Here is a 115,343-nt window from a genome sequence, read left to right as displayed (position 1 = left end):
TTTCGGGGAAGGCAAGGATCTCGACGCGTGGCAGATGGCTGCCCGCGCCGCAGCAGCGTTCCTGCTTACCCTCGTCCTCATCCGTATTTCGGGCAGGCGGTCCTTCGGGCAGCGCTCGACCTTCGACTATGTCGTTGCCATCCTGCTCGGCGCAACCCTGAGCCGGTTCATTGTCGGCGCGTCGCCTGCCGTCCCCACCGTCGCGGCGTCCCTCGTGCTCGTGCTGATGCACCGGGCGCTTGGGTGGCTGTGTGTGCGCTCACGCTTCGTCGAGCGCGTCATTGGCGGTCAGGCCCGTACGGTGTACCGCGACGGGACCTTCGATGATGCGCAGATGTCCGCGGCGCTCATCACGCGGGCCGATGTGCTCGAAGCCGTCCGCGTCGGACTTCACGGTTCCTCGCTCGATAGGGTCGAGGCTGCGCTGCTGGAAAGGAATGGCGAAATCAGCCTGATCGTGAAGCCCAGCGCCGACGAACGCAACAGCCGCTGACAAGGCACTGCAAATTTCGCCCAAGACGGCCGAGCGCGTGGAATGGGGCTTGCGCACCGGAAGCGCGTTCACGTCCCGCGCGAGGCATGCCATGGCAAAAGGTCAGAGATCGAAGGAAACTCCCCAGGCGCGGGAGAGCCGCCGGACTTCGGAGTATCCCTACGCCTCCGGTGGCTGGGGATCGCTGAAGGCCGTCACCCGTATCCTCGTGAAGGAGAAGGTTGCGCTCAAGGACATGAGTCTGCTTCCCCTTCAAAACAAGCCGGAAGGCTTCATGTGCGTGAGCTGCTCGTGGGCCAAACCAGCCAGGCCACACGCCTTCGAGTTTTGCGAAAGCGGAGCAAAAGCCACGGCGTGGGACACGACGCCGAAACGGGCCGACCGTGAATTCTTTGCTGCACACAGCGTGACCGAACTCATGCAATGGCACGACCATGACCTCGAAGAGGCGGGCCGCCTGACCGAACCGATGCGCTACGACGCGGCAACCGATCATCTGGTGCCGGTCTCGTGGGAAGAAGCATTTGAGTCGATCGGCGCCGAACTTCGCGGGCTTGATCCGAAGGGCGTTGTCTTCTACACCTCGGGCCGCGCGTCACTCGAGGCGTCGTACATGCTCCAGCTTTTTGCGCGAATGTACGGGACCAACAACCTGCCCGACAGTTCGAACATGTGCCACGAAAGCACGAGTGTCGGCCTGAAGGAGGCCATCGGCGTGGGCGTAGGAACGATCGGCCTCGATGATTTCGACACGACCGACCTGATGTTTTTCTTCGGGCAGAACGTAGGCACGAATAGCCCCCGCATGCTCCACCAGTTGCAGGATGCGCGTCGGCGCGGCGTGCCGATCATCACCTTCAACCCGCTGCGCGAACCGGGCCTCGTCGCCTTTGCCAATCCGCAGTCGCCTCACGACATGCTGCTGCCTGCGAACACGCAGATCAGTACCCAGTACCATCAGTTGCGTGTGGGCGGCGACACGGCGGCCATAACAGGAATCTGCAAGGCCGTTATCGAAGCGCATGACAAGGCAGTTTCACTGGGGCAGCCGCCGGTACTCGATGTCGTCTTCATCGAAGCACACACCAAGGGTTTTGACGAATTCGCGCACTTCGTCCGCGAGACCGGCTGGGACGCCATCGAGCGAGAAAGCGGCTTGCAGCGTGTTGCGCTGGAAGCCGCCGCGCGCGAGTATAGCGTCGCCAACGCGGTCATCGTCCATTACGGCATGGGCCTCACGCAGCACCGTCTGGGCGTCCAGAACGTTCGCATGATCTGCAATCTCCTGTTCCTGCGTGGCAACATCGGCAGGCCGGGCGCAGGTCCATCGCCAGTGCGCGGACACTCCAACGTGCAGGGACAACGCACGGTCGGCATCACGGAGAAGCCCGAACTCGCCCCGCTGGACGAGCTCGCGAAGCAGTTCAACTTCGAGCCGCCGCGCGATAAAGGGTTCAACACGGTCGAAGCCTTCGAAGCGATGCTGGAGGGCACGGTGAAGGCCGTCGTCAATTTCGGCGGCAACCTTGTGCGTTCGGTGCCTGACAGGAACCGCACACAACCTGCATGGGCGAACCTGCAACTGGCTGTGAACGTGGCGACGAAACTCAACCGCAGCCATCTGGTGCACGCGAAGACCACCTATGTGCTGCCTTGCCTGAGCCGTATCGAAATCGATCGAACCGGTGGACATGAACAGTTCGTCTCGATGGAGGACAGCACGGCGCGTTTCCATGGCTCGCGGGGCGTGGCCGAACCTGCCGCGCCGACCGTACGGTCCGAACCCTTCATCATCGCGGGGCTTGCTCGCGCCACGTTGCGCGAGCGTTCGACCGTCGACTGGGAGGACTGGTGCACGGACTACGCGCGGGTGCGTACGGAAATGGGCAAGACATGGCCCGCGATGTTCGCCGGCTTCGAGTCGAGCATGTGGACACCTGGCGGGGTTGTACGGCCGCTGCCCGCGCGCGAACGCACGTGGAAAACCAAAAGCGGCAAGGCAGAATTCATGGTTCCCGAAGCGCTTTCAGAAGATCCCGACATGAATGAGCGCGAGCCCGACGCGCTGCGGCTGATGTCCCTGCGCGCGGATGGCCAGTTCAACACGACGCTTTATAGCCTTGACGACCGCTTCCGTGGCGTGAAGGGCTCGCGCATGGTTGTACTGATGAACCGCGATGACATGGAGGCACGCGACATAGAAGAGGGCGACCGCGTAACACTGCGCACCATCGCGGACGATGGCGTTGTGCGTGAGGTTGCGGGCCTTGCGGCGAAGCCCTACGATATCCCCCGCGGATGCGCCGCAGGTTACTATCCCGAATGCAATCCCCTGCTCCCGTTGTGGCACTACGCAAAGGAAAGCAAGGTCCCCGGTGCGAAATCGATACCGGTGCGCGTGGTCGCGATTGAACCAAAGCGTGCGCGCGGAAGTGGGTCCGACAGTGCGGGCAGCGACAAGTTGCCTGGAGCAACCGCTTCGCACTAAGTGCCACGACAGCGGGCGAGTGGCTTCGACGGTGAAACTCGTAGCGCCGGCAATGCGCAGCGGCGGCGGCCTGCTGGATGTCGACAAGACAGGGTGGCCCCCCTTGGAGAACACCTGCCGTCGAGCGCCTGCTTCATCGCAACCCTGACGGCTGTCGGCCGTTCCGCGCGTTTCGTCTCGTCCGTGCGTGCGTCGTCGAACCCGCTCCTCCGAAGCCGGATCGCTTCGCGCCCGCCGTCCGGACATACAAACAACGCTTTTATCTGGTGATATCCCCTGCGTTCAACCGTGCCAGGTCGCCGAAAAACGCCCTCCCTGTCATGTGGCCGCCTTGTCAGACAAGCGGGCAATGATGGTGAGCCGCGAAGAGCGGCTTCCATGCAACCGGCCCTCCCCGGCGCGCCACGGCGGGATCAGTGTCGAGCGCCGTTGACCGTCGGTCTCATCGGCAGTAATGTGCGATTCCGTCAGCGCATACGGGGCGCCCTCGCCGTCGGTACGCTCCGCAATGAAGCCGGACTGATGGACCCCGCGTGCCGGGCCGGCGGTGACAACGAAAGGACTTCAGCATGACAACTAGTGCTCCAGGCGAAGACAGCCATGCCAGCGGCGCGCGCCGCGTGACGACTGGCTCGCCATTCGCGGTCGTCGGCATTGGGGCGTCTGCCGGCGGCGTCCCCGCGCTGGTCGACTTCTTCAGTAACGTGCCCGCCTCAATGGAGATGGCGTTCGTCGTCATTCTGCACCTCTCGCCGGAGCACGAAAGTCATGCCGACGCGATCCTTCAACGGGCGACCTCCATGCCCGTGAAACAGGTCACCGCGTTGACGCGCCTGGAGAAGGATCACGTCTACGTGATCGCGCCAGGCAAGCAGCTGCACCTGTCGGACGGCTGCCTGAAGGTGACCGATCGCTACGAACATGACCGCAGGATTCTCACGATTGACGAGTTCTTCCGCACCCTGGCCGACGCCCAGGGTATGCGCGCCATGGGAATCGTGCTCTCGGGCACCGGTTCGGACGGCGCAGCGGGGCTTAGTCGCATCAGGGAAAGCGGCGGCGTGACGATGGCTCAAGACCCGAGTGACGCCGAATATCCGGAAATGCCTCAGCATGCCATCACGACCGGTCATGTCGACATCATCCTGCCCGCGGCTGCAATACCCGGCAAACTCCGCGAATTAAGGAACAACGCCCAGCGGATCCACGTGCCCGAACTGGACGGGATGACGCCCGGGAAGGACGCACCGGATATTCCGCGAACCGGTGACGAACGCGCGCTCCAGGATATCCTCATGCACCTGCGAGTACGTACCGGCCACGATTTCCGGCATTACAAGCGCGCAACGGTGCTGCGCCGCGTCGAGCGGCGACTGCAGGTGAACGGGCTGACAGATCTCGAGAGTTATCGCAATTTCCTGCGTAGCACGCCGGACGAAACCAGTGCGCTGCTGGCCGATATGCTGATCGGCGTGACGCAGTTCTTTCGGGACCGGGAGGCCTTCGATGTTTTGCGGCACGCAGTGATCCCCGGTTTGTTCCGTACTGCCGCCAGCGATGGGCAGATCCGGGCCTGGGTTGCCGGCTGCTCGACCGGCGAGGAGGCGTATTCCGTCGCGTTGCTGATGGCGCAGGCGCGCGAGGCGGCCGGATCGGCTTCGGCGATGCAGGTATTCGCGACGGATATCGACGACGCGGCCATTGCGCGGGCGCGTTCAGGATCCTATCCCGAGTCGATTGCTGTCGACGTGCCCGCCGACCTGCTGCGACGCTACTTTACGCATGAAGGGGGGCGGTATGCCATTGTCAAGCCGGTACGTGAGCGCATTCTCTTTGCCGCGCACAGCCTGCTCAAGGATCCGCCGTTTTCCCATCTCGACCTGATTACGTGCCGCAACGTGCTGATTTACCTGGAGCGCTCGGTACAGAGACAGATCCTCGAACTGTTCCACTTTGCACTGCGCCCCGACGGCTATCTGTTCCTTGGGTCCGCAGAATCGGCCGATGCTGCCGATGATCTTTTCGCCGTCGTCGACAAGAAACATCGCGTTTATCGAGCGCGCAAGATCGTCAATCGGGCAAGGCAAGCTACGGCCTTTCCCTCGCTCGCGCAGGCGAGCGGGGTCCCCGAGGAGGTGCAGGCGGTCGCGGGAAGCGCAGTCCCGCCGCCTCCGGTCGAGCGCCGGAGCTTCTCCTTCTCCGCCCTGCACCAGCGGGTCCTGGAAGAATACGCGCCGCCGAGCGTCATCGTGGACCGTGATTCGGCGATCGTGCATCTATCCGACAACGCGGGCAGGTTCCTGCACCACGCCGGGGGCGAGCCGTCGACGAATATCATGACCGTCGTCGTGCCGGAACTGCGTCTCGATCTGCGTACGACATTGTTCCGTGCCCTGCAGACCGGAGCGAGCGTCGAGGCGAGGCGCGTGAAGATGGTCCGCGACGGCCGCCCGTCGTGGATCAACATGACTGTTCGCCCGTTCCATGATCAGGGCGTGAACGCCGACTTCTTCCTGGTGCTTTTCGACGAGGTGCAGGAACGCATGTCGGACGAAGGCGAAGCCGAGCAAAAGGGGCAGGACCCGGTTCTCATGCAGCTCGAACAGGAGCTGCAGCACAGCCGCGAGCAGCTGTCCACTACCATCGAGCAGTACGAAACTTCCGTCGAGGAACTCAAGGCTTCGAACGAAGAACTCCAGGCAATCAACGAGGAGCTCCGCTCGGCGACTGAGGAGCTCGAAAGCAGCAAGGAAGAGCTGCAGTCCGTCAACGAGGAACTCACCACGTTGAACTCGGAGCTGCACGCGCGTGTCGAGGAAACCGCCAAGGCTAACGATGACCTGCAGAACATCATCGTCTCGACCGAGATTGCGACCGTGTTTGTCGACAGGAAGATCCAGGTCAAACGCTTCACCCCGAGCGCCACACACATCTTCAAGCTGATCGAGTCCGACATCGGACGCTCGCTGTTCGACATCACGCACTCCCTGAATCACCCCACGCTAGCCGCGGACGTCAAGGAAGCCTTCGAGACGCTAAAGCTGATCGAGCGCGAACTGCAAAGCCAGGATGGGCGTTGGTATCTGATGCGTCTGCTTCCCTACCGAACGGCCGACGACCGTATCGACGGCGCCGTGCTCACGCTTATCGATATCACCGCGCGCCACGAGGCAGAAGAGCAGGCACGCATCGGCGAGCAGCGGCTGCGGCTCGTGGCGCAGTCAACCAACGACTATGCCATCATCGTTCACGATCGCGCCGGCAGCATTGTCAGCTGGAATACGGGCGCGGAACGGATCTTCGGCTACACCGAACGCGAGGTCATGGGCCAGGATATCGCGCTCATCTACGAGCCGGACGACCGCGACGCGCACGTTGCGGCGAGCCAACGGGAAGCCGCCGGCATTGAGGGCCGCGCTGACGATGAGCGCTGGCACGTCACCAGGGACCAGCGGCGCGTATGGTGCAGCGGCGTCGTCACGCCGATCGCCGATGCCTCCTTCACCGGCTTCGCCACGATCCTGCGCGATCTCACGCAGCGCAAGCAGCGCGAGGATGCAAAAGAGATCGCGTTGCTGCACGAACAGGAGGCAAGGCAAAGGCAAAGCGAATCGAACCAGCTCAAGGACGATTTCATTGCGGTCCTTTCGCACGAGCTGAAGCACCCGTTGAATCTGATAGGCATGAAGGCAGAAATATTGACGCGGCAGCCCGAGACCCGCGAGATCACGTTTGTGCGGGAAACCGCCGACGCGATTCGCCGTGCGGTTCGGGGCCAGGCGCAGATCATCGACGACCTGCAGGACCTGTCGCGGGTGCGCACCGGCAAACTGGCGCTGGAGCTGGAGCCGCTCGACATTGCCTCGATGCTGCAGGGCATCGCGGGCGCCTGCACACAGGATACAAGGGCGAAAGGCATCGACCTGTCGGTAACCGTCCCCCCACCGCCGGTTATGGTCCATGCGGATCGCACCCGCTGCGAACAGATCCTGTGGAACCTCGTTTCCAATGCGATCAAGTTCACCGGTGACGGCGGCAGGATCGAGCTGCGCCTCGCTCCTGAAGCGTCGATGGTGCGGATCGATGTGATCGACAGCGGCCAGGGCATCGCCCAGGAGGAACTCCCGCACATCTTCGACATGTACACCGCCAGGGAATCCGCGGCCGCTCAAAGACAGGCCTCGGAATCGGGCTTGCACTGGTCAGGCAGCTGGTTGAAATGCATGGCGGGCGCGCGGTTGCCCATTCCGACGGTCCGGGCCTCGGATGCGCGATGACGGTGTGGCTGCCGGCCGTCGAAGCGGCAGGCGAGACCGGCGCTGCAGCGCTACCGGCCGGTTCGCTCTCAGGTGTACGAGCCATGATCGTACTTGATGATCCGGATACCGCAGCCTCGTTGGGAAAACTTCTCGAACTGGAGGGCGCATCGACCGTGATGCTGGCTGGCGCAGACACGGTCCTGGCGGCACTGGAAGCAGAAGTCGTTGATGTCCTGATTTGTGACGTCGGCAGCTCTGGCATCGACGCCGCCACGATCACCGCCCATCTGAGGTCAGATCCGCGGCTTGCGAATCTTCGATCTGTCGCGGTGACCGCGAACGACACCGAGGCGAACCGGCGCGCCGCACGCGAAACTGGCTTCGACGCGCATGTGAGCAAACCGGTCGACTTCCAGACACTGGTTCGGGTGCTCCGCGACCTCCTGCCAGCGCTGCGCCGGTAAAAAAAGGGCGGCGTGCCTGAGCGCGACGCGGCCGCTGCATGCAGCGGTGTGCCGTTCCTGCCGGTCGCTGCACAGCGGGACCGCCAAATGCGCTCGCTAGAGGCATGGAACAACGTGACATTGTCGTCATTGGCGGCTCACGCGGTGCGTTCGGCGTTTTGCGCATGATCGCCGCCGGTCTGCCCGCCGATCTCCCGGCCGCCATCTGCATCGTGCTGCACGTTGGCAGGCACGATAGCGTGCTGCCTCAGTTGATGTCGAATTGGGGCCCCCTGCCTGCCAGCCATCCCGCCGACGGCGAAGCGCTCGAGAATGGCAGGATTTACATCGCGCCGCCTGACCGGCACATGCGGGTGTCGCAGGGGCGACTCAGACTGGATAGCGGAGCCGCCGAGAACTTCGCGCGACCCGCGGCGGATCCGCTATTCAGGTCGGCCGCGCTGGATTACGGAGCCCGCGTGGTCGCCGCCGTCCTTACCGGCGACCTCGATGACGGCGCGGCAGGCCTTGCCACCGTCCGGGCGCATGGCGGCTACTGCATCGTGCAGGATCCTGACGATTGCGAGGCGCATTCGATGCCCCGTTCGGCGCTTGCGGCCGCAGGCGCGGACGCTATCGCCGACGCGGCGCATCTGGCAGCGCGCATCGTCGCCGCAGTGCGCGGCGCTCCAGTGAAGGAGCCGCTCCCGATGTTCACGAACGACCTTTCTCTTGAGGCACGTCTGGACCAGCTTGACGTGCTGCAGCCCGAGGACCTCGACCGGATCGGCGAGCGCTCGCCGCTCGCCTGCCCGGAATGCGGCGGCATGCTATGGCGCGTGCTTGACGATCGGGTGCTACGTTACCGCTGCCACACCGGCCATGCATACAATGCACTCTCCCTCGAAGATGGCCATGAAAAGGCTGAAGAAAACGCGATCTGGACGGCCATACGGACGATCAACGAACGCATTGTCTTTGCAAGAGAGCGGCAGAAGTGGGCCGAGCGGGTCGGTGACAAACAGCAGATAGAGATCGAACAGGCGCGCATCAACGAAGGGATGACGCTCCTTGACGCGCTCCGGCATGCGTTTCCCGCAACCCGCACTGACCGGCGGCCTTGAAGCCGATACGACTACCGAGGCATACCCGCGTAGTGGATAGACAACCTGCCGCTCTCCCATGCGTGCGGCCAATCAGCGGTTATGACGCGAGCCTCGTTCGGCTCGCCTCACTCGCTTGCGATAGGCAGCTCCCGACCCATGCTGGCGCTGTATGCATCGCGCCGCGTCGCGCGATCAGCGTGTCGTATGCGGCGAGATAGTCATCGCACATGCGTTCGGCCGTAAAGCGTCGCTCGAATTCGGCGCGGCAGCTGTCGCGGGAAAGCGAAGGCAAGCGTGCTACCGCATCGACGGCCGCTTCCAATCCATCGACGATGAACCCGCTGACCCCATTGCGGAGGACCTCGGGCACAGCGCCGCGCCGGTTGGCAATCACTGGCGTTCCGCTCGCGAGTGCCTCGATCATGACAAGTCCAAACGGCTCGTCCCAGGTGATCGGCATCAACAACGCTTCAGCGCGGCTCAACAGCATCGTACGCAACTCGCCGCCCACTTCCCCGAGATACTCCACGCAACTGGCATGTCGCCTGAGCAGTGGACACATACGATCCTCGAACCAGGCGCGCTCTCCCGAATGGACTGCTGCCGCCATCTTCAACGGCTTGCCGGATCGTCGGGCGATTTCGATGGCCGCGTCGGGCCCCTTGCCCGGCATCATGCGGCCCATCCACAGCAGATAGCCGTCGTGAACCGCGCTGGGCCTGAACAGATCGAACGGCAAGCCGTGCGCGATCGTCGAGAGCCAGTTCGCGTGCGGAGCGCCCTCACGCTGCGCTTGCGACAGTGCGACGAGCACCGCGTCCCGCGATAGATCCAGCAGCACGCCCAGATCCTGCGGGCGGATTACGCCGTGCAGCGTCGTGAGCGAAGCGACGTTCAGTCGGCACGCCAGCGGCAGATGCAGCGGTTCGGTGTGAAAATGCATGACGTCGAACTCGTGCGCTCGCGCGGCCACCCGCTCCAGCTGCGCAACATGGTGAACCAGTGTGTCGGTAACGTCCCGGTCGTGCCATAGGGCCCGCGCGCAGCAGGGGATGAGGGTGGCGTGAGTCTGCGAATCGCCACTCGCGAACAGCGTCACCTCGTGGCCGCGCTCGACGAGGGCTTCGGTCAGGTAATGCACGATTCGCTCAGTGGCACCGTAACGCTGCGGCGGTACGCATTCATACAGCGGGGCGATCTGGGCAATACGCATGTCATTCCTTCGCAAGCGCAACCGGCGCCGGGAAATGTCGGCGCACTAGTCGGGGCCTGGTACGCGGCGCGCGACTCGATGGATGAGGGGCGAACGGTTCCGACGCCGCTGTGAGCGTCGGAACGCGCACCCACTCGGTCGTGCCGGGCACGACGACTTCACTGCGTCGAGGTCGCCTTCGGATGGGTCGTCTTCCGGTGGTGCATCGTCCCGCTCGACGGGCCAGAATTGCCCATGGTGTTGCCACCCTGGGCATTCGATTCCGTGGCCGTAGAGCCGCCGGAGTTGGGCGCGCTCATGCCTGTGCCGCCACCACCGCCAGAGCCTCCTCCGGTGCCACCTCCGGTGCCGCCTCCACTGCCGCCACCGCTACCACCACCTCCACCGCCTCCGGCGGCGAATGCGCCACCGGAAAGCGCAAGACAAGCCAGCGCTGCTATCAATTTAGACTTCGTCGTCATGTTTGCCTCCATTCCAATCGATTCGAAACTCAAGGGGTCGTCTCGCGACATCGACGCCGCCAGAGTCAAAGCCAGCGAGTGCGCCATGCAAAGCGCGGCAGTCGGCGTCCGCGGCGGCAGCAGTCACAATCCGCAAGGCACATGCCGGGTGACGGGGCTGGCGCATACGCACCACGCAGCCAGTCGACAATATGCTTCTGCGCTGTGGTCATTTTGAGTCTCCCTCAGGCGGCACCTGAACAGGGCTCTCGGGCCGGATGGCTGCCTCGCCGAGCTCGGCTCCCGTCTGCGGGTCCACGGCGGTCTCCGAACTCAGTCGCTCGCGCATGGCTTTCAGCGCGGCCTGCTGGCTCTCGTCCAGGTTGACCCACGCGTTGCCGTCGCCGCCATCAACCGCCGGTTCACCCTGGCGCATCTCCAGGCCGTTGCCGCTGTTCCATGGCGCGGCGATCGTTTCGCCTCCGTGCGACATCTTGTAGTAGACGTTGGCGAATTCGGCGACGGGCGGACGCTTTCCCGGCGGGAAGTTGCCCTGTATCGCATACAGGGCCTTCTCGAATGACTTCTGGTGCGAGACCTCGCGCGTCATCAGGAAGCCCAGGGCGTCACGGATACCAGGATCGTCCGTGACGTTGATCAGCCGTTCATACACGATCTTTGCCCGTGCTTCCGCCGCGATATTCGAGCGCAGGTCTGCCGTCGGTTCACCGATGGTGTCGATGTAACCTGCGTTCCAGGGCACGCCTGCGGAGTTGACCAGCGGCGGCCCGCCACCGAACAGGACCTGCGTGACGTGGCTGTCGTTGCCAGCGCCGTTGAGCTTGCGGTAAAGCTCAGCCTGCTCATCTACGGCTTCGGCAAGCTCGCCCTTCGCACCCTTGTTGAGCATGGCGACGATCGACCCGATGATTTCCAGATGGCTGAGTTCCTCCGTGGCAATATCGAAGAGCATGTCCTTGCGGCCGGGATCTTCCTCGGCAACCGCCTGGGTGAAATAGCGCATCGCAGCGGCCAGTTCCCCCTGCGGCCCGCCGAACTGCTCGAGCAGCAGGTTGGCGAGACCAGGATTGGTCACGTCGACGCGGACGGTGTACTGCAGTTTCCTGTTGTGCATGAACATCAGGATCTCCCGGTATGACCGAAAAAATTACGCATTGCTAATCAGTCGTTGCCGCACGAAGCAGGCGCCGCTGCCGGGTCGCTCACCCCTTACCCGCCGCCTTCGCGTTGCCCGCCGACTCGGCAAACTTCGAGAGCTTCAGATCGGTAGCCTTTTCTTCCTCAAGCGTTTCCTTGAGCAGCTTCACCGCCTCGTCGTGACCGAGAAGCTTGCCCAGCGCACAGAGGCTGCCGTATGCCGCTATCTCATAGTGCTCCACCTTCTGTGCCGCCGCGATGAGGCCCGCATCGAGGACCGGGCCCTTTTCGATTTCCTCGATCAGTTCGTCTGCTTCCTCAATCAGGCCTTCCATCGCGACGCATTTCATGCGCTTCAGTCGCAATCCGGTGGATTCAACCGCCTTGTCGATGCGCTCGACCTGGCCGTGCGTTTCTTCCAGATGCGTCTTGAACGCTCCTGAAAGCTCAGGATCGCTGACCGTACGCGCGAGCTTTCCGAGGGCGCGGGTCAGCTGCTTTTCTGCGCTGTAGATGTCCGACAGCATATGGACGAACAGGTCGTCTACCGTCTTTCTCTGGCTCATGATCACCTCCGTGGTTTGGGTGATGCGCTTCACGCAACGGCCATTCCTGAGGGAGGGGTTCTGGACGGAAACGGCGCGCTCGCCGCTTCTCTGCGCGGCTCGTCAATCGACGCCAAACGGGGGCGGCACGGCCAGCTGTCTCGCGGCATCACCGCTTGCCGGCGCCCCGACGAAGCGCGTAGCGCCGGCAATGCTCGAGATACTCCGCTTCGTGGGCGACAGCCAGCTCGACCATGCTGCGCCAAAGCCACGATGGCGCGCCAGGCGATCCGGGCCGCCTCGCCTGCAGTTCATGCAGCCAGCTCCGGCGGGTCGGGGCATCCATCTGTCCCGCGTGCGCCTGCCCGACCACCAGCGCCAGGAAGTGTGCAGCTTTCACTGCGTCGGCTTCCGTGAGCCGGTCTGCGTCGATTTTGAGATCCTGTGGCATGAGCTCGCGGATCACAACCGCGCAGCCATCCAGACGGGCGGCGAGCATGCGGTCTCCAAGCAGCGGCGAGACGTGTCTGGCACCCTCCGCCACCCGCTTTGCGTTGTCGCGCGGCATCGTGGCGCCGGCGTGGCGAGGCGCCGCGGCGGCGGCGGCCTGCTTGATGTCGACAAGACAGGGCGGCCCTCCTGGAGAACACGTGCCGTCGATATCGAGCAGCACGGCATAACGCCGCCGCCCGAGGGAGCTGCATCCCTTTACCCAGAAGGCAGCGTCAAGGACGTCTATTTTCCCGCCGCCCCGCACAGCGCGGCCCAGCGCTTCCCGTACCGCAAGCCCTGACTGCGATTCGAACAGCGTGCGCACCGCCTGCGATTCCTCTTCGGACAGGGGCCAAAAACGTTTGCCAAGTGGTATGCGAGGCGCGACGCCGTCAATCGTCTGCCGGTCCAGCTTGCGCCACGAGCGGTGCAGCGCCTGCTTCATCGCAACCCTGACGACTGTCGGCCGTTCCGCGCGTTTCGTCTCGTCCGTGCGTGCGTCGTCGAACGCCTGTTCGTATCCGTCGATAAGCGCTTCAGCCATACGGCTGGTGATCACGCCGGGCAGATCCGCGCTACGGGCGGCAGTGGTCAACGACAGTCCCAGGCGCAGGAGATCGTGCACCGGGTTGCCGATGACGCTTTGATCCAGGTCCCGGATCTGGACTGCCACCCGCCCTGAGGCATCGGCCAGCGGGCCGAGATTGCCGAGGTGGCAGTCGCCGCAAATCCATACGGGAGGCCCGTCAGGCAACGTCCCGGATGCCTGGCTGTCGAGCCACGCATAAAAGCGGTCCGCGCTGCCGCGTACATACGCATGCGCTGATCGCGCCATCTTGCGCATGCGTAGATCCGCCAGGCGGGGCGCCCGCTCCTCCGGAGTCGGGACACCTTTTAGCGATGCTTTTTTCACGACTTCTCCCTCAGCGCAACACCGGCTGCACACGGCCGCTGGCGCGGCCTGAACCCCGGCGCGCAAGGACCGTGCCAGACGCGCCGAAGCGGCAGTCAGGCATTCGGCACGAAAGTTGCGGAATGGGGCTATGCCGCAGGCTGCGGCTTCGAAAGGAGAGCTGCGCCGTGCCGGACGAAAAGGATCTGGAACAGGACCATCTCGAGCCCGAGGCCGCGGTCACCGATCGCACGGAACGCTCCTGGCTGTCGCGCCTCGGCCCCGGCCTCGTGACCGGCGCGGCGGACGACGACCCGAGCGGCATCGGGACGTACTCGCAAGCGGGTGCGCAGTTCGGCTTTACGCTGCTATGGACGCTTCTGCTGTCCTACCCGCTCATGGTCGCCATCCAGATGACGAGCGCGCGCATCGGCCGCGTCACGGGCAAGGGACTCGCCTCGAACATGCGCGCGTTCGGTCCGAAATGGCTCGTCGTCGTGCTGGTGCTGCTGCTGGCCGTGGCCAATACCATCAACATTGCAGCAGATCTCGCCGCGATGGGCGCGGCGATCCATCTTCTTGTTCCTGGCCCCGAGCATCTCTATGTCGTTGCCATTGGCGTGCTCTCGGCCATCCTTCAGATTTCGCTGCCCTACGAGAGCTATGCGCGCCTTCTCAAATGGCTGACCCTGGCATTGTTCGCCTACGTCGCGGTCGCGTTCGTCGTCCCGGTCGACTGGACAAAGGTCGCCGTCTCACTGGTCTGGCCGCGCGCCAATATTTCTGGCGAGTATCTCACCACCGTTGTGGCCGTGCTTGGTACCACCATCAGCCCGTACCTGTTCTTCTGGCAGGCGTCACAGGAAGTCGAAGAAATGCGCTCGAAGCCTGGCGAGCGGCCGCTGCGATGGATTTCATCGTTCCGGGCCTACCGGCACATTGACCGGATCACGGCTGACACCTGGATCGGTATGGCCGTCTCGAACGGAGTGGGATTCTTCATCATGCTGACGGCCGCCGCGACGCTCTACACGCATCACATGAAGATCCAGACATCCGCCGATGCAGCGAGAGCCCTCGAACCGGTTGCAGGCCATCTGGCGGCATACATCTTTGCCGCCGGCATTGTCGGCACAGGCCTGCTCGCGCTGCCTGTTCTGGCCGGCTCCGCGGCGTACGGGGCTGCTGGCGCGTTCCGGTGGCGCAGCAGCCTTTCTCTGCACCTCACTCTTGCGCGTGAGTTCTATGCCGTCATCGCCCTGGCCATCCTCGGCGGCACCGCCATCACGTTCTGCCACCTCGATCCGGTCAAGGCGCTGTACTGGAGTGCCGTCGTCAACGGACTGGCGGCCGTGCCTGTCATGGTCGTGGTCATGCTGATGGGTACCAACCGGCGCGTGATGGGCAAGTTCGCGATATCCGGGCTGCTGAAAGCGGGCGGCTGGATCGCAACGGCATTCATGGCGGCTGCGGCCGTGGGCATGTTCATTCCCGGATAGTGGACAACGTTGCAGTGCCGCGGGAGTGGGTGAAGCGTCAGGAAAGTGCCCCGCGCAGGTCGTCAGCCGTATAGGGCTTGCGCAGTTCGCGCCATGAAAAAGGCAACTGGCCGGTTGGGGGAACGCTCGAGCCCGATCCAAATATCACGCGAATATGGGGCCGTTCGCGCACGGCTTTCAGGGCGAAATCCACGCCTGACATGCCAGGCAACGAGATGTCCGTCAGCAATACGTCGAACTCCTGCTTGCGCAGTGCCTCGTCGGCGCTCTCGGCCGATTTGTGCAACTGAGGGCAATGTCCAAGCATTTCGAGCAGCGCGCCCACGGCATCGGCCGAGCCTGCGTCGTCGTCGACCACCAGTACGCGCAATGAGCCGGGGGCCAACCCTTGTTCGCGCTCGCCTTCCTCGACCACTTCGAGATCGATGCCGGGCGAGCCAAGCAGGCGGCGGATCTTCCGCGCGAGCTGGTCGCGGCTGTACGGCTTGCTGAGGAGTTCAACGCCCTCGTCCAGCCGCCCGCCATGCACGATGGCGTTCTGGGTGTACCCGGAGGTGAACAGCACCTTTAGCTGAGGCAGCGTCTCGCAAGCCTGCCGCGCCATGTCCGGACTCTTCAGCGGACCCGGCATCACGACGTCCGTAAAAAGCAGGTCGATATGCACGCCGCTACGGATGATGGCCAGCGCCTGCTGTGGGTCGTCAGCCTTGAGCACCGTGTAGCCAAGGCCGCCCAGCATGTCGACAACGGTCGATTGCAGCTTCGCATCGTCTTCCACGACGAGCACGGTTTCCCTGCCACCGCGCAGCGGTGTGCTGACGGGCGACGGACGCTCGATCGCACTCCCCGTCGAGCGCGGCAAATACACCTTGACGGTAGTGCCTTGGCCGACTTCGCTATAGAGTCGCAAATGGCCGCCGCTCTGCTTGACGAAGCCGTAGACCATGCTCAGACCCAGGCCTGTTCCGTAGCCTTCCGGCTTTGTCGTGAAAAACGGGTCAATCGCCCGCGCCAGTATGTCGGGGGACATTCCCACTCCCGTGTCCGTCACTGCCAGCAGAACGTATTGTCCCGCTGGAACGTCCTGCAGTCCGGCCACATAACGGTCATCGAGCATTGTGTTGCCGAGTTCGAGCGTCAGCCTCCCGCCGTCGGGCATCGCGTCGCGGGCGTTGATCGCAAGATTCAGAATGACGTTTTCGAGTTGATGGACGTCCGCATAGGTGTTCCACAGACCACCGGCCACGACGGTTTCGACCTGGATGGTTTCGTCGAGCGCGCGGCGCAGCATGTCGTCCATGTTGCGCAGTGCCGTTGCCAGATTGATGACAACCGGCTGTAACGGCTGCCGCCGCCCGAACGCGAGCAATTGCGAAGCGAGCTTGGCCCCGCGCTCTACGGCGTCGATCGCCTTGTCGAGGCGCTCCTGTATCTGGCTGTCGCGACTGAGCCTGCTCTCGATCAGCTCGAGATTCCCGCGCACGACCTGCAGCACGTTGTTGAAGTCATGCGCGACACCGCCAGTGAGCTTGCCAATCGCCTCCATTTTCTGCGACTGGTACAGCGCCATGCGCGTTTCGTCGAGCGCGCGTTCCGTCTCGCGCTGCTCGGTGACATCCCGCGTGATTTTCGCGAAACCGGCCAGCGCACCGTCGTTGTCGCGAATCGCATCGATGACCACATGCGCCCAGAAGCGGCTGCCGTCCTTGCGCACGCGCCAGCCCTCGGATTCGAAGCGACCCTCGCGCGCGGCCGTTTCGAGCCCGCGCTGCGGCAGCCCTGCCGCGGCATCCTCGGGCGTATAAAAACGCGAAAAATGGGAGCCGATGATTTCAGGTGCCGCATAGCCCTTGATTCGCCGTGCACCCTGGTTCCAGTTTGTAACGCGCCCATCGGGCGACAGCATGAATATGGAATAGTCCGTGACGCCGTCTACCAGCATCCGGAATCGCCGCTCGCTTTCGACCACCGCGTCGTGCGCCCGCTTCTTGTCGCTCATGTCGCGCACAATCTTGCCGTAACCAAGCAGTTGCCCGGCAGGATCGTGCAGTGCCGTGAGAATCACACTTGCCCAGAAGAGACTCCCGTCCTTGCGCGAGCGCCAGCCTTCGGCTTCGCTGCGACCGGTTTCCCGTGTCTCGCGCAGTACATCCTCGGGTACACCGTCGCGACGGTCCTCGTCCGTATAGAAGATGGATAGTGGACGCCCCAGAATTTCCTCGGGGGCATATCCGTAGACCGACTCGCCGCCGGGGTTCCAGCTCGCAACGCGTCCGTCGGTCGTCAGCGCAAAAATCGCATAGTCGGAAGTTGAGTCAATCCATCGGGCCGCCCAGTCTGTCGTCTCCCAGACTACGGTCAGCTTTTGCGATTCGGCCATGCTGGTCCCCTCTTTTGCACAATGACGTCCCCGCACTGCCTGAAGCGCGGCGCAGCCCGCCGCGCTTCGCGCTTCGCGACGACAGTCGAAATGGCACCTTCGCCATTTTGCATGCTGTCGGCAAGTCGATCCGTTGCATTTCGTCGACGCGCCGCCCACGCGCCCTGATTTCATCGCCGTGCCGGGACGGAGTTCGCTGCACGGCTACGTAAAGGATGCGGCACCGGAAACCCGGCGAGAGAAAACTGTCATCCAGGCCGACGCTCGGGTTGCGCCGCACGCGCAACCCCGGCCCGTTGGGCGGCATCGCGACACACAGTTTGCACCAGTTTGAAGGCGGGGCGCCTCAACGAAAGTGAGCGCGCATGCCGTGATCCTGGATCAACCGGGTGGCATGTGAACGGGAACTCAAGCACCAGGTCACGTCGTGCAAGCTCTGCGAGACTATGCGAGCGACAGCTCCGTCATGTCAGCCAGACGAGATGCAAACTGGTCTGCAGGTGCCAGTCCCTGAGAGGGACTCTCACGCCAGAACAATTCCCATATGTTGGGATATCTGGCACGATGGAATGGTGTCCACCCAAGGAAACCGCTCATGCGGCCCACGTCGAGCGTACCGGGAGTCGTGCACTTCGCTCACGCCTGCATCCACCCTCCGTCTAAGGTGGCGCTCTCACGACTTCCGCACCGACGACGGGGGTGCCACTCGTGACACCCAACAGGTGGCTGCTTCTCGGCGTATTGCTGCTTGTCGCATCGATCGCCGCACTATTCATATGGCACTGATTGCGCGTCTATTGACTCGCAAGGATGCGCCGCACATGGCTTCGGGCGTCGCAGCGAACGGGCAGCTTGTCCAACATGCGTCGCGAGGTTCGCAAACGTTCCGATAAATCAAACATCACCCATCCCGGCATTGCGGAAAGCGCAGGAACTCGGGCTGGCTGATGGTACGGCTTCACAGGAGTCCGAACGTTTTCCTCAAGCTTGAATCGACGGGGCCCGCGGGCATAAAGCGTCGCAATTTTCTCAACAGAGAGGCCTCACCCGCCGGTGTGCGACGCATGCGCCAGCTCCCAAGCGCCGCTTCGACAATCGTGTTCGCTACGCCGTCGGGCGCGGGGGCGCCTTTGACACTCTTGACGACTGCGCTCGATGCAAGGCTACGCTCGCGATCATAGGCGGCGATTTTCGAGCTTGCCAGAGGGGCGTTGGTGTCCAGGTTGGTCCTGGTAAAGGACGGTTCGACCAGCGTTGCGCGTATGCCGAACTGGCGTACCTCATGGTCCAGGGTCTCGGTCAGCCCTTCGACGGCATGCTTGGACGCCGAATAGAGACCCATGTAGGGGGCGGGAAGGAAGCCAAGCACCGAACTGACATTGACGATCCTTCCGCCACGCTGTTCCCGCATGTGAGGGAGTACCGCCTGCGTCGTGCGTAGAATGCTGAATACATTGGTATCGAACAGCGACACGGCCTCGGCAGCCGAAGTTTCCTCCACGGCACCGATCAGGCTCATTCCCGCATTATTGACGAGCACATCGATTCGCCCGGCGAGTTCGATGACGGACTGGATTGCGGCCCGGACCGATGCATCGTCGCGAACGTCCATCTCGACGAGCTCGACGCCGGAGATAGGCACCGCTGTTGCGATGCTGCGCACGGTACCCAATACGCGGCAACCCCGGCCGGCAAACTTCTCGGCGGTGGCGCGTCCGATACCCGATGACACCCCGGTCACAACGACAACGGTGGATTTCGACATGAACAGCTCCCCTCAGGTGAAATTGATGATGTTTTAAGTGCGCGCGTCGAGCGCATCCTGTGTCACCGGTTCTGAATGCGATGACTGGTTATCCCGGCTCTTGTGCGAACCCGCGGAAGTGCCGGGGCGGATCTTGAACCAGATGGAATACATCGCCGGCAGGAACACCAGCGTGAGAATCGTCCCGGCGAACGTACCGCCGATCAGCGTGTAGGCGAGCGTTCCCCAGAACACCGAGTGGGTCAGCGGGATGAAGGCCAGGATCGCCGCCATGGCCGTCAGGATCACCGGGCGGGCGCGCTGCACGGTGGCTTCGACAACCGCATGGAACGGATCCAGCCCGGCATGTTCGTTCTGATGAATCTGCCCGATCAGGATCAGCGTGTTGCGCATCAGGATGCCCGACAGCGCGATGAGGCCGACCAGCGCGTTGATGCCGAAAGGCTGCCGGAACAGGATCAACGTCGGCACCACGCCGATCAGGCCGAGCGGGCTCGTCATGAACACCATCACCATCGCGGAAATCGAGCGAACCTGGAAAATGATGATGACCAGCGTGATCGCCAGCATGATCGGGAACAGCGGCAACATGGCGGTCGTCGCCTTGCCCGATTCCTCGATGGAGCCCGCCTGCTCGATGCGATAGCCGCCGGGCAGCTTCGCGATGATCGGCTGAAGCTGCCGGGTGATGGCCGTTGAGACGTCCGGTGGCTGCAGGTTGTCGGCAATGTCGCCGCGTACCGTGATCGTCGGCACGCGGTCGCGCCAGCGCACGACCGGCTCCTCCATGCGCACGTCGACCTTGCCCACCTGCGACAGCGGGATGCGCTGCCCGTTGGCCCCGGCCAGCGTGAAGTCGCCGAGCCGGGCCGGGTCGAGACGCACATCGCCGGCCGAACGCGCGATGACCTGCACGCTTCGAATATCCTCACGCACGGCGGTGACGGGCACGCCGGTGAGCAGGAACTGCAGTTGTTGCGCGACGGCGCTGGAGGTGAGCCCCACCGCCTGCAGACGGTCCTGCTGCAGCGTGAAGTGCAGCGTGGGCGAGCGCGTGCCCCAGTCGGTGTTGACCGTGCGCATCATCGGACTGGCCTCCATCACCTGCTGAACTTCAGCCGCGATTGCGCGCAGCTTGTCCGGGTCCGGACCGGTGACGCGATAGGCGACGGGAAACGGCGAATACGGCCCGAACACGAGTTGCGTGACCCGCACGCGCGCTTCCGGGGCGAGACCGTCGGCGATGGCCTGACGCAGTCGCTGCTTCAACGCGTCGCGCTCGTCCTGGCTGTCCGTGCGGACCACGATCTTGGCGAACGACGGATCGGGCAGCTCCGGCCCCATGGCCAGGTAAAAGCGCGGCGCACCTTGCCCGACATAAGCCGTGACGATTTTGGCTTCCCTCTGTTTTGCCAGCCACGCCTCCACCTTTTCGGTCGCGGCGCTGGTTTGGGAAATGGAGGTGCCATAGGGCATCTGCACCTCGACCAGCACTTCAGGACGGTCGGAGATCGGGAAGAACTGCTTCTTGACCACGCCCATACCGAGGATGGCCAGGGCGAAGAGGCCAACGACCGAACCGGCGACCAGCCATTTGTGCGCGATGACACGCGTGAGCAGCTGACGGAAGCGGTTGTAGCGGGGCGTGTCGTAGATCGCGTCGTGGCCGCCTTCGACCTGTTTGAAGTCGGGCAGCATCTTCACGCCGAGGTACGGCGTGAAGACCACAGCGACGACCCAGGACGCGATCAGCGCGATGCCGACGATCCAGAACATGTTGCTGGTGTATTCGCCCGCGGTGGACCGTGCGAAGCCGTTGGGCATGAAGCCGACCGCCGTCACCAGCGTGCCCGAGAGCATCGGCGCGGCGGTGTGGCTCCAGGCATAGGCGGAGGCGGCCACGCGGCTATAGCCTTCTTCCATCTTCACCACCATCATTTCGATGGCGATGATCGCGTCGTCGACGAGCAGGCCCAGCGCCAGGATCAACGATCCCAGGGTGATGCGGTCGAAGTTCTTGCCTGTCGCGGCCATGACCACGAACACGATGGCCAGCGTCAACGGCACGGCGGCGGCCACCACCAGGCCCGCGCGCCAGCCCATGCTCACGAAGCTTACGAGCATGACCACCAGCAGCGCGGCAAAAAACTTGAGCATGAACTCGTCGACCGCCGAATGAATGTTGACGGCTTGATCGGTGACCTTGGTCAGGCTCATTCCCAGCGGCAGCCCGGCGTTGATTGCGCCGACCTCGCTGTCCAGTGCCTTGCCGAGATCGAGCCCGTTCCAGCCGTCGCGCATGACGATGCCGAGCAGCAAGGCCGGTTCGCCGTTGTTGCGGATCATGAAGGTTGCAGGATCTTCATAACCGCGCTCGACAGTGGCGATGTCCGACAGCTTCAGCGTGCGACCTTGCACGACGACGGGCGTATCGCGGATCTTCTGCAGCTTGTCAAAGGCGCCGTCCAGGCGAATCAACACTTCCGGTCCTTTGGTCTCCACGGAGCCGGCTGGCGTCAGGGCGTTCTGGCCATTGAGCGCGGCGAACACGTCCTGCGGGCCGACACCGAGCGTTGCCAGCCGATCATGTGAGAACTGGACGTAGATGCGCTCGGCCTGCTCGCCGATGATGTCGACCTTCTTCACGCCCGGCACGTGCAGCAACCGCTGGCGCAGCGACTCGGCGTCGCGCACGAGCCGGCGTTGCGGTTCGCCCCTGGCCTTCAGCGCAAAGAGTGCGAAGGTGACGTCCGCGTATTCGTCGTTGACCATCGGCCCGATCACGCCAGCCGGAAGGTTGGCGGCTTCGTCGCCGATTTTTTTCCGCGCCTGGTAGAACTCCTCCTGCACTTCCGACGGTGGGGTGCTGTCGAGCAATGTCAGCGTTGTGAAGGCGAGGCCGGGTCGCGTGTAGGTCTCGGTCCGGTCGTACCAGCGCAGCTCCTGCATGCGCTTTTCGATTTTCTCCGCGACCTGATCGTGCATCTCCTGTGCGGTGGCGCCAGGCCACGCGGTGACGATGGTCATCACCTTGATGGTGAATGCCGGGTCTTCCGCGCGACCCAGCTTGAAGAACGACAGGAGTCCGGCCAGCGAGATCAGGCAGATCAGGAACAGGGTGATGGAGCGCTCGCGCACGGCGAGCGCCGACAGGTTGAATCGGCCTTCGCTCACGGACGTGCTCCCTGGTTCGCCACTACGACGGCCTGGCCGGACATCCGGACCTGTTCACCTTCGCGCAGCAACTGGGCACCTAGCGCGACGACGCGCTCGCCCTGTTTCAACGTACCGGAGACGCGAGCGCTGTCGTCGTCCAGGTGAAGGACCGTGACCGGCCGCCATGCAACCCTGGCCGGCTCGCCGTTGACGACCCATACGCCGGGCCCTTTGCCCGCGTCGAGCAGCGCGCCGATCGGCACCTGCAAGCCGCCCTGGAGCGCCACGCGTGCGTCCGGTATCTCGATCGTGACGGTTGCGCCCAGCGGCGCGTCGGCCAGCGCACCCTGCAGGACATAACGCGCTTCGAAAGTGCGGGTACGTGGATCCGCCGTATCCGAGAGCTGGCGCAGCGTGGCTGGCACGCTCACGCCGCTGTTGCCGAACAGGGTGGCCTGGGCGACCGAACCGATGGCGGGGCGCAGGGTTTCCGGTAGCTGGATCACAGCCTCGCGGCGCCCGGCGTGGGCCAGGCGCACCACGGGTTGTCCGGCGCTGACGACCTGACCCGGCTCGGCCAGCGTTTCCATCACGACGCCATCCCCGTCCGCCAACAGCTCGGCATAGCCGGTCGCGTTGCGCGCCACGTCGGCGTCAGCCTCGGCCGCGCTGAGCTGCGCCCTGGCTGCATCGGCGGCCGCCTTGGCCTGGTCGTAGGCCGAAGCCGAGATCGCACCCGTGCCGCGCAGGTCGCGATAGCGCTCCTCATCCTGCGCGGTCTGCTGCGCCCGTGCCCGTGCAGCGGTGACCGCCTCCTGCCGGGCCTGCGCGGCAAGCTTGAGGTCGATCGGGTCGACGCGCATCAGCAGCTGGCCGCGTTTGACGGTTTGCCCGGCATCCACCAGCCGCTCCAGCACCTTGCCGGAGACGCGAAATCCCAGGTCGCTTTGCACGCGTGCGGCGACGGTTCCGGTAAACGAACGGGACGCGGGGATCGCCGCCTCGGCGATGGCGGTGCGCACCAGGGGCGTCTCGGTGCGCGGATCGGAAGGCGCTTTGTCGCCGCAGGCGGCTAGCGCAAGTGGCAGTGCATAGACGACTGCAGAGGTAGCGAGGCGACGCCGGAGCATGAAAGTCCCATTGATGGAGGAATCGGGGCTTTCATTGTGGTTCTTGTGACCAATTTAGTCAATGGTCACAAACGAAATTTCCATCAAGGCGACAGACTGCGGAGCACGAGGCTGGACAGTTGCGCGGGGGCGACCTTCGTGTAATCGAAGCTGTACTGCAAGAGCATCGGGTTCAGGTAGGGGCGCATGACCAGATAGATCGCCATCGCGGTCTCATCGAGCGGTGTTTTGCGCTCGAAGTCCCCGCTCTGCCGGCCCTCCTGCAGGATGTCCTGAAGCAGCTTCTGGACGCGCGCTTCATACGAAACCACGGCCTGCCAGTTCTCCGTGGCCGCTGATGCTGCAATCTCGTAGAGCTTGCGGTCCTGGAAAAACAGACGAAGGCTCGCCTCGGTGAAGACGCTGAACATTCGCCGCAACTTCTCCGGCGGCAGATCGGTCTGGGCGATGGCCGCCCTGACCTCGGTTTCGATCTCGTGCAGGCAGTTCGCGCAAATCATCTCGCCAATGGCTTGCTTGGACTCGAAAAACTTGTAGATGTAGGCCTTGGAAAACCCGATCGCCCTGGCGAGATCGGAGACCGTCGTTTTCTCGTAGCCATACCGGCTGAAGTGCTCGGTGGCGGCGGCAACGATCTGATCTCGTACTTCGTGGTCAGCGGGGCCGCGAGTCGTGATGGGAGGAGTGGTGGCGTTTTTCATGGGATAAGCATACAACAATAGACAACCAGTGACCGTTTGGTATTATGGTCACTACAGTAACCCTGCGAAGACGCTCATGCTACCCAATCACATGCTTGCCGCGATCATCGTTGCCGGCCTCTCGACAGCCTGCGCCGTGGGCCCTGATTACGTCCGGCCCAGTGTAGCCATGCCCGGGCAGTTCCAGGGCCAGGACGCGGTGGATCAACGGCACACGGTGGCCAGTTCTGACCTCGTCACGTGGTGGACGGCTTTCGGCGATCCGCAACTCACACGATTCGTCGCGCTCGCGCTGGAACAGAACCTGGACCTCGAGCAGGCCGCCGCGCGCGTCTCGCAGGCGCGCGCAGGACTCGGCGCAGCGAATGCCGCGCTGCTGCCTTCAGGCAATGTCAGCGGCCAGGCGGCGCGAGTCTACCAATCTGTCGAAACGCCCTTGGGGCGCGTCCTGAATTCAACGCCCGGATTCGACCGCTACGGCAACGACTACGAGGCCAATTTCAGCGCGAGCTGGGAACTGGATGTGTTCGGTGGCCTGCGTCGCGGGCGGGAAGCGGCACTCGCCGAGTATCAGGCTTCGGAAGCCGGCGCGGTGGCCACGCGCCTGGCTGTGGCAGCGCAGACTGCCGATATTTACATCACGATTCGCGGATTGCAGGCCCGTCTGAAGGTGGCCCGGCGGCAGGTGCAAACGCAACAGGATCTGCTTTCGACCATCAAGCTTCTGTATGGAAAAGGACTGGCGGCCGATCTTCAGGTAAGCCAGGCTGAGGGTGCGCTGGCCCAGGTGCAGGCATCCATCCCTGTCCTGGAGACGACACTGGACGCGGCCATGAACGCACTGGATGTGATGCTGGGCTCACAGCCCGGCACGCATCAAGCCGAACTGGTCGATGCTGGGGACATCCCGCCCGCCCCGCGGATCGCGCACACGGGAACGCCGGGAGAGTTGCTCAGGCGCCGACCCGACCTGATCGTGGCCGAGCGTCGCCTGGCTGCGTCGAACGCGCGCATCGGAGTGGCCATCGCCGAGTATTACCCGAAATTCTCGCTGAGCGGACTGATCGGGAGCGCAACGTCAATGGCCGCGGGCAATCTGTTCACTGGCGGCGCCAGTCAGGCGGCCGGGGTGTTGGGTCTGCGCTGGCGTCTGTTCGATTTCGGCCGCATCAATGCACAAATCGCGCAGGCCAGGGGCGAGGACGCCGAGATGTTGGCCGCGTATCGGCTCGCCGCACTGCATGCCACGGAAGATGTGGAAAACGCCTTTTCAGCGCTCGTCAAGCGGGAGGATCAGGCCGCGGTGCTCACCCAGGGAGTGAACTCACTTGGTCGGGCACGAGCCGCTTCGTTTTCGGCCTATCAAAAAGGTGTCGTCAGCCTGATTGAAGTCCTGCAGGCCGACGAAAATCTACTGCGCGCATCCGACGAGCGGGTGCAGGCGCAAACGGAATCGGCCCGCGCAGCCGTCGCTGCCTTCAAGGCGCTTGGCGGTGGTTGGCAGCCCGGCGATCCCGAGGCCGTGGCAAGCCGGTAGACAGCACGATGTATGCCTCATTCAGCCTCCGTCGCCTCACCCTGATGATTCCGGTCGCCTCGTCTCTGCGAAGCTTTCCGTGCCGGCGAAGCGTCCCGCATCGATCGCGCGGATGGCGTACTCGACGGTCTCCCGATGTGCGTCTTCCGCACTCGCCCAGCGCTGTGCGACGCACGGCAGGTGCCAGTCCTCGACCGTCTGCTCGCCGCGCCGGATACGCACAATGGCCATGTACCTGCCTGATCCCTGCGGAAGTACGCAGTGCCGCACGGCAATAGCGCTGGTTTCGATCGCGAAGCCTTTCCAGTTCTGATTGCGTGTGTCGTCCATGGTTGTCTGAGGTCGCGTGTGCCGAAACGGCGCGGACCCGGCGGCCCGCGCCGCACGACCGGAAACATTCCTGTGCAATGTACCTAGCCAACGCTCACCTCGATACGACGGGGTTTCGCTTCCTCACGGCGAGGAATCGTCAGCATGAGCACGCCATCGCGCAGTTGCGCGTCGATGCGCGAAACGTCGAAGTCCGGGCTGAGCGCGAAGGCGCGGCGGAAATGCGGGTGGCGAACTTCGCCATGCTGCAGCCTCAGCCCGGATGGTGTCGGAATCACCGACTCGGCCTCGATCGTCAGATTGCCGTCCTGTACCCGCACATCGAGCTTCTCGCGCGGTACCCCCGGCAGGTCCGCATATAGCGTGATGCCCCTGCTGTCCTCCAACACGTCGACGGCGGGCGTGAGGCGTGTGGACTGCTTCGCGGGTCCGCCGCGCTCATGGTCGGCGATGTCGTTGCGCGCCGCACCGGTGGTCAGTTCAGTGCTGTCGTTCATGGTGTCCTCCGTGATCTATGGTTCACCGTGCTCACTGCACGGTGACCGCGCGCGGCTTCGACGCCTCGGAACGTCCGATGCTGATGGTCAGGCAACCATTTGCATAGCGCGCATTGACGTTCCCGGGATCCGCGTGCCGGGGCAGCTCGATCACGCGCCGGAATGCGCCCATGAAGCGTTCGCTGGCATACACGCGCGTATCGTCCCCCGCTTGCCGCTCGGGCGCCCTGCGTTCGCCACTGATCGTCAGCAGTCCTTTGTCAATCGAGACGTCGATCGCCGCCGGATCGAGCCCCGGCGCAAACGCTACGATCTCGACACTGTCGTCGGTGCTGCCGATGTTGAGTAGTGGAAACATCTCGCTGCGCGTGGCGCGCAGGCTTGCGGGAAAGGCTGGAAAGAGGCTGGCCATCTGCCGTTGCAGGCGGTCGAATTCGCCCAGCAGATCGGTGCTGAAGAAGGGATCGCTCATGACTGGCTCCTGGAAAACCGGGGCCGACACGGAGGACGAATGGAACCACGCGCTCCAGTCCGCCTGTCCGTGGGAAACCCCGCCGACAAACAAATCGAAACACGCAGCGCTTGTCGCGACTGCCTGAGCGATGAACAAAATAGCGCATGGAACGAAAATTTCAAGAGGCCCCGCAGCATGTCACGAGCGAAGTCTCATGGACGATAGCGAGAGGCTTCAGGGACCGGCGCGAGTTTGCGCACGCCGCTGCAGCCGGTGGCCGCTGCGACGCACAAGCCCCGGTTGGATGTGGGCCGTACTGGATTCGAACCAGTGACCAACGGATTAAAAGTCCGCTGCTCTACCAGCTGAGCTAACGACCCGGTCGACTTCTACCGTCGCCGTCACAGCGCTTTCGTGTGCTTGCCCTAACCGATATCGATCGTCCGGTGCGCGGACGGCGCTGGTTCCATTTTCGGAATCGTCAACGTGAGAAGGCCATTGTCGAACTTCGCCAGAGCGCGGCCGGGATCGGCATATTCGGGCATCGGAATCGTGCGCACGAAGCGTCCGTGGGCACGCTCCAGCCGGTAGCAGCCGTTCTCCTCACTGTGTACGTCCTGCTTCTTCTCACCTCGGAGCACGATCGCGCCGTCCTCGACGCTCACTTTCACGTCTTCGCGCTCCATTCCGGGCAGCTCGGCAGTCACACGCAGCACCGGTCCTTCGTCGACAACGTCGATACGCGGCTGGAAACGCGACGAACTGAAGTCGCCAAACCACCGGTCGAGCGCACCACGGCCCGCGAACGGGTCAAGAAAAAATTCCTCCATTGCGCGCCATGGTTCGCGTGAAAACAGCCGCGCGATGTCGGGCATCGAGGCACGTTCGTTTTCGCTCGCCGACGTGCTTTCCCGGCCTTGCGCATCGGACTTGCGGGACGCTGCTCGAAGGAACTTGAAGGGATTCCACCTTCTCGGATCAGGGCTCATCGTATCCTCCCCCAATGTTCTGGAAGGGCAACCGGACTGTGTAGCCGCAAGCGCCAGTGATCCCGCACGGGAGTCTGGCTGCATGACAGCAACGCTTGGCGCGGCTGCCGGAACGATGCATAAAATAGCCCATGGAACGGAAATTTCAAGTGGCCCTTGCAACAAGCCACGGGAGGCTTCATGGACCTTTTCGACAGACTTCGGGAACAGGCCGAAAGCGTGCGCCTGCCGCTCTTCGCGGTCACCGTCAGCGCCGCTGCGCAGGTCAATACGCCGCTCGTCGCGATACTTCACTGGCACGGTTTCCGGCGCGCGACGCCGCTCGTGCTGCCCGGTGTGGAGATACCGGCGCGGTCAGTCCCCGGCACCGCCATCCAGATTGATGCGCCCTGGCAGAGCGTGGAAGCTGTCGACGCCATGCTGCTCGACGCGGCCTGGCAGTTCGGTGCGTGGGAGGTCGAGCGCATAGTGCGGCGCGGGTGCAATACGATCGGCGCCGGCGGTGCCGAAGCGCTCGCCTGTCGCCAGGCGTTTGGCGACTACGGAAGCGACATCCCGCCCGACGGGGCACTCATTGACGGCGCGAGTGATCGCGATGGCCTGATGCGACTGGCCGCGCGACGCGGCTACGTGCGCTGGCTCTTCCGACCGGTGAAGAGTGGCGTGTGGCGGGCGCTTGATGAAGCCGACGACACCCTGGATGCGGACGGCGGCCGGCAGCCGCCCTGCCCCGTGCACCCGCAGCCGCGCAGCGCGCACAAGCGCGCGCTCGGACGTACGGTCTACCGCCTTGGGACCGTCGGCCGTATCCTCTTGCCGCGTTGAAATATTTAGTTACATTTGCGATTCGCGCTCCCTCTTGAACCTCGAATGCGGCGCCTCTATTTCGCTTTCCGCCAGACACTGGCACGGCTGCACGGAGGCCTCCCACGCGCCTCGTTCACGCAGCCGGATTCCCTTATTGGTGATCCTTTAATCGCTCAGGAGATGGAAATGCAGATTCGTCCCCTCTACGACCGGGTTATCGTCAAGCGAATCGAAACGCAGCGGACGACGGCCTCGGGCATCGTGATTCCCGATTCAGCGGCAGAAAAACCAGAACAGGGCGAAGTCGTCGCCGTCGGCAGCGGTCGGCTGCTGCAGGATGGAACGCTGCGCGCGCTCCAGCTGAAGGTCGGTGACCAGGTTCTCTTTGGAAAGTACGCAGGCCAGACCGTCAAGGTCGATGGCGAGGAACTGCTCGTCATGCGCGAGGAGGACGTCATGGGCGTCCTCGAGGCCGACGGCAGCGCCGCCCGCAAGGCCGCCTGAACTTTCGACCGGTCGCGGACACCCGCCCGGTCGTTCGCGACGTGTCGAGTCAACGACTTTACCCGGAGCAAGAACATGAGTGCCAAAGACGTCAAATTCCATGACAGTGCCCGCGCCCGTATCGTCAAGGGCGTGAACGTGCTCGCCGATGCCGTGAAGGTCACGCTCGGACCCAAAGGCCGCAACGTGCTGATCGAGCGCAGCTTCGGCGCGCCGACCATCACGAAGGATGGCGTGTCGGTCGCGAAAGAAATCGAGCTGAAGGACCGCTTCGAGAACATGGGTGCGCAGGTGGTGAAACAGGTTGCATCGAAAACCGCCGATGTGGCGGGGGACGGCACCACCACAGCCACGGTGCTTGCCCAGGCGATCGTGCAGGAAGGTATGAAACACGTCGCCGCGGGGATGAACCCGATGGATCTGAAGCGCGGCATCGACAAGGCTGTCGCCGCCGTGCTCGACGAACTGCGCAAGCTGTCCAGGCCGATTTCGACGAACCGCGAAATCGCTCAGGTCGGTTCCATCTCGGCCAACGCTGACGAGGCAATCGGGAAAATCATTGCTGACGCGATGGAGAGAGTCGGCAAGGAAGGCGTAATCACGGTCGAGGACGGCAAGTCACTCGAGAACGAACTCGACGTGGTCGAAGGCATGCAGTTCGACCGCGGCTACGTGAGCCCCTACTTCATCAACGATCCCGACAGGCAGGCCGCATATCTCGATGACGCGCTGATCCTGCTGCACGACAAGAAGATCTCGAATATCCGGGACCTGCTCCCGGTTCTCGAAGCGACGTCCAAGGCAGGCAAGCCCCTGCTGATCGTCGCGGAGGACATTGACGGTGAAGCACTGGCCACGCTTGTGGTCAACGCGATGCGCGGCATCCTGAAGGTCGCCGCCGTCAAGGCGCCCGGCTTCGGCGATCGTCGCAAGGCGATGCTCGAGGACATCGCCATCCTCACGGGTGCGACCGTCATCTCGGAAGAAACCGGCAAGCAGCTGCAGAAGGCCACGCTCGAAGATCTCGGATCAGCAAAACGCGTCGAGGTCCGCAAGGACGACACCATCATCATCGATGGCGCCGGTGACGAAAAGCGCATCGAGGCGCGCGTGCACTCGATCCGCAGGCAGATCGAGGAAGCGACGAGCGATTACGACCGCGAAAAGCTACAGGAGCGCGTCGCGAAGCTCGCTGGCGGCGTGGCCGTGATCAAGGTCGGCGCGGCCACCGAAGTCGAGATGAAGGAGAAGAAGGACCGCGTCGACGACGCGCTGCACGCCACGCGTGCGGCGGTCGAGGAAGGCATCGTGCCGGGTGGTGGCGTCGCGCTCGTGCGTGCGCGTTCGGCCGTGACGAGCCTGAAAGGCGTCAACAGTGATCAGGACGCTGGCATCCAGATCGTGCTGCGCGCACTCGAAGCGCCCATGCGCGTAATCGCCTCGAATGCGGGCGATGAGCCTTCGGTGGTCATCGCGAAGGTGCTCGAAGGCAAGGGCAATTTCGGCTACGACGCGGCCACCGGCGAATACGGCGATCTTGTCGAGGCGGGCGTAGTCGATCCGACGAAAGTCACGCGCACGGCTCTGCAGAATGCGGCATCGATTGCAGGGCTCATCCTGACGACGGATGCAACGGTGGCCGAAGCGCCGAAGGACGACAAGCCGGCGCAGGCGAGCGCGCCGGAACTGGAGTACTGACCGCATCGGTTCCGCTCTGCACCGGTCATCAAGCCCGGCCGGTGCATTTCTTCGGCATCGTTCTTCCTGTCTTCGCGGGAGCGGTGCCGCTTTTTTTGCACCATAACCGCCATGAAACTCGAACTTCATATTGACTCAAGACCGCTCGACGTCGAGATCGATGATGTCGTGGCGGGGCTACTCGCCGTGCGGCTCAATCTGCCTGACGGCGAGGACCATCGCGACGCCCTCGCGCGCTATCTGAGCGAGAAGGGAAAACCCTGGATCCTGGACGAAGAGCATATGCGCAGGCGCATCCTTCGCCGGCTGATTCTGGAGATTGCCGACCCCGCGCTCGTAATCCGCCATCTGATGGCAGACGATTCACCGTGAGCAGACAGCCGAAATAATACGCTTTCCGCACGCGACTCTATTCGCATTCCTGCATGAAATCCGACGATAAGCGAGCGCGCGTCTGATCATCAACGAGGCTCCCTCCCGGCGTGCCCGATCTCTGCCTCGATCAGCCGGCAACCCCACTCGATCGCGACGCCGGGCCCGATTCATGATGAAATGGCAAGTGGCGAACCTGTTACGTTAGCCGCGCTTATGGGCATCGAGCAGCGGAAACTAACTGGATGCGCGCGAACCGGTTCTCCGGGACCGCATACTCTGAGACTTTCGATGGAACTTCGGCAGTTGCGATATTTTGTCAGCGTCGTCGAACACGGCAGCATGGGCAAGGCCGCGCTCGAGCTAGGCATCGTCACGTCGGCGCTCAGCCAGCAGATCAGCAGGCTGGAAAGCGAACTCTCGACGCGCCTGCTACAGCGAACTTCGAGCGGCGTCGTTCCCACCGACGCGGGACTCGCCTTCTGGCGCCAGGCGCAACTCGCGCTGCGCCACGTCGACGATGCCGCACTGGCCGCGCGCCAGGCTCGCCTCTCGGGCCATGTCAGCGTGGGCCTCGCGCCGAGCACGACAGGCGTGCTCGGTCTCGCATTCATGCAGGCAATGCGCGAGCGGTATCCCGACGTGCGGCTGCGCATGGTCGAAAGCCTCTCCGGTTATCTCGGCGCGATGCTCGGCGCCCGGCAAATCGATCTCGCGATTCTGTTTCGTGAAGAGCCCGCGCAGCGCTGGAGCGTCATGCCCTTGCTCGATGAACGGCTGTTCGTAATAGGCGCGTCGACGCTGCAAGGCATGCCCGCAAGATCGCGCACGTCGATCGCGAAACTGGGCCCCCTGCCGCTGATCCTGCCGAGCGGCACACACGGCCTTCGCGCACTGCTCGACGCCGCATTCAAGCGCGCTGGCTACACCCCGCGCATCGCCGCCGAAGTCGACGGCCTCGCCATGCTCATGGACGCCGTGCGCGGTGGGCTCGGCGCGACGATTCAGCCCGGAGCGGCGCTCGCACGCGCAGAAAACGCTTCACTGGCGAGCGTGCCGCTCGTCGAGGCATACGCGACAAGACCGAACCTGATTGCGAGCGTCTCGGACGACGAACTTTCTCCCGCGGGGCTTGCCGCGCGCGTCGTACTCGCCGATGTCGCGCGCGATACCGTCCTGGCAGGCCGCTGGCCCGGCGCAACGCTGCGCCAACCCGCTCTTCACGAATCCTGAAGACCCCTTGCCGTCTCCCTGATGGCCGCGCCGGACGGAGCTTCTTATAGTTGTCTCAAAGGAGACAACCCAGATGGTGGACGTTCTTGTAATCGGCGGAGGCAATGCCGCGCTGTGTGCCGCTTTGATGGCGCGAGAAGCCGGCGCCTCCGTCCTGCTTCTCGAATCGGCGCCGCGCGAATGGCGCGGCGGAAATTCCCAGCACACTCGCAATCTGCGCTGCATGCACGATGCGCCGCAAGACGTGCTGGTCGATGCTTATCCGGAAGAGGAATATTGGCAAGACTTGCTCAAGGTGACCGGCGGCATCACGAATGAGGCGCTCGCGCGGCTCGTGATCCGGGCATCGTCGACATGCCGTCCGTGGATGCGCAAGCACGGCGTGCGCTTTCAGCCGCCGCTTTCCGGTGCCCTGCACGTCGCGCGGACCAATGCGTTCTTCATGGGCGGCGGCAAAGCGCTCGTGAACGCCTACTACCGCAGCGCCGAAGCGATCGGGGTCCAGATCCGCTACGACACGCCTGTCGACGCAATCGAACTCGACGCAGGCCGCTTCGTCGCGGCGCGCAGCGGCGTGCAACGTTTCGAGGCGCGCGCCTGCGTGCTCGCGGCCGGCGGATTCGAATCGAATCGCGAGTGGCTGCGAGAAGCGTGGGGGCAAAACGAGCGCGGCGAATGGCCCGCCGACAACTTTCTCATTCGCGGCACGCGCTTCAATCAGGGCCTGCTGCTCAAGCACATGATCGAAGCAGGGGCGGATGCGATTGGCGATCCGTCGCAGTCGCACTGCGTCGCCATCGACGCCCGCGCGCCGCTCTATGATGGCGGCATCTGCACGCGTATCGACTGCGTGTCGCTCGGCGTAGTCGTCAATCGCGACGCGCAGCGTTTTTACGACGAGGGCGAAGACTTCTGGCCGAAGCGCTATGCGATCTGGGGACGGCTCGTCGCGCAGCAGCCGGGCCAGATCGGCTATTCGATCATCGACGCGAAGGCCGTCGGGCGGTTCATGCCTCCGGTGTTCCCGGGCGCGAAAGCCGCTTCGCTGAACGAACTGGCGCATCAACTGCATTTGCCCGAAGCGGCCTTCGTCGAGACGATTCGCGCCTACAACGCCGCGTGCCGCGACGGTACCTTCGATCACACGGCACTCGATGACTGCCGCACCGAAGGCCTCACGCCAGCGAAAACCCACTGGGCGCGGCCCATTGATACCCCTCCCTTCTTCGGCTATGCATTGCGGCCGGGCATCACGTTCACGTACCTGGGACTCGAGGTGAATGACCATGCGCAGGTGCATTTCGGCGGACGCCCCAGCGACAACCTTTTCGTTGCAGGAGAAATGATGGCCGGCAACGTGCTCGGCAAGGGTTATACCGCGGGCGTCGGCATGTCGATCGGCACCGCGTTCGGACGCATTGCCGGCACACAGGCTGCGATGGCTGCTGCTCATTACACTGGAGTTCAACGTGCAAAAGCTTGAAGCGCTTGCCCGCGAGGCGCGGGAACTCGCCTCGCCTTCCGTCATCACCGGCTACACGGCCACGAGCGAGCCCGCGGCGCGGACAATCCGCGTGCTCCCGCTCACGCAAAATGAAGCGGAAGTCGCACGGCAGATGCAGATCTGCAACGCGTGCCGTTACTGCGAAGGATTCTGCGCGGTCTTTCCCGCGATGACACGGCGCCTCGAATTCGCCAAGGCAGACGTCAATTATCTCGCCAACCTGTGCCACAACTGCGGCGCTTGCTATCACGCATGCCAGTATGCGCCGCCACATGAGTTCGCCGTGAACGTGCCGAAGGCGATGGCCGAAGTCCGTGTCGAAACCTATGCGGAGTATGCGTGGCCCGCACCGATGGGCGCACTCTACAAGCGCAACGGATTGACCGTCGCGCTTGCACTCGCGATCGGACTCGCCCTCTTTCTGATGCTTGGCATCGGGTTCAGGGGTTCGCTGTTCGCCGGCAATCTGGGCGGCAATTTCTATGCGATTTTCCCGCATAACCTGCTCGCGGCGATGTTCGGTTCGGTCTTCGGCTTCGCGATCCTCGCGCTCGGCGTCGGCGTGTCGAGATTCTGGCGTGACGTGTCTGCGGGACCGGCCAGCGCGCCGGCCATCGCCGAGGCCGCGAAGCACACGCTTACCCTGACGTATCTCGACGGAGGCCATGGCGACGGCTGCAACGAGTCAAATGATGCCTTTACGCTCGCACGCCGGCGTTTCCATCATTTGACCTTCTATGGATTCATGCTGTGCTTCGCGGCTACGGCGGTGGCCACCTTCTATCACTATGCGCTCAATCTGCACGCGCCTTACCCGGTCCTGAGTCTGCCCGTGATGCTCGGCACAGCGGGTGGTGCCGGTTTGCTCGTCGGGCCGGCGGGCCTGCTCTGGCTCAATCTGCGCCGCGACCCGAGCCGGGGCGATCCGAAGCAGCGCCCGATGGACCGTGGATTCATCGCGCTGCTGCTCTTGACCAGCGTTTCGGGTCTCGCGCTCCTCGCGTGGCGCGACACCGCCGCGATGGCGTGGCTCCTGGCCCTCCACCTCGGCGTCGTGATGGCACTCTTCGCCACGCTGCCTTACGGCAAATTCGCCCACGGAATCTATCGCTGTGCGGCGCTTCTCAAGTCATCGATCGAAAAACGACAGGCCAGCCGCCTGCAACCCGGCTCGGACTAACGGCGGTCCTCGAGGCAATACCTTCGACGGGCGGCCGCACTCACATAACACATCCATGGAGACAACTCATGCATCCCTCATCGCTCAACGCCGGGGATAGCGCGCATGGCCGAACGTCGAAGTTTGGCGCAGTGCTGCGCGTGACCAGCGGCAATTTTCTGGAGCAGTTCGACTTCTTTCTTTTCGGCTTCTATGCGACTTACATCTCGCGCATCTTCTTTCCGTCCACGAGCGAGTTCGCCTCGCTGATGCTCACCTTCGCCGTGTTCGGCGCGGGCTTCCTGATGCGCCCGCTGGGCGCGATCATATTGGGCGCATACATCGATGAAGTGGGGCGCCGCAAAGGGTTGATCGTCACACTGTCGATCATGGCGAGCGGAACGATCCTGATCGCGTGCGTCCCCGGATATGCGACGATCGGATTTCTGGCACCCGCTCTCGTGCTGCTCGGGCGCCTGCTGCAAGGCTTTTCCGCTGGCGCCGAGCTGGGCGGCGTCTCTGTCTATCTGGCAGAAATGGCGACGCCGGGGCACAAGGGCTTCTATACGAGTTGGCAGTCCGCGAGCCAGCAGGTCGCAATCGTGGTCGCAGCCGCTCTCGGCTATCTGCTCAACCATCTGATGACGGCCAGTGAAATCGGCGCATGGGGATGGCGCGTTCCCTTCTTCGTCGGTTGCGCTATCGTGCCGGTTATCTTTCTGTTGCGACGCACGCTGCAGGAAACCGACGAGTTCAAGGCGCGCACGCACCATCCGCGCGCACGCGAAGTGTTCGCCACGATGCTGCAAAACTGGCGGACGGTGCTCGCGGGCATGATGCTGGTCGCCATGACGACTACCACGTTCTACCTCATCACGGTCTACACGCCGACCTTCGGCAAAACCGTTCTGAAGCTCACTACCGCAGACAGCCTGATCATCACGCTTTGCGTGGGCCTCTCGAACTTCTTCTGGCTGCCCGTTGGTGGAGCGCTCTCGGATCGCATCGGCCGCAGGCCGATTCTTATCGCCATCACGGCGCTCGCTATCTGCACGTCGTATCCGGCGCTCTCCTGGCTGTCATCGGCGCCGAGCTTTGCTCGCATGCTCGTCGTGCTGCTGTGGCTCTCGTTCTTCTTCGGCATGTACAACGGCGCGATGGTTGCAGCACTCACTGAAGTCATGCCCGCCGAGGTCCGCGTGGCCGGTTTCTCGCTCGCGTTCAGTCTCGCCACCGCGGTTTTTGGTGGTTTCACGCCCGCCGTATCGACGTATCTCATCGAGATTACCGGCGACAAGGCCGCGCCGGGATACTGGCTCAGTTTCGCCGCCGCGTGCGGACTCGTCGCGACTCTCGTGCTGTATCGCCGGGGCGGCGCAGCCGGGCGGTTCGCATCGCTCGCCTGAACGCTACGCCTGCGTCAGCCACCGCAAGCGAGGCCACCGCGGTGTCCCTTTTCCGTGTCGGCATTGAGAAACCTTGAATGATGACGTTCGCGGTCTTCGTGCGCGCGGTTCGATTCGTGATGTCCGTTTCCATGCGTCTCTCCATCGTGGAGAGGTCGGTATTGCGTTCGGACCGTACGCAACGGAAACGGGAATCCACGGTAGTCGCGATCGGAACCGGCGATGATCGCGTGCGCCACGATCAACCCTTGGTGGCAGCCCCGCGCCGGCTCTTTTTCGCGGGCGCGGCAGCACGCTTACGCACGGCGTCGGCGTGTGCGCGAATCGTCTCGATCAGCGCGCGCAACCCCGCCGGCGCGTGCCGCCGCCCGGTGTAATAGAGGCAGAGCCCGTCGAGCGGCGGCGTCCAGTCCTCCAGCACGCGCACCAGCGTGCCCGCCGCCAGGTCCGCATTCACGTTCCATTCGGTCAAATATGCAAGGCCGAGTCCATCGCGCGCGGCCGCGAGCATGAGACCGGGCTCGTCGAGCGTCAACGTGCCCTCCACGTCCACGCGCACGGCTTGCCCGCGCCGCTCGAACTCCCACTGGTAGATTTGCCCGCTCGGCATGCGACTGCGTATGCAGCGATGCGCCTTCAGATCGGCTGGCGTACGCGGCGGCTTGTGCTTCGCAAAGTACTCCGGACTGCCAACCACTGCGAAACGCTGACGGTCGCCGAAGGGCACGGCGATCATGTCCTGCGGCACCGTTTCGGCGAGACGAACGCCGGCGTCGTAGCCGTCGACCACGATGTCGATGAGCCGCCCTTCCGTAACGAGATCGAGCTTCATCTCGGGATAGCGCTGCAGATAAGCGATGAAAACGGGCATAACCTGCTTCGCCGCGCCTACCGAAGCGTTGATGCGCAATGTGCCGGAGGGCGTGTCGCGAAAGCTCCCGGCCTGGTCGAGCGCCTCGCGGATCGTGGACAACGCGGGCGCGACGCTGCCCACGAACTGCGCGCCTGCTTCCGTCAACGCCACGCTGCGCGTCGTGCGGTTGAAGAGCCGCACGCCGATACGTGCTTCGAGCGCCGCCACCGCGTGGCTGACCGCCGAAGTCGACACGCTCAGTTCGTCTGCCGCGGCGCGGAAGCTGCGATGGCGCGCCACGGCCAGCACGGCTTCGAGTTCCACCAGGCCCGATGTTTTCATTGTCCCAAATCGCTCAACACGTCATGCGTCATTGTACGGCTAGTCAACGCAATGCAAGGCGTCTATCTTGCGTTCATCGACTCACGTTTCTGGAACAGCCATGCAGATCATCGACAAAATCTATATCGACGGCGCGTTCGTCACGCCGCACGGCGAGGAACACTTCGACCTCTTCAACCCCGCGACCGAGACGGTGATCGGCCGCGTGCGCCTCGCCGACGCGGCGGACGCTGACGCGGCGATCGCCGCCGCCAAGCGCACGTTCCCGGCGTTTTCGCGCACCCCGAAGGCGCAGCGTATCGAGATGCTGATGGCGCTGCACGAGGCCGTCGTCGCGAGCGAGGACGCGCTCTTCGAAGCGATCGTGCAGGAGTACGGCGCACCGGTCTCGCGCGGCCGCTGGATGGCGCAGCACGCCTCCAACGTGCTGCGCGACGCCGCGCAGACGCTGGAAAGCTACACATTCACGCGGCGCGCAGGCACGGCTGAGGTCACCATGCAGCCGCTTGGCGTAGCGGGGCTGATCACGCCGTGGAACAGCGACGCGGGCTTCATCTGCGGCAAGCTGGCAGCCGCGCTCGCGGCGGGCTGTACGGCCGTCATCAAGCCGAGCGAGATGAGCGCGCTCCAGACGCACATCGTGACCGAGGCGCTGCATTCGGCGGGCTTGCCTGCGGGCCTCTTCAACATCGTCACGGGCCGCGGCGACACCGTGGGCGCGCGTATCGCCGCGCATCCCGACGTCGCCAAGATCTCGTTCACGGGTTCGACCGCAGTGGGCAAGTCGATCCTGCGCACGGCAGCGGAAACGCTCAAGCGCGTGACGCTCGAACTGGGCGGCAAGTCGCCGGTCGTCGTGCTCGACGACGCGAATTTCGACGTAGCCGTGCCGCTCGCGCTGCAGGCCGGCTTCATGAACAGCGGGCAAGCATGCATTGCGGGCACGCGCATTCTCGTGCCGCAGTCGCGGCTCGTCGAATTCGAAGCGCGTGTCGTGGAAGCCGTCGCACAGATTCACGCGGGCGATCCGCGCGACACGCGCACGAGCGTCGGCCCGATGGTGAGCCAGAAGCAATGGGAACGCGTGCAGCGCTATATCGGCATCGGCATCGACGAAGGCGCACGCCTGATTGCGGGCGGCGCGGGGCGGCCCGAGGGTATCGAGTCGGGCTGGTTCGTGCGTCCCACTGTGTTCAGCGGCGTGACGAACGACATGACCATCGCGCGCGAGGAGATTTTCGGGCCCGTGCTTTCGATCATCGCGTATCGCGACATGGAGCACGCCATCGAGATCGCCAACGACACGCCCTACGGCCTGCAAGCCTACGTGCTCTCGACCGATGTCGCGCGTGCGCGCCGCGTGGCCGCGCAGATCGAAGCGGGCCGCGTGCTCGTCAATACGCTCGCCCACGAGCCGGCTGCGCCGTTCGGCGGCTTCAAGCAATCGGGGATGGGGCGCGAGTACGGCGCCTTCGGGATCGAAGCGTTTCTGGAACCGAAGTCCACGCTCGGCGTGCTTTGATGCGCTGCTAGCCGCATCAAAAATGCAAACGCCCCGGTTGTGCTGCTAACCGGGGCGTTTGAACTGCGCTTTTAGCGCACTACATCAGAAGGTCTGCCAGTCGTCATCGGACGTGGCCGTTGCCGGTTCGCGGCGGTCGGCCTTCGGAGCGGACGCAGCGGGGGCACGCACGGGTGCAGGCCTGGAAGCTGCGGGACGCCTGACCGTTGCGCTCGCAACGGCCTTCGCCGCCGGCGCGATGCTCGTCGTGGCCGCACGGCCCGCCGAGCCGATGTTGAACACGGACACCAGTTCGCGCAACGCCGCTGCCTGCGAGGACATCGACTGCGCCGCCGCCGACGCTTCCTCGACGAGCGCCGCGTTCTGCTGCGTGACCTCGTCCATCTGCGTGACGGCCTGGTTGACCTGCTCGATGCCGGTGCGCTGCTCGCCCGAAGCCGCCGAAATCTCGTTCATCAGGTCGGCAACGCGCTTGACCGATTGCACGATCTCGCCCATCGTGCGGCCCGCATCGTCCACGAGCGCCGTGCCGTTGTTCACGCGCTCGACCGATACGCTGATGAGTTCCTTGATTTCGCGCGCTGCCGTCGCGCTGCGCTGCGCCAGTGTGCGCACTTCGCCGGCCACCACCGCGAACCCGCGGCCCTGTTCGCCGGCACGCGCCGCTTCCACGGCCGCGTTGAGCGCCAGGATGTTGGTCTGGAATGCGATACCCTCGATCACCGAGATGATCTGCGCGACCTGCTCGGAGCTGTTGGCGATATCGCGCATCGTATCGACCACGCGCCCCACCACTTCGCCGCCGCGCGTGGCCGTCTGCGAAGCCTGGCCCGCCAGCGTGTTGCCCTGTGTCGCGTTATCGGCGTTCTGCTTCACGGTCGCGGTGAGCTCTTCCATGCTCGCCGCCGTTTCTTCGAGCGAAGCGGCCTGCTCTTCGGTGCGCTGGCTCAGGTCGGTGTTGCCGGCCGCGATCTGCGCGGAAGCCGTCGCAATGCCTTCGCTGCCCGTGCGCACGCGGCCCACCAGGTCGACGAGCCGCTCGTTCATGTGACGCAGCGCGCCGAGCAACTGGGCCGCCTCGTCGGTGCCCTCGACGTCGATGCGTGCGGTCAGATCGCCGCGCGCCACCGTTTCGGCCACGTCCACGGCCCGAGCAATCGGGCCCGTGATCGAACGCGTGATGAAGAGCGCAATCGTGGCACCGAAGCCGATGGCGATCACGATCAGCGCGATCGTCCACGCGACCGCGCTTCGGTACGCCGCCTTCGCCGCGGCGACCTCGGCGGTCGAGCCATTGTGATTGAGGGTCACGTCCTGGTTGATGAGATCCATCACGCCCGTGAACGACTTCGCCGATGCGGACGCGACCGCAGCGCGGGCATCGGGCGCTCCGCCATCGGCGGACATGATCAAGGCCTCGATCTTCTTGTCGTCGTCCAGATATTGCGACCATGCGGTGCCGATCGAATCGGCCACGCGGCGCTCTTCAGCCGAAGAGACCAGCTTGGAATAGCTGTCGAACATCGTGCCGAATTGGCTGATCATCTGGGCGTGCTGGTCGTGCAGTGCGGCCTTCTCGCTGGCGTCGTTGGTGATCAGCATGCGCAGCGACGTGCGGCGCACGTCCTGCGCCTGATTGCGCATGTTCCCGAGCGTCTCGACGCTAGGCAGCCAATTCGTGCCGATTTCTTCCGTGCCGTCGAATATGCGCGAGGCCTGAAGGAGCCCGATGCCGCCCACCGCGCCGAGCAGGAGCAACACAATGGCAAAGCCCGCGCCGAGACGCGGACCGATCTTGATTCTGGTAAGGAATGACATGGGGACGCCGTAGTGAGAGGTCATCCCTATTGACGACATCGACGTCAAAAAATTAAGTCAATGTTGCAAATATAACAACGTGTAAGGAAGCGAACGTTGAGCGAACGATCGGTCTCTTTTCATACGATCAGGATGCCGTATCAATTGCATCAGAGATTCGCCGCCCATACTCCGACCTGCGCGATCGCCGCATCGCGCTGAGCCGAACTCGCATGCGTTGCGCCGGTGAGATACGTCGTGACGAGAATAGGGGCGCGTTCCGTGGGCCAGACAATTGCCACATCGTTTGCCGTGCCATGGTCGCCGGTGCCGGTCTTGTCGCCCACGCGCCAGTCTTTCGGCAAGCCTGCGCGCAAACGCGCGTCGCCGGTCTTGTTGGCGACGAGCCATGCAATGAGCTGCTCGCGCGATGCCGCAGACAGACGCTCGCCCAGCAGCAATTCGCGCAGGTTCGCGACCATGGCGGCAGGCATGGTCGTATCGCGCGGGTCGCCGGGGATCGCTTCGTTGAGCGTGGTCTCGTTGCGATCGAGGCGCGTGACCGGGTCGCCAATGCTGCGTGCGAAGGCGGTGATCGCGGGCGGTCCGCCAATGCTTTCCAGCAACAGGTTAGCCGCCGTGTTGTCGCTGCGCGTGAGCGCGGCTTCGCACAGTTCGGCGACCGTCATGCCCTCACTACCCGCGCGCGGTCCGCTCACCGGCGAATACGACACGACTTGCGCAAGCGAATACACGATTTTGCGCGCGAGGTCTTCCTTGCCGTGATCCTTGCGCGTGAGCACGGCCGATGCGAGCAACACCTTGAACGTGCTGCACATCGGAAAGCGCTCGTGCATGCGCCATCCGCGCACGTGCCCGTTCGCCGTATCGAGCATCGCCACGCCGAGCCGCCCGCCTGCCTGCGCCTCGATGGCGGCGAGCTGCTTTTCCACTGCGCCAGCGGGCGCCGCGCCCGCTTCCGGCGCTTGTCCCGCCGTGGCGCCGAACGCGTGAGATGCAACGCCAGCTATCGCACTGCCCAACACTGTCATCGTGAATCGACGTCGCGTGATCATGGCCTCTCCCTGAAGTGCCGCCACTATCGCGCGTTCTCGCCAGGGTGACAAACGATGATAAATTGCGCGTTGCCCCAGAAAAACTTATGACTCGATCATGCGAACGTATCTGCCCCTCAATGCCCTGCGTGCCTTCGAAACGTCGGCGCGGCACCTGAGCTTCACACGCGCGGCGAGCGAGCTGAACGTCACTCAGGCGGCCGTGAGCCAGCAAGTCCGCACGCTCGAGGAGCGGCTTGGTGCGACCCTCTTCAAGCGCCTGCCGCGCGGCCTTGCGATCACCGACGAAGGTCTCGCGCTACGCCCCGTGCTCACCGATGCGTTCGACCGGATCGAAGCCGTATTGCGGCAATTCGAGGGCGGCCACTTTCACGAGGTGCTGACCGTGGGGGCCGTGGGCACCTTCGCGGTGGGCTGGTTGATGCCGCGCCTGAAGTCGTTTCACGACGCGCATCCGTTCGTCGAGCTGCGCATCATGACGAACAACAATCTCGTCGATCTCGCGGGAGAAGGTCTCGACTTCGCCATCCGGTTCGGCGACGGCACCTGGCCCGGTTCGCGCGCCGCGAAGCTGTTCGACGCGCCGCTCGCCGCGCTCTGCACGCCCGATATCGCGCAGCGTCTGCAAAGCCCTGCCGATCTCGCCAACGAAAAACTGCTGCGCTCGTATCGCGCCGACGACTGGACGCTCTGGTTCGAAGCCGCCGGGCTCGCCCCGCGTCCGGTGCGCGGGCCCGTATTCGATTCGTCGCGGCTCATGGTGGAAGCGGCAATGCAGGGCGCGGGCATCGCGCTCGCCCCGGTTTCGATGTTCGAGCGCGATCTCGCGGCGGGCAGGCTCGTGCGGCCCTTCGATATCGAGGTGCAGGCCGGCAGCTACTGGCTCACGTCGCAAAAGGGGAAAACGGCGACGCCCGCCATGCGCGCGTTCAAGCAATGGATCGTGAGGGAAGCCGGCAGCGGCGAGGAAGCGTGATTGCGCGGTAATCGCCGTAGTTACGGCGCTACGCGCTGGCCTGCGTGAGCCGCCCGTGAAGCGCTTCGATTTCCGTTTCGGCAAAGACCTCGATGCCGTGCTCGCGCAGCAACGCAGTCGTCACCCCTGCGCCCGCATGCTTGCGGCCCGCAAAGCTGCCGTCGTAAATGGCACGGCTGCCGCACGAAGGGCTGCCATCGGTCAGCAACGCGTAGCGGCAGTCGTGGGCTAACGCCAGTTCGAGCGCGACGCGGGCGCCTTCGACGAAATACGCGGAGACGTCCTCGCCGCGCACGTCGATCACGTGTGCGATCCCCGCCAGCACCGCGGCGCCCGAAGCGGCGTTTGCGATCTCCGCAGGCGGCCTCGGCACGCCGAACCCGCCTGAAACTTCCGGGCATACGGGCACGAGCCGCCCCTCGCGCTGCCACTGCTCCATCAATGCATGCGCAACGGTTTTCGCCGAGCCGTCGTATCGAACCGGATGGCCAAGCAGGCAAGCGCTAACGAGTATTCGGGGGAGCATGCGCGAAGAGATTCTGTTGCACGAAGGTCCCGCATTTTACGCGCCGAAGTCGAGCAACACCTTGCAAGTTTCGCGCGGATTGTGCTCCGCCAGTTCGAACGCGCTGCTCACCTCGCGAAAATCCACCTTGTGCGTGATGATCGATTCCGGTGTGACGAGCCCGCGCTCGAGCCAGTCGATCACGGTCGGGAACATCGCGCAGTTCAGGCGCGAGGCGCACAACGTGAGTTCCTTTTTCGTCAGCTCCTGCTGCGCGATGGCCGAAGGCGTCGACGAAAAGCCGAGCAACCCGATACGTCCCGCAGGCGCCGCGAGCCGCACCGCTTCTTCGAGGATGGTCGGATGGCCCACCGCGTCGAAGATCAGCGTGGGGCCGTCTTCCACGCCGCGCGTGCGCAGCGCGTCGGCCAGCGGCTCGTTGCGCGTGTTGATCGTTTCGTCGGCCTGCGCCCCGCAATCGCGTGCGAGTTCGAGCCGCTCGTCGAGCTGATCCGTAATGAAGGCACGCACGCCGTACACGCGCTTGAGCACCTGGAGGATCGTCAGGCCGACGGTGCCCGCGCCGTAGATCAACGCAACGTCGCTGGCCAGCACACCGGTGCGCGCTGTAACGTTCGCCGCCACGGCGAACGGCTCGACAATCGCCGCGCACGATTGCGCAATGCGCTCGGGAATGCGGTACGCGTTGCGCGCGGGCGCACACACATACTGGCTGAAACCGCCGTCGCGATGCACGCCCAGCACGACGAGATTGCGGCACACGTTCTGCCGCCCGATCTGGCATGCGTGGCAACGCCCGCAGCTGATGACGGGATCGACGGCCACGAGTTCGCCCACACGCGCGGTATCGACACCGTCGCCCACGGACTCGATGCGGCCCACGAACTCATGGCCGATGATTCGCGGATACGACACGAACGGATTGTGCCCGCGATAGATGTGCAGGTCCGAGCCGCAGATGCCCGCATAACGCACCCGCACGCGCACTTCTCCCGCCGCGGGCGTGGGCGTGGGCATCTCGCGCACGGCGAGGCTGTTCGGTTGATCGACTACGACGCTCAACATAGTGGACGCTTCCATGAATATTTGATCAGGTCTGCCTACCAGTTCCACATCGACCCGTCGCGCAGACGGGCGACCGGCAGATAGGCACGTTCATAGGGATACTTCGCGGCCAGCGTCTCGTCGATGTCCACGCCGAGCCCCGGCGCTTCGTCCATCACGAGGAAACCGTTCTCGAAGCGGTACTGATGCGGGAACACGGCATTCGTGAGCGCGTTGTGCGGCATCAGTTCCTGAATGCCGAAGTTCGGCGCCCACAGGCCGAAGTTCACGGCGGCGGCCATGCAGACCGGCGAAAGATCGGTGGCGCCATGAAAGCCCGTACGCACCTGGTACATGGCCGCGTAATCGGCAATGCGGCGCATATGCGTAATGCCGCCCGCGTGCACGATGGTCGCGCGGATATAGTCGATGAGCTGCTCGCGTATCAGGTCCTTGCAGTCCCAGATCGAGTTGAACACCTCGCCCACCGCAAGCGGCGTGCTCGTGTGGCTGCGGATCAGGCGGAAGCTCTCCTGGTTCTCGGCCGGTGTCGCGTCCTCCAGCCAGAAGAGGCGATACGGCTCCAGGTCGCGGCCCAGGCGCGCGGCCTCGATCGGCGTGAGGCGGTGGTGCGCGTCATGCAGCAGATGCGGGCCGAAGCCCACGGCCTCGCGCACCTTGCGAAAGAGTTCGGGCGTATGGCGCAGATAGAGCGCCGTGTCCCACGGTTCCTCGGGCGGCAGCCCCTTTTGGGCGGGCTCGTATTCGCCCTTGACCTTGCCCACGCCATACACCTTGTCGAGACCGGGCACGCCTGACTGCACGCGAATCGCCTGGTAGCCCTCCTCCACATGCTGGCGCACCGCGTCGATGGCTTCTTCGTGGTCTCGCCCGTTTGCGTGGCCATAGACCATCAGCCCTTCGCGGCTCTTGCCGCCCAGCAACTGATACACGGGCATGTTCGCGAGCTTGCCCTTGATATCCCAGAGCGCCATGTCGATCGCGGCGATCGCCGTCATCGTGACCGGGCCGCGCCGCCAGTACGCGCCGCGATAGAGGTATTGCCAGATGTCCTCGATATTGCGGGGGTCGCGGCCCACGAGGCACGGAAACACGTGATCTTCGAGGTACGAGCGCACGGCCAGTTCGCGGCCGTTGAGCGTCGCGTCACCGAGACCGTACACGCCTTCGTCGGTCACGATCTTCACGGTCACGAAATTGCGGCCGGGGCAGGTGACGATCGTCTGCAACCGTTCAATCTTCAATTGCTGTCTCCACTCTGTTTCATTCGACGAAATAGTCGGGCACGCGCGCCCGCACTTCCGGCAGATGCGAGCCCACGCGGTCGATATGGCTCGCCACCGTCGCGCCCAGTTGCGCGAAGTTGCGCGAGGCAATATGCGCGAGGATCAACTCGTGTTCGCGCAGCGCGCGCTGCGCATGGTCCGCCACGCGGTCGAGCAGCAACCAGCGCACGCGATCGAACTGGCGTTTCATTGGCTGCAGCATTTCCCACACATGCGAGCGGCCCGCGAATTCGAACAGGCGCCGGTGCATCAGCTCGTCGAGATCGAAAAAGCGATCGACGTCGCCGCGCGCGACGGCGTCACGCTGGTCATCGACGATCCGGCCGAACTCCGAGAGCTGCTCGGGCGTGATGGTCTGGGCCAGCTGCACGTGGTTCGCGCATTCGAGCGTGCTGCGCGCGAAGCGTCCCTCTTCGAGCTGGGAAACGGAGATCGGCGCGACGATCGTGCCGACCTTGCGGTAGATGTTCACGAGATGTTCGTCGGCGAGCTGCGCAAGCGCTTCGCGCACCGGCGTGCGGCTGACCTGCAGCGCTTCGGCAATCGCGGCTTCGGAAAGGCTTGCGCGCGGCGGCAGCGAGCCGCGCACGATGGCGTCGCGCAGGAAGGCGTGCACCTGCGGGCGATAAGACGCGTCGGGATTGGCGACGAATCCGCTCAGTGCGGCGAGGACGGCGTCCTCTTGCGGTTCGATGACGGTCTGGCTCATGTCGGTAACGGGAAACGGTTTGTACCATGGTAGCAAATGCGCTGTGCGGTCACCGCATAGCGTTAACCCCGATAAAACGAGATAAAACATCGGACTAAGCTTCAGTCATTCGTATTCGTACCATGGTACAAAGCAATGACGGCACCTCTTCTATGCGAGCGCTCACTAACTAAAGCCGCGTCGACCGTGCGCCAGCCGGGATACGACCGCCAGCGCGTGCGCCCCGGCATCGTCCATCTCGGGCTCGGTGCGTTTCATCGCGCGCACCAGGCGCTCTATACGGAAGCGCTGCTCGAGCGCGGCGACACGCGCTGGGGCATCGTCGGCGTGAGCCTGCGCGAGCGGCGCGTGCCGCAGGCGCTGGCTGCCCAGGACTACCTCTATTCGGTGACTGAGCGCAGCGGCGAGACGGCGGCGTGCCGCGTGGTCGGCGCGCTGCGCGGCGCGCTTTACGCGCCCGAGGCGATGGACCGGGTGCTCGGCGCAATTGCGGACCCCGGCGTGGCCATCGTGAGCCTGACCGTGACCGAGAAGGGCTACAGCATCGCGCCCGCCGGCGCCGAGCTGGACGCCGGCGACCCCGGCATCCGCCACGACCTCAAGACACCCGATGCGCCCCGCACCACGCTTGGCGTGCTCGCCGCGGGCATCCGCCGCCGCCCGGCCGGCGCGCCGCTTACTGTGGTCTGCTGCGACAACATGCAGGCCAACGGCGACACGCTGCGCAAGCTCCTGATCCAGTATGCGGAGCAGTTCGACCCGGCGCTCGCGCGCCGCATCGGCGAGACGATCGCGTTTCCCAACACGATGGTCGATCGCATCGTGCCGGCCGCCACGCCCGCGTCGCTCGACGCGGCTGCCACGCAACTCGGCCTGCACGACGAAGCCGCGATCGTATGCGAGCCGTTCACCCAGTGGGTCATCGAAGACCGCTTCAGCGGCCCGCGCCCCGCGTGGGAAGACGCGGGCGCGCTGCTCACACGCAATGTGCACCCGTACGAGGCCATGAAACTGCGCCTCCTGAACGGCTCGCATTCGGCGATTGCGTATGTCGGCCAGTTGCGCGGGCGCGAAACCGTCTCCGATGCGATGGGCGATCCTGCCATGGCCGCCTTCGTGCGCGCGCTGATGACCGAGGACCTGCTCGCCACCGTGACGGTCCCACCCGGCTTCGACGTTCATTCGTACTGCCAGGATCTGCTGGCGCGCTTTGCCAACCCGACGCTTGCGCACCTTACCGGTCAGATCGCGACAGACGGCACCCAGAAAGTGCCGGTGCGCTGGCTACCCGCGCTGCGCGAGAGCCTCGCGCGCGGTATCGAGCGCCCCCATCTCGAACGCGCGCTCGCCGCCTGGCTGCACTACCTCGCGACCGAACGCAGCGACACGGGCGCGTCGGTCCTGGTGAGTGATCCTGGCGCCCCCGCACTTGCCGCGAAGCTGCGCGGCGCGAGCACGGCGCTCGATACCGTGCAAGCCGCCCTCTCGCACACGAGCGTGTTTGGCGCAACGCCCTGGCCGCAGGCGTTCGCCGATCGGCTCGCCGGACATCTGCAATCGCTGCGCCTGCACGGCACGAACGCGCTGCTGGCTTGCCCCGCCCCTGCCTGATGCCGCACGCGCGCCCATATCTATAAAGACTGGAGACTGAACATGAAGCAACGCACGATGGGATGGATAACCGTATTCCTGTTATTCCTCGTCTACGGCATCAACTATCTCGACCGGGTGGCGCTTTCGATCACCGCACCGCTCGTTCAAAAGGACCTCGGCATCGATGCGGCGCAGATGGGCATCGTGTTCAGCAGCTTCTTCGTAGGCTATGCGCTGTTCAACTTCGTGGGCGGCCTCGCGAGCGATAAGCTCGGGCCGAAGATCGTGTATGTCCTCGCGGTCGGGCTGTGGTCGATCTTCTGCGGGCTCACGGCCGTGGCCGTGGGCTTCGCGAGCCTGCTCGTGCTGCGCGTGCTTTTCGGCATGGCCGAAGGGCCGCTCTGCGCAGGCGCGAACAAGATGGTCAACAACTGGATGCCGCGCGACATCGCCGCGACTTCCATGGGACTCCTGAGCGCCGGCTCGCCGCTCGGCGGCGCAATTGCCGGCCCGGTCATCGGGCTGCTCGCGATCAGTTTCGGCTGGCGCCCCGCGTTCTGGATCATCTGCGCGATTGGCCTCGTATGGTGCGTCGCGTGGATGCTGCTCACCGCCAACCGTCCCTCGGAAAGCCGCTTTGTCAGCACGCTCGACGAAGCCGAGCCCGCGCGGCGGGGGCAGGGCGTCGCGCACGCGAGCCGCGCGGTGCCCGACAGCGCCGCTTCTTTGCCGCTTTCGGCATGGCTGCGCCAGCCGCTCGTGATCGCAACGGCCGTGGCGTTCTTCGCCTACAACTACGTGCTGTTCTTCTTTCTGAGCTGGTTCCCGAGCTACCTCGTGCAGGCGCATCACCTCAACATTCGCGAGATGAGTCTCGCCACCGTCGTGCCGTGGCTCGTGGGCACCGTTGGCCTCGCGGCGGGCGGCGCGATCTCCGATGCGATTTTCCGCTGGACCGGCAAGCTCATGCTCTCACGCAAGCTTGTCCTGTCGACGTGCCTCGCGGCGACGGGCGTGTGCGTGGGCGTTGCCGGCCTCGTCCATACGGCTGTCGCGGCCATCGCGCTGATGTCCATCGCGCTCTTCCTGCTCTATGCGACGGGTGCGCTCTACTGGGCGATCGTGCAGGACGTCGTGCATTCCGCGAGGGTGGGCAGCGTGAGCGGCTGCATGCACTGCGTGGGCAGCCTTTCGGGCGTGATCGGGCCGGCAGTGACGGGCTTGCTGGTGGAGCGCAGCGGCTCGTTCGCCACGGCGTTCGTGCTGGCCGGTGCGGTTGCACTCACTGGCGCGGCGCTCTCGGCAATTTTCATTCGCGACGCGCGCAAGAGTGCGCCGCTCACGGACGAAGCATATTCGTGACCAGCGCATGCGCCAGCAGCGACGTCATATCGTTAGCGCGAGCCGCGTGGCCTGATCGATAGCGCGCAACGCATCGAGTTCGGCGGCGACATCGGCGCCGCCTATCACCTTCGGTTTCGCTGCGCGCGCGACGAGTTCGTCATAGAGCGTCCGATTCGAATTCTGGCCCGCGCACAGCACGACATGATCGACGGCGAGCACATGCGGCTTGCCGTCGACGCGATAATGCAGGCCTTCGTCGTCGATCGCGTCATAGGTCACGCCCGACGTCATCATCACGTGCGCCTTGCGCAGCCGGGCCTTCAGGATCCATCCCGTCGATTTGCCGAGGCTCCTGCCGAGTGGTTCCTCCTTGCGCTGAAACATGTGCACGCTACGGCGCGGCGCGCCATGAGCGTCGCTACGCGTCAAGCCGCCCGCATCCGCATTCTCAGGATCGACGCCCCACGCGCGGAAAAACGCACCGCGGTCCAGCGATTCCTGCTCATCGCCCAGCAGATACTCGGCCACGTCAAAACCGATACCGCCCGCGCCGATGATCGCCGCGCGCGCGCCCACTTCGACCTTGCCCGCGAGCACATCGATGTACGACACCGCCTTCGGATGATCGACACCTGCAATATCGGGCACGCGCGGCGTGACGCCGGTGGCGATGACGATCTCGTCGAACGCCTCGCTGGCGAGTTCATCAGCCGTAGCGGCTTCCCCAAGCCGCAACGTCACGCCAAGCCGTTTTAGCCGCACCTCGAAATAGCGCAGCATCTCGTGAAACTCGGCTTTGCCGGGGACGACCTTCGCCAGATTCAGCTGCCCACCCAGCCGCGCATGCGCTTCGAACAGCGTGAGCGTATGGCCACGTTCGGCGGCGTTGATCGCGAACGCCATGCCGGCCGGTCCGCCGCCCACGACCGCGATGCGTTTGGGCTGCAAAGCCTTGCCCGCCGCGAATTCGATCTCGCGCCCGGCGCGCGGATTGACGAGGCAAGTGGCCGTGCGTTCCGTGAAGATGCGGTCGAGGCAGGCCTGATTGCAGCCGATGCAGGTGTTGATTTCGTCGGCCACGCCAAGCCGCGTCTTCTTCGCGAAGTCCGGATCGGCGAGCAGCGGGCGCGCCATCGAAACGAGATCGGCCACGCCGGAGGCGATCAGTTCCTCTGCAACCTCGGGTGTATTGATGCGGTTCGACGCCATCACCGGAATCGACACCGCCTCTTTGACGTTGCGAATCGCGTCGCGCCAGGCCGCGCGCGGCACGCACGCCGCGATGGTCGGCACCGCCGATTCGTGCCAGCCCACGCCCGTGTTGATGAGATCCGCGCCGGCCGCTTCGATCTCCTTCGCGAACGCCGCGATCTCGGCGCCGCTCATGCCGCCTTCCACGAGATCGATTGAAGAGATACGGTAGATCAGCATGGGATCGCGGCCCATTTCTGCGCGTACGGCGCGCACGATGTCGAGCGCGAAGCGGATGCGGCCTGCGAAGCTGCCGCCGTATTCGTCGGCGCGCGCGTTGGTGACGGCGGCCGTGAACTCGTTGATGAGATAGCCTTCCGAGCCCATGATCTCCACGCCGTCGTAACCGGCCTGGACCGCCAGCGCCGCCGTGCGGGCGAAATCATCGATGGTGGCGCGCACTTCCTGAGTGCTGAGCGCGCGCGGCGCGTACGCGTTGATTCGCGCCTTGGCGGCCGAGGGCCCCGCGCACTCCGGCACTTTCGCATAGCGGCCCGCGTGCAGGATCTGCAGCACGATCTTGCCGCCCGCTTCGTGAACCGCGTGCGTCACCGCGCGATGCTCGTCGACCTGCTCCGCGCGATTGAAGAGCGGGCCGCCCGCTTCCATCACGCCTTCGGCGTTCGGCGAGAACCCGCCGCTCAGAATCAGGCCGATCTCGCCGGCCGCGCGCGCCGCATAGAACGCGGCGAGGCGCTCTTGCGGACGGTCGAGCGTTTCGAGCCGCGTGTGCATCGCGCCCATCACCATGCGGTTGCGCAGCAGCGTCGCGCCAACGCGAAGCGGGGTCAAAAGCCGATCGTAGGTCGCCATGGGGATGTCTCTTGATATTCTCGAGCGTCGTTTCCACACTCTAGGCGAGCCCCTTAATTACGTCAACATCATGATATATATTGTGGGCACGAGGAGGGGTATTGCCCAGATGGACGGCGCACCCACTTCCCTTCACTATTTTCGTATCAGGTATTTGTCTCATTGCCGCCGCACTCGCGCGGCGACCGAAAGGCGCCCATGACCCAGAACGACCCTTCGTACGATCAATCCGTCTCGTCGATTCACAACCGCTTGTTCTTCCGGCTTTTCCAGGCGGGTAACACGCTCGACCGGCAGACGACCAAGGCGCTCGGCATCACGACCGTGCAGTGGTCGGTGCTCGGCGCGCTGTCGCGCCCGCAGGTTGCAGAGGGCATGTCGTTTTCCGAACTGGCCGATTATCTCGTGGTGAGCCGCCAGAGTCTCGACGGCGTGCTCAAGCGCCTGGAGCGCGACGATCACGTGCTGCGCGTGGCCGACACCGTGGACCGGCGTGCGAAAAAGGTCGTGCTCACAGAGCAGGGCAAGGTGTTCTGGGAGAGCCTGCAGCCGAAGATCTACGAGTTTTATCGCCAGGCGCTCGCGAGCTTTCGCTTCGACGACAAGGTTTCGCTCGTGCACTTCCTGAATCAGCTGAACAAGGGCATGGACGAGATCGATCTCGGCGAACCGGCGCAGCGCGACGAGGCGTGAATGCACGCTCGCGCTTTCATATCGTGCAATGCGCGCCCGGTGTGTGCAAATTCCGCATTTGCGGCTGCGGGCCTGCAATTGCACATGGAAGGACACCTTCTCTTATCGTGAAAGACATCACGTAAACCATTGAACAACAAGGAAATTGCGGTTCCACGATGCTGCAGGGAAGTCGTCTTTCACTGCGATAGACTGAATCCAACGACGCTTCTTATTCGCTTGTTAATCAATGGAGAACATGATGGACGTCTATATCGAACCGTTACCGAGAGGCCAATGGGGGCCAATCGATGGCTATGCCCTGGAGTTCGCGGACGGCAGCAAGTTCGCCGAGAACATCTTTCGCTCCGAGCTTCTCGCGATCAGCGAAATCGTCCTGAGAGGCTATAGGCCGCTGCTGGCGAAGGTTCGCATTACGGACAAGCACGCCAACGCGCACTGGAAGCGCCCCGAAACTGCGCGCTGATGCGCTCGAGCTCGACGACGTGGATTGTCGTCGAGCCGTAAGCACATAACCGCACCGTGAGGGGTCCGTACGTGAGGCTCATGAGCACGGCCCATTGTGCGTTCGACCGCGCATCCGAGTGACGGACGGCGCGATTTAAAACCCTTCGAGCACGAGCTTGCCGCGCGAGCGGTTGGTTTCCACGAGTTCGTGCGCCCGGCGCAGGTTTGCCGCATTGATGGTCCCGAAGCTCTCGTTGAGGGTCGTGCGCAACACGCCCTCGTCGATGAGCGAAGCCATGCGCTCGAGCAGATCATGCTGGCGAATCTGGTCTTTCGTCCCGAACATCGAGCGCGTAAACATGAACTCCCAATGCAGGCCCACGCTCTTCATCTTGAGCTTGCGGAAGTCGAACAGCTCCGGATCGTCGATCAGCGCGAGATGCCCCTGCGGGTTGATCGAGGCGACGATCTCGTCGAAGTGATGGTCGGTCTGATTCAGGCTCGCGATATAGTCCACGCCTTCTATACCAATACGCTTGATTTCCTGCGAAAGCGGCTTCGTATGATCGATGACGTGATGCGCGCCCAGTTCGCTCACCCACTTCGACGTTTCGGGCCGCGACGCCGTGCCGATCACCGTGAGGCCCGTGAGCTTGCGCGCCAACTGCACGAGAATCGAACCGACGCCGCCCGCCGCGCCGATCACGAGCAGCGAGTCGCCGGACGGCGCCGTGCCTTCGGGCACCTCGAGGCGGTCGAACAGCAGCTCCCACGCCGTGATGGAGGTGAGCGGCAACGCGGCCGCCTCGGCGAAGTTGAGGCTCCGCGGCATGCGGCCCACGATGCGCTCGTCCACCACGTGCAATTCGCTGTTGGTACCGGGGCGCAGCAGCGAGCCCGCATACCACACCCGGTCGCCCGGCTTGAAGAGCGTCACGTCACGGCCCACGGCGCGCACGGTGCCGCTCGCGTCCCAGCCGATCACTTTCGGCTCGCCGTTTTCGGGCGCCTTGTTCGCGCGCACCTTCACGTCGACCGGGTTCACCGACACCGCGTGTACTTCGACGAGCAGATCGTGCGGACCCGGCTGCGGCTCGGGGAGATCGAGATCGATCAGCGAATCGGCGTCGCTGATGGGGAGATTTCGGTAGTAACCAATCGCTTTCATCGTGAATACCTCCAGACAGTCAAATTGCGGGAAACCGGCTTTGTTGAACGAGCGGCTCGAAGTGATAGAGGTCGGGGTCCGCCGAGAAGTACGGCCACAGCGTGTGCAGGAAGGTCTGGAAATCGCCGTGCATCATGAACGCGCTCTGCGCGTCGAGGGAGTCCCACTCCACTTCCAGCACGTAGCAGCCTTCGTCTTCGCACTGCGGGCCGAGGCGGTGCCCGCGATAACCCGGCTTGTTCGTGAGCAGCGGGCATACGCGCAGCCAGGCCGCCTCGAAACGCGAAATCTTGTCGGCTCGCAGGTAAAAGCGGCCTATCGCGACGATCATCCGAGCCTCCGTGCCGTTCGTCTTCGTACGAATAATCGGCCAGCGCGCCCGGCGCGCATAGGGGCAAACGGCGAATTCAGCTTCAACGCTGTTTTGAAGATCGAGGGGGCGATCGGGCCCGGTACCGAACAGCGAGCGGACTGACCGCGGATTCAAATATCAGGCGAGATACGCGGCAATGCGATCGCGCAGCCAATCGCGCAGTGCGTTGACGGTCGGCGAGAGCATCGTGCGGTGCGCGCAGACGAGATGCAGCGGCGCGCCTTCGCCCCGAAACGCGTCGAGCGCGGTTTCGAGGCGCCCCGCCTGGATATCGGCGAGCACGTCCAGACGCGACTTGTACGCCAGGCCATGCCCCGCCACTGCCCAGCGGCGCACGAGTTCGCCGTCGTCGCTGCTGCGGTTGCCCTGCACGTTCACGACGCTCGCTACGTCGCCGCGGTAGAAGGTCCAGCGGTCGTGCAGCGTGTCGCTCAACGCGAAGCGCAGACAGTTGTGGCGCGAGAGATCGGCAGGCGTCGCGGGTTTGCCGTGACGCGCGAAATAGCCGGGCGCGGCGCACAGCACGCGCCGGTTGTCGGGCGCGAGGGGCAGCGCGACGAGGGAGGAATCTTCGGGCACGCCATAGCGAACCGCCACGGCAACCGGCGACCGGAACATGTCTGTCACGTGGTCGCCAATGTGCACCTGGAACGACACCGCCGGATGCTGCACCTGAAAGTCGTCGAGCCAGGGGACGAGCACGTTGCGCCCGAGATCGGAGGGAATAGACAGCGACACCGTGCCGCCGATCATCTTGCGCCCATGCGCCACGGCGTTCTGGCCGGCCTCCACCTGCTCCATGACGCCGCGCGCGTATTCGAGGTAGCGTTCGCCGTCCGGCGTGAGGCGCAGGCTGCGCGTGGAGCGTGCGAGCAGGCGCGTGCCGAGTTCGGTTTCGAGGCGCTTGAGGCCTGCGCTCGCCACCGCGGGCGTGAGATCGAGTTGGCGCGCGGCGGCCGAGAGGCTCCCGTTGTCCGCTGCACTGATAAAGATAACGAGGTCTTCCAGTCTGATCATGTACCGTCGCGTCGTTGGGCTGCGCTCGCCTCGGAAGCAGGCGCCGCGGTCATGGAGTAAGCGAACTGTACACGATGCCACCTCGAGCGCGGGCAGGCCCGATCACGCCAAAAAGTCCGCGAATCCCCAACATTGCATCGTTGAACAATCTTTGGCTTACCGTTGCGCGATTCCTATACTCCCCAGCAGAGATCCCGCGAAGGCTGCGCCGTGCCCCATCGGCTTCGCGAATGCGGGCACAGGTCGTTCACGCAGGTCGTTCATACAGGAGTACGAGGCAATGCTGAATTATCCCGCCGCCTACCAGTCGACCAAGGGCTCCGCGCTCGACGTGAACAAACCCTTTTACCGCCGCATCGCCGAAGAGAAGGATCAGCGCGAGCTAATCGAATCGATCGTCGTGCCGATACGCTCGGGGCAAGCCTGGAGCGTGCCCGCCGGACACGTGTTCCGCATCGTGACGATCGAAGGCCCGCAGGTCGCCGACCTCAATCTGTGGAACCGGCACGATCCGCGCGAACGCATGTGGGCTTCGCGCACGCGCCAGCTCCAGCAGGCGCACGTGAGCACTTTCGACCGCCTGTGGTCGACGCTGCCCTTCCTGCGCCCGCTCGTCACCATCACCGACGACAGCCTCGCCGATTACGGCGTGGACGAACATGGCGGACGCGTACACGACCTGCTCGGCACGCGGTGCGACCCCTACGTGAACCGCATGCTGACCGGCGAAGACTTTCATTTCCACTGCCACTCGAATCTCACGCGCGCCATCGCGCCGTACGGGCTCACCGAATACGACGTGCACGACGTGCTCAACGTGTTCCAGTGCACAGGCCTGAATCTGGAGGACAAGTACTTCATGAAGGCCTGCCCGGCGAAGAAGGGCGACTACCTCGAGTTTTTCGCCGAGATCGACCTGTTGTGCGCGCTTTCGACCTGCCCCGGCGGCGACCTGTCATTGCCGATGTGGGGACCCGATGCACGCGACCCGCTGGAAGTCTGCCGGCCGCTCGGCATCGAGATCTACCGGCTGGCGCCGGCGCTGCTGGAAGGCTGGTCTTCGCCGCCTGTCGCCGAATATCGCGGTCTGCACGGCATGGCGTTGCAGCAGCCGGACTGGAAGTACGGCTGCTGAAACGCGACGGCTCTAGCTTACTGCTGCTTCTCGACCTTCTTCGGCTTCGGCGGCGATTCGACCTTCGCGTACTGGAACGCGGGCGTGGCCTTCAGCGCTTCCTTGGTTGCGCCGGGCAGATAGAGATTGCCCTGGCGCACGTCGAGCGAAGCGATGGGCACGGCGACGTCGTGGGAGCCGACGCCAAGGAAACCGCCCGCCGAAACGATGGCTGCGGAAACCGAGCCGTCCGGCGCTACGATCAGGTCGCGCACGGTGCCGATCTTCACGTTGTCGTCGTTATAAACGGACTTGCCGAGTACGCTCTTCTTCACGCTCCAGCCTTCGAGCAGCGCCTGCGACTGCTCGACCGAAACGCTCAAGGGCTGCGCGCCCGCGATCTGGGCATTCGCGCCGGCACTGGCCAGCACGGCGCTGAATGCGGCTACGGCCAACATCGTCTTGCGGAAAAGCATTTTCTTTCGCTCCTGTATTCCGGTTAGTTCGCCGCGCAGGTCGTTGCGAATCAGCGCGAGACTGCAGGCGGAATACCATGGTAGCCGGTATGGGGCGAGTATGCGCTCAAGCTGCTTGCGCGAGCAAACACGAAGCAGGCGGGTGCAAAAACGATGCGCTCCAAAGCCTTCATTCTGGACGGCCTGGAAGCGGAGGTACTACGGCCCGTCATAGCGAGGACGTTCCCCTTCGAGCAGATCGTCGAGGCGCACCGCTATCTGGAATCGAACGAGCAGTTGGGAAAGGTGATAGTTACGCTCTGAACCTGGCGCCGGCAATGCGCGAGTTCACGACGAAGCCGCGGCGCACTGGGCGCAAAGCCCGAACACGACGAGACTCGAATGCGTATAGCGAAAGCGTTTCGCTGCAGCGATGGCGGCGTGCTGTTCCTGCAGCATCGGCTCGTCGATGTCCACCACGGTCTTGCAGCTCTCGCACACGAGATGCGCGTGCGGCGCACCACGCCCGAGTTCGTACACCACGCGCGTTTCGCCAACCCAGGTGCTGTCGAGCAGCGACGATTCCATCAGTTGCGCAAGCGCGCGATAGACGCTTGCCAGGCTGCATTGCTCCACGTCTTTTGCAATGCGGCGAAAGACCTGGTCAGCCGTCAGATGCTCGTGCGGCGCCTCATGAAATACCTTCAGCACGGCCACGCGGCTGGATGTAGGGCGCAGGCGCGCGCTCTTCAGTTCGGAGTAGACCGTTCTCATACGCAGGGAAAACACGTCGGCAAGGCCGACAGTTTCCTCGAGAATGCTTAAGGTTTCCTTATGTCAGTATGGGAAGCGGCCCGACTTGCGGCCCCACTTTATGCTGCGGCGCCGTATGGACGGGAGAGTATGGGACTGGTGGCTATTGAACAGAAGCACGATCTGAGGCGCGCATGGCTTCCACGCCCACTGTGATCTTCGGCGCCTTCGACCGGCACAATTTCGGCGACCTGCTGATCGCGCAGGTGGCGGCGCGCATGCTGCCACGCCGCGAACTGCTGTTCGCCGGGCTCGCCGCGCGCGATCCGCATGGCGATGGCGGCCCTGCCACGGTCGCACTCGCGCGCATCGCCGCTTTCGCGCGCGGCCGCCCCGTGAACGTGATTCACGCAGGCGGCGAGTTGCTGACCTGCAATGCCTGGGAGGCCGCCGTCATGCTCGCCTCGCCGCAGCGCGTGCCTGCGCTCATCGCAGCCGAAGATGACTGGCTGCGCGACGGACGCGCGTGGGCGCACCAGCATGTTGGCGTGGCGTCGCTCGCGCCGTATGTGCTGTCGAAATCCGCATTGCCGGGCGTACGCGTGAAGCATCTCTCGTTCAACGCGGCAGGAGGCGTCGATCTCGATGCGCGCAATGCGCTGTTGGGCGCCGACGTGCTCGCCGCGCTGCAAACCGCGGATGCGGTCAGCGTGCGCGACCGCCAAACCCAGGCGCTGCTCGCCCAACGGGGCATCGAAGCCCGCCTGATACCGGACCCCGCCACGATGACAGCGGCCCTGTTCGGCACGGCAATACGCCGGCACGCCGCCAACTACGCGCTGCCCGGCGTGCGGCAGGCGTTCCCACGCGGTTATGTCGCCGCGCAATTCAGCGCTGACTTCGGCGACGATGCAACGCTCGATACGCTGGCCACCCAATTCGAACTCGCGGCGCGGGGGCACGGCCTGGGTATAGCGCTGTTTCGCGCGGGCGCCGCTCCCTGGCATGACGACCTCGCGGTGTACGAGCGGCTCGCGGCTCGACTGCGCGCGGTTCACGTTCGCGTGTTTGCCTCGCTGAACGTCTGGGACATCTGTGCGCTGATCGCAGGAAGCCGCATCTATTGCGGCAGCAGCCTGCACGGTCGCATCGTCGCGATGGCCTATGCGCTTCCTCGCGTCAACATCAGTCATCCTGATTATTCTCTCGACGCAAGCAAGCATGCGGCTTATGTGCGGACATGGGAAGCGGCAGGTCTCGCAGGCGTTGTGAATCTGGGCAATCTTGCCGATGCGGTTGCCAATGCTCTCGCGACCGATCGCGAATCAATGCATGAAACCGCATCGGCACTCGCGCGGCGCTATCGGGAGGAATTCGAAACTATGGTTGCTGAGAATCGACTATAGGCCGTGCAAAAGATCGGTGCGGCGGCGGACGACGACACTGCCCTCGGTCAGATAAGCGCGCCATTTTTCGCACAACCATTCGCAAATCCTTTCGCGCATAGATCGATCGGTGAATTGCGGCTTCTGCGCACGATTCGACGGTTCGATACTGGTTTACCCGGTCCGATTGAAAGTAAAAAAATACCATTCAATCTACACAGCGGCCGGCTTTCTCCAGAACCGGAATCAGGCGCAATACACGCTCTCCGGCACCGCCTACTCAGGCTTGACGCTGGCTCCCGGCAGCGACACGCGCGGCATAGGGGTCGGCCTGGTACACAAGTTCCAGGAACAGCCGCGCATCCACTAACCGTTCTTCATTGCGGCGCGCAAGAATGCAACAAAGCGCGCCGTAACCGGATTTTCCCGCATGGAAGGCCATGCGAGTCCCACGCGCCACTTGGCGTTTTTGCCATGAAGCGGCAGTACCGTAGCATCCCGCAGCAGATGTCGTGCGCGAGAAGGAATGAACGCAATGCCCACTCCCGCGGCGACCGAAGTCAGGACCGACTGGATGTCTTCGGCCTGCTGCGTCACCTTCGGCACGAAGCGGTGCTCGATGCACCACCGGTCGATCTGTGCAGCGAGCCCAGGCCCGCGTGCACGCACCAGCGAGATGAAGCCGATTTCATTGAGCGCGTCGAGATTCGCCGGGAGGCGTGTGTACCGAAGGTGTGGCGGCAATGCGAGCGCAAGTCCCTCGTCTACGACTTTGAATGACGACAGACCATCCGCGGCAGGCAAGCGAAGGAAACCGGCATCCAGCTTGCCCGCCAGCAGACGGCGCGTTTGCTCTGCGGAAGACAGGTCGCTCAGGGTGACGGTGACGGCAGGATGCTGCTCTCGAAAATCGGCGATGAGCTTCGGCACAATCGTCAATACGGAAAGGCAGATTCCGAGGCGCAAATGGCCGTGCCGGCCGCTGCTTGCCTCTCGCGCGCGCAACAGGATTTCATCCGCGTCGCGTACGAGCGCCTGCGCATCGGACAGGAACGTCTCGCCAAACGGCGTGAGTTGCGCACCGTGCCGACCGCGTTCGAACAGCCTGCCACCGAGGCTCGCCTCCAAAGCGCCGATCTGCTTGCTGAGTGCCGGCTGACTCATGTGCAACGCATCCGCTGCGCGGCTGAAATGGCGCAGGTCGGTAACCGTCAGAAACGTCCTCAGTAATTTCAGTTCCATTCGGAAAAGTAATCATACCGGTAAGAACATTCATTTTACTGATCGATGGGCGAGGAGTTCAATACGTGCATGCCCCTCTCGAAAATCATCCGCAATGCCAATTCGAACCTCGCCGGCTGACGGCCCCCAGGCGGACCTTGAAACCGACGCCATCGGTAAAACGGCGGTCGTCAGCGAATCCGACACGCCCCCGGTCAGCCACTCCGATTCGCGCAGAGTGCGCAGTCGCCGTTCTCGCTTCGGCGACGTGTCCCACGACGCCCACCTTCGCGCGGCGACGGGTGCGATCGCCGTAAGCTTCGCTGTCGTCTCTCGCAGGCACTGGCCGCGTTGAGCACGGTTGTGTGCGCCCCTGCGCCAAAGTGCGCCGGTGGCCAGCCTGTTCCAGGACTGGCGTTGCGCATCCCAAGGATCAGGGTTGGCGTTTGCCGCGGCCGCCAGCGGGTTTGCCAGCCGGCTTGCGCGAACCCGCAGCTGGCTTGCTGGCAGGCTTGCTGCGTGGCTTTTGCACGCTGAATGGGCTACCGCTCGTGAAACTTGTGCCCTTACCCGCGGCCACAGTGCGCTGCGTCGCAGGCTTGCCCTTGCTCTCGCCACTTTGCGGTCGCGGTTTTTTGCTGGCGACCTGCATGGCGCCCGGCACTGCATGGGGCACTTTGGGCTTCTTGGGCTTTTTGGGTTTCTTGATGAGTTCGCCCGTCGCGCTGGTTTGCGGCACGCGGTGTTCGGCTTCGAAGCCCGGTTCTTCTTCGCGGGGCAGTGTTTGCCGGATCAGCGCTTCGATCGCGGCCAGTTGCGGCGCTTCATCGGCGCACACGAGCGACACCGCCACGCCGCTGGCGCCCGCGCGGCCGGTACGGCCAATACGGTGCACATAGTCTTGCGCCACGATCGGCAGATCGACGTTGATCACCAACGGCAGATCGTCGATATCCAGCCCGCGCGCAGCCACATCGGTGGCCACCAGCATATTGACTTCGCCCGTTTTGAAGCGCTCCAGCGCACGCAGTCGCGCCGGTTGCGGTTTGTCGCCGTGGATGGTGTCGACCGCATAGCCCGCTTCATCCAGCATGGCCGCCAGATAATCCACGCCACTGCGGGTTTTGACGAACACCAGCGCGTGCTCCCAGTTGTTCTCGGCCACGAGGTGCATGAAGAGCTCAGGCTTGTTCCTTTTATCCACCGGAACCACCCACTGCTTGATCTTGCTGGCCGTGGCATTGGGCGGGCTCACGCTGATATTGACCGGGCTGCGCAGAATGCCCGCCGCCATGGCGCGGATATCGTCGGTAAACGTCGCGGAGAACAGCAGGGTCTGCCGCTGAGCCGGCAAGGCAGCAAAAACGGCGTTGAGTTCGCGCGCAAAGCCCAGATCCAGCATGCGGTCGGCTTCATCCAGCACCAGCGTTTGTACCTGATCAAACTGCACGGCGTTCTGGCGGTTGAGATCGAGCAAACGGCCCGGCGTGGCAACGAGCACATCCACGCCTTTGCGCAACTTCATCATCTGCGGGTTGATACTCACGCCGCCATAGGCGGCCAGAAATCGCAAGTCGAGGCCTTTGCCGTAAGCGATAAAGCTTTGCAGCACTTGCTCGGCCAGTTCACGCGTGGGCACCAGCACGAGAACGCGCGCGCGGTTGCTGGACACCGCCGTGCCGTGTTGCACCAGCCGCTGCAACAGGGGCAGCGCAAAACCCGCCGTTTTGCCGGTACCGGTCTGTGCCCCAGCCATGACGTCCTTGCCGCTGAGCACGGCAGGAATCGCCTTGGCCTGCACCGGCGTCGGCGTCTGGTAATTGAGGTCTTGCACATTACGCTGCAAGGGTTCGATCAGGCCAAGCGAGGCAAAAGACATCGGCGTATTCCGGGCTAAAACTGTAATTTTAGCGGTTACCACGCAGGTTCGATGGTCAGGAAGATCGATGCTGAACGCCGCTGAATAACGTAGCGGCGCCGCGCGCCGCGCCGGCATCATCGCTGAACATGACAGGTTTCGTTTTTATGTGTCATCGTACAGAACCCATTCATGTGCTACTGTAGGTACCCAGAGCCAGCAGGACGTTTCAGTCGAACACCAGAAGGATCCTCATGGAATTCAATAATGGCGCTGTACTAGAAGCTCTTCGACTTGCTTTGCATCGACAAATACCGTGGCACAAGCGACCGGCAATCTTCACGTTGCTTCGCGCACAGGGTTTGATCCAGACCGTAGACCAGAAACCTCCCCCCAGTACGAAGTACCTCCCCACCTTACAGATTGCCGTCCTGACGGATAAAGGACAGAGCGAAATCCAGCGCATCGAAGCGTCAAAGCATGTTTCAGGATGGCTGGACGACGACTACTTCGCAACGTTCCTTGCGGAAGTTGTGCTTGCCTGACCACGCATCATTGCGTGCCAGCGATTTCGATATTCACGAATCGGGCCAGATCCCTCCGGGGGCTCTCATGAGGCATTCAGGGAGATGACTCGCCCACGCTGCTGATGTTCGGACCGCGCGGCTCTCGGTATCGAAGAAGTTGCTTTCCGGCACGATCCTGTCGGCGATCGCGATGTGATGGCTGCCGGAACCCTTGAGCCCTGCCACGTGCCACGTATCCTCGATCTGCCATTCGGACGCCGGGAGAATGAAGCCGCGCACCAGCGGCGGCCCGTCTTCGCCAGCGTGACCGGGAAGCGGCTTTCCGTCTTTCGTCATCGTGCCGAAACCCACCATCCATTCGGTCTGCTGACAACCGCTCGCGAACGGCCAGCGCCCGCTCACGCGCCAGCCACCCGGCACCGGCTGTGCGGTGCCCCCAGGCTGGGGTGACCCGGCGAGTATGACGTCCGGAACTGATTCGTACACCTGATCATAGGTCCGAATGTTCAGCAGGGAGGCAATCAGCGCGCTTGCACTGGCAATCATCGCGGTCCAACCCAACGACCCATCGATCTTTGCGAGTTCGACGATCACCCTGAGCCCCTGCGGAAGATCCAGTTCCATTCCGCCGTGACTCCTGGGTACGAACATGCGATACATGCCAATCGCTTTGAGCGTCTCCACCAGGTCTGAAGGCATTCGTCGCGCCGCCTCGCGCCGGCTCCACTAGCCACGCAGCCCGCAAGCTGGCGACATCGCAAAACATCCTGTGCGCGTCGCCGGCGTATCTGGCCCACTTCGGACAACCGGCCATGCCGGCGGACCTGATGCAGCACCGCTGCATCGGGTACACCTATGCGGCCACCGGCGATGAGTGGCAACTCATCGACCGTTGCGGCAAGACCCACGCTGTGAGGGTCGACTGCCACATGCATGCCAATAACGGCGACACGGCACGCTTGGCAGCGCTCGCTGGCCAAGGCGTGATCTGGCAACCAACATTCCTGACCGGCGACGATCTACGTGCCGGTAAACTCGTTCACGTGTTGCCGGATTATCGGCTGGCCGAGATCGACATACTCGCCATGTACCCGAGCCGTCGACAGCTGAGCGCCAGGGTGCGCGTCATGATCGATTTCCTCGTCGATGCGTTCAGCGGAGTGCCACCATGGGATCGGGGCAGTCGGCACAGGTAGATGCCGGTGCGGTCAGTACCGCTTCTTCGGCGGCAACGACCGTTTGATCTGCTTGCGCAGGCGTGCCACAGCAGCGGCCTTTTTGCGCTTGCGTACCGCGGTAGGTTTTTCATAGGCTGTCCGGGCACGAAGCTCCGGAATCAGGCCGGTGCGCTCGATCGAGCGACGGAAACGGCGCAACGCAACTTCCATGGGCTCGTCGGGTTTCAGAATTACGGTAGTCACTATTTTCCTTGGTTGAGATCCACCAGCCATGGCGAATCGTGATATGGATGTGCACGCTGCGTCGTGGCACAGGTAAGGGTCACAGCCGACGGTCGCGCGCTCCGTCAACGACGGCGAAATGGGGTTCTTGGCGTTGCGGCGCCGCTTCGCTCATCCTTATGCCGGAAATTGATTCGTCCTTTCGTCAGGTCGTACACCGAGAGTTCCAGCGTTACCCGGTCGCCCGCAAGGATGCGAATGTGATTCTTGCGAATTCGACCGGATGCGTACGCACCTACAACCACGCCATTGTCGAGCGTGACGCGGTAACGGCTGTCTGGCAGCACTTCGTCAACGATACCGTCGAGTTCCAGCAGTTCTTCTTTGGCCATTCAAGATTCCTGATCATTTGGCGGGACATGGGTTCGGACGCCGCATTGCGAAGACGTCGCGAGCGTTGATCGACAAGCGCTCGCGCGGCAATGGGGAGCATGAAATTGCCGGGCTGCCCTTGCGTCCCGGAAGTCATGGTCACCGCTCTGTCCGGGCGGCGACTGAGATACGCGAGGGGATGGGTAAAACGCGGCGGCTCGCAATACCGGACCGATACGCGTCGGGGCGTATAGTCCAGCGAGCACAGTTATCGCTGGACTATCAATCAAAGGAGGACTCGCGACTCACCCACACGCGTCTTGTCGGTGCTGTGCGAAGCGAACTAGTCCTGTATTGTAACCGAAGGCCGCTATTTATCCCGCCACTCTCGGCGGGGCCACAAGGAATGGGTGTTGTCAGCGACGCATGCCGACGACGCGCAGTTCGGGGTCCCGCGTGATGATTGGGCGCGCTTTGCTGCACCCGCCCTGGCGCTTCAGGTGCGTTGAGTGTTTCGCACTTTGGCGTCGTCTTTAGCCGCGCGTGTCGACCCAGTTGCGTGCCCACTGGGTCGAGTGCTGCAACGCTTGCTCTTCACTCTTGAAGTAATCGAGCGAATAGAACGAGTAGCGGCCTTCGGCTCGCTCGCCGTCGATGGGTTCGAGCGACAGGTTGGATGAAAAGCTACCATCGGGCAAGCGATGCGCCGAGGATTGGACGGCATAGCCGTTGTAATGTTGAATTTGCTTGTTCTGCATTTTAATTTTAATGATATTTGAGCGCGCACATGCCGTGCGAATCGCGCACGGGCGCGCCGATTCAAAGCCATTCGAGCCGAATTCTTCAGCAGTCGAAAAGCGAAAAAAGGGCGTTAAAGCCTGAGGGGAGAATGAGGCGCAACGAGGCGTATGGCGCCGGCAAGCCGCTGAATAAACAGATGCCAATCAGGAGTGATCGCGCCAACAGAGGGAGGCAAAGCTCCGCGAGGGTGTCGCTGCAACCCGGCGTCCGTCTGAGGAGGCCGGGCCCTTCAACTTTACAGCGGCTTGATGTTAGCCGCTTGCAGACCCTTCGGGCCTTGCTTCGTTTCGAAGCTCACCTTCTGATTCTCAGCCAGCGTCTTGAAGCCTTCGCTCTTGATTTCGGAGAAGTGAGCGAACAGGTCGTCACCGCCCTTGTCCGGGGTGATGAAGCCAAAGCCTTTGCTGTCGTTGAACCACTTAACGGTGCCGGTATCCATGAAGAATCCTTGAGAAAAAAATGCGAAAAATTGCTCTATTGAAGAGCGCGTGAAGCTTCAAGGAGGGAGAGGACAACGAATACCGCGGGAGCGCGAGCAATTGATGAACAGCAATCGAACTTCTTGAACTTCGATGCGAACATTACCCTGCCGGATGGACCAGCGTCAATACTTATCTTGTAACTGTTTCACGAGGCGGCCCGCTTTGCAGGCGAAGCGATGCGGCCCTACCTTGCTGCGCCCCTTGCCTGGCGTGGCATTGCGCGCAGCAGACCGCTGGACGCCCTTGCACTCGAGCGAACCGTTCCTCGAGAGGATCCAGAGGGTGCCGGTGAAGGTTGTCATGCTCGAAAGCGCCGGGCATTATCCACTCGAACAGCCCGGACTCTCGCAAATGGTGGACGCCAGTGACGCGTTCTACCGTGATGGAGCGGCTAGATAGCGGGAAATCGAAGGGCTGGCCTGAAAGGGAGCATGAAAGTGAGCGGTGTGAGCGTCAAAATCTGCGCGATCCTGGTTGCGGTCTCCATGAGTTGTGGCTCGATCCACGCTGGCGCGCAGACAGGTGAGAACACGGGTGCTGGCGCGACAGCGCATCGGGTGGCGTACTCGACGTCGCGGCTTCAGAACAGGCCGGACAGTGCCGTGACTCGTGACGTCCGCAACGCCCTTGGGCGGACGCCGAACCTGGATGCTTCAGGGATTCGCGTCAGGGCGCGCCTCGGCGTCGTGACGCTCACGGGATGGGTGCCTGAGCACCGGCAGATCGCGCTCGCCGGCAACACGGCAAGATCGGTGCGCGGAGTCAGGTCGGTGACGAATCAGCTGACCTTGCGGAACAGCCGTTAGACCATCCGCCCCCGAACAATCCAGGCAATCTCGGGAAAGGATCGAAATGCCGATCCCTGCTTCGACGCGCGTGGCCACACGATCCGCCGCGCCATTTCGAGAGCCTCCATCAAATGGTGGAGGCCAAAACGATCACCCGCGCATACGATCGGAACAGAGGACAACGATAACGTATGAGCGCTGCAAAGTCTGGCAAGGGGTCGAACCAGGGTTCGGATGAACGGGCCGTTTGCAGCACGTGTGAGCCGGTGTCACTAACCCGGAGGTGGACCATTATGAAGACGCTAGTCCACGCAGTTTGCGCGGTCGCCGTCATGGCTGTGCCAATTGCTTCGTTGGCGCAGTCGGATGGAGGTCTGACGCGCGCACAAGTACAGGCCGAGATCGCACAGCTTCAGCAAGCCGGCTTCAATCCGGCCAATGCGAACACCGTCGACTTTCCCTCCAGCATGCCGGCCGCCGACGCTAGTGCCGCCGGCCAGGGCAGCGGCTACGGCCCTGCCATGAACGGCTCGTCGCAGATGGGCCATCCGACCAGCCCGACCGGGATGAAGCCGGTGTTCTTTGGCGGGTCGTAAGCTTTTTCGTCTGACGAGGTCGCGCGATGGCGTGTATGCCGGCTCTTCCTGAGCCGGCATGGAGCGTCGTGCTATGCGCTTCGCACCCTTCAGGACCCCGAAAAGAGCAGGCGAAAGAAATAGGCACACGCTTGTTCTGCGATCCTGCTGAATGGCCGTTACCTGCCTGTTCGCTCATGGTTCGACAGCGAGCACGCAAAAAGCCTTCTCGGTTTCGACAAGCTTCGTTTCGACAAAGCCAGCGGCTGTTAGTCGTCCGATCAACCCGCCGGGCTTTTGTCCCGAATACGCAGTGAAACCGGGCGCGAAGGTGCTGGCTTCGCATGGCAACCGCTCCACTGAGCCGATTCGCAGACCGACCCGGCCGCGGGCGATTGCAGCGGCATTCCGCGCTGTGGCTTGCGCCAGCATTTCCTGTGATGGATCGATGCCGTCAATGTGCCCGGAGGGTGCCGCTGCGGCGAGAAGCTGAATACCCGCGCCAGGCCCGAACCCGATTTCAAGCACCCGGTCGTGTTCGCGAATCTCGAGGAGGCCGATAGCCCATGCCGCGCACGGCTGGTTCATCTTTGCCATGAGCATGCCGCCGAGCCGGCCGAGGATGCCTTCGGGTCGACCGAACGCTCGCATCAAGACACGCTCGAACGCGCCCACGAACGCTTCTCCCGTGTTGCATGCAAGAAGTCTATCAGCGCGCCTGGGCCAGCATTGCCGCCCCGCGCCCGGTGCGGCCGGGATCAGTGTGTGTGAGGCCCCGGAAGCGGTTCGAGCGGCTGCGGCTGCGCATCGGGATCGACCACCGCGCTCACGCGCGCACGCAACCCGGTGACGCGGCCATCAACGGCAATGGGGCTCGCGCTTGCGACCATCGTCGAGCCGGACTGATCGACGAATACCGGGTCTTCGCTCTGCGTGGTGCGCTGGATCGCGTGGCCGCGATACGGATCGAGTTGCATCAGCGTCACCATCAGCGATTCCGGCAAGAAGACCTGGCCAACATGCGAAACATGCGTGCGCTGCGGTTGCGACGCGCGTGCCGTGCGGACCTTGAAATGAATGTGGTTGGTGCGCCCGGGATAGTTGCCCGGCACGATGGTTTCGAACGTGACGATGCCCGCGCGATCGGTGTGCTGAATGCCGCGCAGGAAGGTCTGGTGGTCGGTAGGCCGCAGCGTGGGCGGCGTCATGGGCGGCGGACCAGGGGGCTGACCCGCAGGCGGGCGGCCAGGCGCCTTCGGATCGAAATCGGGCGGGGGCGGAAGTTCCATCTTCGTGTAGCCGGAGTAGACGCCCATCGCATCGCATTGCCATATGTCGACTGCCGCGCCAACGAGCGGCGCGCACGTTCTCGCGTCGGTAAGCACGATGTCGAGCGTCAACGGCACGCCCGGTCTGCCCTCCCGGATGTCGCGGCGCACGAGATCGCCGTCGATCCAGTAAGGGCCGACTTCCTGCTCGGGCGTGAGCCGGCAAGGCGCAGCGTTCGCGAAGGCCGCGGGGCTCGTTTCAATGGTCGCAACGGTCGTGCCGACCGCGATCGTCAGTTTGATGAATTCTCGTCGTGACAGGCGTGATGTCATTGTTGTGCTGCATTGCGCGTGATGGCGGGACTTTACCGGACCCCGCGCGGATGTCGATTACATTTCTATTACGCCTTATTTCCCCCCGGCAGGGCGTACTTGCCCTGATTGCCCCGATTCGGCCGGCTATGCAGAAATGCGCATGGAAGCCGTCGTGAACGGTCAAGACGAAGCGATATTGGCTTCCTATAGTCGCTCTCAGCGTCTCGCCCCGGCGTCTTGCGTGCGGGGCGCTTCGATCGATTCCACGCCTATTCTGGAGGAGCCCAACCCGCAGTCGACGCGAACAAGAGAGTCGTGAGCCGGCCGCTAACCGCGCGAAGCGGGCAAGCCTGGCCGGTATGCACGCCACAGCAGTAGACCCATGCTTGCCGACAAAGGAAACAACATGCGTTTTGCGAAGACTCTTACCCCTATCGCAGTTGCCGCTGGAGCACTTCTCGCTGTTGCACCGCTCGCCTCGCGCGCGGATACCGTCGTGAAAATCGGTTTTGCCGCGCCGCTCACCGGACCGAACGCGAATTACGGCAAAGACCTGGAAAACGGCGTCAAGATGGCCCTCGACGACGCCAAGGCGCAAGGCGTCAAGATCAACGGCCAGCCCGTCTCGTTCGAACTCGTCGCCGAAGACGATCAGGCCGACCCGCGCGTGGGCGTGCAGGTCGCGCAAAAGCTCGTCGACGAAGGCGTTTCGGTCGTCGTCGGCCACTTCAACTCGGGCACGACCATTCCCGCTTCCGAGCTGTACGAAAAGGCGGGCCTGCCCGACATCGATCCGGCCGCGACGAACCCGGTCATCAGCGGCCGCGGCTTCAAGAACATCTTCATGGTGATCTCGAGCGACGCGCAAAACGCGGGCACCGCGGGCGCCTACGCAGTCACGACGACGAAGGCCAAGCGCATCGCCGTCATCGACGACCGCACGGCGTTCGGCCAGGGCGAAGCCGACGAATTCGTGAAGGCCGTCAAGGCGCACGGTGGCGAGATCGTCGACCGCGAGTACACGACGAACCAGGCGACGGACTTCAAGACGCAGCTCACGAACATCAAGAGCAAGAACCCCGATCTGATTTTCGTGGGCGCCCTCAACCCGCAGGCGGCCGGCATCATGAAGCAGATGGCCCAGCTCGGCATCAAGGCGCAGTACGTGGGCGGCGGCGGCGTGAAGGATGTGGACTTCGTCAAGCTCGCGGGCGACGTGTCCGAAGGCGCCATGGCGTGGGAGTACGGCCGGCCGCTCGACAGCACGCCGGTCGGCGCGAAGTTCGCCGACCGCTTCAAGCAGAAGTATGGCGTCGACGTGCTCTCTTATGCGCCGTTCGGCTACGACGCGGCGTGGGCCGCCATCAAGGCGATGCAGGCCGCCAATTCGACCAAGCCCGACGACTATCGCGCGAAGATGCAAAGCATCGCCTTCGACGGCATTACCGGCCATATCGCGTACAACGCGAATGGCTCGCTCAAGAACGGTTCGTCCACGGTCTATCAGGTGAAGAACGGCCAGTGGGTGACGGTCAAGACAGTAAGCGGTCTCTGATCGCCCACGCGGCCCTCGCCTCGTTCAGGCGAGGGCCGCGTGCAACGCGAGGGTTTGCAACGCCACCGGCAGCCGCATTCCTAGAAGCTATGCCGGATACCCGCCATGATCCCCAATTGCCCCGCTCCCGGTGCGGGCGTCGTGCCGCCGCCACCCTGGCTCACCGTGTAGGCCGCCTTCGCGCTGTTCCACAGATACGCGCCCTGCAGATAAACGGCTGATCGCTTGGACAGCTGATACGTGGTGCGCAGCGCCGCAATCGTGCCGCGCGTGTCGTGGTCGCTATTGACGATGCGGTACACGCCGCCGTCGACGATAAAGGCCGCCGTCACCGGATACTGCGCCGTGAGATAGAACTGGTCCGAATGCACGTTGGGCGTTTCAGCCGACACCGTGTCGACGCGCCTGCCCAGCCAGCCGCCGCCGATGCGCAGCGCGCCGACATGGCCGTAGCCGTTGAGCTGGATGCGTACGTCGGTGTCGCCCGGGTTCGTCAGTGCGAAGGTCGGCGTGCCGTCGTAGAGGTTCGCCGCCGCGCCTGGGCCGCCGCGTTGTTCGTCATAGGCAGCGGCGACGCCGTAGCCATTGCGGTCGTAGCGCAGCATCGCCGACCATTCGCGGCAAGACTGCGAACTGCCCGGCACGGGCCCCGCGCAGGTGCCCTGGCCCGGCGAATTGCCGGTGCCGGCCGAATCGCGCCCGAATGACCACGTCGCGCCGAGCGTGAAGCCGCCGTAGCTGCCCTTGTAGACGATCGTGTTGTCGCTGCGCGAACTCGGCAGGTACTGGTCGAACGAAGCGGTGCCGCCGTAGATGTCCGGTCCGAGCAGATCGGCGTCGGCGATCGCCCAGAACGTCATGGTGTACTGACGCCCGAACGTCAGGCTGCCATAGGGGCTGCTCATGCCCACCCACGCCTGGCGCCCGAACAGCCGGCCGCCCTGATTCAACGTGCCGCCGCGCATGTTGAAGCCGCTCTCCAACGCGAAAATCGTGGACCACCCTCCGCCCAGCCCCTCGCTGCCGCGCACGCCCCAGCGCGAGGGCATTTCGCCGGTAATGCCGGGCATGCGCACCACGCTGTCGCCCGCCGCGTTCGCGTGTGAAACATATTCGATGCCGGTATCGACGATGCCGTAAAGCGTAACGCTGCCCTGCGCGAACGCCGACGCGCTGAGGCCAGCGAAGACCAGCCCTGCTGCGATCCGAAGTTTCATGATCTCCGTGTTCTCCTGGTGTTCCGGTCTCGCGGACTTGCCGCCAGCCGGACGTTGTTTTCGATTCGACGCGTGAGAGGGCGACACGCAGCCGCGCCGCCTTGTCGTGCGTCGTTTTTTAGTACTCTTGATTGAATGCACTGACCGACCGAACGCGATGGCGCAGGCCCGCGCCATCGTCCAGTCTCGGGAACGGATCAAATCCGCTGCTGTCCCGCGCGCTTCGGGATATGACGGCCCACCACGGCCAGCGCGATCAGCACCAGCGCCATGGCTGCGCCGAGCATCGTCAGATAGCCTGCCGCGCCGCCTGCGGTAATCACCACCGCGCCGGCAAACGCGCTCAGGATCGCGCCCACGCGGCCGAATGCCAGCGCCGAGGCCGTGCCCGTCGCGCGCACGCCCGTTGGGTAGACGTAGGCGCACAGCGCGTACATCGTCGATTGCACCGCGTTGACGAAGAGGCCGTGCAGGCCGAGACCCGCAATGAGCAAGCCCGTGTGCTGGGTCGCACCCACGCCGAGCATCACCCAGGCGCTCGCCGCGCCGCCTGCGCAGCACAACAGGAGCGGCCCGCGCGAGCCGAAGCGCGCAATGGCGAGCGCGCACAGCAACGCGCCGATCACGCCGCCCAGGTTGTACGCGCTCAGCCCGTAGCCGGCGAGCGAGACGCTCAGACCTTCGCTCGTCAGCATGGCGGGCAGCCAGCTGAATGCGCTGTACACGGCGAGCAGGCACATGAAGAACGCCCACCAGATCGCCACGGTGTCGCGTGCGCGGCCGTCGCGAAAGAGCGCCGTGAAGCCCACGTGCTTTTCGGCGCTTTGCTCGCGCACGTCGGTGAACACCGCGTCCGGCGCAACCTCGCGCGCCATGCGGCCGAGCAGGCGCACGAGTTCGGGCCAGCGCTTCGGCCGGCGTGCGAGAAAGCGCGGAGACTCGGGCAGCGCCACGAGCAGCACGAGCGCGAGCACGAGGGGCAGCACGCCGCCAGCGAAAAAGAGCCCGCGCCAGCCGTACACCGGCAGCACTTGCGCCGCGAAAATGCCCGCCAGCATGCCGCCGAGCGGCACGCACACGATGGTCGCCGTCACCGCGAAGGTGCGAAAGCGCGCGGGCGTGAATTCGGCTGTCATCGTCGTCGAACTCGGCAGCGCGCCGCCAATGCCAAAGCCTGCTATGAAGCGCAGCGCGGCGATGGCCGCCACGTTCGGCGCGAGGCCGATCGCGCAGGTCGCCGTGCCGAACACGAGCACGCTGCCCACCACGGCCCAGCGGCGTCCGAAGCGATCCGCGAACAGGCCGGCGAATGCGCTGCCGAAGCCCATGCCGATCAGCCCCGCCGCCACCACGGGGGCGAACGCATTGCGCGTGATGCCCCACTCCTTGATCAGCACCGGAATCGCGAAGCCGATCAACTGGCTGTCGAAGCCGTCGACGACGATCGACAAGGCCGCCAGCACCACGGCGAACTTCTGCAGCGTGGAATACGCGCCTTCGTCGAGCGTGCGGCCGATATCGACCGTGCCGCCGGCGATGGCGTCGCTCTCGCGCGGCGTCGCTCCCGAGGCGGGGGCGGGCGTGGCATAAGTCATGAATTGTCTCCTTTGCTGCGCTGTGGACGCGCAGTCATTCGTTTGTCATGGTGGTGCGACGTTGACTGCTATTTCATACGGAATCCTTTGCATCGACGAGGCGCACGAGATGCAGCAGCGCTGTCGTATATGGCACGGCGATCGCACGCATGCCCGCCGCCTCGACGACCGCGCCGTTGATGGCCTCGATCTCGGTCTTGCGCCCGGCGATCACGTCCTGGAGCATCGAAGGCCGATGCGCGCGGTGATGCGCGAGCGCGTGCCGCACGTTGTCGGCTACATGCGCCTCGTTCACGGCCACGCCGTGCGCATGCGCCACCGCCGCGACTTCTGCGACGATCTTGAGCGCGAGCGCTTCGCCGTCCGGCGCGTTCGTGAGCTCGCCGACGGTGCAGCCCGTCACCGCGCACAGGCTGTTGAGCGCCGTGTTGAACGCAACCTTCTCCCAGATCGCCGCCCAGACATCGGCGTCCGCGCTGCAGGCGAGTCCGGCGTCGTTGAGCGCTTGGACCGTGCGGGAAAGCATGGGCGAATGCGCGCCGTCCGCGCTCATCAGGCGGATCACGCCCTGGCCGTGCGAACTCACGCGGCCAGGGCCGTTCTTGTCGGCCGGCCAGGTCGTCACGCCTATCATCACGCGAGCCGGGTCCGCGAACTGTGCGAGACGCTCGGCATTGCAGAGGCCGTTCTGCAGCGACAGCAGCGCAGTTTGCGGCCCGAGCACGGCGTGCGCCGCGCCGAGCGCCGCCTGCGTGTGCAGCGTCTTGGTGAAGACGATCAACAGATCGGCCGGCGTGGTCGCCGCCTCCGGGCGCAACGCTTCGAGATTCGCGACGACGCGCTCGCCCGCATCGGTCGTGAGCCGCAGACCGGCTTCGTTGATCGCGTTCAAGTGAGCGTCGTCGACGTCGAGGAGCGTGACGCGATGGCCCGCAACGGCGAGCAGGCCGCCGAACAGCGAGCCCATCGCGCCCGCGCCGAGTATGGCGATATGCATGGCGCGCCCTTAGAACGGATAGTGGCGCGGCGCGGTCTGCATCGTGATCCAGCGCAGTTCGGTGAATTCGGCAATGCCCGCCTTGCCGCCGAAGCGCCCAAAGCCGCTGTCCTTCACGCCGCCGAACGGCATCTGCGCTTCGTCGTGCACGGTCGGCCCGTTGATGTGGCAGATGCCCGACTCGATGCGCTGTGCGACGCGCCATGCACGCGCCGTATCGCGGGTGAAGACCGCCGACGAAAGCCCGTACGCGTTGTCGTTCGCGCAGGCAATCGCGGCGTCCTCGCCACGCACACGCACGATGCCTTTTACGGGACCGAACGATTCGTCGTGATAGACGCGCATCCCGGGCGTGACATGGTCGAGCAGCGTGGCGGGCATCAGCGTGGTTTCGGCCTTGCCGCCGCATACGAGCGTCGCGCCTTTGGCGAGCGCGTCGTCGATTAGCGCGTTGCAGCGCTCCACGGTGCTCATGTCCACCACCGATCCGAGTACGACCGGGCCCTTGCGCGGATCGCCGAGCGGCAGCGCGCGGGCGCGCTCGCCCAGACGCGCAACGAAGGCGTCGGCAATGCTTTCGTCGACGATGATGCGCTCCGTCGACATGCAGATCTGCCCGGAATTGGCGAACGCGCCAAACGCGGCCGCGTGCGCCGCCGCTTCGATATCGGCATCGTCGAGCACGACGAGCGGCGCCTTGCCGCCCAGTTCGAGCACCGAAGGCTTCAGATAGCGCGCGCAGGTTTCGGCGATGATGCGGCCCACGCGCGTGGAGCCCGTGAAGTTCACGCGGCGCACTTTCGGGTGCGCGATCATGGCTTCGACCACGCGCGCCGCGTCGGCGGGCGCGTTCGTCACGAAGTTGACGGTGCCGCGCGGCAGGCCCGCCTCCTGCATCGCCGCAATGATGAGACCGTGCGTGGCCGGGCAAATCTCCGAGCCCTTGAGCACGACGGTATTGCCGCACGCGAGCGGCAACGCGATAGCGCGCACCGCGAGGATCACGGGGGCATTCCAGGGCGCGAGGCCGAGCACGACGCCCGCCGGCTGGCGCACGCCCATGGCGAGGCTGCCGGGCACGTCGGAGGGAATCAGCTCGCCGCCGATCTGCGTGGTGAGCGCGGCGGCCTCGATCAGGCCGGCTGCCGCGAGATGCACATTGAAGCCCGCCCAGATACCCGATGCGCCGGTTTCCGCGGCCATCGCGGCGGCGAACGCTTCGGCTTTGGCTTCGAGCGCGTGCGCGGCCTTCGTGAGCAGCACGCGGCGTTCGCTCGGGCCCATGGCCGACCATACCGGGAAGGCGGCCGCCGCCGCATCGACCGCCGCGACTGCGTCTTCCACCGTGCCCGCGGGCGCGCGGCTCGCCACCGTGCCGTCGAGCGGATTGCGGCGCTCGAACGTCGCCCCGTTGCGTGCCTGCACCGCTTCGCCGTCGATCAGCATCGTTACGGTTTGCATGTCCTTTTTCCTCGCTTTACGTGAATTCGACAGGTTGCGCACGCACCGTTCAGGCGACGAGCAGCTCGACCAGCTTCGGGCCCTGCCCGGCCAGCGCGCGGCCAAGCGTATCGCGCAACGGCCCCGCCTCGCTCACACGCACGCCGGGGCAGCCCATACCCGCGGCCAGCGTGACGAAATCGAGCCCCGGCAGGTCGGTGCCCTGCACCGGGTCGGTCGGCGCGAAGCCGAACACCGGAGCGAAGTCCTGTAGCGCTGCGTAGCGCGTGTTGTTCAGGATGACGAAGGTAATTGGCAGCTCGAGCTGCACCGCGCTCCAGATCGCCTGGATCGAGTACATGCTGGAGCCGTCGCCGATCAGCGCGATCACGCGTTCGCCCGGCTTCGCGAGCGCCACGCCCACGGCGGCGGGCATGCCGTAGCCCAGGCCGCCGCTGTCCATCGTGAGGAAGGTGCCGGGGCGCTCGTAGGGCAGATACGCCTGCATCACCGGGCGCGAGCTGGGCGCTTCCTCGACGACGGTCGTGCCCGCGTCGCGCACTTCGGCGAGCGTTTGCAGCGCGTAGGCGACCGACATGCGCTCGCCCGGCGCAGCCGGCGGCACGGCGCGCGGCGGCACGGCGCGCCGCGCGGGCATCGCACGCTCGACGGCCGGCGCGGGCCGCTCCAGCAGATCCAGCACGCCCAGCCTCACATTGCCCACGGCGGCCATGCCCTCGGGCGTCCACGCGGCGGTGTTCGGATCGTCGATCAACTGGTACAGCGCGGCGCCCGGCGGCACGTGCGGCCCGTGGCCCTCCACGTGATAGGTGAAAGCCGGCGCGCCGATCGCGAACACGAGATCGTGCCCGCCGAGCAACTCGACGATGCGCTCGCGCATGGCCGGCAGAAAGCCCGCGAACAGCGGATGCTTTTCCGGAAAGCTGCAACGGCCCGTCATGGGGGCGACGAACACGCGCGCACGATGGCGCTCCGCGAGCCGGACCACGTCGTCGGCCGCGCCCGCGCGATCCACCGCGCCGCCCACCACGAAGACGGGGCGCGCACACGCGTCCAGCGCCGCGCCGATGTTCGCCAGCATCGCGGGCTCGGGACGCGTGGTGTGCGCGAGCGCGCGATCGGGCACGCGTTCGGCCGGCTGGTCCCAGTCGTCCACGGGAATCGACACGAACACCGGGCCGCGCGGCTCCTGCATGGCGATCGCATAAGCGCGTGCAATGGCGAGCGGCACGTCCTGCGCGCGCGCCGGCTCGATGCTCCACTTCACATAGGGCTTGGGCAGCTCGGTGGCCTGGGTGGCCGCGAGAAACGGATCGAACGGCAGGATCGAACGCGCCTGCTGGCCCGCCGTGACGACGAGCGGCGTGCGGTTGCGAAACGCCGTGAAGAGGTTGCCCATGGCGTTGCCCACGCCCGCCGCCGAGTGCAGGTTCACGAGCGCCGCATTGCCGGTGGCCTGCGCATAGCCGTCGGCCATGCCGACCACGACCGCTTCCTGGAGACCGAGCACGTAGCGGAAGTCGGCGGGAAAGTCGCGGAACATGGGCAGCTCGGTCGAGCCGGGGTTGGCAAAGACCGAGGTCATGCCCACGCGGCGGGCGAAGTCGATGACCGCGTCGCGCACGGTATAGGCACCGCCGGCGCCGCCGGGTGCCGTGGTGTCCCGCTTCTGCTGGTTCTGCTGAGGCGCGCTGCCAGTCATCCAAGGCCTCCTGTCGAAAAAAGCGCGTCGTTCAATGGAGGATCATTATCGCGACGCTACGGGTAACCGAAAATTGCGGATTTCGCCAAAAGCCATTACCTTTAGGCATGACTTACAACCTCCAGCAACTCCAGGCGTTCGCGACCATCGTCTCGGCGGGCAGTCTCGGGCGCGCGGCGGAAACGCTGCACGTGACCCAGCCCGCGCTCTCGCGCGCGATCCGCCGCCTCGAAGAGCAAGTGGGCGCGCCGCTGTTCGAGCGGCATTCGCGCGGCATGCACCTCACCGCCGTGGGCGAAGCGCTCCTGCCGCACGCCATCCTGCTGCAGCGCGAAGCGGAGCAGGCGCGCGAGGAAATCGACGCCATGCGCGGCCTCGCGCGCGGCACGATCCGCGTGGGGGCGGTGGGCAGCATTGCGAGCCTCGTGCTGCCGCTCGCCGTGAGCGGCGTGCTGCGGCGCTGGCCCGGGCTGCGCGTCGAAATTCTCGAAGGCGTGTGGGACCGGCTCGCCGATGCGCTCGTCAAACGCGAGATCGATCTCGCGCTCAGCATGGCCGTGCCCGATACCGACGAAATTGCAGCGATCGGCGATTGCCGCTGGGAGGATTGCAGCTACGTGGTGGCGGCGCACGATCATCCGTTGCGCGCGAAACCCGACCTCGCGCTCGCGGACACCCTGAACGAGCAATGGGCGATTCCGCCGCGCGGCACTGCGCCGTTCGAGCACATGGAGCAGGTCTTCGCGGCGCACGGGCTGGGCCTGCCGAACGTGGTGGTGCAGACGCGCTCGATCACGGCGCTCAAGAGCCTCGTGGCCCGCTCGGGGTTCCTGAGCTGGATGGCATCGACGATGTACCTCACGGAAAGCAAGGCGGGTGTGTTCGATACGCTCGACATGCCGGGAGTCGAGGGCCGGCGCACGCTCACCGCGTTTCGCCGGCGCCACGGCATTCTGCCGAGCCCGGCGGTGAAGCTGCTGGAGCAGTTGCGCACGTTGACGGCGGTGCCGCACTAACGGCGTTCGTCATTCGTCGCGCAGGAGGCGCCCCGCGTTCGCGATCACGACGAACGTGCCCACGTTGTGCAGCACCGCGCTCGCCACGGCGCTCAACACGCCTAGCGCCGCGAGCGTGAGGACGGCCACCGTCCACGCCAGCCCGATCGCCGCATTCGCCGTCGCGATGCGCCGGCAGCGCCGCCCGAGGCGCACGCTGTCCGGCACGCGGCGCAGGTCGTCGGCGAGCAGCACGATATCGGCAGCGGCCACGGCGATATCGATGCCGCGCTCTCCCATCGCCACGCTGGTCGCGCCGGCCTTGATCGCGAGCACGTCGTTCAGGCCGTCGCCGACCACCATCGGGCGGCGCCCCGCGCCGATCTCGCCCAGCACATAGTCGAGCTTGTCGTGCGGCAGCGCATGCGCCACCACGGTGTCGATGCCCACTTCGGCGGCCACGCGGCGCGCCACGCGCTCGCGGTCGCCCGTGAGCAGCGTCGCACGCTCGATGCCGAGCGCACGCATTCCGTCCAACGCTTCGCGCGCTTCCGGGCGCACCGTGTCGGCGAAACCGAACCATGCGAGCAGGCGGCCGTTCAGCGCGATGCCTGCACATGGGCCGTCCAGCTGCGCGGGCGCGGGCGGCAGCGCGCTCACGTATCGTTCGAGCAGATCATGACGGCCCAGCACCGCCTCACCTTCGGGCATCGTCGCGAGCACGCCGAGTCCGCGCATCTCGCGCGCGTGCGGGGGCGGCTCGGTTGGCGGCGTTCCCGGCGCGCCGTAGCGCAACAGCGCGCGACACACCGGATGCGCGCTGACCTGGGCGAGATGCACGGCCAGCGCCAGTGTGGTGGCTTCGTCCGCGCCCGGCTGCAACATGACCGTCGTCACGCGCAATTCGCCGTGCGTGAGCGTGCCCGTCTTGTCGATCACGAGCGTATCGATTTCGGCCAGCGCGTCGATAAAGGCCGCATTCCTGAACAAGATGCCGCGCCGCGCACCCGCCGCGATGCCGGCGATCGCGGTGGAAGGCGCTGCCAGCACGAGCGCGCATGGGCACGCGGCGACGATCACCGCCAGCATGGCCGAAGCGTTCGCGCTCACGAACCACACGATCGCCGCGATCAGCAACACGAGCGCGAGATAGGCGTCCATATAGCGTTCGAGCGCCTGGGTGATGGGCGGCTTGGCGGCTTCGGCACGCTGCATCAACTCGACGACCTTGCCCAGCGTCGAGGCCTTGCCGACGTGCGTGATCTCCACGCGCAGCGGGCCGTCCAGATTCATCGCGCCGCCGAAGACGCGCGCGCCCTCGCCCGCGTCCTGCGGCAACGATTCGCCCGTGATCGGCCCGTTGTCGATGGCCGAGCGGCCGTGCCGCACGATGCCGTCCGCGGGCACGCGCGAGCCGGGCAGCACGTCGACGACGTCGCCGGGACGAAGCGCGTCATAGGGCACAGTCTCGATCGCGCCCGCGGCGCTCACACGCCGGACGTCGCCGGCAGTGAGGCGGCCCAGCGCGCGGATCGCTTCCTGCGAGCCGAGCACGCTGCGCTCTTCGAGCGCGTGGCCGAAGGTCATCACGATGGGCAGAAGCGCGGCCGTCGTCATGTCGCCCACGGCCCAGGCGCCGAGCATGGCGAGCGCGATGAGGCGGTCGGTCACGCCGTGCAGACTCGGCGTCCTCAGGCTGCGCCACGCGCCCGCGAACACGGGCGGCGCGACCACGAGCGAGGCCGCCGCAGCCAGCACCTGCGCGAGCGTAGCGCTGCCGCTCGCCAGATGCGGCCACGCGAGCGAGAGCAGCAGCAATGCGCCCGCGAACAGCGCGAGCGACGTGTGGCGAGTGATGGCGCGGCGCTCGGCGTCCGACATGACGAGCGTGGCGACGGATGGCCCTGCGGGAGCTTCGTGAACCTCGCGTGCGTGGCCGTGGGCGTGCGCGGATCCGGTTTCCTGTGCGGCGCCGGGTGCGCGCTGACTCGTCGGCGTGTCGTATGGCGTGGTCATGGCGCGCGCCCCGGCAGCACGAGGCTCGATGCGTCGTTGGGGTCGAGCGTCGTCACGCGCGCGGCGTGCGCGAGCACCGCCTGCACGCGGTCGCGATACGCACGCGCAAGCAGCCCCGGGTCATGGTTCGCGCCGAGCGCCGCTTCGAGTTGCGCGATCGTCGAGGTTTCCGACTGCGCCGTCGCCACGCGCTCCGCGGCGCTCGCTTGCGCGTCTTGCACGATGCGGTCGGCGCTCTGCTGCGCGTGCTGCCGCGTTTTTTCCGCGAGCGTGCGCGCCTGCGCGACATCGCGCTCGGCGTTCTGCAGCGAAGTCAGCACGGCATTGAACGCATCGACCGCCGAGGCTGGAAACGACGCTTGCAGATCCATGCGCGAGACCTCGATGCCGAGCCCCGCACGCGCGGCAGTCAGCGCGTCGAGCTGGCGCTGGACCGCGCGTGCGAGGTCGCCGCGCAATTGCTCGCGGCGCGCGGCCATCTGCTGATCGGCGGCCACCATCTCCGGGCGCGCGACGAGAATCGAATCGAGGTCGCGTTGCGCGGCGGTTTGCGCGAGCGCGGCCGAGACGATGCGCTCGAGCGCGGCGTCGAGATGCTCGAGCTGCAACGCATACGCGTAAGGGTCGCTCACGCGGTAGAACAGCGTCGCGCTCACCTGCACGACGCCGTTGTCGCCCGTGAGCACGTAGCCGGACCCCGCGAGCGCGTCGCTTGCATCGCTCAGTTGCGCGGGCGCACCCGGATCGCGGGTAAGCGAGACGATGCGCTTCTCGAGCACACGCTCGCTGCCCGGCACGAGCAGCACCGTTTCGAACGGCCGCGGTAACGCGACGAGCAGTCCCGCGCCCTGGCTGCGCACGTAGGCGCCAAAGCGCATCACGACGGCGCTGCTGTCGGCGGGAATGCGGCGCACGTTCGACGTGGCCCACGCGAGCGCGGCCAGCACGGCCAGCGCCGCCACGAACCAGAACGACAGACGCACCGCCTGTGCGCCGGGCCCGAGCGCCGGGAAGTTGTCGCTCGTGCTCATGGCGTGTGCCCGCGCGCGCGCGAAGTGGTTGCGGGAGCAACGATCTGCCCAGACGGCGCCGCGGCCGCTCCGAGCCCGGGCGGCCCCTGCACCAGTGCGCGGAACGGCGCGGCATCGGTGCGCAGGATCAGGTTCGTGTTGCTGTTGACGACGGTGCCGAGCGTGTCGAGCGAGCGCAGCATCGTATAGAGCTGCGGATCGGCGGCGTAGCTCTTGCCGTAGATCGCCGCCGCATCCTTGCGCGATTGCGCCTCGATATCGGCGGCTTTCACGTTGGCGTCGGCGATCAGCACGCGTGCGTCGCGATCGGCGTCCGAGCGGATCTGCGCCGCTTCGCGCAGGCCTTCGGCGGTGCGCTGCGCGGCCACGGTCTCGCGTTCGGCGCGCATGCGATCGACCGTTGCCGCCAGCGTCACGGCGGGCAGCGTGAGACGCTCGAGCCCCACCTGCACGACGTGCACGCCATAGGCCGCGTACACCTGCGCATCGACCTGGCGGCGCAGCGCCTCTTCGAATGCGCCGATGCGGACCTGCGACGGATCGGTGTTCACGAGCGAGGCAAGATCGAAGCCGGCAGACGTCGTCTGCACGGCCGACCCGACGAGCGAGCGAATCTGGCGCGCGGCTTCGTCGGGTTCGTTGCGCACGGCACGCACGAAGCGGCCAATGTCGTTCGCATTGGCGGGCACGCGCCAGGCCACATAGGCCTGCACGATGATGCGCAAGCCATCGCGCGTGCCGACGTCCTGCAAACCGCTCGACGTCGTGTGCAGCCGCAGGTCCACCGGCACCGCGGCCTCGATGGGCGCAGGTAGGCGCCACGCGAGACCGGGCCGCAGCAGCACGCGCACGGGGTCGCCAAAGCGCGTGACGACGGTGGCCTCGCCCTCGCGCACCTGCACGACGCTCGCCACGATGAGCGCGACGATCACGCAGAACAGTGCGAACGCCACGCGCAGCGCAAAACGCCGGGGATTCACGGGCGCGAGGCCGCCTGCGGCACCCGAGCTGCCTGCGCCGTGATCATGATGATGATGAGAATGCGCATCGCCGTGCGTATGCAAAAGGCTCACTGTCGAATCACCTTACTCTGTCTATGGGGTAACGGGTCACCACGCCTTCTTCATGCCAGCCGCCGCGGCCGGGCTCAACGTGCGCAGATCGATCGTCGCGCGGCTGCCGCTCGCGAGCCGGTCGTCGATCACGGTCACGCTCGCGTTTTTCAGCCCTTTTTGCAGGCTGTGCAGGTAATACTCGAAGCCGAATGCCGGCCCGCCGAACTGCTGCGCGATCACATCGGCGTCGAAGGCGATCTGCTGGGCGCGCGCGGCGGCAAGCGTGTCCGCCGCGTTCGCGCTACCCAGCGCGACGGTCTCGATCGCCTGCTGCTGCGCTTGTCCGAGTGCCGTCGCCGCAAAGCCGTGCGCCTGCACCACACTGGCCTGCGCGCGAATCTGCGCGGCCTGCACGCCGTGATACGCGGCGGCCGCGCCCGCAGGCGGATGCACGCTCTCGATCACCACGGCCACGACCTCGATGCCGCTCGCGAGCCGGTCCAATTCGCGCTGCACGGCGCCGCGCAACGCGCCGGCCATGGCCGTTTGCGGCGTGTCGAGCAGCGACGGCAGCGTGCGCGACGCGAGGTAACGCACGACCTCGCGGTTCGCGATCGAGCGCACCGTGTCGTCCATAGCGACAGCGCGATACAGCGAGGCGCGCGCCGCCGCGTCCGTAAGCCCGACGCGATAGTCGAGCCGCACGTCCGCGCTCACGATCTGGAACGCCTGCTGGGCGCCGCTCGTGCCCGCGATCACCTGAGTCGTCTCCCAGGGATGCGTCACATCCCACAGGCGATTCAATTGCGCGGGTGTGTCGCCATCGGCGGAAACGGCAGGCGCGGCGCGGCTGCTGTCGTTCGCGCTGCCCGAGACGATCAGTTGATGGACCGCGCCGTTGTCGATCACGCGCGCGCGGCCGAAGGGCCAGGGCAGGCCCACATGCAGGCCCGGCTGCCACACGGCGACAGGTGCGCCGAAGCGCTCGTACACAGCGCGCTGGTCGGGGCCGAGGATCGTCACGCCGCCGAGTAGCCAGCCCGCCACCACCATGGCCGCGAGCGCGCCTGGCAGGAGGCGAACGAAGCTCTGGAGCGCCCAGTTCTGCCGCAGATCGATGCCATAACGCATACGCAACTGGGCATTCAGTGCGGCGACCGGACGTGCCTGCACGCTCAGCACGCCCGCGATAGTGCTATGCAGGAAGCGGTCATCGCCGGGCTTTGCCAGCGCAGCGAGCAGCGCACGCAGGCCGAGTTCGACGGCAATCACACCGGAAAGCAGGGCGACGATACGCACTAGCCATGTAAGCGCCTCGCCCGCATAAGCCAGCGCCGCAACTGAAGCCGCCATACTCAACGCAGCGACGAGCACCAGACGCAACGGCCCCGCGAGCGCGGCGGATTCGCGTGACTGCGCGGCGCGCTGCGCATGAAAGCGCTCCGCCACGAGCGCAGCAAAAGCGATGACGAGCGCAGCGGCTCCCGCTACGAGAAAAGGCGCGGATTCACGTTGCGAAACCGTTGGCGCATAGGCGGGGGACGTCCACGCAGAGATGGCGAACGCAAGCGAAAAGAGCGCGCCGAGCGGCGCGATCCACCCTTGCCACGGCAGCGACCGCAGCAGGCCGCGCATGTCGGCGGCCTCCGAATTGCGCTGGAACGCGAGGCGCAAGAGGCGCAGCGAAGTCTTCGAGACCGGTTCGCCGGCTGGCGCGCGCGCCGCCGAGAGCCGTGTGCCGAAGGCGACGATGAAGAGATTGAGGCACGCGCTCGACATCACGGCACATAGGCGTGCATCGAACGGCACAGCGAAAACGAAAGCCAGCGCGCCGAACACGCAAGCCAACCCCAACGCGGACCAGCCAAGCCTCGTCTGGCCCGCACGACCGCCGAGCCAGCCATTGCCTTCGCGGTGGTCGCGCGATACGCGATGCATCATCAGCAATCCTTACATGCAAATTACATGAGCCACGCCCGCGCGTGACGACCACCGATCGCGCGATGCCGAAATTCGCGCGCCCAATGTAGCGCGCTCATAACCGAAACTCAATATAACTGGGCTCGCGCATCCGTGCCCCACTATTTAGCCGATTCGGAGCACAATACCTTCAGTCAATTTAGTCTGCTTTCCGGACGCGAGCGGCCCTCACGCTGTCACGCCACGATCACATGCTCGAGCTGCGCATCAACCCAAAAGTCATCATATGGACGGCTTGCTGATCGGTCCGGCAACACGCAGGCAGGCGCTCTTCGCCAGCATATGCGCGTTTGCGATCCTCCTCACGCTCGCGCTCGCGGCGCCGCGTGCACGCGACGCGTTGCCCGGCATCGCCCCGTTCATGCCGATGTGCGCGCTCGCCGTATTCACCACGTCGAGCATCGCGGCGTTCCTGCTGGGCGCGCGTTTCGCGGCTACGCGCGTGGCCATGCTCGCGGCGCTGGGCGGCGCCTACGCGTTCACGGCCATTGCCGTTGCGCTGCAGCTGTTGATGTTTCCTGGCGTGTTCGCGCGCACGGGGCTGCTCGGCGCGCTCCCGAATAGCGCCGCATGGATGTGGGTGTTCTGGCACGCAGGCTTTCCCGCGCTCGTCATCGTCGCCGAACTGGTGAGAAAGCGCCTGCCCGCCCCGCCGTTCGCCCGCGAACGTCTCGACGCACGCGGCTGGCTGCTGATCGCGGGCCCGGCGGCGCTCGCCGCCCTGCTCGGCGTGCTCGTCACGCACGTCGATCTCGCATCGCCGTTTCACGACGTTGCGAACGCTGCGCCTGCTCCCTCGCCGGTGTCGGCCATCGCGAACAATCTCGCGGGTCTCGTGATCTGCGCGCTCAACCTGATCGCCATCGCGCTCGTGCTGCTCAAGGGACGGCTGCGCCTCGTGCTCGATTTGTGGATCGTGGTGGCGCTGCTCGCCTCGCTCGTCGACGCCGCGCTCAATACGCTCAGCATCGAGCGCTTCACGGTGGGCTGGTATGTCGCGCGCGTGTTCAGCATGTTCGCGCCAGGCGTGCTCGTGTGCGTGCTGGTGTGGGAAGTGACGGCGCTCTATCGTCAGCTCGCCGAAGAACATGCCACGCTGATCCGCGCCTCCGCACGCGATGCGCTCACGCGCGTCTACAACCGCAGCTATTTCGACGAGCAGTTCCGCGAGGCCTTCGAGCGCGCCGCGCGCAGCGGCCAGCCGCTGTCGCTAGTGATGCTCGATGTCGATCACTTCAAGCACTACAACGACGCCTTCGGCCATCTGCACGGCGACGCCTGTCTCGGCGCCGTAGCGAGCGCGCTCGCCGCCACGCTTGCGAGCACGCGGCACGCGCCCGGCGGCTTTGTCGCGCGCTATGGCGGCGAAGAATTCGCGCTCGTCCTGCCCGATACCGGCGCACATGAAGCCGCGGCGCTCGCCGAACGCGCACGTGCCGCCGTCGAGCAACTCGGCATTCCCTCCCCCTCCGCAGGCGGCCTCGTCACGGTGAGCGCGGGCTGCGCCACGCGCGACGCGATCGTTGCGTCGTCCCCTAATGCGCTGATCGAAGCCGCCGACGCCGCCTTGTATGCGGCCAAACACGCCGGCCGCAACCGCGTGAGCCACACAGGCGCGAGCATCGCGTAAAGCGCGGCCGACTCATTGCCTCCCTCGTTGGCATAAGCGGCATTGTCATAAGCGCAACGCATTTGGGTTTCAACCAGGTGCTTCCACGTCGCGGCACCCATAAAGTGCGTGCTATGGCCTGTTTCAGCATTTGCATACGTCGCGCGCAACCCATGCAAACACATCGATGCAGGCACATTTTGTTCCCCACACGCTTTCAAAATGTAATGAGGAATCGGGATGTCCATTGAAAAATCGGCGGAAATTGCCGCCCGCTTCGACCGGCTGCCGCCGTCGCGCACAGTCTGGTCGATGGTGATTCTGCTGTCGCTCGGCGGCGTATTCGAGTTTTACGACCTCTTCTTCACGGGCTATGTCGCGCCCGGCATGGTGCATTCGGGTCTTTTCACGCCGGAATCGCTCGGCTTCTTTTCCTCGCTCGGTCCGCTCAAGGTGGCCGGCTTCGGCACCTTCGTGTTCTCGACCTTCGCCGGGCTGTGGGTCGGCGCGCTCGCGTTCGGCCAGGTCGCCGACCGGTTCGGGCGGCGCATGATCTTCACGTGGTCGCTGATCTGGTACATCGCCTGCACGGCGATCATGGCGTTTCAGACGAGCGGCCAGGCGCTCAATATCTGGCGCTTCATTGCCGGCATCGGCATTGGCATCGAGCTCGTGACCATCGACACGTACATTTCCGAACTGATCCCGAGCGGCGAGCGCGGCCGCGCCTATGCGGTCAACCAGTTCATCACCTTCAGCGTGGTGCCCGTCGTCGCGTTTCTCGCCTATATCCTCAAGGACACGCATCCTATCGGCCTCGACTACTGGCGCGTGGTGATCCTGATCGGTTCGGTGGGCGCGGTGGTGGTGTGGTTCCTGCGCCGGAGTATTCCCGAAAGTCCGCGCTGGCTCGCGCGCAATGGCCGTGAGGACGAAGCGGAACGTATCGTTGCCGACATCGAGCGGCGCGTCACGGCAGAAACGGGCACGGCGTTGCCGCCGCTCGGGGCGATCTCGCTTGAAAAGGCCGGGCGCGGCTCGCTTGGCGAAGTGCTGCGTGCACCGTATTTGCGGCGCACGGTGATTCTGTCGATCTTCAACATGGCGCAGGTGATCGGGTTTTACGGCTTCGCGGCATGGGTGCCGACGCTGCTGATTGCGCGTGGCGTCCACATCACGCAGAGTCTTGCGTACGCCTTCGTGATTGCCATCGCCAATCCGTTCGGGCCGCTGATTGGCGTGTGGTTCGCCGACAAGCTGGAGCGCAAGACGCAGATCGTCGGCGGCCTCCTGATGATGGCGGTGGTGATTACGCTATTCGCGCAAGCCACGCAGCCGTGGGTCCTGATCGTGCTGGGCGTGCTCTTCACGCTCGCTTCGAACGTGATGTCCTACGCCTATCACGGTTACCAGGCCGAGCTTTACCCCACGCGTATCCGCGCTCGCGCCGTCGGCTTCGTGTACTCGTGGAGCCGCATCGCCGCCGCATTCGCGGGGCTCGCCATCGGCATCCTGCTCCATCATTACGGTGTGCCTGGCGTCGCGGTGTTCATCGGCGCTTCGATGCTCGTGGGCATCGTGATGATTCTGCTAGGGCCGGTGACGCGCGGGCTCTCGCTCGAAGCGATCAGCCATTGAATCAGGCGATCGTCAAAACAGCACGTGCGATTTGACGATCATCTGTACGGCCGCGGCCAGCACGCACACGAGCACGACCACGCGAAACGCGAGCGGATGCATTCTGTCGCGCAACGGTCTAATGAGCAGCATGCCCGCGATGGCGGGCACGCTGGCCGCCGCCGAAATCGCGAGATCGACGAGATTGGCGTGCGCGCCGTGGCTGAACGTCGTGATGAGCGTGATGACCGAAACGACGAGAATGATCGCAATCTGCTTCGTGAAGGCGCGGCCCGTGGCGCCCGACGCGATCAGATACATGGCGAGCAACGGCCCCGGCACGGCGGCAATGCTCTCCATGAGCGCCGCCCCGAAACCGAGCGCGAATCCCACCGGCCGCGCGAGTGCAGGCGCGAGCTTGAAACGCGGCGAGACGAGCAAAAGCAACGCCGCCACGATCAACGCGACACCCGAGGCCGCCTGGGCGTGATGCGGCTCAAGTGCGATCAGTACCGAAACCCCAATCACATTGCCGATCACGGTGCCAATTAGCGGCGCCGCGATAGTGCGCACGGTAGGCAGCATTTCGCCCCCCTCCAGCGCCTGCGGAATATTGCCGAGAATGATCGGCATGGACAGCAGCAGCACCGCTTCCTTGACCGGCAAAAAATGCGTGACGATGGGCATGGCCACGAGCGGCACGCCTATGCCCGTCACACCCTTCACCATGCCGCCCAGCACGAGCGCAACCGCAATGCCGAGCAATTGAAGTCCGTCGAGCGACTGCAGATGGGGCGCGAGAAGCCCCGAGGAAAACGAAAGACCGGACATCGGTGACGATCAGGGCAATAGGCGCGCGTCGTTTCGCGCCGCTCATGTGAAAGTGGCCGCGGGCGTCGAAACGCCGGCGCGGCCACCGGTTCGCAAGCGAATTTCGCTTATGCGCTTTTCTCAGCGACTTTATTAAGCAGCCGCTGCGGCTTGTGCCGGCTTTGCCGCGGCTCTACGGCCTGCGGTTTTACGCGCCGCCCGTTTTGCGGGTGCGGCTTTCCTTGCGGGCGCGGCCTTGGCGCGCTTCGCCGCGGTCTTTTTCACCGCCGCCGCATTGGCGCGCGGTTTGCGTGCGACTTTGGTGGCGGCCTTTGCCGCGCTGCCGTCGATCTGGAATTTCGAACGGTCTTTCACGTCGCGAATCCACGCCGGCGCACGGCCGCGGCCGGTCCACGTGGCGCCCGTTTTCGGATCGGCGTATTTGGCCGCAACGGTGCGCTTTGGGCCTGCGGCTTTGACGCCTTTGCCAGGTTTGCGGCCACGCTTCTTGCCGACGAAGCGTTCGATGTCGGCCACGCTCAGGCCATGTTTGGCCATCAGATCGCGAATTTTCGTGAGACCGACCGACGTTTGTTTTTCCACGATCGATTCGGCCTGCTTTTGCAGCTTTGCGATCTTCGATTGAATTGCATCCAGGGTGACCATTCACACCTCCTTATTCACGGTTTTTACGGACACCCTTCAACCATCACTGGCCGATCGAATTGCGATCTTGTCGGCATGGGCGTCGCGAAAGACAAGGTGATTATGAAGTCAAATCACGCATGCTGGCAATTTAAACGAATGTTTTGTAGTGAAAAACATGTTTCCTGATCAGACTATTGATCGTTCCGCAAACAATGTCTCCATGAATTTCCATTGAGAAACATTCGCACCGCTAGGCGACGAGAGGCGCGCGCTGCAATTCGACGACATTGACCTGCACGCCGAATATCTCGCGAATCATGGGCAAAAGGTGATCGTGGTGCGTGAGAAACAACACCTGGGTTTTCGCGGAGAGATTCCGTAATGCCGCGAAACCGGCCTTTGCGCGCTCGTCGTCGAAATTGATGAAGAGATCGTCGGCAACGAAAGGCAGCGCCGCCTTGCTCACCAGCTGCAATTCGAGAGCCGCGATACGCAGCGCGAGAAAAAGCTGGTCGCGCGTGCCTTCACTCATTCCACTCACTTCCACGGTTTTGCCGTTACTGCGCCGTGCATGCAATGCGGGCGGATTGCGTTCGTTATCCACCACGAGCCTCGCGAAATCACCGAGCGTGAGTCCGCTGAATATTTCACCTGCTCGGCGCAGCATCGGCCCCTGCTTCTGGTCGCGATAACGATCCGTTGCCCATTTGAGCAAGCGGCTCGCGGTCGCGGCTTCGAGATATTGCTCGGCGGCTTCGCCCATGGCGCTCAGGGCTTCCTGGCGTTTTGCTTCGGCCAGCGCGGCATTGGCGTGGCCGTTGATGGCTTCGAACGCCTGCCTCGCGCTGACCTGCTGCTGCAGGCACTCGCTCAACGCACGGTCGCCGGCTTCGCGTTTCTGGTTCACCGTTGCCAGCAGCGCCGGCAGCTCGGTAATGGGCTGCTCCGCAATCTCTGCCGCGATGGCCTCCTGCGCAAGTCCATCGCCTTCGCGCACGAGCGTGTCCCGCGCCGCCGAGATCGCTGTCGACAGCGCACGGCGCGCGTCGGAACGCTCGGCGAGCGGCAATGCCGCATCGATTCCGTTCACGCCCGCGAGCTGCAGAATGGGCTCGATGCGCGCCTGTGCCCCCGCCACCGCCGCGGCGGCATCGGCCACGCGCGTGCGGGCAAGCTGCACTTCCGCATCGGCCTGGGCGAGGCATTTTGCCGTTTCGCGCGCGGCGGCCAGCCGCGCCGCGAGCTGACGCGCCACGTCGATGCCGTCACTCGACGCGGACCATTCGGGCGCGAGCGCCTCGGCGAGGCGTCGCGCGTCGGTTTCCAGCATCGCCAGTTGCGTGCGGATCGCGCGAATGCGGTTACGGGGTGCTTCGGCGTCCGAAAAAGCGGCCGCAATGATATTGGCGAGTTCGACAGCGCCTTCCGCTGCTGCGAGCGTCGCCGCACGAGCGCCGAGATTCGCTTGCGCGAGTGCCTCTCGCCATTGCGTCTGCCACTTTGCGTAGGCTTCCTGTTCAATGGTCAAACGGGATTGCGCGGATTCACTCGCGCGTTCGGCGTCGCGAATCTGCGTTTCAAGACCTTCGCGCTGCACGGCGCTCTTCTGAGCCGATTGCACGACGGTTTCCGCGATGCCGATCAACGTAGTCAGTGCGTCGCCCTCGTTTGCCTGCGCCACCGGGCGCAACGTTTCGAGAAGCTCGGCATGCGCGGCGATGCGCGCCGCTCGACGCGCTTCAAGCTCACTCGCGCGGCGATCGCATTCGCTCTGTGCATTGAGCGCCGCTTCGCGATTCGCGAGCCAAGCGCCCATGTCCGCAATCGGCATGCCAGCCAGTTGCGCATCAATGGCAATTTGCGTCCAGGTATTGCGAAAGGCTTCGAGCTCGCGCTCGCGTTCGCTCAATGCCGCAAGCTTGCGCTGCGCATTCGCGCGCGCTGTTTCGACTTGCTGACGCAAGTTCTGCAATGTGGCCGCCGCCTGCGAGGTGCCGAGTTGCGCGTCGACGAGTTCGTCGGCGAGGCGCATCGCGTCGTCCACGACGGGTGCGCCATCCGCGAGGCTGACGCGCGCCTGCCTGACTTCGTTCCACGCGCTATCGCGGCGCGTGCGCGCCGCCTGCACTTGCGCAGTCGTGACAACCTTGTTGCCCTGCGTGAAATGCGTCTCCTGCAATTCGAAACGCTCGATCTCTTCTTGCGCGGCTGCGACTGCTTCTCGCGCTGCGGCCACCGCGCTCAGGCGATCGCTTTCTTCCTTTTGCAGTGCGGCCAGGCGCGTAGCCGATGGCAGGTCGAGCGCGCGCAGCGCTGGCACCGGCTTGTTCCATTGGCCCAGCAGCTGGCGCTTCTCTTGGACCGTGCGCTGAGCATCTGCGAGTTCGCGCTCGAGCGCGCTTTCCTTCGTCACACTGTTGCGCAATTCACGTGCATCGTCGAGCGCGGCGCGCAACGCGTGCGGCACTTCGATGCCCGGCAGGCGCACAAGCTGCTCCCGCAATTGTGCGAGCTTACGCGCTTGTTCATCGTGTCCCTCGCGCGCGGTCGTGAGCGCCTGCTCGCGAAGACCGTGATCGCGCAGCAGGTTCGTCACCGTCTTCAACGCGAGCGCGCCGGGCAGCGCCGCGCGCAATGCGGCTTCGTCACCCGGCCAGCCTAGCTGAGCCGCAGCGGCGAATGCGGCGTCGAGATGGTTGCGGATCTCGGTTTCACGCACCAGCAATTCACGCGGATGATTGACACATTCGCCGCGCAGCGTATCGAGCGCATCGATTTCGGCGGCGAGTGCAAGTGCCGCACGATCGGGCTCGATCGCATCGCGTGAGGCTTCTTTGCCTGCGAGATCGGCCTGGCGCGCTTCCTGCACTTTGCGCTCGGCGGCAATGTCGGCTTGCGCCTTCAGCAGATCGGCATGCGCAGTGGGCGGTAAATCGACGACCTCGCCCAATGCGGCCAACTCGCGCTGCTTGAGCGAAAGCTCTTCTATATAGGGAGCGAGGCGGCGCACGCGTTCGAGCTTCGAGCGCTGCGATTCGAGACCGCGCTGCTCGGCGCGCAACCGCTCGATAGCCTGTTCGACCGCTTCGAGCGCGTCTTTCTTCTCGACCCAATCGCGCGTACGCACCTGCGCGGCCTTCAGTTCGCTCGTTGCCTCGGCGAACGACGTTTCCGCCTGTGCATACGCACTGCCGCTGCGTCGCGGAGCCCAAAGTTCGGCCGCGCGATTCTCGAGCTCTTCGCGCACGGGCCCGAGGCTGCCCACACCCGCCGCCGATTCGAACAACACCTGGCCGAGCTTGTCCGATGCGTCGAGAATGCTGCGCCCGCCTTCAACGAGCCGCACATGATCGAGGCCGAACATCTGCTCGAAGAACTCCTTGCTCGTGCCGTCGAGAAATGCCGCGAGAAAATCGTCGGGTAGCTTGTCGTCCTGCGGAGTGCGCAGCGAATTGCGGCCGCGCGCGCGATGAAATCGTTGCTCGACCGCGCCGTTTTCCAGCACGCCGCCAATGCGCAATTCCGGTGTGTTGTGGAGAAAATCGAGCGGCGTTTGCAGGCGCATGCCGAACAACAACTCCGACACGGCGGTCCGCACTGTGGACTTGCCCGCTTCGTTTGGCCCGACGATGACGTGGAAATCGTGCGCCGCGTGCGGAAACGGCAGGGTCGTGTCGGTGAACTTGCCGTATTTGATCAAATCGAGTTGCTTGAGACGCACTGGTCATTCTCCCGTGGAAAGCCGCGCAAGCAGCGCGGGGCCGACCTGCTCCACCAGCGACGCGAGTTTGCCGTCGCGGGCGAGTTCGAGCAGCGGCGCGTCTTCTTTCACTTCGCTGCGCACCTTGCCGATAAAGGCGCGTAAATCACGTTCGAGCAGCGCGAGAAATTCGGCGTCTTGCGTGGCGGCTTCGAGTAGCAGTTTGAGGTCGGCGAGCGCTTCGATCTGCTCGTTCTGTGCGGCAGCCGTATCGGCCGCGCTCGTTTCGAGCTTGACCTTTTCGAGCCACAACTTGTCATTGCCGATGATGCCGATCTGATTGAGCACTTCGGCGCGCAATTGCGTCGCGCGCCCGAAAAAGAGTCCATGTGCCGGCGACTTGCCCGTCACCGTCACGCGGACTGCGCGGGGCACATGCGCGTCGAAGGAGACGAGCGCTTCGAGCGCAGCGCCGATCTTGCGCGCCAGATCCGCGACGCTTTCGCAGTCGCTCGCGTCGACGCGCACCGACTCCCAGCGCAGCACGTCGAGGTAGAGACGCTCGACCTGCGTGCGACCGTCTTCGACGCTCACGAGCACGGCGCCCCGGCGCCCCGTTTCGCGGATGTGCCGGCCCTGCAGATTGCCGGGGAAGACGATGGTCGACTCTTCCGCCCACTGCTGAAATTCGTGGACGTGACCGAGCGCCCAGTAGTCGTAACCCTTTGCGTGCAATTCGGCACGCGTGCATGGCGCGTAGGTCGCATGCGCGGCATAGCCTTCGAGCGCGGTGTGGAGCACACCGATGTTGTAGTAGCCGGGAACCGGCGACGGGTAGCCCACCGCCAGATTTTCGATCACGGCCTTGTCCTTGAAGCTCTGTCCGTGCAGTGCAACCTTGATGTCGTGCAGCGCGTGGGTTTCAGACTTGCGATGACTGAACACCACCACGTTGTCCGGCAACGTGAGCTTCCTGGTCATTTCGCTTTCCGCGTCGTGATTGCCCCACAACGCGAAGACGCGAATGCCGGCCTTGCGCAGACGTCCCATCTGCTGGCCGAAGAAGATGCCAGTGTTGTGGTCCTTCCAGTCGCCGTCGTAGAGGTCGCCTGCAATGACGACGAACGCGACCTCTTCTTCGATGGCCCGATCGACGAGCAGGCGCAAAGCTTCGCGCGTGGCGTTGCGCAATTGGGCGACCGGCGCATCGGGATAGGCGCTCAGGCCATGTAGCGGGCTGTCGAGGTGTAGGTCTGCCGCGTGGATGAACTTCACGACGTATCCTCTTTGGTGTTTGCGAGCGCTGAATGGAGAAAGGGCGATTGCTGTTTTATCGCGCGAGCGGCGCGTGATGCGCGCTGGCGATTTGAACATGGCTGTGGTCCCGGATCGAAACCCTGACTGAGGCTTCGGCAATGGGGCCCAATTTTAATCGACGCGGATGGGGGCGGCTTCAGGTAACGTGGTACGGCGTGGGTGAAGCGCTGCTCGCGCGTCACGTCGGCTCGAATTTTCGAAAACTACAAAATACGTATTGAAATATACGATTGATGCCGACGAGCGGGGATTTAGCGACTTCGCGGCTATTCTCACTGTGTTTCGGGGTCGGACGTCCGTTATCGCCGTGAAACAAGTACTAGAATTTGGATGGTTTCAGGCGTGGAGCGCCCGTGGGATGGGCGTTTTGCCGATTTCTCAGTTTTGAGTGAATTGTTTCACGTTTTCTGAGGCGCGGGCGCCGTTTAACTTTCTGCGATGTGTCTGTGTCTGTTGTTCTCGTCGTTTAGGTCGCTGGGCGGTTGGCTGATTTCCCACTGGCTTCCCATAGCTGCTCTGCGCCTCTGTTCGATTTCCTTGATGGGTGGCGTGCTGATCGCTAGTTTGCCTTCTCGTTATGGGGGAGCATTGGGCGCGCGTGCCTTGTGTTGCTTGCTTCATCTTTGGGGAGCGGATTTGGCAGTTAGTTGCATTTGTAAACTTGCTGCGGGACGCTACTTACTCAGTGACGAGAAGTCATGCTCCACAGTCGCTGGCCGGCTGAGCAACGAATAACAGAACGAGTTCGATGCGGGAGCGCGGAGACCGGGCGCCGTGCCACGTCAACCTGACGAGTGCTACTACCCCGCTGCCATACCGCGCAACAGGTTCGCCTCTTGCCTGCAGGCTACCCGTACGAAAAGACGCGTCACGCGGGCACCGTTAAGCGTGGCTACTCCGGTCCCGAGGGCAACCGGCCGGGAGTCTCGGCGCAAAGCGTCGGCTAAACGAGCGAACAGCGCGTGCACACTGCTTGAGCATGAACGCAAGGCGTGAAATTGAATGTGACGCGTACGGGGCGCACGTCGCCGAGAAGGTGTCAGGGAAAATCAATGTGGGCGATGTCGTTCTTAAGGAGTTGATGCGAGACATGGCACGTCTGCGGATCTTCGAAGCGGCGGGATCTCGTCCGGTACTGTTGAAGCCGCTCGTTTTCCACTGGCGAGCAGCCTGACCCATTTGAAGCCGCAGGGCGTTGAGTGCGTCCACCGTGTGTCGAGTCGACACACCGGCACGCCCGATACTACGCACGCGCTGGCTATGCTAATCGCAACTGTGGCGGCCGGCGCCCAGGACAGTGGCATCTGCGGGTTTCCACGTGGCGGGCGCCAGGCACTTTGGAGGTATGCGCTTCCTCACGAGCCGCGCCCCCCGACGAGGCATCTCCCAGATCACGTTCGCCAGAGACCGCTACCGCGGGAAGACCACGACCGTGTGTCGACTCGACACACCGTTCTGGGTAGGAATTCAGCAAGCAAGCGAACAGACGACGGATCGTCTTCGCGGACACAACATGATGGAGGCGGCTTGAGATGTCACATCCTCATGCTTGTTGTCGTGCGCTCCATGGCCCTCCCGATTTGCCGCCACGGTCCGCGGGTGTCGACTCGACACACAGCCTCGGCCGTCAGATCAGCACCTGAGCGATGGACCATGGTCCCGTGCTACACAGGATGTGTGCAGCCGAGGAGATGACCTCATGCCTTGTTCTCGCTTCGCACCGATGGGGCGTGTCCTGGATCGCAATCCTCTCAGACGGGGACCGAGAGGAAGTCGAGGCAGTGTGTCGACTCGTCACACCGTTCTGGGTAGCAAGTTGGCTTGCAAGCGAACAGGCAATGCATCGTCCTCGCGGACGCGAAACGATGAGAGTGCTTGAGAGATGATCTCATCCCCGTGCCCGTCGTCGCGCGGTCTGATGACTCTCCGGTTTGCAGCGACGCTCCGCGTGTGTCGACTCGACACAGCGTCCAATCCCTCGCGGACAAAATCGTGGACCGCTGCTCGCAGTTTTCGAGCGCGCCCCACGCCGACAGCAGTCCGCGGGCGTCGCCGGCGCAGTACTCAAGCCGGCTATATGTTGCGTCTTTCGGCCGGCACGATCATCGGTCGTGTGTCGAGTCGACACACGACCGATCGCCGGGGGGAGCGCAGGCATTTTCGACGTCCACTCGGCTCGACGCGACGCAAGCCAAGCCGAACACCTTCTCCCCGCCGTGTGTCGACTCGACACACGGGGCAAGTCGATGGACCCAACGTCTGGAAACGCTCACCTCCAACAACCAACCCTCGACGAGCTGACGGCAACCGAAATCCTGGCACCGTGCACAGGGCATCGTCACAGCCCGCACACGTCCCGGCCACGACGCACCTTCCCGTGTGTCGAGTCGACACACGCTCGCCCCGCCAGACAACTGTGTGTCAACTCGACACACAACTTAACCCGCAAAAAGAAAAAGCCCGCCGAAGCGGGCTTCCATCCACATCAACGGCCTCGAGGCCCAATCAGCCGGGCTTCACATTGAACAGCTGACTAATCAGCTCCCGAATTTGCGTCTCCTGGGCATCCGACAGCACACCCGTCTTGAGCTTCACCGTAAAGCTGTTGGTGTCTTTGGTAATGCTGCCGGCGTGGCTCTTGCCCGAGAAGATCTTTTCGATGCTGCGTTCGGATACGCTTTCGGTCGATTCCCCCCGACTCGCTTGCGCTCCGATCGCCGCGGCCAGCTTGCCTTGGTCCAGCGTCCGGCCGACCACGGCCGGCCACAAGTCGCGCGCAGCCGAAAGACCCGCCGAGCCGTACTTCTTGATTGCTGAAACAACCTCGTCAGCAGCCGAGCCGCCGAGCAGTCGTGGATTCAAATCAAGATCGCGCCGGATGAAGTCCGGCAGATTTTCAAAGGCCAAAAAGCGGTACAGGCCTTTGCGCGACATTCCCAACGCCTCCGCCATGCGCTTGCGCGTCGGAAACTCCCGTTCGGCGCGGCGCAGCGATTGTCCGATCTCGTAGTCGGTGAGATCTTCGCGACCGACGTTTTCCACCAGCGCGAGCACCGCCATGTCCTGATCGGAGCACTCGATCACGGAGGCGCGAATATCCTGTGCCTGAATCAGGGCGTGCGCGCGAAGACGTCGTTCACCGGCGATCAGCTGATAGCCGTTCTCCGCCCGACGAACGACGATCGGCTCGACGAGCCCGACTTCGCGGATCGATTCGGCCAGCGAGGCAAGGCCCTCGTCGCTGAAAATCTTGCGCGGCTGCCACGGGTTCGGCTGAATCGCGTTCACCGGAAGCATGAGCTTGTCGCTCGTGTTCTCCAGTTCCTGGATGCGCTGCTGCGCCACCGCCAACGCGCCGAGCATGCCGGGCCCGGTCTTGAACGCGCTGCTGCGGCGCGGCGGCTCGGCCGGAGCGACGGCTGCCGGCCGTTCGGCGGCTGGCCGCTCCGACGTCGAACCGAGTTCACGGGTCTTCGCCGCCATCTTGTCGCGGAATGAACTCACTTGCCGGCCCTCCATTGTTCGACGTAAAGATCGTCGATCCACTGTACGTAATCAGTCAGCGGCTGACGCACGCGCGCAACCGTCTTGTCAGCGAGGTCTCCCTTGCTGATGTCGAACACGGTCGCCATGGCGAGTGCGCCGTTACTCATCGCGGAACTGGCCGGCACCTCGAGCGCGTTCACCCAGTCCTTGTAAGTCCGCTGCACCCACGAGCGCACAACCGGTGCAGACGATGTCTTGCCGTAGTCGACCTTCGAAAGCAGGACGGAAACGAAGTCGTATGTCTTCTCGTCACCGCGTTCCATGATCGTGTGCGCGAGGTCAGAAAACAGGCTCCAGAACGAGACCGAGCTGATGAAGTCCAGGCTTTCGGGCACGAGCGGCATGACCATCGCGTCGGCGGCCATGAGCGCATTGATCGTGAGATAAGACAGCGACGGCGCCGTATCCAGAATGATGTAGTCGTATTGCTTGCGCAGCACCTCCACCCCCTGGCGCAGCAGATCCCAGAACTTGAACCCCGGGTTCTTGATCACGGTCCCGGGAATATGGAACTCCGCGGAAAACAGCGTGGGGTGCGCGGGAATGACATCAAGTCCGTCCCAATAGGTTTCCTGCACAAAATTCAGCAGACCGCCTTCCATATGCGGGTCGTAGATGAACGGCAGGACCGTGCTATCCTCAGTCACTTCCTTTTCGGCATACAGACCGCAAAGCTCCGTGAGCGACGCCTGCGGATCCAGGTCGATCAGCAGAACCTTGCGACCACGCAAGGTCAGGCCTTGGGCGAGACACATGGTGGTGGTCGTTTTCGTCGAGCCGCCCTTGAAGTTGGCAACGAGGATCACCTTGCCGTCGGCGTCGCGCACCCCGGTATGGAGCGGTGTCTGATAAATATCGGAGACCTGCTGGACCCAGGTTCTCGCTTCCGGCAGCGTGAAGACCCGGCTGCGCCCGGAACCTTGCGCCACACCTTGCGGAAGACCCTCGCGGGTGGCGAGCAGGTTGTTCAGTTTGATGCGATCAATGCCGCACATCTCTGCGACCTGAGCGGACGTAAATGTGGGCGCCATCTTTCGCGGCCGCGGCGCCAGCATCATCTCCCGAAGCTCTTCAGATAGACGACCGGCCTCTTCGGCAAATTCAGTGATCGCGGAAAGATCCACACGTCGATCGATCGACGGCAATTCGATAGTTTTCGCCATTAATACGCTTTTTATCAGAATTTGGATAAAGCGTAGAATACAGCAAAAGCGTATGAAAACACACTAATTGAGGGCGATATGAAAAAAATGACCCTTCAAAACGGCCCATATTGCCCTCGTGGGACATTCCCAAGGGCAAAGTAGCAGCAAAACCGGCAACGTCGCCCAGGCCGTTGTAGGCCCTTTCGCTGCGGTCTGCCTATTTTTGTGCAAATCGCCGGGGCCAGAGCACCTCGTTGTTGACGATGTCGGTCGAGGTTTTTGTGCAAATCCAGCTTCAGATCATTCCCCGCTGGCTTCATCGCTCCCATGCGCCCCGCACAGTCACGGTTTTTGTGCAGTTTCACCGGCTGATCCGCTTAGCCCCCTGATCCTAGCGGGCGGGTAACGATTTTTGTGCTTCCAGATTTCTGCGAGCCACCCTGGCCGGCCACGATTGCACAAAAACCGTTACCGTACACGCAGGGAAAGCCTTGCTGCGCACGCGCCGACCACCGTAAAGGCACAAAAACCGTTACCCGATTTCCCTTGCGCGCCCAATGCCGCTGCCATTTCGCTATCCCGAGGCAGCCCAGTTCCACCAGGACGAATCTCACCGCCAACGCTGCACAAATTTCGTTACCTCGCGCAGGCGGCAAACGACGGAATCATCACACGGCGACCGCACAATAACCGTTACCTTCCGCCCGCCTTCCAGGATGTGCACAAAAAACGTTGCTATCACGGCGTCGCTCGGCCATGCACAAATTCCGTTGCCTTCCTTCCTCCCACCGAAAAGTCACTTCTGAATAACGTCCCATCGACCACCTTTGCCGCATCCAACTTGATGTCGGCTCGCGTAAAGACGTTCTGCACATAAACCACTTCCATAGATCACTGGAACTGCACAGAAATCGTTACCTTTCGATGGGTTTCGGCGGGCGAAAAGCAAATCCAGTCCCGATGCACCGCCATCGAGAGCCTTTACGTGCGGGGCTTTGAAGGGTTATTCCTCTTGAATTCCCTCACTGCATCGCGAGACACAACACGAAAAAGTTCGCACTGAGCATCTTTTTTTGTGAGCGGTTTGTTTGTTTACTTAAAGATAAAAACCCACCAACCAACTAACGTACGCACCCATTTTCTTGTTTTTCAAGGACTTGCCTTTCAAAAGCACCGTTCTATGTGCTCGCTGCACCGTTTTATGTGCGGCCGGGTGCCGTTTTATGTGCCGCCGCTGTAGAGATATTTGTGCGATCAGGTACGTTTTTTGTGCGCGAGCCGAATCCGGTGCCTGTTTGAGGTAACGTTTATTGTGTTGACTTGTGTTTGCGTAGTGATAGAGTGCCCGCCAATGTCGACGGGGAGAGCGTGCGTATGTCGGAGGAGAGCGGGCGAAGGACTACAACACTGCAGATGTCGCTGGGTCTCTTTGAGGAGATGTCCGGCCAGCCGATCAATGAGAGCACGCGGGAGATCGGTTTTCAGCGCAACAACGTGTTCGTCGCCATCAATGGGCTTGGGCTGTCTTCGCGCCGTTTCATCGACGCCGCCTATTTCATTGCCGCCCAGGAACCCGCGCCGCGCGATATCTACGACGTCGACCTGAATTACTTCAAGTGGCTCATGCGCTATGAGAGCCGCAATGTGCGCCATTTGCAGAGCGTCATCAAGGAAGCGCAGCGCGTGCTGATCGAGGTGACCGACACGCCGCCCGACCGCGCGCCCAGCGAAGACGACCAGTGGATTTCCGAGCAACTGATGGGCAGCGTCAAGATCGGCAAGGGGCGCATCCAGTTCCGCATTCCGCCGCTCATGCTGCGCCACATCACCGGGCCCGACAAGCATCACTGGCTGAACCTGTGCATCACGGCGTCGTTCTCGCAGACCTACGCGCGCGCGATCTACGACTATGTGTTGCCCTTCGTGGCGGCCGGCTTGACCGACTGGATCGAGCTCGACGTCATGCGGCGCTGGCCCGGCAAACTCGGTACGAGCGCGTCGGAGTTCAAGCATTTCCGGCCCAAGTATCTCGATCCGGCGGTGCGCCAGATCAACGAGCTATCCGACATCGACCTCAGCTACGAAACCCGGGCCGACTCGGAAACCTCGCGCAAAATCAACAAGATCCGCTTCCGGATGAAGCGCAAGGACACGGTCGCCGCGCTGCTTTCGCGGCAGCCCGACGCGCACGACCTGCTGCTCACGCTCAAGGAGGAGTTCGGCCTCTCCAACAAGCAGTTCGACGTGATCGCGGAGCATCGCATGAGTTGGACCGACGAGCGCATCCAGCAGGCCATCGAATACACGCGTTTCCGGCTCAACCAGGGCAAGGTGACCAAGAGCCCTGCGGGCTATCTGATGAAGGCGTTGAGCCACAACTGGCAGGTCTCGGAGGCCGAGCGCAAGATGGTGGCGATCCAGGGCGAGCTGGCCGTGGCTGCGACGGCTCAGGAGACCGCCAGGACGGTCGCGACCACGGCGGTGAAGCAGAGCATCGCGGCGCGCGACGAAGAGGCGCGCTCGCAGCGCAACGAGGAGGTCAAGCAAGGCCGCGAGCACTTCGAATCGGCCGACGAGAAGACCCGCAAGGAGCTGGTGCGGCTCTACATCGCCTCGCAGGCCGGCAAGCTCATGCTGCGCCGCCTGAAGCTCGAGGCGGGGGCGCTCTCCGACGGGAACATCCTCAACCACTCCGATCTGTCGTGGTATTTCGGGCAATTCGTCTACGGGAAGATGAAGCAACTTGCCGCGCAGTGAGTGTCTTCAATACGCTCGACGGCTGATATGTCGGTGGGCGTATTTCAGCCTGGTCTCGCAGTCCGTCACTGCCTTCCGCGCTCACGCAGCGGAAAACATCCAGTCGATCAACGAGTTAGGGCACTCGTCCCAGGTGTTCTCCACAAGCTTGCCAACAAAATCTGTGGGTAACTCGAACGCCAGTCGCAAACCCGCGCAGACATAAAAAAAGGGAAGGCCCAGTGCCTTCCCTTTCTCCCTTGAGCGACGACGCCTTACTTCTTCTCGTCGTTCAGCTGCGGCAGCGTATAAGCCGCACCCGGTGCGAGCAGACCGACCTTCGAGTACACACGCAGCTTCTCGCGCGTGTCGGTGATGTCGAGGTTGCGCATCGTCAGCTGGCCGATACGGTCGCGCGGCGAGAACGTCGAGGCGACCTTCTCCATCGACAGACGCTCCGGCTGATACGTGAGGTTGTCCGACTTCGTGCTGAGGATCGAGTAGTCGTTGCCGCGGCGCAGTTCGATCTTCACTTCGCCGGTGATGGCGCGCGCCACCCAGTGCTGGGCCGTCTCACGCAGCATGATGGCCTGCGGGTCGAACCAGCGGCCCTGGTACAGCAGGCGGCCCAGGCGGCGGCCGTTTTCGCGGTACTGCTCGATGGTGTCTTCGTTGTGGATGCCCGTCACGAGGCGCTCATACGCGATGTGAAGCAGCGCCAGACCCGGGGCTTCGTAGATGCCGCGGCTCTTCGCCTCGATGATGCGGTTTTCGATCTGGTCGCTCATGCCCAGACCGTGACGGCCGCCGATGCGGTTCGCCTCGAGCAGCAGTTCCACGGCGTTCGGGAAAGTCTGGCCGTTCAGCGCGACCGGCTGGCCTTCCTCGAAGCGGATCGTCACTTCTTCGCGGTCGATCTTGACGTCGTCGCGCCAGAACGCCACGCCCATGATCGGGTTCACGATCTTGATGCCGCTTTCCAGGCTTTCGAGGTCCTTCGCTTCGTGCGTTGCGCCGAGCAGATTCGAGTCCGTCGAATAGGCCTTCTCGGCCGACATCTTGTATTCGAAGCCCGACTGGCGCATGAACTCCGACATTTCGGAGCGGCCGCCCAGTTCGTCGATGAACTGCTGGTCGAGCCACGGCTTGTAGATCTTCAGGTCCGGATTGACGAGCAGGCCATAGCGGTAGAAGCGCTCGATGTCGTTGCCCTTGTAGGTCGAACCGTCGCCCCAGATGTTGACGCCGTCTTCCTTCATCGCCGCCACGAGCATCGTGCCCGTCACAGCGCGGCCGATCGGGGTCGTATTGAAGTACGTGACGCCGGCCGTCGAGATGTGGAACGCGCCGCATTGCAGGGCGGCGATGCCTTCCGCCACGAGTTGCGCGCGGCAGTCGATCAGGCGTGCACCGGCGGCGCCGTATTCGGTCGCGCGGCGCGGGATCGAATCGTAGTCGTCTTCGTCGGGCTGGCCCAGGTTCGCCGTATAGGCGTAAGGCACGGCGCCCTTGAGCTTCATCCAGTGCAGCGCGGCGCTGGTGTCGAGGCCGCCGGAGAAGGCGATACCGACCTTTTGGCCGGTCGGAAGGCTTTCAAGAATTGTGCTCATGATGAGAAAGAACCCGGTAGAACGAGAATACGGAAGGAATTCGGTCGAATCGTCAAGTATGTTGTATCCCCGGCCTTTCGGCAAGCCTGGCGGGGAGGGCGGCAGGCCCCGTTCGACGCGGTGTCCGCGTTAATAAAAAAGGGGCGCAGCGAGGGCGCTTGCTCAGCGCAGGCTGCGGGCGGCGGCGCGGCGACCAGTCGACGAGGCCTTCGCGCGCGAGCGCGAAAAGCGCCTCACGCACGGGCGTAGGGCTCACACCGAAGCGTTTGGCGAGATCGACCGAATTCGGGTCGTCGCCGGGACGAGCCGGCCTTCGATGATGCCGCGCGCCACTCGGTCGACAATCTCGGCGACGCTCGACTGCTCGCCCGTTTCCAGGGCGGCCAGTACGCCGACGTCTTCATCCATGCGCTTTCTTTCCCCCGGGGCGCCGCGACCGGGCGCAGCGCCGCGGAGTGTAACAAATCCGCCGCCCGCTTCGCTCTCGAAATCGCAGGGCGGTTACGGAGATGTCAACACGGTCGCGAGAAGGTCTCGGAGAAAGGCGGGAATTCGCCATATGCTGAATCCAACTGTCGACACTAAAAGGCAATCCAATCGACTACCGGTCCGGCAAGGAGACGCCATGTACAGGTGCGCTCGCCAACGCCATGTGCGCGTATTCCAACGAGACGGACGACTGCGAGCCCGTCACGAAAGGTGCACCCCAGACCTGCAGCCCCGTTCACGGCGTGATGCATTCGCTACGGCATGCGCGTTCGGGACGTATCCACGACCTGCTCGTCCTTCATGCCCAACAGGGCGACGGGCTCCGCGCCGGGCCGCCGCGTGGCTTTCCAGATCATCAGCAGGTGATAGTAGAGTCGCGGGCTGAAGCCGAAGCGGTACGCGTAGAGATTGCAGAGTGCGAGCTGCAGCCCGGCGCGCGCCTCGCGATTGCGCGCGAGCAGCGAGACAACGATCGGCACGAGCCGGCGCATGGCGAGCTTGCGCGCCGGTTCGAGTTCGGGCGGCAACGTGAGGCTGTTGAGAAAACGCCACGCCGAGATCGACGAGGCATTGATGCTCGTGCGCGTCGCCTGGGATACCGAAACGTCTGTGATGCGATAGCACGAAACGTATTCGTTCACGTAGCACACGCGCTTTGCCGCGAGGCACAGGCGCGTGCCGAACACGTAATCGCAGCAGGTGCCGTAGTGGTCGTCGTAGCCGATGCGCTTGACGAGCGCCGCATTGGCAAGCCAGCCGTTGTTGGGGAACATCTGCACGATGCCCACGCGGCCCGGCGGGTGTTGCAGTCCCGCGGCGCTGGCCGTACGGTGATACGCGATGTTCATGCGTTCGCTGGCCGCGTGCATGATGCGCCCGTCGTGATCGGTTTCGTATTGATCGCCGAACGCGACTTCCAGATCCGGATAACGCTCCCACTGCGCAAGCAGCTTCTCGATGCAGTGCACGAGCAGATAGTCGTCGTCGTGGATCAGGAGGATCTTGTCTCCGCTCGCCCGCTCGAAAAGGCTGGCCACGTTGGGCGCCTGGCCGAGCGCCGGCACGTTGCGCCGGTAGGCGATGCGCGGGTCGTCTCCGTAACGCGAGGCGATCAGCTGCTGCGTGCGATCGTCGCTCGAGTCGTCGCCGATCACGATCTCGATGTTCGCATGCGTTTGCATGAGGCACGATTCGATGCAGCGAACCAGCAGTTCAGGCCGGTTGTACGTCGGCAGGCAAATGGAGACCTTCGTTGTTGTCGTCATGGGCAGACCCCAGTGCTTGAGGGATGCGGAGACGTTCGCAAAAGTGGGTTCGTAATGCGAACTTCATCCGTTGCACATGACGGTAAAGGAACAAAACGCGAAAGAAATTGAAAATAATTCGCAAGGAATGCGCCTTGCGCAGCGCGGCCCGCAAAGCCAACACTGGCCGGCATTCGCACAAAGTGCCGACGTTTGGTCTTACAAATCGGAAAAAAATCCGGGGTGGAAAAATGCTCCGGAATCGTCTGAGGTGGACTGAGTGCCGGAACAGTCGCGTCAATCGCGTTAACATTGGCGCTCCGCCTGAAACGACCGACGGCATCCATGGCCACCATCTCCTACGCCCACAAACCGCTCACGCCGTTTCGCCGTGCGCTCGCACGCTTTTCCCTCTCCGAACTCGCGAAATACACGAAACTCACGCTCGGCATGTGGATCGGATTCGGCGTGCCGTACGCGTGCGGGTATCCCGAGGCGGCGGTCGCGCTTTCCGGCTCGGCGATGCTCACACTCGCGCTCGGCAGTTCCATCTCGGCGGCGCGCGGATACTTCCACAAACGCGTGATGTCGAATCTCGTCGCGATGCCGATCGGCACGCTGCTGATCTGGCTGACCGCGCCGCATTTGTGGCTGGGCGTGATCCTGCTGCCGCTCGTGATCTTCGCGATCGTGCGCATGCGGCCTTCGGTGTTCCAGATGACGAGCATCACCGTGCCGATGACGCTCGTGCTCTACACGGGCGAGCACATACCGCTGCTGGAGCAGCGCCTGATCGGCGTGGTGCTCGGCATGCTGCTCGGTTTCATCATCCAGCAGGTTGCCTTTCCGCCCGATCACGGCTTCTGGGCGAATACGCTCGTGAACGACGGCAACGCACAGGCCGAAGCCTTGCTCACCGAGGTCGCAACGAAAACGCTGGACCGCGCGAAACTGAAATCGGCGACGGCTGCGCTGCGGGTGTCGAGCAGCAATCTGAAGCAGGCGCACGATCTCCTCAAGTCCGATCTCGAGCAGTCGTGGGTGTCGGCGCATTTGAAGCGCAATCGGGATCGCCTGCCGCTGTTCGCGTGCTACCACGAACTGTTCGATTCGATCGTCGGCTTCCTTGAAACGCTCGATACGTTCAACGCGCAATACGAGGCGCTCGATACGCAATGGAAAGAGGCATACCGGCTCGGCCTCGCGCGCCTCGTGGACGTGCACCGGCAACTGGCTTCGCAGGCCGACCTTCGGGTGGAGCGCCCAGGTCTACTCGTGGAGCCGCTGACTCGCGGTGAACTGCATGCGCTTGTCGAAGCGCTGCCCGCAACGGGCGTGTTCACGAGCGTCTATCTCGGGCATTTGACCGGCTACGGCATCCTGCTGAGCCGTCTGAGCGACATGCATACCGAGCACTTGCGCAAAGCGTGAGCGCCGCACTCATTCCTCGCTGATTTTCCCCGCGATCCGCGCGGCGGCGGCCTGCAGATCGCTCGGGCCCGTGCAATTCATGCGCTGAAAGCCTACCGCCCCGCGCGCCAGCGAGCGTCTACCCGTAATTGTCCTGGGGTGGGCGCGCCGCGATGCAACGCGTGGCGCGCCCCGCTCGCAGCGTCCCGTCTGCCGTGCCCGGCGGCCTTGCGCGCCCGATTGTTCGCGATCCGCGAATGACGTATTCGGGCGTTATCCGGTACTGATCACGCCGCGCTTGCGACTATCTTTGCGTCGTCGATGTCGATGGCGTCCCGCGCAGTGGCGCACGTCGCGTCGCACACCCGTTTTCGACCATGAACGAGTGGCGCGGCATCCGGCCGGCCCAAGGAGACAGAGATGAAACCGAACACATGGGACACGGCCTACGAATGGAAAGCCGTGACGCTGCTGGCACTGGGCTTCGGCCTGGTGGGCCTCGACCGCTGGCTGATCGCGCCGTTGTTCCCGTCCATCATGAAGGACCTCAACCTCAATGCGCAGGATGTCGGCAATTGCATCGGTATCCTGGGCCTTTCGTGGGGCGTGTTCGCGGCGGTCATGGGCGGCATGTCCGACAAGGTGGGGCGGCGCAAGGTGCTGATCCCGGCGATCATCGCGTTCTCGCTGCTCTCGGGCTTCTCGGGCCTCGCAGGCGGCTTCGCGAGCCTGCTGGCCGTGCGCGCGCTGATGGGCGTGGCGGAGGGTTCTTTCTGCCCGACCAGCTTCGCCGCCACCGCCGATGCCTCGCATCCGAAGCGACGCGGCTTCAATCTCGGACTCCAGCAAAGCGGCTTCGCGCTGTTCGGGCTCGCGCTTTCGCCGATCATCGCGACGCAGTTGCTGGGTGTGATGAGCTGGCGCTGGGTGTTCGCACTCGTCTCGGTGCCGGGCCTCATTCTCGGCTTGCTGATGTACCGCGTGATCCGTGAGCCGCAAGGCGCGCCTGCGCCTGATTCGGGCGCATCCGCGGCGAAGGCAGAACGCGGCCACTGGCGTGACGTGATTCGCAGCCGCAATATCCCTGTGGCGATGGTCGCGCTCTTCTGCGCCATGACGGGCGTGTTCGTGCTCGGCGCCATGCTGCCGCTCTATCTCACGCAGTACCTTTCGCTCGACACCCAGCGCATGGGCGTGGTGGCCTCGGCAATTGGCTTTGGCGGTTTCGTCGGACAGTTCGGCTTGCCGGGGCTTTCGGATCTGTTGGGCCGGCGCCTCGCGAGCGTCGTCGGCTTTGTGGGCACTGCTGTCATGCTGATCGTGTTTCGCGGTCTCGGCGCGCAGCCGTTCGCGCTCTTCGCGGTGCTGTTCGCGGCGTCTTTCTTCACGCTCGGCCTTGTTTCGCTGCTCTCGGGGCCGGTTGCCACAGAAGCCGCGCCGGCCGGCATGGTCTCGACTTCGATCGGCCTCGTGGTGGGCGCGGGCGAAATCTTCGGCGGCGGCGTGGCGCCCGCACTCGCCGGATTCGTGGCAGCGCATTTCGGTATCCAGAACATTTTGTGGCTGCCGATCGGCGCGGTGTTCCTCGGCGTACTGGTGAGCCTCTTCCTCAAGGAAACCGCGCCCGCCAAGCTGCGGCGCAGCGAGGCCGCCGCCCCCGTTGCCCCCGGCGCGCCCTTGCCCGCAGCGGGGCAGGCCGAGTAGCGTGCGCGCCGCCCGTGCAGAGCGGCGCGAGCGCCCGGAGGCGGGCCCTATACTTGAAGGGCCCGAACCCGAGAAGAAGAGAGGAGCATGGACCGATTCCTGAGCATCGAAGCGTTTGTGCGCGTGGCGGAAACGAGCAGTTTCGCGGAGGCGGCCCGGCAACTCGGCGTGACCAGTTCGGTCGTGACGAATCGTATCCAGCAACTGGAGAAGTTCGTCAACGCGCCGCTCTTTCATCGCAGCACGCGGCACGTGCGCCTCTCCGAAGTCGGCGAGGCGTTTTATCGTGAGTGCGCGGAGGTGGTGGGGCGTGTGAACGAGCTGACCGACCAGATGCGCGAGCTGCGCGCCACGCCCACTGGCAGGCTGCGCATCCAGATGTTGCCGGGCTTCGCGCTGGGCCATTTCGGCGCGCCGCTCGCCGAGTTCAACCGCCGCTATCCCGGCATCCAGCTCGACGTGATCGTCAACGACCGCGTGGTCGATCCGATCGAAGAAGGCTTCGACGTCGCTTTCCAGATCTTCCCGCCGATTTCCGATTCGCTGATCGAGCGACGGCTCTTTTCGGTGCGGCGGCTCTTTTGCGCCACGCCCGCTTATCTGGAGGAGCATGGCGCGCCGCAGCATCCGCGCGAATTGCTGCAGCACACCACGGCGCTCTATTCGGGCTATCCCTCGCGCAACCGCTGGACGATGACTCGCGGCGACGAAGTCGTGGAGATGGAGTTGCCCGGCATGATCCGCTCGAACTCCGTGCATTTGCTGCGCGATTACGCGCTCACGGGCGGCGGCGTGGTGTGCCTGCCTACGCTCGTGGCGAGCGAGGCGCTCCTAAACGGTTCGCTCGTGCCGATCCTCACCGACTACCACCTATCGGCATTGAGTTTTGCCGCCGTATATCCCTCCACGCAGCGCCAGGCCCTGAAAGTGAAGGCGCTGGTGGAGTTTCTGGCCGAGTATCTGGGCCCCGAGCCCGCCTGGGACGTGCCGCTGATCGAGCGCGGCTGGGTGCGCTAGCGCCTGCGACGATCGCCTGCCGCGATTATTTGCGAAACGCGAATGCCGTAGTTGCCTGGCCACCGGTTGTTACCGCCGCGCAGCGCTCCTAAAGTGGATTCCAACGAACCTTCCAAAACAGGAGACAGCCATGACCGATTCGTCATTCCACACCGCCTTCGGTTCGCTCGAGCAGTATCGCAAGGGCGAGATCGAAATCACGAGCGGCGACGCCCGCCACTATGTTTTCTCCAATGTCTTCGAAGTCGCCGCAAGCTCTGCGCCCTACGAGAAAGTCGTGGTCGGCAAGAACCTCGACTACGTGATCGAGGTGCTGCGCACGGAAGGGCAATCGCGCTGGTTCGCCTGCGTACACGATGAGTTCGCGATCCTGATGGATGGCGAAGTGCGCATCGACTTCATCAAGCTCGATACGCCGCCCAAGGGCGGTACGGGCACGGTCGACGCGGGCGAGCAGCCCGCGGGCCGCAAGATGGGCCACGTGGTGTTGCGCCGCGGCCATCAAGCGCTGCTGCCGGCCGGCTGCGCGTATCGCTTCAGCGCGCAAAAGGCTGGCGTGGCACTCGTGCAGACCATGGCCGGTGAACTGTCCGTGCAGAAGTGGGCGGATATCTGCCTGCACTGACAACACGCGCTATCCGAACACTCGACTACTGGAGACACGACATGGCCACCCTCGATACCCTCGACCATTCCGCAGGCTTCGCCGCCGACACCGTGCGCGCGAGCGAGCCCGACGCCGTGACCGGCTATCGCCGCTACACGCTCGGCGCGTTCGAATTCACGCGCGACGAGTACTTCGTGAAAGTGCTGTGGCCCGCGAAAGGGCAGACGCGCACGCACGCCATCCCCGCCGACGCCTTCCTGCGCGCCATGATGCGCGACGTGGCCTGGGGCTTCTTCTACGGCTGGGTGAACTTCGATCACGTATTCGGCACGCGCAACCACTACGGCAAGGTGGACGTGTATGCGGGCTCGTTCAACGGCATCATGAAGGACGCCGGCGTGGACTATATCGAGACATTCGAAACGCCCACCATCATGGCGACCTTCAAGGCGATCCTGCACGACTGGACCAACGAAGGCTTCGACCCGTTCGCCGCGCCCGAGGAAACCGGTACCGCATTCGGCCGCAAGCATGGCGAGAACGATGCCGCGATCGAGCGTACGCGCATCGCCACCCGCCGCATGCCGGGCCTCGAAGGCGACTCGCCGCTGCGCGACGACCTCCCGGTGAACCGCGCCTTCGCCGACGTGCCTCAGGACAACCCCGAAGTGCACGCCGAGCCCGGCTTCGAAGGCGAGCTGCACGCGTTCAACCTCTTCAAGTACCTCTCGCGCTCGGACGTGACATGGAACCCCTCGGTCACTTCGGTGTGCGGCCAGAGCCTGTTCTGCCCGACCACGGAGGAATACATCCTGCCGGTTTTCCACGGCAACGACCGCGTGGAATGGTTCCTGCAGCTCTCCGACGAGATCGTCTGGGACATCGGCGACAAGAACACAGGCGCGCCGCGCGCACGCATCACCATGCGCGCGGGCGACATTTGCGCCATGCCCGCCGATATCCGCCACCAGGGCTATTCGACCAAGCGCTCGATGCTGCTCGTGTGGGAGAACGCGACCGCAGGTTTGCCCAAGCGCTACGAGAGCGGCGAACTCAAGCCGTATCCGGTCGAGTTTTGAACGAGCTTCGCAGCTACACAGCAAGCCTTAAGCATCAACCGAGGAATGACTCATGCAAACGCAATTGTTCATCGCCGGCCGCTTCGTCGACGCCGTCGAGGGCGGCACCATCGACGTGCTCAATCCGCATGACGGCTCGCTGATCACGAAGATCGCCGCCGCCACCGCCGCCGACATCGATCTGGCCGTGGCCGCCGCTACGCGCGCCTTCCCGCAATGGTCGGCGATGCCGGCTGCCGAACGCGGCCGCCTGCTGCTGCGTCTGGCCGACGCCATCGAAGCGAACGGCGAAGAACTCGCGCAACTGGAATCGCTCGACACGGGGCACCCGATCCGCGATTCGCGCGCGCTGGACGTGCCGCGCACGGCGGCGTGCTTCCGCTACTTCGGCGGCATGGCCGACAAGCTGCAAGGCTCGGTCATTCCGGTCGAAACGGGCTTTCTCAACTACGTGCAGCGCGCGCCCATTGGCGTGGTGGGCCAGATCGTGCCGTGGAATTTCCCGCTCATGTTCACGAGCTGGAAGATGGGCCCGGCGCTCGCGGCCGGCAACACGGTGGTGCTGAAGCCCTCGGAAATCACGCCGCTTTCCACGCTGCGCATCGTCGAGCTGATGGCGGAAGTGGGCTTTCCCGCGGGTGTCGTCAACATCGTGCCGGGCTACGGACATACGGCCGGCCAGCGGCTTGCGGAACACGAGGGCGTGGGCAAGATCGCCTTCACCGGCTCGACGGCGACGGGGCGGCGCATCGTGGAGGCCTCGAAGGGCAACCTGAAGCGCGTGCAGCTCGAACTGGGCGGCAAGGGCGCCAATATCGTGTTCGACGACGCCAATCTCGACGCCGCCATCAACGGCGCGGCCTGGGCGATCTTCCACAACCAGGGGCAGGCGTGCATTGCGGGTTCGCGTCTGGTGCTGCACGAGCGCATCGCCGACGAATTTCTCGAACGCTTTGCGGCGCTCGCTACTTCGATTCGTGTCGGTAATCCTTTGGACCCCGAAACAGAAATGGGGCCGCTCACTTCGCTGCAGCATCTGGAGCGCGTGAAGGCCTTCGTGGACGTGGCGCGCGAGCAGGGCGGGCGCGTCCTCACGGGCGGCACCGCGCCGCAGGACCCTGCGCTCGCCAACGGCTACTACGTGCGCCCCACGGTGATCGAGGCGAAGACGCCGGACGATCGTATCGCGCAGGAAGAGGTGTTCGGCCCGTTCGTGACCGTGCTGCGCTTCAACTCCGACGAAGAAGCGCTCGCGATTGCCAACGGCACCGACTACGGTCTCGGCAGCGGCCTGTGGACGCGCGACCTCTCGCGCGCGCACAGCATCGCGGGCAAGATTCACGCGGGCATGTGCTGGGTGAACTGCTACAAGCGCGTGAATCCGGGCAGCCCGTTCGGCGGCGTCGGTCAATCGGGCTACGGTCGCGAAATGGGCTTCGAGGCGATGCACGACTACACGGAGGCCCGCTCGGTGTGGGTCAACGTGGACGCCCAGGTGCCGCCCCACTTCAAGCGTTGAGGCACGTATGGATCGCTTCGTTTATCAGGGCTTGCCGTCGCGCGTGGTGTTCGGCTGGGGCAACCTCGCGCGGTTGCCTGAAGAAGTGGAGCGGCTGGGCGCGCGCCGCGCGTTGATCCTCTCGACGCCCGAGCAGCGGCCGCTCGCTGAAGAAGTCGCGCGCCTGCTCGGCGAGCGCGCCGCGGGCATCCATGCCGAAGCGGTCATGCACGTGCCCGTGGAGGTCGCGCGGGCCGCACGCGAGAAAGCGGCGGCGCTGGACGCGCAGTGCTGCGTGGCCGTGGGCGGCGGCTCGACCATCGGCCTTGGCAAGGCCATCGCGCTCGAATCGGCGCTGCCGATCGTCGCCGTGCCCACGACCTATGCGGGCTCGGAGATGACGCCAATCTACGGTCTCACCGAAGGGCGTCTGAAAAAGACCGGGCGCGACCTGCGCGTGCTGCCGCGCACCGTGATCTACGATCCGTCGCTCACGGTCTCGCTGCCGGCCGGCATTTCGGCGGCTTCGGGAGTGAACGCCATCGCGCACGCGGTCGAGGCGCTCTACGCAGAGGACGCGAACCCGGTGATCAGCCTGATGGCCGAAGAATCGATTCGCGCGTTGGGCGACGCGCTGCCCGGTGTCGTGCGTCGCCCCGACGACGCGGCGATGCGCAGTCGCGCGCTGTATGGCGCATGGCTCGCGGGCACTTCCCTGGGCGCGGTGAGCATGGCGCTGCATCACAAGCTCTGCCACACGCTCGGCGGCACCTTCAACCTGCCGCACGCGCAAACGCATGCGGTCATGCTGCCGCATACGGCGCACTACAACCACGCGGCCGCGCCACACGCGCTCGAGCGTGTGGCGCGTGCGCTCGGCGGAGCGCAGGCGGACGAAGCCGGGCCACGGCTCTACGCGTTGAACGAGTCGCTTGGCATTGCGCTTTCGCTCGCGGAGATCGGTATGCCCGAAGCGGGCCTCGACGAAGCGGCCGATCTCGCGTGTACGAATGCCTATCCGAATCCGCGACCGTTGGAGCGCGCGGCGATCCGCGCATTGCTGCAACGCGCGTGGGAAGGCTTGGCGCCGCGTTAGCCGGGCCGTGCCACGCCGCGAGCGTGGCGCGCAAAACGAAGGAAAGGAGACAACCATGTCGATGCATGACACCGAAGCCGAACGCGCCTTGACGGAACAGGTCGTGGGCCGCTTCGCGAACACACCCGACGCGCGCCTGCGCACGCTGATGCAAAGCCTCGTGCGGCACCTGCACGCTTACGTGCGCGAAGTCGAGCCGACAGAGGCGGAGTGGTTTGCCGCGATCCGCTTTTTGACCGAGACGGGCCAGATGTGCGACGACGTCGTCCGCCAGGAATTCATCCTGCTTTCCGACACGCTGGGCGTGTCGATGCTCGTCGACGCGATCAACCACCGCTACGCTTCCGGCGCGACCGATACGACCGTGTTCGGCCCGTTCTATATCGAAGGCATGCCGGAACGCGCCTATGGCGAGAACATGGCGTTCACGCCGGGTACGCCGGCCCTCGTGCATGGCCGCGTGCTGACGACCGACGGCAAGCCAATCGCGAACGCCTTGCTCGACGTGTGGCAGACGGCGGACAACGGCATGTACTCGGGGCAGGACACCGAGCAACCGCACGGCAACCTGCGCGGCCGTTATCGCACCGACGCCGAAGGCCGCTATGCGATCCGCACCATCGTGCCCGTGTGCTATCCCATTCCGACCGACGGCCCGGTGGGCCGCATGCTCGACGCCACGGGGCGGCATCCGTGGCGGCCCGCCCATCTGCACTTCATGATCACGGCGCCGAGCCACAGCACGCTCGTGACGCACCTGTTCAACCAGAACGACCCGTATCTGGATTCGGATGCGGTGTTCGGCGTAAAGCCCTCGCTGCTCGTCGACTATCGCGAGCACGCGGCGGGCGAGGCGGCCGCGCAGCAGTTCGGCTTCGAGGGCGGCCTTCGCGAGGCGCGCTACGACTTCGTGCTGGAGCGCGCATGAGACCGCACACGCGCTACTACGCCGTATTCGCCACCGACAAGCCCGGCATGCGCGACGTTCGCGAGCGCGTGCGCGCGGTGCATCGCACCTATCTGCGCTCGGCCGCGCAACGCGGGGTGTTCGTGCGGCTGGGCGGCTCGACGCTCGCGCCGCATTGCGACGCGCTCAACGGCACGCTCCTCGTGATCGAGGCGGAAGGATACGACGACGTGATGCGCTTCGTGCGCGACGATCCCTATACGTTGGCGGGGTTGTTCGAGCACGTAGAGATTCGTCCGTGGGACTGGAATCTTGGCAATCCTGAGCAAAGAGTGTGAACCATGCAGACCGTGTGCCTGTGTTGCCTTGACGAGGTGCCCGACGGGGGCGCGCGCGTGATCGACGCCGCGCTCGCGGGGCGGCCGGTCGTCGTCGTGCGGCGTGCCGGCGAAGTATGGGCGTACGCGAACCGCTGCCCGCACTTCTCGGTGCCGCTCGACTACGAGCCCGGCCATGTGCCAACGTATCGCGCCCAGGTGATCATGTGCGCGCATCACAGCGCATTGTTTCGCTTCGAAGACGGGCAGTGCGTCGAAGGCCCGTGCGCGGGAGCGAAGCTCGATGCCATTCCCGTCTGGCTCGATGCGCAGTCCAACGTCGTGGCGCATTGCGGCGGCGCCTGATTGTCTACCACGCTCGGGGCATCGATGCTCGCACTGAGTCCGGCATGCGAATGCGAATGGCGCAGGAACAGTGCGAGCAGTTCAGGCCGCAGCCCGTCGCCGCGTTGAGCCGCGAGCGCGTGAAGGGCGAGGAGCGGAGCAAGCTGTGACATGATTCGACTCCCGTGCGCCGGTCTAAACCGGCAGAGTGTTGTGAATGAAAGAGTCATACGTTGAAGGCCTAGCCAGCCACGGCGGCCCCGAGTCATGCGTGTGTATCCGCAAGGATGCAGGCGAAGCGTTGATAGGGGTACGCGTGGGCCGGGTATTGAGCCGCGAAATACATGCCCCACGGCGAAAGTCGCGGGATGACCGGGGTGCCGAGGCGCTGGGAGTTCGCCGAAGGCCACACTGGTGCTGCCGCCATGGCGAGGCAGTGCCGGACCCCGCGCGGTCAGAGACCCCGCGCACGC

94 protein-coding genes, 1 tRNA gene and 3 pseudogenes (1 of these 98 running past the window's edge) are annotated in these 115,343 nt (G+C 64.3%); 43 read left to right on the top strand and 55 right to left on the bottom strand.

Annotated elements, in window-relative coordinates:
• From BFD71_RS09725 to BFD71_RS09710, 4 genes and pseudogenes are all read left to right on the top strand, one after another.
• Positions 1 to 493: the 3' portion of a DUF421 domain-containing protein gene (locus BFD71_RS09725; RefSeq protein ID WP_069263057.1), read on the top strand. 20 nt of this gene lie to the left of the window's left edge; 493 of the gene's 513 nt are visible here — the last part of the coding sequence; its start codon lies beyond the left edge, outside the window; it ends in the stop codon at positions 491 to 493.
• A 91-nt stretch (positions 494 to 584) separates the two neighbouring features.
• Positions 585 to 2,981, top strand: coding sequence for an FdhF/YdeP family oxidoreductase (locus tag BFD71_RS09720; protein ID WP_083245157.1), 2,397 nt, complete (start codon positions 585 to 587; stop codon positions 2,979 to 2,981).
• Between the two features lie 569 nt (positions 2,982 to 3,550).
• A pseudogene (locus BFD71_RS09715) lies at positions 3,551 to 7,704 on the top strand (CheR family methyltransferase).
• 104 nt (positions 7,705 to 7,808) lie between these two features.
• Positions 7,809 to 8,807, top strand: coding sequence for a chemotaxis protein CheB (locus tag BFD71_RS09710; RefSeq protein ID WP_069263056.1), 999 nt, complete (start codon positions 7,809 to 7,811; stop codon positions 8,805 to 8,807).
• 79 nt (positions 8,808 to 8,886) lie between these two features.
• On the opposite strand, the gene BFD71_RS09705 is transcribed toward BFD71_RS09710, so the two are convergent.
• The 4 genes from BFD71_RS09705 to BFD71_RS09690 form a co-directional block, all read right to left on the bottom strand.
• Positions 8,887 to 10,002 (bottom strand): glycosyltransferase family 4 protein, encoded by a 1,116-nt coding sequence (locus BFD71_RS09705; RefSeq protein WP_069263055.1) that lies wholly within the window; start codon positions 10,000 to 10,002, stop codon positions 8,887 to 8,889.
• Between the two features lie 669 nt (positions 10,003 to 10,671).
• Positions 10,672 to 11,583: a manganese catalase family protein gene (locus tag BFD71_RS09700; protein WP_069263054.1), complete on the bottom strand. Its 912-nt coding sequence runs from the start codon at positions 11,581 to 11,583 to the stop codon at positions 10,672 to 10,674.
• Between the two features lie 82 nt (positions 11,584 to 11,665).
• Positions 11,666 to 12,166: a YciE/YciF ferroxidase family protein gene (locus tag BFD71_RS09695; RefSeq protein WP_069263495.1), complete on the bottom strand. Its 501-nt coding sequence runs from the start codon at positions 12,164 to 12,166 to the stop codon at positions 11,666 to 11,668.
• Positions 12,167 to 12,314: 148 nt separating this feature from the next.
• Entirely contained in the window at positions 12,315 to 13,550 is a 1,236-nt protein-coding gene (locus BFD71_RS09690) for a DUF2252 family protein (protein ID WP_069263053.1), read from the bottom strand.
• 185 nt (positions 13,551 to 13,735) lie between these two features.
• Here BFD71_RS09690 and BFD71_RS09685 point away from each other — a divergent pair, with 185 nt between their 5' ends.
• Positions 13,736 to 15,028: an Nramp family divalent metal transporter gene (locus tag BFD71_RS09685; protein ID WP_069263492.1), complete on the top strand. Its 1,293-nt coding sequence runs from the start codon at positions 13,736 to 13,738 to the stop codon at positions 15,026 to 15,028.
• A 37-nt stretch (positions 15,029 to 15,065) separates the two neighbouring features.
• On the opposite strand, the gene BFD71_RS09680 is transcribed toward BFD71_RS09685, so the two are convergent.
• The 5 genes from BFD71_RS09680 to BFD71_RS09660 form a co-directional block, all read right to left on the bottom strand.
• The gene (locus BFD71_RS09680) at positions 15,066 to 17,408 is read right to left on the bottom strand and encodes a hybrid sensor histidine kinase/response regulator (RefSeq protein ID WP_069263052.1); all 2,343 of its coding nucleotides are present in this window, start codon (positions 17,406 to 17,408) and stop codon (positions 15,066 to 15,068) included.
• A gap of 958 nt (positions 17,409 to 18,366) precedes the next feature.
• Positions 18,367 to 19,173: an oxidoreductase gene (locus BFD71_RS09675; RefSeq protein ID WP_069263051.1), complete on the bottom strand. Its 807-nt coding sequence runs from the start codon at positions 19,171 to 19,173 to the stop codon at positions 18,367 to 18,369.
• 33 nt (positions 19,174 to 19,206) lie between these two features.
• Positions 19,207 to 22,347: an efflux RND transporter permease subunit gene (locus BFD71_RS09670; RefSeq protein WP_069263050.1), complete on the bottom strand. Its 3,141-nt coding sequence runs from the start codon at positions 22,345 to 22,347 to the stop codon at positions 19,207 to 19,209.
• Entirely contained in the window at positions 22,344 to 23,459 is a 1,116-nt protein-coding gene (locus BFD71_RS09665) for an efflux RND transporter periplasmic adaptor subunit (RefSeq protein WP_069263049.1), read from the bottom strand. Before BFD71_RS09665 ends, BFD71_RS09670 begins: the two co-directional genes overlap by 4 nt.
• Positions 23,460 to 23,542: 83 nt before the next feature.
• Complete coding sequence (locus BFD71_RS09660) at positions 23,543 to 24,160, bottom strand: TetR/AcrR family transcriptional regulator (protein WP_069263048.1); 618 nt, start codon at positions 24,158 to 24,160, stop codon at positions 23,543 to 23,545.
• 76 nt (positions 24,161 to 24,236) lie between these two features.
• Here BFD71_RS09660 and BFD71_RS09655 point away from each other — a divergent pair, with 76 nt between their 5' ends.
• Complete coding sequence (locus tag BFD71_RS09655; RefSeq protein ID WP_069263047.1) at positions 24,237 to 25,697, top strand: efflux transporter outer membrane subunit; 1,461 nt, start codon at positions 24,237 to 24,239, stop codon at positions 25,695 to 25,697.
• A gap of 36 nt (positions 25,698 to 25,733) precedes the next feature.
• On the opposite strand, the gene BFD71_RS09650 is transcribed toward BFD71_RS09655, so the two are convergent.
• From BFD71_RS09650 to BFD71_RS09630, 5 genes are all read right to left on the bottom strand, one after another.
• Positions 25,734 to 26,027: a DUF6566 family protein gene (locus tag BFD71_RS09650; protein ID WP_069263046.1), complete on the bottom strand. Its 294-nt coding sequence runs from the start codon at positions 26,025 to 26,027 to the stop codon at positions 25,734 to 25,736.
• 83 nt (positions 26,028 to 26,110) lie between these two features.
• Positions 26,111 to 26,524 (bottom strand): Hsp20/alpha crystallin family protein, encoded by a 414-nt coding sequence (locus tag BFD71_RS09645; protein ID WP_069263045.1) that lies wholly within the window; start codon positions 26,522 to 26,524, stop codon positions 26,111 to 26,113.
• 31 nt (positions 26,525 to 26,555) lie between these two features.
• Positions 26,556 to 26,996: an Hsp20/alpha crystallin family protein gene (locus tag BFD71_RS09640; RefSeq protein WP_069263044.1), complete on the bottom strand. Its 441-nt coding sequence runs from the start codon at positions 26,994 to 26,996 to the stop codon at positions 26,556 to 26,558.
• A 289-nt stretch (positions 26,997 to 27,285) separates the two neighbouring features.
• Positions 27,286 to 27,358, bottom strand: a tRNA-Lys gene (locus BFD71_RS09635).
• A 45-nt stretch (positions 27,359 to 27,403) separates the two neighbouring features.
• Positions 27,404 to 27,967, bottom strand: coding sequence for an Hsp20/alpha crystallin family protein (locus tag BFD71_RS09630; RefSeq protein ID WP_069263043.1), 564 nt, complete (start codon positions 27,965 to 27,967; stop codon positions 27,404 to 27,406).
• Positions 27,968 to 28,147: 180 nt separating this feature from the next.
• Here BFD71_RS09630 and BFD71_RS09625 point away from each other — a divergent pair, with 180 nt between their 5' ends.
• The 8 genes from BFD71_RS09625 (at position 28,148) to BFD71_RS09590 (ending at position 36,650) form a co-directional block, all read left to right on the top strand.
• Positions 28,148 to 28,792: a diguanylate cyclase gene (locus tag BFD71_RS09625; protein WP_069263042.1), complete on the top strand. Its 645-nt coding sequence runs from the start codon at positions 28,148 to 28,150 to the stop codon at positions 28,790 to 28,792.
• Between the two features lie 168 nt (positions 28,793 to 28,960).
• Positions 28,961 to 29,278: a co-chaperone GroES gene (locus BFD71_RS09620; protein WP_069263488.1), complete on the top strand. Its 318-nt coding sequence runs from the start codon at positions 28,961 to 28,963 to the stop codon at positions 29,276 to 29,278.
• 75 nt (positions 29,279 to 29,353) lie between these two features.
• A complete protein-coding gene (gene groL / locus BFD71_RS09615; protein ID WP_069263041.1) occupies positions 29,354 to 30,976 on the top strand; it encodes a chaperonin GroEL in 1,623 nt (540 codons plus the stop codon).
• Positions 30,977 to 31,087: 111 nt separating this feature from the next.
• The gene (locus BFD71_RS09610; RefSeq protein ID WP_069263040.1) at positions 31,088 to 31,348 is read left to right on the top strand and encodes a hypothetical protein; all 261 of its coding nucleotides are present in this window, start codon (positions 31,088 to 31,090) and stop codon (positions 31,346 to 31,348) included.
• 291 nt (positions 31,349 to 31,639) lie between these two features.
• Complete coding sequence (locus BFD71_RS09605) at positions 31,640 to 32,581, top strand: LysR family transcriptional regulator (protein WP_069263039.1); 942 nt, start codon at positions 31,640 to 31,642, stop codon at positions 32,579 to 32,581.
• A 73-nt stretch (positions 32,582 to 32,654) separates the two neighbouring features.
• Positions 32,655 to 34,064 carry an FAD-dependent tricarballylate dehydrogenase TcuA gene (gene tcuA, locus BFD71_RS09600; protein WP_069263038.1) on the top strand — a complete coding sequence of 470 codons (1,410 nt, stop codon included), beginning with the start codon at positions 32,655 to 32,657 and terminating at the stop codon, positions 34,062 to 34,064.
• Positions 34,051 to 35,265, top strand: a complete 1,215-nt coding sequence (gene tcuB / locus BFD71_RS09595; RefSeq protein WP_069263037.1) for a tricarballylate utilization 4Fe-4S protein TcuB — start codon at positions 34,051 to 34,053, stop codon at positions 35,263 to 35,265. Before tcuA ends, tcuB begins: the two co-directional genes overlap by 14 nt.
• A 68-nt stretch (positions 35,266 to 35,333) precedes the next feature.
• A complete protein-coding gene (locus BFD71_RS09590; RefSeq protein WP_069263036.1) occupies positions 35,334 to 36,650 on the top strand; it encodes an MFS transporter in 1,317 nt (438 codons plus the stop codon).
• A gap of 241 nt (positions 36,651 to 36,891) precedes the next feature.
• Here the strand turns inward: BFD71_RS09590 and BFD71_RS09585 are convergent, their stop codons facing one another.
• Positions 36,892 to 37,845, bottom strand: a complete 954-nt coding sequence (locus BFD71_RS09585) for a LysR family transcriptional regulator (protein WP_069263035.1) — start codon at positions 37,843 to 37,845, stop codon at positions 36,892 to 36,894.
• A 100-nt stretch (positions 37,846 to 37,945) separates the two neighbouring features.
• On the opposite strand from BFD71_RS09585, the gene BFD71_RS09580 reads away from it, so the two are divergent.
• A complete protein-coding gene (locus BFD71_RS09580) occupies positions 37,946 to 39,367 on the top strand; it encodes an aldehyde dehydrogenase family protein (protein WP_069263034.1) in 1,422 nt (473 codons plus the stop codon).
• An 84-nt stretch (positions 39,368 to 39,451) separates the two neighbouring features.
• On the opposite strand, the gene BFD71_RS09575 is transcribed toward BFD71_RS09580, so the two are convergent.
• Both BFD71_RS09575 and bla read right to left on the bottom strand, forming a co-directional pair.
• On the bottom strand, positions 39,452 to 41,185 hold the full coding sequence (locus BFD71_RS09575; RefSeq protein ID WP_069263033.1) for a methyl-accepting chemotaxis protein: 1,734 nt from the start codon (positions 41,183 to 41,185) through the stop codon (positions 39,452 to 39,454).
• A gap of 149 nt (positions 41,186 to 41,334) precedes the next feature.
• Positions 41,335 to 42,240, bottom strand: coding sequence for a class A beta-lactamase (gene bla / locus BFD71_RS09570; protein ID WP_069263032.1), 906 nt, complete (start codon positions 42,238 to 42,240; stop codon positions 41,335 to 41,337).
• Positions 42,241 to 42,337: 97 nt separating this feature from the next.
• On the opposite strand from bla, the gene BFD71_RS09565 reads away from it, so the two are divergent.
• Positions 42,338 to 43,216 carry a LysR family transcriptional regulator gene (locus BFD71_RS09565; protein WP_069263031.1) on the top strand — a complete coding sequence of 293 codons (879 nt, stop codon included), beginning with the start codon at positions 42,338 to 42,340 and terminating at the stop codon, positions 43,214 to 43,216.
• 28 nt (positions 43,217 to 43,244) lie between these two features.
• Here BFD71_RS09565 and BFD71_RS09560 read toward each other — a convergent pair whose 3' ends face one another.
• The 4 genes from BFD71_RS09560 to BFD71_RS09545 are packed head-to-tail and all read right to left on the bottom strand — an operon-like array spanning position 43,245 to position 46,802.
• Positions 43,245 to 43,742, bottom strand: a complete 498-nt coding sequence (locus BFD71_RS09560) for a DUF523 domain-containing protein (RefSeq protein WP_069263030.1) — start codon at positions 43,740 to 43,742, stop codon at positions 43,245 to 43,247.
• A gap of 36 nt (positions 43,743 to 43,778) precedes the next feature.
• Positions 43,779 to 44,807 (bottom strand): Zn-dependent oxidoreductase, encoded by a 1,029-nt coding sequence (locus tag BFD71_RS09555; RefSeq protein WP_069263029.1) that lies wholly within the window; start codon positions 44,805 to 44,807, stop codon positions 43,779 to 43,781.
• A 35-nt stretch (positions 44,808 to 44,842) separates the two neighbouring features.
• The gene (gene manD / locus BFD71_RS09550; protein WP_069263028.1) at positions 44,843 to 46,051 is read right to left on the bottom strand and encodes a D-mannonate dehydratase ManD; all 1,209 of its coding nucleotides are present in this window, start codon (positions 46,049 to 46,051) and stop codon (positions 44,843 to 44,845) included.
• Positions 46,052 to 46,070: 19 nt separating this feature from the next.
• Complete coding sequence (locus tag BFD71_RS09545; protein WP_069263027.1) at positions 46,071 to 46,802, bottom strand: GntR family transcriptional regulator; 732 nt, start codon at positions 46,800 to 46,802, stop codon at positions 46,071 to 46,073.
• Between the two features lie 135 nt (positions 46,803 to 46,937).
• Here BFD71_RS09545 and BFD71_RS09540 point away from each other — a divergent pair, with 135 nt between their 5' ends.
• Entirely contained in the window at positions 46,938 to 48,413 is a 1,476-nt protein-coding gene (locus tag BFD71_RS09540; protein WP_069263026.1) for a mannitol dehydrogenase family protein, read from the top strand.
• Between the two features lie 42 nt (positions 48,414 to 48,455).
• On the top strand, positions 48,456 to 49,757 hold the full coding sequence (locus BFD71_RS09535) for an MFS transporter (RefSeq protein ID WP_069263025.1): 1,302 nt from the start codon (positions 48,456 to 48,458) through the stop codon (positions 49,755 to 49,757).
• A 24-nt stretch (positions 49,758 to 49,781) separates the two neighbouring features.
• On the opposite strand, the gene BFD71_RS09530 is transcribed toward BFD71_RS09535, so the two are convergent.
• Positions 49,782 to 51,803 carry an NADPH-dependent 2,4-dienoyl-CoA reductase gene (locus BFD71_RS09530; protein ID WP_069263024.1) on the bottom strand — a complete coding sequence of 674 codons (2,022 nt, stop codon included), beginning with the start codon at positions 51,801 to 51,803 and terminating at the stop codon, positions 49,782 to 49,784.
• A 198-nt stretch (positions 51,804 to 52,001) separates the two neighbouring features.
• On the opposite strand from BFD71_RS09530, the gene BFD71_RS09525 reads away from it, so the two are divergent.
• Positions 52,002 to 52,496, top strand: coding sequence for a MarR family winged helix-turn-helix transcriptional regulator (locus BFD71_RS09525; protein ID WP_069263023.1), 495 nt, complete (start codon positions 52,002 to 52,004; stop codon positions 52,494 to 52,496).
• Between the two features lie 238 nt (positions 52,497 to 52,734).
• Positions 52,735 to 52,962: a hypothetical protein gene (locus BFD71_RS09520; protein WP_069263486.1), complete on the top strand. Its 228-nt coding sequence runs from the start codon at positions 52,735 to 52,737 to the stop codon at positions 52,960 to 52,962.
• Between the two features lie 135 nt (positions 52,963 to 53,097).
• Here BFD71_RS09520 and BFD71_RS09515 read toward each other — a convergent pair whose 3' ends face one another.
• From BFD71_RS09515 to BFD71_RS09505, 3 genes are all read right to left on the bottom strand, one after another.
• Positions 53,098 to 54,111: a zinc-binding alcohol dehydrogenase family protein gene (locus tag BFD71_RS09515; protein WP_069263022.1), complete on the bottom strand. Its 1,014-nt coding sequence runs from the start codon at positions 54,109 to 54,111 to the stop codon at positions 53,098 to 53,100.
• Positions 54,112 to 54,130: 19 nt separating this feature from the next.
• Positions 54,131 to 54,442, bottom strand: a complete 312-nt coding sequence (locus tag BFD71_RS09510; protein WP_069263021.1) for an antibiotic biosynthesis monooxygenase family protein — start codon at positions 54,440 to 54,442, stop codon at positions 54,131 to 54,133.
• Between the two features lie 159 nt (positions 54,443 to 54,601).
• Entirely contained in the window at positions 54,602 to 55,501 is a 900-nt protein-coding gene (locus BFD71_RS09505) for a LysR family transcriptional regulator (RefSeq protein ID WP_069263020.1), read from the bottom strand.
• A gap of 280 nt (positions 55,502 to 55,781) precedes the next feature.
• On the opposite strand from BFD71_RS09505, the gene BFD71_RS09500 reads away from it, so the two are divergent.
• Positions 55,782 to 56,636 carry an urea carboxylase-associated family protein gene (locus BFD71_RS09500; protein ID WP_069263019.1) on the top strand — a complete coding sequence of 285 codons (855 nt, stop codon included), beginning with the start codon at positions 55,782 to 55,784 and terminating at the stop codon, positions 56,634 to 56,636.
• A 17-nt stretch (positions 56,637 to 56,653) separates the two neighbouring features.
• Here BFD71_RS09500 and BFD71_RS09495 read toward each other — a convergent pair whose 3' ends face one another.
• Positions 56,654 to 57,091, bottom strand: coding sequence for a PRC-barrel domain-containing protein (locus tag BFD71_RS09495; protein ID WP_069263018.1), 438 nt, complete (start codon positions 57,089 to 57,091; stop codon positions 56,654 to 56,656).
• A 153-nt stretch (positions 57,092 to 57,244) separates the two neighbouring features.
• Here BFD71_RS09495 and BFD71_RS39000 point away from each other — a divergent pair, with 153 nt between their 5' ends.
• Positions 57,245 to 57,394 carry a zinc-binding dehydrogenase gene (locus tag BFD71_RS39000; RefSeq protein WP_083245153.1) on the top strand — a complete coding sequence of 50 codons (150 nt, stop codon included), beginning with the start codon at positions 57,245 to 57,247 and terminating at the stop codon, positions 57,392 to 57,394.
• 24 nt (positions 57,395 to 57,418) lie between these two features.
• On the opposite strand, the gene BFD71_RS09490 is transcribed toward BFD71_RS39000, so the two are convergent.
• Entirely contained in the window at positions 57,419 to 57,844 is a 426-nt protein-coding gene (locus BFD71_RS09490; RefSeq protein ID WP_069263017.1) for a Fur family transcriptional regulator, read from the bottom strand.
• 173 nt (positions 57,845 to 58,017) lie between these two features.
• On the opposite strand from BFD71_RS09490, the gene BFD71_RS09485 reads away from it, so the two are divergent.
• Positions 58,018 to 59,229, top strand: a complete 1,212-nt coding sequence (locus BFD71_RS09485) for a polysaccharide pyruvyl transferase family protein (RefSeq protein ID WP_069263016.1) — start codon at positions 58,018 to 58,020, stop codon at positions 59,227 to 59,229.
• Positions 59,230 to 59,574: 345 nt separating this feature from the next.
• Here the strand turns inward: BFD71_RS09485 and BFD71_RS09475 are convergent, their stop codons facing one another.
• Together BFD71_RS09475 and BFD71_RS09470 are read right to left on the bottom strand one after the other, a co-directional pair.
• Entirely contained in the window at positions 59,575 to 60,450 is an 876-nt protein-coding gene (locus BFD71_RS09475; protein ID WP_069263014.1) for a LysR family transcriptional regulator, read from the bottom strand.
• A 412-nt stretch (positions 60,451 to 60,862) separates the two neighbouring features.
• Positions 60,863 to 62,308: a DEAD/DEAH box helicase gene (locus BFD71_RS09470; RefSeq protein ID WP_069263013.1), complete on the bottom strand. Its 1,446-nt coding sequence runs from the start codon at positions 62,306 to 62,308 to the stop codon at positions 60,863 to 60,865.
• Between the two features lie 233 nt (positions 62,309 to 62,541).
• Between BFD71_RS09470 and BFD71_RS09465 the strand changes: the two genes are divergently transcribed.
• A complete protein-coding gene (locus BFD71_RS09465) occupies positions 62,542 to 62,832 on the top strand; it encodes a hypothetical protein (RefSeq protein WP_069263012.1) in 291 nt (96 codons plus the stop codon).
• Between the two features lie 33 nt (positions 62,833 to 62,865).
• Here the strand turns inward: BFD71_RS09465 and BFD71_RS09460 are convergent, their stop codons facing one another.
• Positions 62,866 to 63,474: a hypothetical protein gene (locus BFD71_RS09460; protein ID WP_256094608.1), complete on the bottom strand. Its 609-nt coding sequence runs from the start codon at positions 63,472 to 63,474 to the stop codon at positions 62,866 to 62,868.
• A 53-nt stretch (positions 63,475 to 63,527) separates the two neighbouring features.
• Here BFD71_RS09460 and BFD71_RS09455 point away from each other — a divergent pair.
• Positions 63,528 to 64,010 (top strand): annotated as a pseudogene (locus BFD71_RS09455) (substrate binding domain-containing protein); the annotation flags it as partial.
• Between the two features lie 12 nt (positions 64,011 to 64,022).
• Here the strand turns inward: BFD71_RS09455 and rpsU are convergent.
• The 5 genes from rpsU to BFD71_RS41370 all read right to left on the bottom strand — a co-directional run bounded on the left by rpsU (position 64,023) and on the right by BFD71_RS41370 (position 66,171).
• On the bottom strand, positions 64,023 to 64,235 hold the full coding sequence (gene rpsU / locus BFD71_RS09450; RefSeq protein WP_069263010.1) for a 30S ribosomal protein S21: 213 nt from the start codon (positions 64,233 to 64,235) through the stop codon (positions 64,023 to 64,025).
• A 104-nt stretch (positions 64,236 to 64,339) separates the two neighbouring features.
• Positions 64,340 to 64,606 (bottom strand): translation initiation factor IF-1, encoded by a 267-nt coding sequence (gene infA / locus BFD71_RS38990; protein ID WP_083245150.1) that lies wholly within the window; start codon positions 64,604 to 64,606, stop codon positions 64,340 to 64,342.
• Positions 64,607 to 65,119: 513 nt separating this feature from the next.
• The gene (locus BFD71_RS09440) at positions 65,120 to 65,344 is read right to left on the bottom strand and encodes a hypothetical protein (RefSeq protein ID WP_069263008.1); all 225 of its coding nucleotides are present in this window, start codon (positions 65,342 to 65,344) and stop codon (positions 65,120 to 65,122) included.
• A gap of 278 nt (positions 65,345 to 65,622) precedes the next feature.
• The gene (locus BFD71_RS09435; protein WP_069263007.1) at positions 65,623 to 65,826 is read right to left on the bottom strand and encodes a cold-shock protein; all 204 of its coding nucleotides are present in this window, start codon (positions 65,824 to 65,826) and stop codon (positions 65,623 to 65,625) included.
• A 165-nt stretch (positions 65,827 to 65,991) separates the two neighbouring features.
• On the bottom strand, positions 65,992 to 66,171 hold the full coding sequence (locus BFD71_RS41370; RefSeq protein ID WP_176732851.1) for a hypothetical protein: 180 nt from the start codon (positions 66,169 to 66,171) through the stop codon (positions 65,992 to 65,994).
• Positions 66,172 to 66,300: 129 nt separating this feature from the next.
• Here BFD71_RS41370 and BFD71_RS09425 point away from each other — a divergent pair, with 129 nt between their 5' ends.
• Positions 66,301 to 66,675, top strand: a complete 375-nt coding sequence (locus tag BFD71_RS09425) for a BON domain-containing protein (protein WP_069263005.1) — start codon at positions 66,301 to 66,303, stop codon at positions 66,673 to 66,675.
• A gap of 275 nt (positions 66,676 to 66,950) precedes the next feature.
• Positions 66,951 to 67,253 carry a DUF4148 domain-containing protein gene (locus BFD71_RS09420; protein WP_069263004.1) on the top strand — a complete coding sequence of 101 codons (303 nt, stop codon included), beginning with the start codon at positions 66,951 to 66,953 and terminating at the stop codon, positions 67,251 to 67,253.
• A 174-nt stretch (positions 67,254 to 67,427) separates the two neighbouring features.
• Here BFD71_RS09420 and BFD71_RS09415 read toward each other — a convergent pair whose 3' ends face one another.
• Together BFD71_RS09415 and BFD71_RS09410 are read right to left on the bottom strand one after the other, a co-directional pair.
• A complete protein-coding gene (locus BFD71_RS09415; protein ID WP_083245149.1) occupies positions 67,428 to 67,907 on the bottom strand; it encodes a methyltransferase domain-containing protein in 480 nt (159 codons plus the stop codon).
• A gap of 83 nt (positions 67,908 to 67,990) precedes the next feature.
• The gene (locus BFD71_RS09410) at positions 67,991 to 68,833 is read right to left on the bottom strand and encodes an intradiol ring-cleavage dioxygenase (RefSeq protein ID WP_069263003.1); all 843 of its coding nucleotides are present in this window, start codon (positions 68,831 to 68,833) and stop codon (positions 67,991 to 67,993) included.
• Positions 68,834 to 69,221: 388 nt separating this feature from the next.
• On the opposite strand from BFD71_RS09410, the gene BFD71_RS09405 reads away from it, so the two are divergent.
• Complete coding sequence (locus tag BFD71_RS09405; RefSeq protein WP_069263002.1) at positions 69,222 to 70,370, top strand: branched-chain amino acid ABC transporter substrate-binding protein; 1,149 nt, start codon at positions 69,222 to 69,224, stop codon at positions 70,368 to 70,370.
• 80 nt (positions 70,371 to 70,450) lie between these two features.
• Here the strand turns inward: BFD71_RS09405 and BFD71_RS09400 are convergent, their stop codons facing one another.
• From BFD71_RS09400 to mdlC, 5 genes are all read right to left on the bottom strand, one after another.
• Positions 70,451 to 71,587: a porin gene (locus BFD71_RS09400; protein ID WP_069263001.1), complete on the bottom strand. Its 1,137-nt coding sequence runs from the start codon at positions 71,585 to 71,587 to the stop codon at positions 70,451 to 70,453.
• Between the two features lie 197 nt (positions 71,588 to 71,784).
• A complete protein-coding gene (locus BFD71_RS09395) occupies positions 71,785 to 73,182 on the bottom strand; it encodes an MFS transporter (protein WP_069263000.1) in 1,398 nt (465 codons plus the stop codon).
• 73 nt (positions 73,183 to 73,255) lie between these two features.
• Entirely contained in the window at positions 73,256 to 74,179 is a 924-nt protein-coding gene (locus BFD71_RS09390) for a ketopantoate reductase family protein (RefSeq protein ID WP_069262999.1), read from the bottom strand.
• 9 nt (positions 74,180 to 74,188) lie between these two features.
• Positions 74,189 to 75,640: an aldehyde dehydrogenase gene (locus BFD71_RS09385; RefSeq protein WP_069262998.1), complete on the bottom strand. Its 1,452-nt coding sequence runs from the start codon at positions 75,638 to 75,640 to the stop codon at positions 74,189 to 74,191.
• A 49-nt stretch (positions 75,641 to 75,689) separates the two neighbouring features.
• Positions 75,690 to 77,342 carry a benzoylformate decarboxylase gene (gene mdlC, locus BFD71_RS09380; RefSeq protein WP_069262997.1) on the bottom strand — a complete coding sequence of 551 codons (1,653 nt, stop codon included), beginning with the start codon at positions 77,340 to 77,342 and terminating at the stop codon, positions 75,690 to 75,692.
• Between the two features lie 107 nt (positions 77,343 to 77,449).
• On the opposite strand from mdlC, the gene BFD71_RS09375 reads away from it, so the two are divergent.
• On the top strand, positions 77,450 to 78,358 hold the full coding sequence (locus BFD71_RS09375) for a LysR family transcriptional regulator (RefSeq protein ID WP_069262996.1): 909 nt from the start codon (positions 77,450 to 77,452) through the stop codon (positions 78,356 to 78,358).
• 9 nt (positions 78,359 to 78,367) lie between these two features.
• On the opposite strand, the gene BFD71_RS09370 is transcribed toward BFD71_RS09375, so the two are convergent.
• The 4 genes from BFD71_RS09370 to BFD71_RS09355 are packed head-to-tail and all read right to left on the bottom strand — an operon-like array spanning position 78,368 to position 84,380.
• Positions 78,368 to 80,353, bottom strand: coding sequence for a heavy metal translocating P-type ATPase (locus BFD71_RS09370; protein WP_083245148.1), 1,986 nt, complete (start codon positions 80,351 to 80,353; stop codon positions 78,368 to 78,370).
• A complete protein-coding gene (hflK, locus tag BFD71_RS09365; protein ID WP_069262995.1) occupies positions 80,350 to 81,384 on the bottom strand; it encodes a protease modulator HflK in 1,035 nt (344 codons plus the stop codon). Before hflK ends, BFD71_RS09370 begins: the two co-directional genes overlap by 4 nt.
• On the bottom strand, positions 81,381 to 82,457 hold the full coding sequence (gene hflC, locus BFD71_RS09360; RefSeq protein WP_069262994.1) for a protease modulator HflC: 1,077 nt from the start codon (positions 82,455 to 82,457) through the stop codon (positions 81,381 to 81,383). Before hflC ends, hflK begins: the two co-directional genes overlap by 4 nt.
• 36 nt (positions 82,458 to 82,493) lie before the next feature.
• On the bottom strand, positions 82,494 to 84,380 hold the full coding sequence (locus BFD71_RS09355) for an SPFH domain-containing protein (protein ID WP_256094575.1): 1,887 nt from the start codon (positions 84,378 to 84,380) through the stop codon (positions 82,494 to 82,496).
• 265 nt (positions 84,381 to 84,645) lie between these two features.
• Here BFD71_RS09355 and BFD71_RS09350 point away from each other — a divergent pair, with 265 nt between their 5' ends.
• Entirely contained in the window at positions 84,646 to 86,049 is a 1,404-nt protein-coding gene (locus tag BFD71_RS09350; protein ID WP_069262993.1) for a sensor domain-containing diguanylate cyclase, read from the top strand.
• A 291-nt stretch (positions 86,050 to 86,340) separates the two neighbouring features.
• Positions 86,341 to 87,666: an MFS transporter gene (locus BFD71_RS09345; protein ID WP_218108653.1), complete on the top strand. Its 1,326-nt coding sequence runs from the start codon at positions 86,341 to 86,343 to the stop codon at positions 87,664 to 87,666.
• Between the two features lie 12 nt (positions 87,667 to 87,678).
• On the opposite strand, the gene BFD71_RS09340 is transcribed toward BFD71_RS09345, so the two are convergent.
• The 6 genes from BFD71_RS09340 to BFD71_RS09310 form a co-directional block, all read right to left on the bottom strand.
• Positions 87,679 to 88,476 carry a sulfite exporter TauE/SafE family protein gene (locus tag BFD71_RS09340; protein WP_069262991.1) on the bottom strand — a complete coding sequence of 266 codons (798 nt, stop codon included), beginning with the start codon at positions 88,474 to 88,476 and terminating at the stop codon, positions 87,679 to 87,681.
• Between the two features lie 132 nt (positions 88,477 to 88,608).
• Positions 88,609 to 89,121 carry an H-NS histone family protein gene (locus BFD71_RS09335; RefSeq protein ID WP_069262990.1) on the bottom strand — a complete coding sequence of 171 codons (513 nt, stop codon included), beginning with the start codon at positions 89,119 to 89,121 and terminating at the stop codon, positions 88,609 to 88,611.
• Positions 89,122 to 89,353: 232 nt separating this feature from the next.
• The gene (locus BFD71_RS09330; protein ID WP_069262989.1) at positions 89,354 to 92,824 is read right to left on the bottom strand and encodes an ATP-binding protein; all 3,471 of its coding nucleotides are present in this window, start codon (positions 92,822 to 92,824) and stop codon (positions 89,354 to 89,356) included.
• Positions 92,825 to 92,827: 3 nt separating this feature from the next.
• The gene (locus BFD71_RS09325) at positions 92,828 to 94,078 is read right to left on the bottom strand and encodes a metallophosphoesterase family protein (protein ID WP_069262988.1); all 1,251 of its coding nucleotides are present in this window, start codon (positions 94,076 to 94,078) and stop codon (positions 92,828 to 92,830) included.
• Positions 94,079 to 96,625: 2,547 nt separating this feature from the next.
• Positions 96,626 to 97,624, bottom strand: a complete 999-nt coding sequence (locus BFD71_RS09315; RefSeq protein WP_069262986.1) for a ParB/RepB/Spo0J family partition protein — start codon at positions 97,622 to 97,624, stop codon at positions 96,626 to 96,628.
• Positions 97,621 to 98,829, bottom strand: a complete 1,209-nt coding sequence (locus tag BFD71_RS09310) for an AAA family ATPase (RefSeq protein ID WP_028208684.1) — start codon at positions 98,827 to 98,829, stop codon at positions 97,621 to 97,623. Before BFD71_RS09310 ends, BFD71_RS09315 begins: the two co-directional genes overlap by 4 nt.
• Positions 98,830 to 100,224: 1,395 nt before the next feature.
• Between BFD71_RS09310 and BFD71_RS09305 the strand changes: the two genes are divergently transcribed.
• Positions 100,225 to 101,568: a replication initiation protein gene (locus BFD71_RS09305; protein WP_256094574.1), complete on the top strand. Its 1,344-nt coding sequence runs from the start codon at positions 100,225 to 100,227 to the stop codon at positions 101,566 to 101,568.
• Between the two features lie 254 nt (positions 101,569 to 101,822).
• Here the strand turns inward: BFD71_RS09305 and argG are convergent, their stop codons facing one another.
• From argG to BFD71_RS09295, 3 genes and pseudogenes are all read right to left on the bottom strand, one after another.
• The gene (gene argG, locus BFD71_RS09300; RefSeq protein WP_069263475.1) at positions 101,823 to 103,157 is read right to left on the bottom strand and encodes an argininosuccinate synthase; all 1,335 of its coding nucleotides are present in this window, start codon (positions 103,155 to 103,157) and stop codon (positions 101,823 to 101,825) included.
• 166 nt (positions 103,158 to 103,323) lie between these two features.
• Positions 103,324 to 103,565 (bottom strand): annotated as a pseudogene (locus tag BFD71_RS38985) (GntR family transcriptional regulator); the annotation flags it as partial.
• 335 nt (positions 103,566 to 103,900) lie between these two features.
• Positions 103,901 to 104,911 carry a glycosyltransferase family 2 protein gene (locus BFD71_RS09295; RefSeq protein WP_069262984.1) on the bottom strand — a complete coding sequence of 337 codons (1,011 nt, stop codon included), beginning with the start codon at positions 104,909 to 104,911 and terminating at the stop codon, positions 103,901 to 103,903.
• 76 nt (positions 104,912 to 104,987) lie between these two features.
• Here BFD71_RS09295 and BFD71_RS40380 point away from each other — a divergent pair, with 76 nt between their 5' ends.
• From BFD71_RS40380 to BFD71_RS09245, 11 genes are all read left to right on the top strand, one after another.
• Complete coding sequence (locus BFD71_RS40380) at positions 104,988 to 105,170, top strand: hypothetical protein (RefSeq protein ID WP_141710617.1); 183 nt, start codon at positions 104,988 to 104,990, stop codon at positions 105,168 to 105,170.
• Positions 105,171 to 105,235: 65 nt separating this feature from the next.
• Complete coding sequence (locus BFD71_RS09290) at positions 105,236 to 106,321, top strand: FUSC family protein (RefSeq protein WP_069262983.1); 1,086 nt, start codon at positions 105,236 to 105,238, stop codon at positions 106,319 to 106,321.
• Positions 106,322 to 106,720: 399 nt separating this feature from the next.
• Positions 106,721 to 108,004, top strand: coding sequence for an MFS transporter (locus BFD71_RS09285; protein WP_069262982.1), 1,284 nt, complete (start codon positions 106,721 to 106,723; stop codon positions 108,002 to 108,004).
• 87 nt (positions 108,005 to 108,091) lie between these two features.
• Positions 108,092 to 109,021, top strand: a complete 930-nt coding sequence (locus tag BFD71_RS09280) for a LysR family transcriptional regulator (RefSeq protein WP_069262981.1) — start codon at positions 108,092 to 108,094, stop codon at positions 109,019 to 109,021.
• Positions 109,022 to 109,151: 130 nt separating this feature from the next.
• Positions 109,152 to 109,646 carry a hydroxyquinol 1,2-dioxygenase gene (locus BFD71_RS09275; RefSeq protein WP_069262980.1) on the top strand — a complete coding sequence of 165 codons (495 nt, stop codon included), beginning with the start codon at positions 109,152 to 109,154 and terminating at the stop codon, positions 109,644 to 109,646.
• A gap of 41 nt (positions 109,647 to 109,687) precedes the next feature.
• The gene (locus BFD71_RS09270; protein ID WP_069262979.1) at positions 109,688 to 110,707 is read left to right on the top strand and encodes a hydroxyquinol 1,2-dioxygenase; all 1,020 of its coding nucleotides are present in this window, start codon (positions 109,688 to 109,690) and stop codon (positions 110,705 to 110,707) included.
• A 52-nt stretch (positions 110,708 to 110,759) separates the two neighbouring features.
• Positions 110,760 to 112,226, top strand: coding sequence for an aldehyde dehydrogenase family protein (locus BFD71_RS09265; protein ID WP_069262978.1), 1,467 nt, complete (start codon positions 110,760 to 110,762; stop codon positions 112,224 to 112,226).
• 7 nt (positions 112,227 to 112,233) lie between these two features.
• Positions 112,234 to 113,301 (top strand): maleylacetate reductase, encoded by a 1,068-nt coding sequence (locus BFD71_RS09260; RefSeq protein ID WP_069262977.1) that lies wholly within the window; start codon positions 112,234 to 112,236, stop codon positions 113,299 to 113,301.
• Positions 113,302 to 113,356: 55 nt separating this feature from the next.
• The gene (locus tag BFD71_RS09255; RefSeq protein WP_069262976.1) at positions 113,357 to 114,229 is read left to right on the top strand and encodes an intradiol ring-cleavage dioxygenase; all 873 of its coding nucleotides are present in this window, start codon (positions 113,357 to 113,359) and stop codon (positions 114,227 to 114,229) included.
• Positions 114,226 to 114,546 (top strand): YciI family protein, encoded by a 321-nt coding sequence (locus BFD71_RS09250; protein ID WP_069262975.1) that lies wholly within the window; start codon positions 114,226 to 114,228, stop codon positions 114,544 to 114,546. Before BFD71_RS09255 ends, BFD71_RS09250 begins: the two co-directional genes overlap by 4 nt.
• 3 nt (positions 114,547 to 114,549) lie before the next feature.
• Entirely contained in the window at positions 114,550 to 114,891 is a 342-nt protein-coding gene (locus tag BFD71_RS09245; protein ID WP_069262974.1) for a Rieske (2Fe-2S) protein, read from the top strand.
• Positions 114,892 to 115,343: the final 452 nt, after the last annotated feature.

The organism is Paraburkholderia nodosa, assembly GCF_001718195.1.
In the GTDB taxonomy this organism is placed as follows: Bacteria; Pseudomonadota; Gammaproteobacteria; order Burkholderiales; family Burkholderiaceae; genus Paraburkholderia; species Paraburkholderia nodosa_A.
Note: the sequence above shows the minus strand (reverse complement) of the source record. Positions and strands in the feature narration are given on the sequence as shown.

Coding starts and splice junctions, on each gene's coding strand:
- BFD71_RS09525 (WP_069263023.1), top strand. CDS start 52,002: ATGACCCAGAACGACCCTTCGTACGATCAATCCGTCTCGTCGATTCAC.
- BFD71_RS09390 (WP_069262999.1), bottom strand. CDS start 74,179: ATGCATATCGCCATACTCGGCGCGGGCGCGATGGGCTCGCTGTTCGGC.
- BFD71_RS09335 (WP_069262990.1), bottom strand. CDS start 89,121: ATGGTCACCCTGGATGCAATTCAATCGAAGATCGCAAAGCTGCAAAAG.
- BFD71_RS09560 (WP_069263030.1), bottom strand. CDS start 43,742: ATGCTCCCCCGAATACTCGTTAGCGCTTGCCTGCTTGGCCATCCGGTT.
- BFD71_RS09605 (WP_069263039.1), top strand. CDS start 31,640: ATGGAACTTCGGCAGTTGCGATATTTTGTCAGCGTCGTCGAACACGGC.
- BFD71_RS09470 (WP_069263013.1), bottom strand. CDS start 62,308: ATGTCTTTTGCCTCGCTTGGCCTGATCGAACCCTTGCAGCGTAATGTG.
- infA (WP_083245150.1), bottom strand. CDS start 64,606: ATGGCCAAAGAAGAACTGCTGGAACTCGACGGTATCGTTGACGAAGTG.
- BFD71_RS09395 (WP_069263000.1), bottom strand. CDS start 73,182: ATGACTTATGCCACGCCCGCCCCCGCCTCGGGAGCGACGCCGCGCGAG.
- BFD71_RS09345 (WP_218108653.1), top strand. CDS start 86,341: ATGGTGATTCTGCTGTCGCTCGGCGGCGTATTCGAGTTTTACGACCTC.
- tcuA (WP_069263038.1), top strand. CDS start 32,655: ATGGTGGACGTTCTTGTAATCGGCGGAGGCAATGCCGCGCTGTGTGCC.
- BFD71_RS09295 (WP_069262984.1), bottom strand. CDS start 104,911: ATGACGACAACAACGAAGGTCTCCATTTGCCTGCCGACGTACAACCGG.
- BFD71_RS09400 (WP_069263001.1), bottom strand. CDS start 71,587: ATGAAACTTCGGATCGCAGCAGGGCTGGTCTTCGCTGGCCTCAGCGCG.
- BFD71_RS09705 (WP_069263055.1), bottom strand. CDS start 10,002: ATGCGTATTGCCCAGATCGCCCCGCTGTATGAATGCGTACCGCCGCAG.
- BFD71_RS09500 (WP_069263019.1), top strand. CDS start 55,782: ATGCTGAATTATCCCGCCGCCTACCAGTCGACCAAGGGCTCCGCGCTC.
- BFD71_RS09290 (WP_069262983.1), top strand. CDS start 105,236: ATGGCCACCATCTCCTACGCCCACAAACCGCTCACGCCGTTTCGCCGT.
- BFD71_RS09515 (WP_069263022.1), bottom strand. CDS start 54,111: ATGAAAGCGATTGGTTACTACCGAAATCTCCCCATCAGCGACGCCGAT.
- BFD71_RS09465 (WP_069263012.1), top strand. CDS start 62,542: ATGGAATTCAATAATGGCGCTGTACTAGAAGCTCTTCGACTTGCTTTG.
- BFD71_RS09425 (WP_069263005.1), top strand. CDS start 66,301: ATGAAAGTGAGCGGTGTGAGCGTCAAAATCTGCGCGATCCTGGTTGCG.
- BFD71_RS09280 (WP_069262981.1), top strand. CDS start 108,092: ATGGACCGATTCCTGAGCATCGAAGCGTTTGTGCGCGTGGCGGAAACG.
- BFD71_RS09265 (WP_069262978.1), top strand. CDS start 110,760: ATGCAAACGCAATTGTTCATCGCCGGCCGCTTCGTCGACGCCGTCGAG.
- BFD71_RS09530 (WP_069263024.1), bottom strand. CDS start 51,803: ATGGCGACCTACGATCGGCTTTTGACCCCGCTTCGCGTTGGCGCGACG.
- mdlC (WP_069262997.1), bottom strand. CDS start 77,342: ATGACTGGCAGCGCGCCTCAGCAGAACCAGCAGAAGCGGGACACCACG.
- BFD71_RS09410 (WP_069263003.1), bottom strand. CDS start 68,833: ATGACATCACGCCTGTCACGACGAGAATTCATCAAACTGACGATCGCG.
- BFD71_RS09310 (WP_028208684.1), bottom strand. CDS start 98,829: ATGGCGAAAACTATCGAATTGCCGTCGATCGATCGACGTGTGGATCTT.
- BFD71_RS41370 (WP_176732851.1), bottom strand. CDS start 66,171: ATGACAACCTTCACCGGCACCCTCTGGATCCTCTCGAGGAACGGTTCG.
- argG (WP_069263475.1), bottom strand. CDS start 103,157: ATGAGCACAATTCTTGAAAGCCTTCCGACCGGCCAAAAGGTCGGTATC.
- BFD71_RS09675 (WP_069263051.1), bottom strand. CDS start 19,173: ATGTCGAAATCCACCGTTGTCGTTGTGACCGGGGTGTCATCGGGTATC.
- BFD71_RS09260 (WP_069262977.1), top strand. CDS start 112,234: ATGGATCGCTTCGTTTATCAGGGCTTGCCGTCGCGCGTGGTGTTCGGC.
- BFD71_RS09350 (WP_069262993.1), top strand. CDS start 84,646: ATGGACGGCTTGCTGATCGGTCCGGCAACACGCAGGCAGGCGCTCTTC.
- BFD71_RS09440 (WP_069263008.1), bottom strand. CDS start 65,344: ATGCAGAACAAGCAAATTCAACATTACAACGGCTATGCCGTCCAATCC.
- BFD71_RS09610 (WP_069263040.1), top strand. CDS start 31,088: ATGAAACTCGAACTTCATATTGACTCAAGACCGCTCGACGTCGAGATC.
- BFD71_RS39000 (WP_083245153.1), top strand. CDS start 57,245: ATGCGCTCCAAAGCCTTCATTCTGGACGGCCTGGAAGCGGAGGTACTA.
- BFD71_RS09435 (WP_069263007.1), bottom strand. CDS start 65,826: ATGGATACCGGCACCGTTAAGTGGTTCAACGACAGCAAAGGCTTTGGC.
- BFD71_RS09510 (WP_069263021.1), bottom strand. CDS start 54,442: ATGATCGTCGCGATAGGCCGCTTTTACCTGCGAGCCGACAAGATTTCG.
- BFD71_RS09655 (WP_069263047.1), top strand. CDS start 24,237: ATGCTACCCAATCACATGCTTGCCGCGATCATCGTTGCCGGCCTCTCG.
- groL (WP_069263041.1), top strand. CDS start 29,354: ATGAGTGCCAAAGACGTCAAATTCCATGACAGTGCCCGCGCCCGTATC.
- BFD71_RS09710 (WP_069263056.1), top strand. CDS start 7,809: ATGGAACAACGTGACATTGTCGTCATTGGCGGCTCACGCGGTGCGTTC.
- BFD71_RS09720 (WP_083245157.1), top strand. CDS start 585: ATGGCAAAAGGTCAGAGATCGAAGGAAACTCCCCAGGCGCGGGAGAGC.
- BFD71_RS09485 (WP_069263016.1), top strand. CDS start 58,018: ATGGCTTCCACGCCCACTGTGATCTTCGGCGCCTTCGACCGGCACAAT.
- BFD71_RS09695 (WP_069263495.1), bottom strand. CDS start 12,166: ATGAGCCAGAGAAAGACGGTAGACGACCTGTTCGTCCATATGCTGTCG.
- BFD71_RS09630 (WP_069263043.1), bottom strand. CDS start 27,967: ATGAGCCCTGATCCGAGAAGGTGGAATCCCTTCAAGTTCCTTCGAGCA.
- BFD71_RS09340 (WP_069262991.1), bottom strand. CDS start 88,476: ATGTCCGGTCTTTCGTTTTCCTCGGGGCTTCTCGCGCCCCATCTGCAG.
- BFD71_RS09495 (WP_069263018.1), bottom strand. CDS start 57,091: ATGCTTTTCCGCAAGACGATGTTGGCCGTAGCCGCATTCAGCGCCGTG.
- BFD71_RS09640 (WP_069263044.1), bottom strand. CDS start 26,996: ATGAGCGATCCCTTCTTCAGCACCGATCTGCTGGGCGAATTCGACCGC.
- BFD71_RS09565 (WP_069263031.1), top strand. CDS start 42,338: ATGCGAACGTATCTGCCCCTCAATGCCCTGCGTGCCTTCGAAACGTCG.
- BFD71_RS09405 (WP_069263002.1), top strand. CDS start 69,222: ATGCGTTTTGCGAAGACTCTTACCCCTATCGCAGTTGCCGCTGGAGCA.
- BFD71_RS09645 (WP_069263045.1), bottom strand. CDS start 26,524: ATGAACGACAGCACTGAACTGACCACCGGTGCGGCGCGCAACGACATC.
- BFD71_RS40380 (WP_141710617.1), top strand. CDS start 104,988: ATGACGGTAAAGGAACAAAACGCGAAAGAAATTGAAAATAATTCGCAA.
- BFD71_RS09475 (WP_069263014.1), bottom strand. CDS start 60,450: ATGGAACTGAAATTACTGAGGACGTTTCTGACGGTTACCGACCTGCGC.
- BFD71_RS09700 (WP_069263054.1), bottom strand. CDS start 11,583: ATGTTCATGCACAACAGGAAACTGCAGTACACCGTCCGCGTCGACGTG.
- BFD71_RS09590 (WP_069263036.1), top strand. CDS start 35,334: ATGCATCCCTCATCGCTCAACGCCGGGGATAGCGCGCATGGCCGAACG.
- BFD71_RS09520 (WP_069263486.1), top strand. CDS start 52,735: ATGATGGACGTCTATATCGAACCGTTACCGAGAGGCCAATGGGGGCCA.
- BFD71_RS09540 (WP_069263026.1), top strand. CDS start 46,938: ATGACGGCACCTCTTCTATGCGAGCGCTCACTAACTAAAGCCGCGTCG.
- BFD71_RS09585 (WP_069263035.1), bottom strand. CDS start 37,845: ATGAAAACATCGGGCCTGGTGGAACTCGAAGCCGTGCTGGCCGTGGCG.
- hflK (WP_069262995.1), bottom strand. CDS start 81,384: ATGAGCACGAGCGACAACTTCCCGGCGCTCGGGCCCGGCGCACAGGCG.
- BFD71_RS09580 (WP_069263034.1), top strand. CDS start 37,946: ATGCAGATCATCGACAAAATCTATATCGACGGCGCGTTCGTCACGCCG.
- BFD71_RS09490 (WP_069263017.1), bottom strand. CDS start 57,844: ATGAGAACGGTCTACTCCGAACTGAAGAGCGCGCGCCTGCGCCCTACA.
- BFD71_RS09625 (WP_069263042.1), top strand. CDS start 28,148: ATGGACCTTTTCGACAGACTTCGGGAACAGGCCGAAAGCGTGCGCCTG.
- BFD71_RS09385 (WP_069262998.1), bottom strand. CDS start 75,640: ATGCAAACCGTAACGATGCTGATCGACGGCGAAGCGGTGCAGGCACGC.
- BFD71_RS09250 (WP_069262975.1), top strand. CDS start 114,226: ATGAGACCGCACACGCGCTACTACGCCGTATTCGCCACCGACAAGCCC.
- BFD71_RS09370 (WP_083245148.1), bottom strand. CDS start 80,353: ATGACCACGCCATACGACACGCCGACGAGTCAGCGCGCACCCGGCGCC.
- BFD71_RS09275 (WP_069262980.1), top strand. CDS start 109,152: ATGACCGATTCGTCATTCCACACCGCCTTCGGTTCGCTCGAGCAGTAT.
- BFD71_RS09375 (WP_069262996.1), top strand. CDS start 77,450: ATGACTTACAACCTCCAGCAACTCCAGGCGTTCGCGACCATCGTCTCG.
- BFD71_RS09255 (WP_069262976.1), top strand. CDS start 113,357: ATGTCGATGCATGACACCGAAGCCGAACGCGCCTTGACGGAACAGGTC.
- BFD71_RS09620 (WP_069263488.1), top strand. CDS start 28,961: ATGCAGATTCGTCCCCTCTACGACCGGGTTATCGTCAAGCGAATCGAA.
- BFD71_RS09460 (WP_256094608.1), bottom strand. CDS start 63,474: ATGTATCGCATGTTCGTACCCAGGAGTCACGGCGGAATGGAACTGGAT.
- BFD71_RS09665 (WP_069263049.1), bottom strand. CDS start 23,459: ATGCTCCGGCGTCGCCTCGCTACCTCTGCAGTCGTCTATGCACTGCCA.
- BFD71_RS09680 (WP_069263052.1), bottom strand. CDS start 17,408: ATGGCCGAATCGCAAAAGCTGACCGTAGTCTGGGAGACGACAGACTGG.
- BFD71_RS09355 (WP_256094575.1), bottom strand. CDS start 84,380: ATGATGCATCGCGTATCGCGCGACCACCGCGAAGGCAATGGCTGGCTC.
- BFD71_RS09285 (WP_069262982.1), top strand. CDS start 106,721: ATGAAACCGAACACATGGGACACGGCCTACGAATGGAAAGCCGTGACG.
- BFD71_RS09555 (WP_069263029.1), bottom strand. CDS start 44,807: ATGTTGAGCGTCGTAGTCGATCAACCGAACAGCCTCGCCGTGCGCGAG.
- BFD71_RS09245 (WP_069262974.1), top strand. CDS start 114,550: ATGCAGACCGTGTGCCTGTGTTGCCTTGACGAGGTGCCCGACGGGGGC.
- BFD71_RS09270 (WP_069262979.1), top strand. CDS start 109,688: ATGGCCACCCTCGATACCCTCGACCATTCCGCAGGCTTCGCCGCCGAC.
- BFD71_RS09535 (WP_069263025.1), top strand. CDS start 48,456: ATGAAGCAACGCACGATGGGATGGATAACCGTATTCCTGTTATTCCTC.
- BFD71_RS09575 (WP_069263033.1), bottom strand. CDS start 41,185: ATGTCATTCCTTACCAGAATCAAGATCGGTCCGCGTCTCGGCGCGGGC.
- bla (WP_069263032.1), bottom strand. CDS start 42,240: ATGATCACGCGACGTCGATTCACGATGACAGTGTTGGGCAGTGCGATA.
- BFD71_RS09305 (WP_256094574.1), top strand. CDS start 100,225: ATGTCGCTGGGTCTCTTTGAGGAGATGTCCGGCCAGCCGATCAATGAG.
- BFD71_RS09545 (WP_069263027.1), bottom strand. CDS start 46,802: ATGAGCCAGACCGTCATCGAACCGCAAGAGGACGCCGTCCTCGCCGCA.
- BFD71_RS09420 (WP_069263004.1), top strand. CDS start 66,951: ATGAAGACGCTAGTCCACGCAGTTTGCGCGGTCGCCGTCATGGCTGTG.
- BFD71_RS09660 (WP_069263048.1), bottom strand. CDS start 24,160: ATGAAAAACGCCACCACTCCTCCCATCACGACTCGCGGCCCCGCTGAC.
- BFD71_RS09505 (WP_069263020.1), bottom strand. CDS start 55,501: ATGATCAGACTGGAAGACCTCGTTATCTTTATCAGTGCAGCGGACAAC.
- BFD71_RS09650 (WP_069263046.1), bottom strand. CDS start 26,027: ATGGACGACACACGCAATCAGAACTGGAAAGGCTTCGCGATCGAAACC.